Source organism: Bacillus sp. FSL K6-1366 (genome assembly GCF_037976695.1).
Classification (GTDB): Bacteria; Bacillota; Bacilli; order Bacillales; family Bacillaceae; genus Bacillus; species Bacillus subtilis.
This window is the reverse complement of record NZ_CP150268.1, coordinates 2,588,358-2,703,700: the sequence shown is the minus strand read 5'-3', so window position 1 is coordinate 2,703,700 and position 115,343 is coordinate 2,588,358. Positions and strand designations below refer to the sequence as shown.

Here is a 115,343-nt window from a genome sequence, read left to right as displayed (position 1 = left end):
CCCAAGGAAGAACACCATAATCGAAAGCCCAAACAGCTGCGGAAAATGCATAATCCAAAGCGCGATAAACGTCAGAATACAGTTGACGAGCGCAATGATAAATTGAGCCTCGAGCACCTTGCCGAACGTTCTTGCAAATTTGCTTCCAAAAAAAGCAATCTCCTCATAAAAGACCCTCAGTTTGCTCGTTTTAAATTTCGCCATGAATTCAGAAAGCCGTTTTTTCTCAAATAAGAAAAACATGCTGAGAATGAGCGCCATCACGACCTGCAAGCCGAATGTGCTGATATCGGCCAGATACGTATACACTACATTGAAGCCCTCTTTGACATATGAACTGATGTTAATATCTCCGAAGACACTGGTGATCTCATCAAAGAAAGGGATGCTGTCAGGATGATACGCAATATGTTTAATCTGCTTTACCAGCTGCTGGATCTGTGCCGCGACGACCGGATAAAACACAAAGCCCCCGACTGTAAGCAGCACAGCCAGCAACATGTAAAGAAACGTAATGACAACCCGCTGGCTCACGCGGAAGAACTGGCTTACAAACTGCCGCACGACAAGCTCCAAACGATCCATTAGAAATGTGAAAATGAAGGTAAGCAATATTAAGTTGATCATGCTCTTAAATAGATATAACACACCAGTTAACACGACAAAGATGGAGAAACGCCTTACTCCCGGGTGCTGAAAAAATTTAACTAAAGCGGCCATTTATACACTCCTGTTAGGACAAACGTCCTTCATTCAATATAGTATCCATTTGTAAATTATATAACAAAAAAATGCTGAGGTCTCTGTCCTTACCTTAATAATTCTTAAACAATTAAAAAAACGGCCCATGGATGGACCGTTTTTTTTTCAGACTGCTGTTTTCATTTTTTTCATGCCTTCAACAGCCTCTACGCTTTTTGCTTCATCAAATTCATTTTCGCTTTTGGCAACAATGATCGTGGCGATTCCGTTTCCGATCAGGTTCACAATGGCTCTTCCTTCACTCATGAAACGGTCGACCCCGAGCAGGAGTGCAAGCCCCTCCAGCGGAATGACCTGTAGCGCTGACAGCGTTGAGGCAAGGACGATAAATCCGCTTCCCGTCACACCTGCCGCTCCCTTCGATGTCAGCATCAGAACGAGGATAATCGTAATTTGCTGGCCGATGCTGAGGTCTACTCCAAACACCTGTGCCAAAAAGACAGTCGCCATAGATAAATAAATGGATGTGCCGTCGAGGTTAAACGAATAGCCCGTCGGAATAACAAGCCCAACAACTGATTTGGAACAGCCGTAGCGCTCCATTTTATCCATCATACGCGGAAGCACCGATTCGGAAGAGCTTGTGCCAAGCACGATCAGAAGCTCATCCTTAATGAAGCGAAGGTAATTCCACAGGCTGAATCCGTAAAGCTTGCAGATGATATTTAAAGCAACAAATACGAACAGGAACATCGTAATATAAACAGACATCATTAAGCTTGCCAGCGGTTTGATGGAATCGAGCCCGAAGTGTCCGATTGTATACGCCATCGCCCCGAATGCCCCGATTGGCGCGGCACGCATAATGTAGCCGATAATTTTGAAAAAAACGTGAGAAACCTTGTCGAAGAAATCAATGACGCTTTTCCCTTTTTCGCCTAATGCCGCAAGACCCACTCCGAAAAGAATAGAAAAGAATAAGACCTGCAAAATGTCCCCTTTTGCGAAGGCATCAACCATGTTGGATGGAACAATGTGTGTAACAAATTCAATCCAGTCGATTCCCTGACCGCCATTTTGCGTGTATTGTGATACATCTCCCTTTTCAAGCTTGCTGTAATCAAGACCCGCACCCGGCTTCATAATATTGACGACAAATAAACCGATAATGAGTGCGAGGGTGGTGACAACCTCGAAATAGATAAACGCTTTTCCCCCTACTTTTCCAACCTTCTTCATATCGCCCATTTTTGCAATCCCGAGAACGATTGTGAAGAAAATGATTGGTGCGATCACCATTTTAACAGCGTTGATAAATGTATCGCCAAGCGGTTTCATTTCTTTGCCGACATCCGGCCAGACCAGCCCGACAATGACCCCAATGATGACCGCGGTTATGACCTGAACTGTTAAATTTTTAAACAGTTTCATCTCCTTCATCCCCCTGTCCTATTCGCCTTTTGTGTCTTTCTTACTAGAATGATAGCGTTTTCATAACGTCTGGGGAAGTTTATGATCATAACGGACATTTTGGTCTTTTTGGTCTCAGGTTTATCCTTTTAACACGTAGCGGTTGACCGGCCGGCCGACTCCGCCGTATTGAACGTCCAATTTGATGATCCCGGTTTTTTCTAAGTAATCAAGATATCGTCTGGCTGTCACTCTGGCGATGCCGAGCGCCTTGGCGACCTCTTCAGCAGAAAGGGATGCGGTTTGCTGTTTCAAAAAAGCAGTGACTTCATTCATCGTGAAGTGATTCAACCCTTTCGGCAGATCCTGTACGGCCTGCTGCGGAATATTCAGGATCGCATCGAGCTGTTCCTGGGACAGCGTATCATTCGCTTCGATTTTTTGTTTATATTGCTTGTACTTTTCGAGCGCCTGTCTCATTCGCTCAAGCTTAAACGGCTTTAAGATATAGTCAATCGCCCCGTTTTGCAGCATGAGTGAGATCGTTTCCTTGTCTTTTGCAGCGGAGACGACAATGACATCCACTTCAAGCTTTTGCTTTCTGATCTCCTGCAAGGTCTTGATGCCGTCTTTTTTCGGCATGTACACATCGAGAATGACGAGATCCGGCTGTTCTTCTTTAATCAGCTTCATGCCTTCCTCTCCGTTTCCTGCCGTTGCACAGACAGTAACGCCTTTAACAGTTGTAATGAAATCCTTATTGACCTCTTGAACCATCGGATCGTCTTCAATGAGCAGAACCTTCCATTCTTTACGAGCCATGCTGTGCTTCCTCCCCCTTCATTGGAAAAACGATAGAAAAAGATGTCCCCTGCCCCGCATGTGAATCAACTTCTATCGTGCCCGATCCTTTGTCTATGATTTGTTTCACTAGATACAGGCCATAGCCTGTGCCGCCAGTTTTATTGACCGTAAAACCTTTGTCGTAAAGGCGAGGCATATGTGCCGGATCAATTCCGCAGCCGTTATCTTCTATTAAAATAGCAAGGATATCATCTGTTTGTTCGATACTAATGTCAATTCGTTTGTCTTCAGATTGAACGGTTTCAAATGAGCCGAAGGCATTTTCAATCAGATTCCCCAAAAGCACGACAATATCATGCTGATCAACATGCTCGGGAAATTGCTGAAGACTGCTGTTTTCATCTATATGAACAGCAATGCCGAGCTCTCTTCCCCTTCTGATTTTACTTAATAGAAGGCCTGCCGCAGCGTCATTTTGAATCGAGCGGTGCAGAAATTCAGTCACATTTTCCTGCTCAGTTGACGCCTGGAATGCAAGCTGCAAGGCTTTTTCAGATTTCCCCAGCTGGATGAGACCGGCGATCGTGTGCAGCTTATTCATATGCTCATGGTTTTGGACACGGAGCGCCTCCACAAAGTTTCTGACACCAGTCAATTCCTCTGCCATCTTGGCCGCTTCCGTTCTGTCCTGAAAAATCGCAACGGCGCCGATCACTTTTTTCTTCATGACGATCGGAATTCTGCTGCTCATGATGACTTTTCCGCTGACACGAATTTCTTCATTATAAACCGCTTTGTTCCGCTCCACGATTTCGGGCAGGCGCGAATCCTTGAGAACCTCCCAAATCACCTTGCCGATCAGATCCCCCTGCACTTCAAAGATCTGTTTCGCTTTTTCATTGAAGATCGTAATGACGAGCCGATTGTCAATAGCGATCACCCCTTCATTCATCGAGTGAAACGTCGCTGTCCGTTCTTCATACATTCGGACAATCTCATGGGGTTCAAGCTGAAACATTTGTTTTTTGATATGGCGGGCCAGCAAAAAGGAACCAGCAAGGCCGAAGCCGAGTGTCAGCACAACGATGAAGGCGATATCACGCTTTAAATGAAGCAGGATGTCAGCGATCCCCGGCAGCGTTTTTCCGACAAGCACCACGCCTATTTGGTTCAGGTCTTGATCCTTAACCGGATAAAAAGCGCGAACCGCCGTGCCGAGCTCGCCCTTTGCTTCAGAGAAATAAATGTGCTCCGCAAAAGCTGCCTCCTCGTCTGCACCTTCTGATTTCTTGCCAATGCTTGTGCTGACAGGATGCGTATATCGGATGTGATTCATATCCATGACGACAATATAGTCTGCTTCATTAATCATCCTGATTTCTTCAACCGCATGGCGAACAGCTTCTGTTTGTTTTTTTCGCGCCAAGGCTTCTTTCACTTCTGTCATCTCTGACACAGTCCGGGCCGTATTCATCAGCCGCTTTTTCAGCTCCCGCTCCTCTGTATGCTGAATGTTGCCGATGAGCACAATGCCGCCGATCAAAAAGGAGAAAATGACGAGTATATAGGATAAGATCGTGATTTTCCAACGGATTGAGAGCTTCTTTTTGTTCATCAGCTTCTCCTTTCAGGTCTTTACGAATGTCATTGCCCCCATTATCCTTAACATAGGGGAGGGCTTTTCATGAAGAGTTTGCTTGCATGTCTCGCACTGATGATCGCTGGAATTGCAACCGCTTTATTTATCGGATTCCATGATCATACCGGCAATAAAAAGATTGTTTATGATGACGACCAGGAAGGCCTGCAGGATCAAATCGTGTTTAAATTCAGCCACGTGGTTGCTGAAAATACGCCAAAAGGGCTGGCCGCCAATAAATTCGCTGATCTGGTGAACGAAAAATCAGGCGGGAAAATAAAAATAGAAGTATTTCCGAATGGAAGCCTGTACTCGGACATTGAAGAAATTGAAGCATTGCAAAACGGCGATGTTCAATTTATCGCCCCCTCCACATCGAAGCTCGGCATGCTCTCGCCTGAATGGGGAGTGCTGGATCTGCCGTATGCTTTTACAGATTACAACGCCGTCAAAAAAGGGCTGAACGGAAGCATCGGCACACAGCTGTTTGATTCTCTAAAGAAAAACCAATTAAAAGGACTGGCCTATTGGACGAACGGCTTTAAGCAAATCACAACAAATCAAGGGCCGGTCAAAACACCGGATGATTTAAAAGGGCAGGATCTGCGCATTATGCAAAGCGATGTGATTGAGGATCAGTTCAAGCTGCTTGGCGCAACACCTCATCAGGAATCCTTCAATTCTACCTTTCAGCTGTTAGAAAACAATGTAGTCGATGGCGAAGAAAATACAATTTCAAACATCTATTCTAAAAAATTTTATAATGTTCAGGACTATTTGACAATAAGCAGCCACGGTTACCTCGGCTACGCTGTCATGACTGATGAACACTTCTGGAAGGCGCAAACACCAGAAACAAGACGCATTTTGACTGAAGCGATGAAGGAGACGACGGAGTGGAATGAAACGTATGCCGAACAAATGAACAAGGAGCAGCTGGAAGAAATCAAAAAGAATTCTGCTATACATATTTATGAGCTGTCAGATAAAGAGAAAAAAGAATGGATGAAGCGTCTTGACCCTGTTTACCGGCAGTATGAGCCCATCTTTGGCCGGGAGCTGATCCGGGAACTGTTGGAGCTGCGAATAGATTCATAGTTCCTATCTCGATACGCTGTTTTTCGTTTATCTTTCTATCGATCGGAAATATAAAAAGAGATAAACGAAAAGGAGATGGGTACATGTTTAAGCACACAAAAATGCTGCAGCATCCTGCTAAACCAGATCGTCCAGATCCATTATTCGCTAAAAAAATGCAAGAAATTTTAGGCGGGCAATTCGGAGAAATTTCAGTTGCCATGCAGTACTTATTTCAAGGCTGGAACACAAGAGGAAATGAAAAATACAAGGACTTGCTGATGGATACGGCAACTGAGGAGCTCGGGCATGTTGAAATGATCGCAACGATGATTGCCAGACTTCTTGAGGATGCCCCTCTTGATCAGCAGGAAAAAGCTGCTGAAGATCCGGTCATCGGCTCCATCCTGGGCGGCATGAACCCTCACCATGCGATTGTATCAGGACTTGGCGCCATGCCGGAAAGCAGTACAGGCGTACCTTGGAGCGGCGGTTATATCGTAGCAAGCGGAAACCTGCTGGCAGACTTCCGCGCCAACCTGAATGCGGAATCTCAGGGCCGTCTGCAGGTCGCACGCCTGTTTGAAATGACGGATGACAAAGGCGTCAAAGATATGCTCAGCTTCCTGCTGGCGCGTGACACAATGCACCAGAACCAATGGCTTGCCGCCATTAAAGAATTAGAAGCACAGGAAGGTCCGGTTGTGCCGGGTACCTTCCCGAAAGCGCTCGAAAAACAAGAGTTCTCACATCAGCTTATCAATTTCTCTGAAGGCGAAGAAAGCGCCAAGCAAAACTGGCTGAATGAAAAAGCGCCGGACGGAGAAGCCTTTGAATATGTGAAAGAGGCAAAAACGTTTGGAGAAAAACCGGAGTTAAAACCAGCACCGCCTTATGTTCATAATACACTTCCGGGACGCGAGTAAAGAGACAAGCCCAAAACATGATGTTTTGGGCTTTGATTATGCCTTCAGAACCGTCCAGTTTGGTTCGTACCGGATATCAGGGTTATGTAACAGATCGTGAACGAACGGTTTATCCTCTTCGTACACCGTCACCTCTATCGAAAGAATTACAGCCTTCTGATCGTTTTCCTCGTATATGCTGTCATGTTCGTTCTCCATAAAATGATCATAGGCTGCTCTGTTTTCCCATACACTGATGATTTCTGCGGTGAGCGGCTCGTCTATCGTTTTTCGCCAGCCGCCGGCCTGTTTGATAAAGCCGCTTATATGCGATAATGCTCCCCACTGTGACTGCGCTTTTGCAAATGCTTCAGCGTTTGCAGCGTCTACTTCACATATCATCTTTTTGATTAGCATGGCTACTCCTCTATGATGACGGTTTTGGCTTGTTTATGCTCTACACAGAGATTTACCGTTCTGACGTAAGAGCGTGTGCGGTGAACCGTGCCTTTCGGGATCAGCAGGCTGTCATTTGCTTTGAGCACCGCGGTTTCTTTGTCCTTAAAATCGATCAGCAGCTCCCCTTCAAGAACGATAAACAATTCGTCTGAGTCAGGGTGATGGTGCCAGTCATATTCTCCCGTAAACACCGCAAGGCGCACGCAGTGGTCGTTGACCTCTGAGATTGAAAAATTGGCGTGCTTTTCTTTGACTTCATTTGCGATGGCGAGCAAGTTTTGCATCTTGGACATTAGCGAAAACCCCTTTTTCACTTATTGTATCGCACTAGTGGCATAAATTGAGAAGATTCCAAAAAAAAGCGATCCAGCTGATGTGCCGGATCGCTTTTTTATTTACAGGTTGTCTGCCTTTATGCTTTTGATTAGTCGTTGTTGCGGGCGTTTCCGCCTTTTGAGCCAATTTCTTGGTAGAATTCTTTATCATGATTTTTGCTTGTTGCCTCTCCGCCTTTTCGGCCGATTTCTTGATAGAATTCTTTGTCATGATTTTCGCTAGTGGCTTCTCCGCCTTTTTCACCGATTTCTTGATAGAACTCTTTGTCATGGTTCTTGCTAGTGGCTTCTCCGCCTTTTTCGCCGATTTCCTGATAGAATTCTTTGTCATGGTTTTTGCTGGTGGCTTCTCCGCCTTTTTGACCAATCTCTTGATAGAATTCTTTGTCATGGTTCTTGCTTGTTGTTTCTCCGCCTTTTCTACCTGCTTCTTCTCTGCTCATTTTGTTATTGTCTGCCATTTTGAATTCCTCCTTTAATTGGTGTTGGTTGTTGTATTCCCGCTCACAATTCTTTTAAACAAACAAAACACATTGGGTATGTTTCCACTAAAAAAAGCAGGCGGATCGCGGTGTCCGTCTGCTTTCTGCTATTCCATCTCTCGTTCTGTTTCTTTCAGTCGTTCAAGAATGCGCCTCTTTTTGTACAGCATCATGCCTGTCTCGGTAATGTCGTTTAATGTTGAGCGATTGGCAGCGGCGCCAAAAACCATTCCGGCAACCGGCACCATCTGGAAAAGTTTTTTCCAGCCAAACGTGTCTCGATAGCCCAAAACGACTTCTCGCCAGCCTTGGATTTGAGAAGCGACATTCTTATATGTACGGTCTTGATCGTAGTGTTTTAATTCCTGCAAAATCGATCTTTTGCCGACAACATCAGCCGACGTAAGCTGCAGGCATTTCACAATGAAGACTCGTTCTTTTTTCTCCTTTGGGTCATAGCCGTATGCGACTGCGATATCCTGTAATGTTTTTAGTGATAAGCCAAGCACTGCCGGAATGTCTGCCGCCAGCGTAAACACGCCGCCCACACCGGTTGTCGCGCCTTGAACGGTTGCTGCGTTTGTTCTGTTTTTGCCCATTCCTTCAGCAATTTCATCCATGACAGAAAGAGGCGCTTTCCGGATGTCCTCCAGCGATTCAAAGATCTCCTCCGGCAGTTTCTTTTGAAATATCCTGATAATCTGTTTTTCAGATGTCAGGTACTGTCCGCCTGTTTGAACAAAGCTGCCGACCTCATCCAAGAGCTTGCCGATCTTTTTCTGGATGAATTCCGGTGTCAGCTTGTCCAGCAGCTGAAACGGGAGACGGCTGAGCTTTTCCCAAAACCAGACTTTTTGCTGATCTTTTTCCCATTTCTCTATCTCTTTTAATTGCTGATGTAAGTCTTCTTTTCGTTCTGTTAGCACCCAATCCGCACTTCCCTTCCGTTTTTTCTACTATATAGTATACCTTCATTTTTTCGGATGCGTTTTTATTTTTCACCTGCGGGTACCATTTTTATAAAAGGAAAAGGAGTGATGGACATGCCTTGGTCGATGAAGGATTATCCTGCTTCATTAAAAAATCTTGAGAAGCCGGTGAGAAAAAAGGCGATAGACATTGCGAATGCGATGATTGATGAAGGCTATGAGGAAGGGCGCGCGATTCCAATTGCGACAAGCAAAGCGAAGGAATGGGCGGAAAACGCCTCTACAGATGAAATTGATGATTTCCTGACGCATGATGATGAGACAGAACGCGATGCTGATCCAAGCAGCGGCAGCGGCCCCGAGCTCATGAATAAAGCAGAGCATGTTATTAAGCATAAAAAAGGCTGGGCAGTCAAAGCCGAGGGCGCCAAACGTGTGTCTGAAATCAAGGATACAAAGAAAGAAGCGATTGAACGGGCAAAGGAAATCGCGGCGCATAAAGGCACTGAGGTCATTGTTCATTTAGCTGACGGCAGTGTGCAGAGAAAGATTAAAACAGGATCATAAAGGAATATGCTTTTAAGTGTTTCGAAATGATCAGGAGCGGTTATTGATTGGTAAATCATTTATGAGAGGTGATCATGATGCTTAGCTTTTTGGTTTCATTAGTTGTTGCTATTGTTATCGGATTAATTGGGAGCGCCATTGTAGGAAACCGGCTGCCGGGAGGAATTTTCGGCTCTATGATTGCCGGGTTGATCGGCGCTTGGATTGGGCACGGACTTCTTGGCACATGGGGACCGAGCCTCGCCGGCTTTGCTATTTTCCCGGCCATCATCGGGGCAGCCATCTTCGTATTCTTGCTGGGCCTTATATTCCGCGGGCTGCGGAAGGAAGCCTAGACTCATTAGATACAGAAGGCATCGTTTCGAACTGAAACGGTGTCTTTTTATATGGGACCTTATCCCGAATCCCTACATATCATGTTACATAACAGGGAAAAATTCAGAAGTGTATTTTGAACATTTTCGGTTGACAAGAAACCGGGATGGTCATATGATGTAGATAAAATAATTTGCCTTAAGGAAACTCTTTGTTGTACGGCAAAAACAAACAGAATTCAGGTGAGACATGATGAACAAGGACATCACAGCACAATCTCCCCGTTCCAAAGCCGTCCAAGATGCGCTTGACGGGAAAATCAGAGGATTCAGAGGGCTGCTCCCTTTTCTCGGCCCTGCATTTATAGCAGCCATTGCCTATATTGATCCCGGCAACTTCGCAACGAATATTTCGGCGGGTTCTAAATACGGATATATGCTCTTATGGGTGATCTTATTTTCTAATATCATGGCCCTTTTAATTCAATCCCTATCCGCCAAACTCGGTATTGCGACAGGCAAAAATCTGCCTGAGGTTGCCCGTGAAGAATTCCCGAAGCCTGTCTCGATCGGATTATGGATTCAGGGCGAGCTTGTCATTATCGCAACTGACCTGGCGGAATTTATCGGAGCGGCTCTGGGACTGTATTTGCTGTTCGGCATTCCGATGCTTGAAGCGTCTATTATTGCGGCGATCGGTTCTTTCGCGATATTGGAGCTTCAGCGCCGCGGTTATCGCTCACTTGAAGCCGGTATTGCCGGTATGCTGTTTGTGGTCGTGATCGCCTTTGCGTTGCAGACCTTTTTCGCAAAGCCTGATGCCGTGTCAGTGATGAAGGGCCTTTTTGTCCCGGCGTTTCATGGCACCGACAGTGTGCTTCTTGCAGCGGGTATTCTTGGCGCAACTGTTATGCCGCACGCCATTTATTTACACTCTGCCCTTACACAGCGGCGGGTGGTTGGCAAAACTGATGCAGAACGGAAAAAAATCTTTAGGTTTGAATTTATTGATATTTTAATAGCGATGCTGATTGCAGGGGCTATTAATGCAAGTATGCTGATCGTGGCTGCCGCATTATTCTTCAAAAACGGCCTGTTTGTTGAGGATCTCGACGTCGCATTTCAGCAATTCGGACATCTTGTCAGCCCTATGTCTGCGGCTTTATTCGGGATCGGGCTGCTCGTTGCCGGTCTATCCAGTTCGTCTGTCGGCACACTTTCAGGCGACGTGATTATGCAAGGATTTATCAACTACCGCATTCCGCTGTATGTACGGCGTTTTATCACGATCATTCCGCCGATCTTGATCATCGCGTCAGGTGTTAATCCGACGACCGCTCTCGTACTGAGCCAGGTCGTGCTGTCCTTCGGGATCGCCTTTGCCCTCATTCCGCTTATTATGTTTACAAGCAATAAACGGATCATGGGATCTCTGATCAACGCCAAATGGATCACAGTGGTGTCTTGGCTGATTGCTGTATTGATCGTTGCTTTGAATGTGTTTTTAATTGTAGATACGTTTCGATAAAAAAACCGGCTTCTAAAGCCGGTTTTTATTTTTTCGCAAAGCTCATTGATACCCTTTTTGACAGAAATTTGTTATGATAGAAGAAAAATCGGAGTTTTGATGATGTCAGTATTTATTCTGTTTTATTTGTGGATTGTTCCTATTGTTATCGGCATTTTATGTTCTGTTGCTGCCCATAGATCCAAGGGAAAAATGAGAGTCGCGCCCGGCATTGCCATGATCGTGCTCAGTATCATTTCCTTAATCACGGCGTTTACGGCCGGACACACAAATTTCCACGTGTTTATCGGCGGCATGTTTTTATTCGGCACCTTCTTGGTCGGTTCTGCTTTTCCTTTCTTCTTCGGGCTGAAGAAAAAAGAGAAATAAGCTTATAATGAGAAGAGTTCTGTAAGATTTGATAAGAATAAGCATGCAAGGACAAATGCATCTTGCTTTGAAACAAGATGCATTTGTCCTTTTGTCTGTTTCGAGTATGGCGAAATCAGTTCCTAATACATATACCGATCATTTTATGAATTCAAACATGCTGAAAATACATTTGTTTCCAACAAAAAACAAGGGCTCTTAGGGCCCCTGTTTTTTAAAATAACCGTTTCAAACTTTTCTTCAGTGACGGCATTTCAAATTTTTGGTTTTCGAAGAAGTTTTTCAGCATGTATTTGCTAAAGCCTTTCGCCTGCCCGTATGTGATTTTGCCAGGAAGCGGCGGTTCGTTTCCAATCATGACATCCACAACGACCGGTTGGTCAGAGTGCAGCGCCTCATGGAATGCCGGCGCAAGCTCTTCCGCTTTAGTCACTTTGATGCCCTTTGCTCCGCAGCTTTCTGCAAATGCGGCATAGTCGACATTTTGAAGTTTTGTGACATAGTCGATATTGCCTTTGACCTGCTGCTCGTACTCAATCATGCCAAGATTTTCGTTGTTTAAAATGACGACTGTGATCGGGAGCTTATATTTGACAGCGGTCGGAAGATCCTGCATGACCATGGAAAATCCCCCGTCACCACAGACGGCGATCGCCTGGCGTTCCGGTTCGGACAAGCTCGCTGCAATCGCTCCCGGCAGGCCGCAGCCCATTGTCGCAAGCCAGCTGGAAACGATGAAATCCTGATTCGCGTTCATTTTGAAATGACGCGCCATCCAGACTGTCACAGTGCCGACATCTACAGAGAGCACCGCATCATCGGCTGCCGCTTCCTGAAGACGGGCCACGACCTGCTGAGGTTTAAGCGGTGTTGTTGCCTCTGTCTCATCTTTTTCAATTTCGTTCCACCAATGCTGCATATGTTCTGTGCAGGCATTCAGGAATCTTCTGTCTTCCTTGCGTTCAATATACTCTGTCAATTCGCGCAAACCGAGAGCCGAATCACAGACAAGGCCCGCTGTCACCGGATACCGTTTTCCGATTTTTGCCGGGTCTGAATCGAGCTGTATCGCCGGCGTGTCATCAGGCAAATAATCACGGTACGGGAATGACGTTCCGAGCATGATTAATAAATCACATTCCTCCATTGCCTCGTAAGCCGGCTTTGTTCCGATCTGACCGAGGTTGCCGAGAAAATGCGGGTGCTTATCGGGAACAACACCCTTTGCCGGGAGTGTAACAACGATCGGAGCGGCGGCTTTGTCCGCAAATTCTAAGAGCTCCCGTTTCGCCTTTTTCATTCCCTGCCCTGCCAGGATAATCGGTTTCTTAGCGTTATTAATATATTGGGCGCAGGTGACGAGCTGTTCTTTTTTCGGTTCAAGGTTCCCTTCAATATACACCGGTGAAGTATACACAGGCTCCCGTTTGATTTTCTCCGCAAACAAATCATCTGACACGCTCAATACCGCAACGCCTTTTTTGCTGTAGGCGGTCCTGATCGCCTGATTTAAGAGATCTGGAAGTGATTCTGCGCTATGTACCTCTCTGTTGAACACAGCCACGTCCTCAAACATTTGCTCCAGCTTAATCTCCTGGAAATAGTCCCGTCCGACTTCGCCAGAAGAAACCTGTCCTGCAATCGCCAGCACAGGGGCGCCGTCCGCTTTTGCATCATATAAACCATTTAATAAGTGCACCGCTCCCGGCCCTGCGATTGACAGACAGACTCCGATCTTGCCGGTGAGTTTTGCTTCAGCTGCGGCTGCCAGTGCCGCTACCTCTTCGTGGCGGGTTTGAATGAACTTCAGTTGATTTCTTTCGTGTCTTAATTCTTCAATAAACTCATTTATACTGTCTCCGGGGATGCCGTATACATGATCAACTCCCCATTGCTCAAGCAGCTCTGTCATTACTTGTCCTGCAGTTTTATGTGCCATAACGTATCCTCCTTTTTCCTTTTTTCAATACCACAGGAGAAAGGCTTTAAAACCCGGAGACCTGAATCACTTGCCCAGTCTTCTTTTCAACAGGTCGATCGCCGCGAGCAACCCTCTATCCTTGACGGTGACATTTACATCTTGAGCGCCCTTCTTGAAATCATTGATCTGCCTTTTTCGGTTCGGCACCATAAAAAGCGGCAAACGCTCCGGGGAAACCCACTTTAATCCCGCTGTCTCTGTGCCGTCAGCCACTGCTTGTCCGCCTGTTATGCTTCCGAAAAACACATGCTGTTCATCTTGAAACTTTGGCCTTTGGTAAACACCTATTTTCGCAGAAAGCGCTGCATTGTATCCCGTTTCTTCCAATACCTCCCGCACTGCCGATTCCTCAGCCGATTCCCCGGGATCAACCCTGCCGCCCGGCAAATCCCATAGAGGGACATCTTTTCGTTTCACCAGCAGAATTTGCTGACTTTCGTTCAATACGATCACAAAAGCACCTTGTGTATACACCGCCATACCTCCTTTTCCCGCAAAAAAGGACCAAGGTGATTCCCTTGGTCCTAGAGCTTTACTTTTTAAAATGATACGGCAGTGTGGCAACCATTATGTCCTTTTTCCAGAACAGCCGGACTCTGAGGAGGAAGGCCGATTGGTTGTGAAGGATGGTGTGCCAGCGTTTTTTCGTTATAAATTGCGGAAACAGCACCATAACGGAAAACTGCTCCTTCTTCGCTTTTGCCTCAACTGTTTCCAAAAACTTATCAAACGGATGGACAAGGCTTCTGTACGAGGAGTGAAGCGTAACGAGACGCACTCCGTTATTAAGCTCTTCCCAGCGTTTTTCGAATTTCTTTTCCTGTTCTCTGTCAAATGACACGTGAACGGCGATCACTTGATCGGACAGTGATTTCGCATAGTGAATCGATTTTTGCACGACGGTGGTGACACCGGCCACAGGCACAATCACAACGGTGCCTTTGATTTCTTCCGGCTCTTTGTCTACGATGCGAAGCTGTTCACCAACCGCAGTATAGTGATTTTTAATCGCAAAAAACAGCAAAACAACGATAGGCATAAAGATTAACACAGGCCATACGACATTAAACTTCGTCACAAACAGAATGGATAGAACCATAAACGAAATCAGAGCGCCGCAGGAGTTGATCAGCATTTTTCCGATCCAGCCTTTTGGTTTTTGCTTGATCCATTTCATGCACATGCCGGTTTGTGAAAGCGTAAATGGAATAAATACGCCCACGGCATATAACGGGATTAAGTGCTCCGTCTGTCCTCCGAATAAGATAATGAGAACAATGGAGGCAAAGCCTAAAAAGATAATCCCATTTGAGAAGCCTAAGCGGTCGCCCCTGACTGTAAACATTCGGGGCATATACTGGTCTCTCGCCAGGTTGAAGGCAAGCTGCGGGAAGGCTGAAAATCCTGTATTTGCCGCAAGGACCAAAATAAGCGATGTGACACCTTGGATGACATAGTAGAACACATTCCGCCCAAAGGTTTCGGACGCAATTTGTGAAACCACTGTTTCATCAGGTTTCGGCGCCGTACCATACCCGTACGCGAGAACCGTGATGCCGGAAAACAGAATCGCCAGCAAAATCCCCATCATCGCAAGCGTTCTCGCCGCGTTTCGCGCAGGCGGGTTTTTGAATGCAGGAATCGCATTAGAAATGGCCTCAACCCCGGTCAACGCTGAGCATCCGGAGGAAAAAGCCTTAAGCAGCAAAAACAGCGTAATGCCGGCTACAGGTGTGCCCAGCGGTGTATGATGGGCTGGCTGGTCTATTTGTCCTGTCATGAGTTTAAACAACCCGACTGCAATGAGAACCAAAAGCGCCACCACAAACAGATAAACCGGGTAGGCAAGAATGGATGCCGATTCCGAAAGACCGCGCAGGTTCAAAATCATAATCACTAACACGAGAAAAATAGCGATCGGCACATGATAATCATGCAATGCAGGAAAGGCTGACGTGATGGCGTCCGTGCCTGCGGAAATACTTACCGCTACTGTTAAAATATAATCAACAAGCAATGAACCGCCCGCAATCAATCCCGGTTTTTCACCGAGATTTTCTTTAGAAACGACATACGCCCCGCCGCCCTGCGGATAAGCGTAAATAATTTGCCTGTATGAAAGAATCAGTGCGAGCAGTAATATGAGAACGCCCACCGCAATCGGAATGGAGTACCAAAATGCGGCAGCACTGATTGTTGCCAAAATGATTAGAATTTGTTCTGTCCCATATGCGACAGATGACAGCGCATCTGAGGAAAGCATAGCCAAGGCTTTTAATTTCGTCAGTTTTTGCTCTCCAGCTGCTTGGGATTTTAGTGGTTTCCCAATCAAAAAACGTTTGATTGAATGATACATCGATGTCTTCCCCTTTTAATTTCTCATTTTTCAATTAAAACAATAAAACATCAGTGTCTTGCTCTCACATGTTGATGATAGTCCTTTCTGCTATGATGTCTCTGTATGCGATTTGCATTCAAAAATGAACAACAAAAAACACAGAGGCAAACGGATGCCCCTGTGCCATAACATCGAACACAGGTTTCATTCATCTCCTCTCACGAACGCTTACGAGGTTAGCTGACGGATTCGGGCATATGAGAGTTAGCCCTACCTAAAAAGGATTCACCCCAACGGCAAAAAGCCGTTCTATTGGGTCCCCCGCTCTGATTTCAGATTAAGCGATTTGTTTTCTAAAAGAGATCATACTCCCGTTCCCGCACGTTGTAAAGAGGCTTATTGGCTGAGAGAAAAAAATAAAATGACAGGTTCCACAAATGGAATTTACTTACCAAAAATAAATAAAACAGAGGCTAAAATCGCCTCTGTTTTATTCTGTATCTGTCTTTCTTTTTCTGCGTCTTACGGCAATCCAAATGAACACTGCCGCAATCACCATAATGAGTGCCAGCACACCAATATACATCCATTTTTGGCTATGATCCTGTGTTGGTTGTTCAGCATCGGAACTGTTTGTTTCCGATTTGAGCTGCTGGTGGTTTGTAAACACCTGCTGGCTATTTGTTTCATTAAGGACGGTTGCCGACTCATCGTTGCTGTTCAGATAACTGATGATCTCTTTTGTGACAGCCGTGCCATCTCCTTTTGACGGTGCAAAGACAGCCATTGTATAGCGTGAATCCCAAACCGATGCTTGGGTAAATACCACTTGTTTTGTCGTCTCATTCAGCATCTCGAAACTAGATACATCAAACGAGCCGTTCTTTTCCTGCGGCACAAGCAGATCTGATGATTTCTCCTTCAGAAGAGAAAATTGATTGATCCCCCCTATGAAAATGAGGTTTCGTCCTTTCGCATCCTTTGCTGTAACGTCAGATGATTTCTTTACCGTATATGAATGCTGTGCTTCGCTGCCAAAGGATTCCGTTACGAGAGAAAGCTCCTCTAGCTTCGATTGGCTTACGGTGTCAGGAAGCACGATTAACGTTGTTTGATCCTGGTTTCCGGCGTAAGGCAGCGGCCACTCTTGAAAATCCGCTGAAGGAGACATGCCTTTGATGGCGTATGATAATGTACTGTTTTTATCGATAAAAACCCACTTTTCCTCATCAGTGGTGTTGCAAGGGTTGTTTTCCTTTAAACCGGTCGTGACGAACTGAATATCAATGTAGCGGTTTTTTTGCAGCAGCTTAGGGTCCACTTTCACTGTGACATGATAGAATCCGTTTTTATCTTCTTTTCCTAATTCATCAAGCCGGACCGAGTGCGGCTGGCCGTTGATCATCACTTTCAGTTCTGCAGCCTGAGAGGCTGACTCATTTTCAGCCGCTGAGGCTTGAATCGTTTCAGACTTTTTCAGTTTAAGCGACAGCTTCGCCGATTGGTTTTCATCTAAAACAGCCGAAGCCGGATAAAAATAATGTGCTGAAGATGTTTTGTCAGCTCCAATTGTGATATCACCCGCTCCAAAATTCTCAAGGGTCAGCTTATTGCTTTCTTTTTTTTCAGTCTGCTGAAGCTTGCTGATTGAAAGTGTATCGCCGCTGAGCTGGCCTGTATATGTCTGATCTGTCATCACGCTGATTTTTTTAGTGAGCGCGTCCTCGGACGCAGCTTGCGCAAACAGAACCGGCTGCTGCTTGCCCTCTGCTTTCAGCACCCGCTCCGCAAGCAGAAGGTTTTCTCCTTTTGCCTGTAGCCCAGCTTGTTTCAACAGTTTTTTCACTTTGCCGTTCCAATGCTTGTCCACGCCGATAACAATCGTCGGCTTATCGATTTTTTTCAGTTCAGATTCCGTGACATACGCAATACTGACACTGCTGTCCACCGTTTTCAAAAAGCCTTCTGTTTTAACAGCAGCTTCTATTTCTGCTGAACTTGGATGATCCGGAATGATGATAGCTGTTTCTTCCGCTGTATTTCCAGATTGGGCGAAAGGATACGGATAATGGTCCAGCGACGTTCCCTTCGCTTCACTGCTGTCAGCAAGTGTCAGCCGGCTGTCCGGATAAATTTTGATCCAGTTGCCTGATGTATCCTGTCTGACGCACACGCCCTCTTTCATTACGCCGTAGAATTTCAACGATACGTTGTGATAGCCTTGCGCAGACTGGCTTTTATTCAGATTCAGCTTCACTGTTTTCCGTTTGGAATCACGATCAAGCTTTAGCGTCTTGACCGGTTCATCATCAATGACAGCCGTTAACGATGATGGAGAAATTAAAAGATTTGATGCCTCGTATTCGATTACCAATTGCTGATTGCCCGAAGAAGCGCCTGCCGGGATCTGATACGTCAGCTCTGCGCTGTCTTTTGATCCATACAGTGTAATCAGCTCGCTTGTCAGCACCTGCTGTTTGGCTTGTTCTTGGCTGCTTTTCCCGAGGAGCGAACCGCTGACCTGTACGTCTTTGGCAAGAGCCGTTTGTCCAGTCATCACCAGCAGCATGAAGCTTGTGAGAAAAATCATTATTTGTTTCAAAAAGGTCACCCGCTTTTATGTTGATTGTATCGTTCTGTCTTGTACCATTTGACCTCTTGCTTGAATAAACGGTGCTTGATTTCTACGAATAAAGAGTAGATAACAAGCACAATCCATGCCTGCGAGTATGTGAAGTACATGAGAAATACGATAAAAAAGTTTTGCTTGTTCATTTCTGTTTTTTCAATGCTCAACGTAATCATGACCTCTGTCATAAATAAGAAAAACGCCAAAATCCAGAGAATCATTGCCAAAAATCCAACAGACAAATGCAAATCATAAAACAAATTCACTACAAAAATCGCATTTGACATGATCACGCCAAAGAAAAACAGAAAGTACGTAAAGAAAAAATAAAACAAATCAAAGATAATCCGTTTTCGTTTCAGCTTAAAAAACTGCGCCAAAAATTTGAGCACGACATATTGATTGCCGCGCGCCCATCGGGTGCGCTGGCGCCACCATACCTTCCATGTTTCCGGTTCCTGCTCCCACGTGATGGCGGCAGGGAAAAAGCGGATGTGATAGCCGAGATTATACACCCGGATGGTCAGCTCAGTGTCCTCAGCGAGCGCTTTGTCATCCCAGCCTCCGAGCTTTTCGATAATGCTTCTGCGGATCGCGAAGTTGGTGCCTGGGATCGTGGCGATTTTGAACCACTTCCATCTGCCTCCCTGGGCCATCCACTGAAAACAGATCGTTTCGATATTAATAAACCTCGTCAGCAGCGTCTTCGCTGCATTGATGACGCGGAATTTCCCTACCACGGCGCCTGCCTTTTCGTCATTCATCAGGCCGAGCACGAGGTAATACACGGCCATTTTCTCAGGCGTGTTGTCGGCGTCATACACACAGATCACATCGCCGTTCGATTCGGCAAAACCCGAGTTAAGTGCAGAGGATTTTCCTTTTCCAGAATTTGGCGGCTTCGTAATCACCATTTTGATGAAATCGTATTTCTCGGAAAATTCATTGACGATATCACCCGTCCGGTCTGATGAATTATCATTAACGACGATAATCTCCAGCCGGTCCTTCGGATAATAAAGGTTGACCATCGCCTTCAGCGTCTGCCGAATCACAACCTCTTCGTTATGCGCCGGGATGAGGACGCTGACCTTCGGCAGTTCCTTCATGTTTTCTCTCCACTTCGGGATATTCCGTTCGAAGGTCATATAGTGGCGAAACCCGCCCTGCATGAGGAACATGTGGTAGAGAAGCATAACCCATATTAAACTTAGCGAGATAAAGAACAGCGTATTACCCAAGGCTTCTTCTCTCCTTAAAAATTCGTTTTTTCAATGTGGCTCTCAAGTAAAACGTATAACTGACAAACATGATGACAAATAAGAGCACAACAGCGGAGAGAATCCATAACGCCTTTTCAAGAGGGGTTTGCCGGTGATGATCGAAAAACTCGTCAATGGCGCTTACGCCGTTTTTCACCTGAATCGTTCCGTCACCGCTTGTATGAATTTCCACTTTATCTGTTTTGACGGTTTGTTTCGTTTTCTTTAAATCAAGCCATTCACTGTCTGGAATGCGTTCCATCTGATCAACCAGCTCCGGCAGATATTTCATCCCAAGGTACGGGTGATAAAATCCTCCGGCTACTCCGCCTTCAAAATCAATCATCTGGGAGATGTGCTCCTCCATCTCACCGATCGGGTTTTGCTTTGATGTGTCGACAAAGCCGATCGTTTCCGGATAAAGCGTCATTCCGTGCAGCATCGAAGGAGCAGTCACAAACGGAGGTGCACCGGATGTTTTCCATGTTGTGCTGCTGAGCTGGACCTGGCCGAAAATGCTTGTAAAATACTGCGAGGCGATTTGATAGCCATATTCGGACATCGTGTAATGCGGCGCTTCAAACGCCAGCGGGTAAAGACCCGATGATGTCAAATCCTCAATGGCACGCGTCAGTTTTTGTTTTGTATACGTTTCTTCCTTTTCCCGAAATGGTTCGAGATAGCTGTGATAGGCTTGTTCGTTCGGGAAGTCCTGTTCTTTCTCCAAAATGGACGGGGGGTCTTCGGCATTTCCGGATGTAATCGGCTGATCCGCCTTTGCATCCCAAAATTCAAAGCCCTCTCCTGTTTCACTGTAGCGATAAGCGTGAGTATAGCCGTGAACAATGATACTGCCGCCCATGCTTTGCAGCTTCTTCAGCACCTTGACCATCTTCGGTTGATCAGACAAATACACTTTGTCGCCTGTTTCCGGATTCAAGTAAACCGGAATGACCGCCAGGATAAAAGGAATATGCCGCTTATGCAGGTATGTACCGGCTTGAAGCAGCAATTTTTCATCAGACATCGGGCTGATATCCTCGAGACGCAAATACAATAACGTCGTCCCCGCCTTCTCTCCGAAAGCTTCTCTGAGCTGTTTCGCCACGATCAAATTGTCATTTAACAAATTTGTTAATCCAATGTACACATTCCCTTTTTTTGTTTTCCATATAAAAGAATGTATTGTGCCGTCATCGGCTTTGAAGGTGTAAAGCGCCGTTCCTTTCAGGCCTGATACACTCAGCACGTTAAGCCCGCTTTCCAGAGACACATCGGCCTTTTCCGACCTGCTGTGAACCTGAAACACATTTTCTTTGCGGGCTAATGAAAGCCCGGAAAATTGGTTGATCTGGCCTGCGTTATAGCCAATGGCGACAACCGGTTTTTTTACGCCGCTGATAAGAGACAGCAATTTTTTGCTGAGCTTTCTTTTCGTTTGGCCGAAATAAATCACATGGTCTTTCCCTTTGAAATCCGATGCTTCAACGTCTGAATCTTTTTTGACTGTCACATGGGATGTAAAGTGGCCCGCAAGCAAATCGAGCATTTTGACTTGTGACGACTCTTTGCCGTCCAAGGTTGAGTAGATGATGAGAATGCCGGCATCTTGATCTTTCGCTTGCGCAGAAACGGGAAAAGACGCAATAGCTAAAAATAGAAGCATCATGACGCATAGCAATGTGATTCCTTTATAGTTCATTCATCATCATCTCGTTTTCCAGTTCTTCTAAAAATTGATCAGCTGTTTTGATATCGTTGCGGTAGGGCAAATAGCAAACGTGGAACGTAAGCGACACATACTTTCCATTTTCCAGCTGATATGTATCCAATTGTTTCTTCAGCTTAGTCAGAACTGCCGGCATATGTTCAGCAGGCGTGTGCGTCAGCACGATCCCGATACGCTCATCAGAGGGACGGAATTTCTTATCCGTTTCCCGAACGCTTGTCCTGATTTGCTGACTGACATATTGGAAGAGGCGGTCCGTTTCTTTTTCACCGTACAAAGACTTAAACTCTTTGAAATAATGCATATGCAGCAGCAAAAAAACAAAAGAATTGCCATAGCGCTCCGCCCGCTTGATTTCTTCTGAAAGCTCCAGCCTCATCCTTTGCTTGTTATCAAAACCGGTCACTCTGTCAACAGCAACATAGCTTTTAATTTCGGATTGAAGCCGTGTTATTGAGCGCCGAAGCTCTGCTGTAATATCGTGGATTCTTCCAGAAATAAAAGAAAACAGCAAAAGCGCGATTCCCCACACAACAAGCATTCGCAGCCCTTCCTCAGCCGGAAAGAGCGATGTCTGTCCAGTCTGGAAAAACATCATTAAGGTGCCGAGAACAAAGAGTACGATTAAGGTCACTGCCAGCGCGTAAATCGGGCCGAACCAGATGCCTGCGGCGATGACGCCAAATGTGATGCAAAGGATCAGAGCACCTTCTGATTGCTGGGCTGACACATAATAAATAAACAAAGACAGGGCCGCGATGAGCCCTGAAAAATAAGCAAATAATTTTTGTGATTCACTGAATGATATTTTCATTAAAAAGCTTCCTTTCGGCTAACAGCGGCAGCAGATTGTCAAATGAATGCGTCTGAGTGCCGCTCATATAGCCTCCATAATACGATTTCACCGGATCATGAATTTCAAAGTCATTCATTCTGTCATATATGGCTTTGATGACAGAACTGTTTTCATGCTGTTTTGTCAAAAACAATACGGCTAAGGCATATACGGATGGAGACTCATATTGGACGGCAGGCTCCTTCGTATCTGCCGAATACCGCCCGTACAGCTTTCCGTTTTTCTGAAATTCCTGCTTGATCCAGTCCGCTAAAACAGATGCTTTTTCATCCCCTTCCGGCAAATGCCAAGCAGCGTAAAGCTGATCAATCAGGTTGATTTCACTATCATATGTGTATTCCTTCGTCTCCGAGCTGTATGTCTTCGGCAGAAAGCCATTTTTTAAAGGAGCTGAATAGAGAACATTGGCATTCCGCTGTTCTGTGTCTTCGTCTATGATTCCATTCTTCTTTAAGACAGCTAAGGCGTCAGGCATGACGTATGAAAGCGTCACATCCTTTGAAGCGGCCTGTGAGTCGTAATAGTCTGTAAATAACCCATTGTTCATATTGTATGTCTTCAAAGACGTGCCGATATCCCTAGCCATTTGCGCGTAGTCGCTGCGGCCCCATTTTGCGGCGGCTTGGTCAAGAGACAGCATAATTCTCATATCATCTATCAGCGCATTCGTCCCGCTCGCTTGGCCATTTTGAATCTTCCACGTCACCAAGTGATTGCTCATCAGAAATGAATCAGTCAGATGCTGATATTGATCCTGGAAATGCGGTGCGTCATTTTTGCTGAGCAGAAACTCCATCCACAGGCCGAGAGATTCCGACAAGTAAGAAGGCTGGTCTGAAAAATCGGTTTTAATCAGCCCTTGGTCATTCATTAAATTGTGATAGATGAAATATTCCGCCGGCTGGAGCGGGCTGGCATTCACTTCTGTCGCCGACTGATTTTGGGTCTTGTTTCCAGCTTCAGCACACCCTGCGGAAAGTCCGATAGATAAGAAGAATAAGATGACAGCAATTAGTACATGCCTCACAGGCAAATCCCCCTTTGTCGCCTGAAGCAAATCAGACGCTCACAAATAGTTATAGACGAAAATATGACTGCCATGTTACAAAGTACATTTACTATAAAAGAAAAAAATGCAGATTGCTAGCTTTTTTTCCCCTTTTTGAACATTAAGAAAACAGGACCTAAGTCCACTAAAAAACCTGTGCGATAGGCACAGGTTTTTTTATTATTTATCCAAACCGAGTTTTTTCAGCTGTTCTGCCAGCGCGTTGTTAATCGGCTCATCTTTATTTTGTTTTTTCATATAAGAGGATACGTCCCGTTTGGTAGCACGCGCTTTGTCTTTGTTTTTTCGTTTTTCAAATACAGAGAGCTTTTCACGGTGACCGCACACACACGCAAAGGTTTGGCCCTCGCCTTGGCCGCGAAGCTCCATTCTTTTATGGCAATTTGGGCAGCGGGCGTTTGTTTTTCGGGCAATCGTTTTTCTGCTTCCGCATTCACGATCTTGGCACACGAGCATCGTCCCGCGTTTGCCGTTTACTTTCAGCATCATTTTGCCGCATTCCGGACATGCCGTTCCCGTAATGTTGTCATGTCGGAAGGTTTGGCTGCTGTTTTTGATTTCTTTTACCGTTTGGTGAGCGTAAGCCTTCATATCTTTAATAAAAACAGCCGATTTCAATTTGCCGGCCGCGATCGCAGACAGCTTTTGCTCCCATTCTGCTGTTAAGGCCGGTGATTTCAGATCCTCCGGAACAAGCTGCAGGAGCTGTTTTCCTTTAGATGTGATAAAAATATCTTGGCCTTTTTTCTCGATTAAAAAGCTGTTGAACAGTTTTTCAATAATGTCGGCACGCGTTGCCACCGTGCCGAGGCCGCCTGTTTCTCCAAGCGTTTTGACGAGGCCTTTTTCTTCTCCCTGCATAAACGCGCTTGGGTTTTCCATCGCTGACAGCAAGGTTCCTTCATTAAAGCGGGCAGGCGGCTTCGTTTGGCCGCTTGTTTCCGTTAACGTGCGGACGGCAAGTGTGTCGCCTTTTTGAAGCGCAGGAAGTGTCTGATCTCTGTCATCCTCCTGCTCATCATCCTCATCCGCCATATCATAAACGGCTTTCCACCCTTGCGACTGCACGGTTTTGCCTTTCGCCGTAAAGGTTTCTCCGCCGATTTCTGCGATGACCTTTGTTTCCTCATATTCGAATGCAGGCATTAATACAGCCAGGAAACGTTTCGCAATCAGGTCATACAGCTTTCGTTCTTTATCACTCAGACTGCTGAGAACGAGCGGCTCTTCGGTCGGGATAATCGCGTGGTGGTCTGACACCTTCGCGTCATTGACATATCCTTTATGAGATTTAATGCCGCGTTTTTTAATTTGGCTGACATATTGGGCATACGGTTTTACTTCCATGCCTTCCAGACGGTCTTTTAACGTCGGGACGATGTCACTGGATAAAAATCTAGAGTCCGTCCGCGGATATGTGACGAGCTTATGCTGCTCATATAGCTTCTGCAGGACAGAAAGCGTTTCTTTGGCAGAAAAACCGAAGCGCTTGTGGGCGTCACGCTGGAGCTCCGTTAAATCATAAAGCGCAGGCGCAAAGCTTTTTTTCGCTGTTTTTTTCAGCTCAGCTACGACCGCTTGCTTTCCTTCGAGGTTTTTTAGCAAACGGCTTGTTACATCTTGATTGAACGTTCTCGTCTGCTTTGATTTCTTATCCTGCCACGTCAGCGTCATGCCGTCGACTGCAGCACGGATGCCGTAATACGGAACGGGCGTAAACGCCTGAATGTCTGCCTCGCGCTTTGCAATCATGGCAAGCGTCGGAGTCTGCACACGCCCGCATGAGAGCTGGGCATTGAATTTTGTGGTAAGTGCACGGGTGGCGTTGATCCCCACAATCCAATCCGCTTCCGCTCTGGCGACGGCAGAATGGTACAGGTTTTCATATTCTTTGCCGCTGCGCAGCTTTTGAAAACCTTCCTTGATCGCTTTATCCGTCACAGATGAAATCCACAGCCGCTTGATTGGTTTTCGGACATTCGCTTTCTCAATGATCCAGCGCGCAACAAGCTCACCTTCCCGGCCTGCGTCAGTCGCGATGACAATCTGATTGACGTCTTTACGGGTAAGCTGGGATTTGACTGCATTGAACTGCTTTCCGGTTTTTTTTATCACCACAAGCTTCAAGGGTTCTGGGATAATCGGCAGATCCTCTAGGCGCCATGATTGAAATTCTTTTCCGTAGCCTTCCGGATCAGCAAGCGTCACCAAATGGCCTAAAGCCCAGGTCACAATATATTGATCGCCTTCGAGATAACCGTTTCCTTTTTTATGGCACTTCAGCACCCGGGCTAAATCCCGGCCGACTGAAGGTTTTTCAGCTAATACAACTGTTTTTGACATGCTTGATCACTTCTCTTTCTTTCGCGCTCATCCTGTTATTATAACAGACTTCACGCGGCACTCTCTAACCGCGCCCGTTTTTCGTGTCAATTTCTGAGAAAATGACGTGAGTGACGGTTTGCGCGTAGGGCGATGTTTTGTTAATGAAATCTTCTACCGCTTCGAGGCTTTCGGCATTGATTTTCAGCATATAGCAGGCTGCACCTGCAATCCGGTAGCAAAATTCAATATTCGGCAATGTTTGAATATAGCTTTTGAACCGCTCGTAATCCGCGTTTTTAACGGTTGCTTCCACAATACAGGAAACGGGAAGCCCAAGTTTTTTCTGGTCGACCTCCAGCGTGTATTGCTTGATGATGCCAAACGATTCAAGCTGCCTTACCCGTTCTGTCACAGATGGAGGCGACAGCTTAATTTTTCTGCCTAATTCCCTCATCGACAAACGGCTGTCCTTCTTCAGCTCCTCAATGATATTCAGATCAATCTGGTCAAGTTTCATTTCAACATCCTTCTTTTTTGATTTTGTACACATTATCTCGGGTATTTTTGTAAATGACAAGTACAGTTCCCTAGAAAAGGCATGTAAAAATGAATGTTTTCCGAACATTTTTTGAAAGCTGTCATATGCCCCTCCGGATTGTTTATAGTATAAAATGAAAACGTGTCCACAAGGAGGGCGATTTATGCTGCACACGCCGATCGGAAGACTTCGCACGATGGGTTTTATTGAAGGAATGTCACTCTTAATCCTGTTGTTCATCGCTATGCCGCTTAAATATTGGGCAGGCCTTCCGCTTGCGGTGACAATTGTCGGTTCGGTTCACGGCGGGTTGTTCATTTTGTATTTGCTTGTCTTGGCTTATGCAACCTTCTCTGTCAAATGGCCGCTGAAATGGTCAGCTGCCGGCTTCGTCGCTGCTTTCGTCCCATTCGGAAATTTTTTGTACGACCGCGGATTAAGGAAATATAAATAAGGGAATGCAAAAAAGGCTGGATCTTTATGATCCAGCCTTTCTTATTAAAACCACTTTGTCAGCCACGCGATATAGTAGGCCCCCGGAATAAACATGAGCTGGGCGAGGAGTGTGCCCGCCACCCTTGATGTGACCATTGTGATAGAGGTCCATTTTAAATAGAGATAGCTTCGTTTTCCTTTTGCCACATCATCAGCTAGAACGGATACTTTAGGATCAACAAAAATGGCCAGCAGCATCGTCGCAATTCCGTTGATCAAACCCGAAGCCATGACGGCTGTCGTGCTGCGCTCCGGCGCCAGAAGGCCTGCGTATAAAGCCGAAAGCACGCCAATCGTATAAATCGATGTGATCAGCATGTTGATGACAAACAAACGCTTCGGAATCAAGCGCATATGAAATCCTTTTACATATGAAATGGACGGCAGACGCAAATAGGAAAGGGCATTTTTGAATCCTTGTTTCGAGAATCCCTTTCGGAATACTTGAAAAACGGAGCCGCCGCCGCCCGCCAAGTGAATAATCGCCCGTGAAAAAAGAGCGACAAAAGACGGGAGCAGGATAATGCCCAAAATGGTGCCGACTGTCGATCCGAAAATTAAAAAGCGGAACTGCTCCCCTACAATCGCCAGTGCGTTTTTTCCAGCAGCATCAATTAAATGCCCAGTAAAGGGCTGCTGCACCATGTTCGACATTCTGGATACGATGACCATGACATTAAACAGAGAAAGCGCGGACGCAATAAATCCAACGCGGGCCCCAGAAAGCCTTGTAGCATAGGCTAAGGTTTCTATCGAGTGAATCAGCAATAAAAAACAAAAAATAAAAAGTACTTGTGTTGTAATGACATGCACGTTATTCTTCCTCCAATTTCATCCTAGAGATAAGACTGGAAAGAAGACAAGGAGGTTTCAGTACGATGTGTTTTTTGCAATAAAAAAACCGTCCGGCGTACGCCGGGCGGTTTGTCTTATTCTTTTCTATACGCAAATAAAGATTATATCATCCACCAAGTCAGGCGGGTTAGATTCATAAAGCATTGTTCCGAAGAATCATTCTGGAAAGTAAACACCATGGAAATTTCTTGAACACAAGACAACGAAAGCCCTACCTCTCAATCGTCACTGCGGCTCCGAAGCCGCGCCGGTGTGAATTGTAAAACAAAAAAGTCTTTTTTCCATCTCATCGTTAGGGGCGATTTGTTATGAAGGAAAAGAATAAGGGCAACTGGTTATGCTGCTTGGGAAGCGGTAAGCTTCTCTCTCAAAACAGAAAAAAGAAGTTTACTTTCTTTTTTATTTGCTTATTTTTCTTACTAGCTATTCATAATAACATATCGCCCCTGAAAACACAAATTTTTTATAGTTCGAGTGAGACCGGTGTTTTCTCCCCGGCATTCATTAATCTGATATCCTCCGGTTCAATTTCAAGAATCACCAGATTCGGATCATCCTTGCCGTCAAACCAGCGCTCTAATTTGGAACTCCATATTTTGTCCTTGAGTTCTGCCGAATTGTTGATTTTGGCTTTTCCGGCAACTTCGACATATGCGTCGCCAAAACCTTCACAATCATAGCCTAATAAAATGTGGACATTGGGGTTGTTCTCAATTTCTTCTGCTTTATGAGTTTCCTTGCTTGTCGGTGTGTAAATCGTCAGCCCGTCATGGAAAAAAGTCATGTAGCGGGAATGCGGTTTGCCCTTTTGAACTGTTGCGAGCGAACCTACTTTATGGTGATCTAGAACATCAAGCACTTTTTGTTTAATGTCTTGCTGATTCATCTCGAATCACTCCTTTTTAACGTCTCCGCTGTTACTTTTCCACATCCGGGGAAGATTTAAACAAGAAAGTGTGCTCTTTATTTTTCGCCTTCCCATTCACGCTTTAACAGACTGTAGTAGACGAGGTCGTGATGCATGCCGTTTACGTATAAGCCATCCCGTGCCCTTCCTTCCTCTAGAAACCCGATCCGCTCCGGAACCGCTCTGCTTTTTTCGTTTCCGACAGCCGCACAGATCGCCACACGATTCAGCTCAAGCTCTTCAAAAGCATACGTAATGAGTTTTCGGCAGGCAGCTGTAATAATGCCTTTCCCTTCAAATTCTTTGGCAATCCAATATCCGATTTCCGCCTTACGATTCACTTGATCAAGGTTATGCAGGCTGATCATGCCGCATAGGCTGCCGTCATAAAGGAGACCCGCCTCAATGCCGTTCAGGTCGGCATACTGGCGCCGCCAATCTGGAATGATTGTTTCTCGGTACGTGTCAGCGCTGCTTGGATTTTCCGCAAAAAACAGCCACTTGCCAAGCCGCTGCTGATTTTGGATAATGAGTTCGGCCAGCCGCTCCGCATCCTTCGGCTCCAATAATCGGATGGTGATGTGCTCATTTACCTTGCAAGTGAACATTGCCTCGCCCTCTTTCCTTTTTTAACCATTATAGCGATGATTCTGTTTTTTTCAATACAAAAAGGATGGGCTGTTAAGCCCATCCTTATATTCTTGGATCGGTAAAGATATCATGTTTATCCGTACTCGTCGATGACATTTCCGTCACGACGGCACCTTCTTCCCCGGCCTGGAACCAATGCTTTGTGTTTGGTGGAATCGTGTATTGCCCGCCCGGTTCTAGCTCAATTTCGTGCCAGACCGTATAGTGTTCTCTGTCTTCCTGAGGAGGGAGAACTTTTGGAAGCGGCGTTTTTTCTCCTTCTACGTAAAGATACACTTTTCCGTAGCGGCAGCGGAAGGTCTCCTGCTTACCTTCCTGGCCGTCGACCGGCGGATGGCGGTGTTCCGGGCAAGTCTGTCCCGGAAACAGCACCAATTCCTTTGAACAATAACGGTCTGTATTGACGTAGACGAAGAGCTGGAGCCCGACTTTTCTTTCTTTTCCTAAGCCGTAATCCATCAGCTGGATTTGGTCTACTTCCTCGTCCGTTAATACAATCCCTGCTTTTTGATAGTAGCTGTTCACTTCTTCTTTCGTGATGCCCATATGTCTCACTCCCTCTTATGTCGTCACAAAGTTTCCGCCGTTGACATGCAGGGTCTGTCCTGTCATGTAAGAGGACTCATCTGATGCCAGGAGCACATAACAGCCGACGTGCTCAACAGGCTGTCCAGGACGGCCCATCGGCGTATCTTGCCCAAATTGAGCAACTGTTTCTTCAGGGAACGTAGCTGGGATTAGTGGCGTCCAGATTGGACCCGGCGCGACTGCATTTACACGGATGCCATCTTTAACAAGCGCCTGCGCCATTGTTCTTGTAAAGGCGTTGATCGCCCCTTTTGTCGCTGTATAATCAATCAGTGTCGGGTTCCCTACGTACGGGTTGATGGATGTCGTATTGATGATGGCGCTGCCCGGTTTCAGGTAATCAATTGCTTTTTTAGTCAAATAAAATTGAGAATAAAAATTTGTTTTGAATGTGCGGTGAAGCTGTTCGCTCGTAATATCTTTGATGCTTTCCTTCGGATGCTGTTCACCTGCATTGTTGACAAGGATGTCAAGGCCGCCTAGTTCCTTGACCGTTTTTTCAACCGCTTCATTGCAGAATTCCTCTTCACCTACGTCACCAGCAATCAGCAGGCATTTTACGCCTTCTTGTTCAACACGTTTCTTCGTCTCCTCAGCGTCTTCATGCTCATCCTTATACACAATGGCGATGTCTGCGCCTTCCTTTGCGTAAGCGACGGAAACCGCGCGTCCGATCCCGCTGTCGCCGCCTGTAATAAGAGCTACTTTTCCTTTTAATTTGTCTGCTCCTTTATAATCCTCGTACTCATACACCGGACTTGGATTCATTTCGCTTTCAATTCCCGGCTGGCGACTTTGAGTTTGTGCCGGCAGTTCTTTTGGATAATTTGCCATGATGATTCTCCTCCTTTGTTTTCATGTCTATTTGTTGTGTACCTCACACACTCTTTGGATAAACATGGCTTGGCACCTTCGCATTGCTTTATCAGAAAAATGTTTCACATGGAACGCTTGGAGGAAATAACTCAAAAAGGGGGTTGGTTGCTGAATGATTAACATGCTTTCTAGAAGATTCAGCAGGCCAAAGGGCGTCATCGGCATGATTGCCGGGTACATCATGGCTGCTGAAAATCAAACACTGAATCAGTGGACAATCAATCAGCTGGGTATCACGCGCGGGGACAGCATTTTAGAAGTCGGGTTTGGCCCGGGATACTGCATGCAGCAGATGCTGAAACGCGAGAAGGATGTTCATCTTCATGGGATTGATGTGTCAGAGGCCATGCTGAAGCTGGCCGCCCGCAGAGTGAAACCAAAGGGCGTACGCCTGATACAAGGAAGCATCGAGACATTTCCTCTCCCCGCCTCGTTTTATGATAAAGTGATTTCCGTTAACAACTACACCATTTGGAATGACCAAACAAAAGGCATGAAACAGATTTATCGGGCATTAAAGCCAGGCGGCAAAGCAGCCATTACGATGCAGCCGCGGGAAGCGGATGCCAGTCCTGAGAAAACCAAATCATTTGGAAGACAGATGATTGCTGACTTTAAAGCAGCCGGCTTCGAAGACATTGATATAAAATTTAAGAACATTAAGCCTGAGCTTTCCGTCTGTGCAACTGCAAAGAAGCCCGCCACATAAAGTGGGCGGGCTTCTTTTTTATGAATGTACAGCCTGATTGCGCAGGACGTCTTTTTTCACCTTGCCAAGGTTGTTTTTCGGCAGTTCGTTAACAAATTCAACTTCAGGTATTTTGTAAGCGGACAGGCGTTCTTTACAAAATGCAATGACATCCTCTGCCGTGATGCGCTGGCCGCCATTTTTCACGATAAAAGCTTTCGGTTTTTCACCGTAAAGCGGGTCTGGAATACCGACCACAGCCGTTTCAAGGATTCCCGGGATCTGCTGGATAACTTCTTCAACCTGATCAGGATAGACGTTATCGCCTCCGTAAATAATGACATCCTTGTAGCGTCCCGTGATGAAAATAAAGCCATCTTCATCTACATATCCTGAATCTCCGGTTCTAAACCATCCATTTTGCAGCACTTTCGCTGTTGCTTCAGGATTGTCTTCATAGCCTTTAAATAAGAATGGAGTATGAACAACGATTTCGCCGATTTCTCCTTGAGGAAGTTCTTCTCCGGTCAGAGGATCTTCCACTTTGACTTTAACACCTGCCACAGGTTTTCCTGCAGATGCCGCTTTATCCATTCCCATATCAGGCGTCCATGTGCTGATGCCCCAAGCCTCAGTACTTCCATAGCCATGCGCGAGCGGAATGCCAATATCAAGATAGCGGCGGATTAGGCTGCTCGGCACTTTTGTTCCGCCTGTCATTAAAATAACAAGTGAAGATAAGTCAGTTTGGTGCTTTTCCCACGCCTCAAGCAAATACGTGTAAAACACAGGAAGAGCCATCACGGTCTGAATTTTCTCTTCTTCAATGACCTTCAGCATGTGAACAGGATCTTGATCCTCTGTAAACACAAAGGTTGTTTCTGCAAATGTTCCAAGCATGATGCAAATGAGCGCACTCGTATGATAAATCGGATGGCATGCAAGAAAACGAAGGCCCTTCATACGTGCTATTGAGCTGTTGGATTTTTTAACGTATCTGTATATGCCGCCATGTGTAATCATGCATCTTTTCGGGTTTCCCGTTGTTCCAGATGTAAACATCAGAAGTGCTGTATCATCAGGTGAAACCATTTCCGTCTCTGGCAAATGATCAGGACCTGCAAACAGCGCTTCAAATTCAGCAGATGTTTCGTAAGCTGTTCCTGTTTCCATTGTTACACACAGTGAGGACAATTCAGGAAGAACTTCATCTAGTGTCTCTTTAAACTCCGCTCCGTAAAACATTGCTTTCGGTTCACTTGCTTTTAAAATGCCTGTCATTTCATATGGTTTCAGCTGCCAGCTGACAGGTACGACAACAGCACCTATTTCAAGTGCGGCGAACATAACAGTTGATGCGGGATGGCCGTTTTTACAAAGCAATGCAACACGGTCGCCCTTTTGAATTCCTTTTTGAAGCATGGCATTCGCCAGCTGATTAATCCGTTTACGGTAACCTTTATATGTCAGTGTATGGTCTCCGCTTTTTACAGCCTCTATTTCTTCGCTATTCGGCATGTCATGCAGAATCAGATGCTGTAATGTTTCCATATCGTCATCTCCTATATTCTCTTGAATCTTCAATAATTTGTTAGATTTTCTTCCTTACCTCACCCATTTTAACCCAAAAAAGATAACTTGTAAAACTATTTCATTTTGGAATTATTCCAATACTGAATGATAAAATAGTCCCACATTTTCTTATTTTGTTCCCCATCCACAGAAAAACACACGCCAAATTTTTGACGTGTGCCATGCAGGTTTACAGTATGTTTTTTTCTTTCATCCATGTGAAAAATATGCGGTTTAACCGCTGATACAATTCTTGTTCTCCTTCTTCCTGAAACCCCGCCATGCTTTCTCCGCTCTCGATAATTGCCGAGCTGATCGCGCTTAAAATCTCCGAGCCTTCAGCAGATAATGAGCTAGGCGCCATCATGACGAGAATGCGTGTCATCCTGAGGGTATTTCCGTCCATGCCATCCACTTCATAGGAGGTGCTGAGATCAAACATTTTGAAAAAAGGCAGGACGATTTCATCATTTTTGAGATGATAAAGCGCCATGTTTGTTCCGGGGATTCCCAATCCCCCTTGTTTCTCCCGCTCAGCCAGGCAAACCGCGGCTTTTTCCGGATCACGGATCAGGCCATCCTTCTTCAGCTGTTGAAAAAGCTCTAGCAGAAGCATGCTATGGTCCGGGTTTGTTTTGAGTTGAGCTAGCGTAAAATGGCGCAGAACATCTTGGATAACTTCCATATACCGCCCTATGCTTTCCGCCGCCTCTAGCATGTCAGGTACATCAGCTTGCTGCGCCTCTTCCTTCGGGCTTCTTTTTTTGTTAAGAATAAGGGGAATCTTCCGCTTGATATACTGCTTGACCTGGTTTGCGTCTTCCTCATTTAATAGCGGGCTGACCATGATGTAATCAATGTTTTCATAAGGAATCGGTACAGTGGACACAATCATATCATAGGCTTGAACATCCTTCCCCTTTAGCTCGATCAGGGATGACATATCAAACGATTCAATTTCCGGCAGCTCTTTTTTCAGTCTGGAGGCAAGCATTTTCGAGGAGCCGATCCCGCTTGAGCAGACGACAAGCGCTTTCACTTTTGCTTCTTCTTTTTTGATTTCAAGAGCCGAGCCAAAGTGAAGAACGATAAAAGCGATTTCATCATCAGAAAAGGACATGCCCGGAAAATACTTTTCGACGCCTTCTTCGATCGCCATATAAAGCAGAAAATAATCGCGCTTGATCTGTTCCTTCATCGGATTGTATATCTCAATATTTTCTTTTATGCGGCTGACGGCCGGCTCCAAATGGGCAATCAAGCCTTCATATAAAGAGTAGTTTTTCGTCAGATCCATTCTGATTTTGTCTGAAATAAAAGCAATGAGCCGCTTTGTTTGCAGGGCTGTTTCCAGCTCAATTTCCTGCACTTTGTATTCTGTTTTGTATTTTCGATTGGCGCTTCGAAGGTGGATTGTAATATAGCCGACCTCCGCCTCTGGAATCGTCACGCCGAAGGCACGTTCAAGCTCGCCCGCGATTTCAAGAGCGGAGCTGTATTCCTTCGCATTCTTCAGTTCCTCAAGCTCATTTTGCTCCATGGTGATAGTTTCCCCAAGCTTAATTCGTTCGATAGCATACGTCAGATGGACGACGAGCGCTATATAGGAGCTGTCGGACAATGAAAAAGCGATTTTTTCTTTGAGCTGAAATAAGATGCGCTCCATTTTTAACAGCTCACCTTTGCTGACAACCCCGAACATTTTCTCTGAAGAATCGGTTTTTCCTTTGATGTTTAATTCAACCGCTTCCAAAAACATTTGGATGTCGAGACGGTTCACAATCAAGTTGCCGACAATTTTCCGTTTCGCATTCTCCGGCCCTATAAGCTGGATGCCAAAACCTCTTTTGCGGATCAGTGTCAGTCCGAAGGGAGAAATCCACTTCTCGAGCTCATCTAAGTCATAGCTGACCGTGGCATTCGTCACCTGGAGATCATGAGCAAGCGTGTACAGTTTGACGGGCTCCTGAGACTCTAATAACGAACAAAGAATGAGCAGTTTCCGTTCGTCGGCGCTGTATTCATGCTGTTCATATGATAAATCAGTAAGCAGCTTTTGTTTATCTTCGGGACTTCCCACTGCTTTCAAACCTTTACCGGGCTGTTTATCTAACGTAAGCCCCACGGTTTCCATCAGCGGTTTAATTGATTTGAGTTCCCTGTGAATGGTTCTCGTGCTGACTTGCATCAGCTCAGCAAGCTCAGTTACGGTTATATATCTGTTTTGTAATAATAAGTGCTTTAACAGCTTTTGTTCTCTGGCAGTCATATACATAAAAAAGACCTCCTAGCCAATCTTGATGTGCGGATGAAGTCGCAAGGAGATGCAGTAGAGGATATAGAGAGGTTTCCTTTTAATATAAAACGCTTTCAAGAAAGAATCAATCACTTATAAATGGTAATTTGGCACTAAGCGGTGTGACAATATTGAAAAAGCATCAGCTGGTAAGCTGATGCTTTTTATGGAATATCGTAACCCTGTACGGCTGTAAAAATGCGGAACCATTGATCCTGGTCAAGCTTGTATGACAACGCATTTATCGCGGCGGAAATCCGCTCGCGCTTTCCGCTTCCGACAATCGGCATGATGCCGGCCGGATGCGTATACAGCCATGCATACATGACCTCGTCCAATGAAGCGGCGCCGATTTCCCCTTGGACGGATTCAAGCGCCGTGCGGACACGCCGGTCTTTTTCCGTGTCACCAGTGAAAACTTTGCCGCATGCCAGAGGCGACCAAGCCATCGGCGGAATCCGTTTTTCCTGGCACAGGTTCAAAGTGCCGTCGAGCATATTTTCTAATTCGTATGCGGAAAGCTCAATCTGGTTGGTTACGAGCTTCTCAGGCAAATATGATTCCAGCATCCGATACTGGTGATCTTTAAAATTTGAAACGCCAAAGTACCTGACCTTGCCAGAGCATTTCAAGGCCTGAAACGCCTCTGCTACCCCCTCCGGATCCATGAGCGGGTCCGGTCTGTGAATCAAAAGCATATCGATATAATCCGTCCTAAGGTTCATAAGCGATTGCTCAACGGATGCCAAAATATGCGATTTGCTTGTGTTATAATGATGCGATCTGTGAGCGGGCCGTTCAGGCGATTCAAGAACGATACCGCATTTTGTGACCAACTCTATGTTTTCTCTTAATCCAGGTGAAAGGGCAAGGGCGTTTCCAAACAACTTTTCGCACGTATAGCCTCCATAAATATCCGCATGATCAAAGGTCGTGATGCCGTGATCGATACACCATTCAATGAGGCTTAGAAGTTCAGCATCTGAATAGTTCCATTCATTCAGCCGCCAAAGCCCGTGTATGACTCTTGAAAATTGAAGATCCTCCGCCAATTGAATACGCTGCATGCAAAATCCCTCTTTTCTTTGTATAAACCGGGTTTTGCCCCTTACTAGTTCATTCGGCCTCAGATCCTCTTTTTCCTTTCGCTCCTTTTAAAAAGACATTTTAATTCGATTGAAATTGCTTTTTCGCTTTCTCAACGACATAGTGGCTGCCGCCGCGGTCCTGCACATTTTGGATCATCATGGCGACAAGCAGGTCTTTGTTTTTGTAATCATAGCCGACAAACCAGCCATTTTCCGTGCCGTCTTTATCATCTTTTGATGTTTTCAGCTCGGCTGTTCCTGTTTTCCCGGCCACTGTGATTCCTTTCACGACAGGCTGATACGCTGACCCGCGCTCATCTTCCACAACGCCTTTCAGACCTTTTGTAATGTCTGCCGCTCCTTCCTTGGTGACCACTTGCTTGTGCCAAACATCAGCTGTTTGTGAATCTTTTTTGATCAGCGTCGGTTTGACAAGGTCTCCATTGTCAACAAATGGCGTGTAAGCAGTTGCCAAGTGAAGCGGAGACATTTGCATTTGCCCTTGTCCGTAGCCTGTATCCGCAAGCAAAATGTCTGAATCAAGCTTGTCATTTGCAATAGACGATTTCTGGATCGGGAATTCGTACGGAACGTCCTCTGAAAAACCGAATGTCTTCAAGCCTTTTGTGAAGGTGTCCGCTCCCATATCAAGCGCATTCTGGGCAAAATAAATATTGTCTGACGTAATAAGGGCGTTTTCCAAATCGACTTGTTGAAGTCTCTCAGACACACGTGTCACTGAATAGCCGCCCCAGCTCGAATCTTTTTGCCACTCCTTGCCTTTGATTGTTTTCTTCTCATCGGCTTTAAGGGTGCCGTTTTTGATTCCAATAGCAGCCGCAATCGGTTTAATGGTAGAACCTGGCGCGTATGTCTTATTGAATTTCGCTGAAAACGGGTTGTTTTTATCTTTGTTTAGCTTTTTCCATTCCTTATCGCTCCAGCCGAAAATAAATCCGTTTGGATCGTAGGAAGGCGCGCTGACAAGGGCGAGTGTTTCGCCTGTCTTCGGCTGCAGCGCAACTGCCGCCCCGCTGTCATCCTTCAGTTCATCATACAGCTTCGTTTGCGTTTTGATATCAATTGTGAGGTGAAGATCCTCGCCGTCCTTTGCTTTCTTTTCAGCGATGACTTCCCCGGTTTGCGGCACGTAGATTTTCCAGCCAGTTGTGCCTCTTAGCTTGCCTTCATACACATTTTCAAGTCCGGCGATACCGATGTTAGACGTATCGCTGTACGTTCCTTCTTTCTTTTTCTTCAGTTCTTCCGCTGTAATGGCGCGGACATAGCCTGTCAAATGGGCTGTCTTTTCGCCATACGGATAGTAGCGGGAGCTGACATTCGTTCTTGTTACGCCTTGTAATGACGTCGCTTCTGAAACTAACTTCTCCTGGTCAGGCTTGACCTTTTTGAGCGGCACAAACGAATCGTCTTTTACCCAGCCTTGATCCAGCTTTTTCTTGATGTCGTCTTCAGTCAAATCAAATTTTTTGGCGAGTTCTTTTATAACTTTCTCTTTTTTATCGCCAAGCTCTCCGGGAACAATTCCAATTTCCGGAACATCTGTATTGACAGCTAAACCTTTTCCATTTTTATCGTAAATTTGGCCTCGTTTCGGTTCAATGCTCATAATTTGCACGGTTTTGTCGTCAGCCAGCTGCTTGAAAATAAACGATGGGTCCCAATCTATATTCCATGACTCCTCGTCATCTGTTTTTTCTAATTTCAGCACAGCAGTATTCTTGAAGCTGACTTTGCCGGCATTTGTGTTCATGCTGACTTTATACGGGATATGTTTCATCGTCTTGTTGTCTTGATCGTCCTTATCTACTTCTCCCGCAGTGACTTTCAATTTTTTTACGCCGGCCTGCTCATAGATGGCTTTATACCTGTTGACGAAATCTTTTTTGGAGATTTCTTTTTTGACATCTTTAGTCAGGCTTTGATACATGTCATCGAATTGCTGATCGTTCCACTGTTTCACGAATGCTTCCATGCGATCCTCTGGTGAATCTGTTTTGGAGCATCCGATTAACCCAATCAATCCGACGCATAGAAATACTAGTAGAATACACTTTTTTAACATGACTTTCCCCTGCCTTCCACTTGTTATTTTCTCTTAATTGAATTGGTGCGTGCAAGATTTTTTTGAAAATGAAGGAAAAGTTCACCGATTTTGCAGAAATCTCCTATCGTTTGCTGTAGACTATTTGAAAAGACAGAAAGAAGGGATAGCATGGTCAGGGAGGCAGCAATGCTTCACATTAAAGAAGGCCTTGAACAAGAGTTTGAGGATGCATTCCGGCAAGCGGCGCCGATTATTTCCGGCATGAAGGGCTATATCACGCACTCGTTATCAAAATGCATGGAGGAAACGCATAAATATCTGCTTCTTGTGGAGTGGGAAACACTTGAGGACCATACGGAAGGCTTTCGCGGTTCTTCAGAGTATCAAGAGTGGAAAGCCTTGCTTCATCGGTTCTATACCCCGTTCCCGACGGTCGAGCATTTTCAGGATGTGTAATAGATTTATATAATATGAAGTGTAAAACCGATAAGGGAGACAGACCATACAAAAACGGCGGTATAAATATTAAAAGCGCCTGAGCCGTCATTTTCTTTTTTGCGTTCTTCAAGCCCCTGCATAAACATGACCGCACCAAGAAAGACGAGCATGACCGATTGGATAACAGAGGTGTGTTCCGTATAGTTAAAAGCAATAAGCGCCAGTATAATAATGATAACCGCAAAAGACATTTTAAAAATCCGAAACAAAAGGACCATCCTTCCTTATATACGAAATATTGAACGTTATGGCTATATTTGCCTACGCCCTCCATTATTCTAGCGCACTTTGTTTGTCTGTAGAACAGAAGACAGAGAATTTTAAGTTTCTTTTAATATTTCGATCACACATAAAAAACGCGCCTGTCATGAGGCGCGTTTTCTATGAAACTGATAATTCTTTATAGCCTAGCTTGTGAACGGCTTCAGCCATCGCTTGATAGCCTTTGCTGTTCGGATGGACACCGTCAAAGGACAGATATTCCTGTTCTTTGCCTTTGAAGATGCTATAGGCATCCGCGATTTTGACATGGGGTGCTGATGCAAGTGTTTCTAAATGTGAATTAAACGAAGTGATCCATTTGCCGGCGATATCAATTTCGGGAAACGGATTGTATAAGTTGAACACACGAATGGCGTACGGGGAAGGATTTTCTCCTTTAATCTCGGCGACTTTGGCAATCATCTTTTCAAAATTCTCATGGCAATGGGCGGATACACGGCTGAAAATCGTTTCATCCTTAGAGGTTTGGTAGGCTAAGACCGAATCGATGAGATCGTTTCCGCACCCTGTGATCGTTATCATATCAGCATCTCGAATACATTTTTGCACATAGGGATATGACAGGAGTCCCAAAATCTCTTCTGTATTCAGACCTGATCTGGCAAATATGTTTATTGCCGTTCTTGTTTTCAAGTCAGCTTCCATCATGTCCCCAAAACGCTGGACGAAGCCGGGTGAAAACAGCCCGGAGCCTCTCCCTGTCGTCAAGGAATCGCCCAGAGCTGTATATCGAAGCACCATGTTCTTTCCTCCACTCTTGAACGTCGATACGTTAATGTACGCAGCAGAGAAAAGATTGGCTACTTATGTATATCCTATTTTTCTTGAAATCTGTAAAGCGGCGTCCTTCACCTTTTCTGTTAAATAGGGCAGCCTGTCTTCTGTAAATCTTGCTTCAAAGCCTGCAATGCTAATGCCGGCTGCCACCTGGCGCTCATGGTTAAAGATCGGGGCGCCGATCGCCGCCGTATAGTTTTCGAGCTCTGAATAGCTGACAGTATAGCCATTTTGCACAGAGGCATCAATCTCCTGAAGCAGTTTTTCGGGATCGGTAATCGTTCCGGAGCCAATCGAAATGAGCTCGGTTTGTTTGATGTATGCTTCGATTTCTTCACGGGGAAGAAAGGACAGAATGCTTCTGGCGCACGCTCCCGCGTATAGGGGGGAACGCCTGCCGATCGCCGTATACAGCCGCACAGTCTGTGTCCCTTCTATTTTCTCAACGTATATCGCTTCATTGCCGTCCCTCATGATCAACTGCACGGCCTCATCCACTTCCCGGCACAGCTCTTCCATCACCGGTTTCGCTATTTTTCTGATATCCAGCCTGTCAGCGACAAGCTGTCCGAATTCCAAAAACACCAATCCCAGCGAATAAGCGCCGGACGCATCCCGACTGAGGAACCCCATTTCCTCCAAGGAGCTGACCATCCGGTGAACAGAGGTCTTCGGCATTCCCGTCAGCGACACCAGTTCACTTAAGGTTAGGCTTGGTTTATGCAAAAACAAATTAAGCAGCGCCATAGATTTGACTACTGTTTTATTTTTATTCTGCATCATTCATCCCCTTTGCTATGTCAGCCATTCCATCTTCATTCTCGTTTTCAGTTCTTTTATATGCTGTTCCCGTTCTACCGCAAGCGCTTCTGCCTCCTGGAGGGACACAGGCTCAAACTGAACGTGCTCGCCCGGCATGATTTGGGAAACAATCGGAAGATCAGCGGATATGATGTGCGCGATCCTCGGATAGCCGCCAGTCGTCTGCCGGTCTGCAAGCAGGATAATCGGGTTGCCGTCAGGCGGCACCTGAACTGTTCCGAATGAAACCGCTTCCGACACCATCTCAAGCGGGGCCTTCAGTTCGAGCGGTTCTCCTTTGAGCCTGTAGCCCATACGGTCGGACTGCGGCGTGACACGAAATGCTTCTTCATAAAAACGCGTTTTTGATTCTTCTGTGAAAAAGGCAAATTGCTTTCCTTCCAGCACCCGAATGACGGGATTCTTCTTCAATGGCAGAAATCTGCCGCGGCTGACTGACCACTTCGGTGCTGCAAATCCCTGTTTTCCAAGCTGCGAACTTAAGCGAGAAAGGATGGTTTGCGAAAGAGCTGACATCTCTCCAATGTTCAGTTCATCTTCTTTTTGAAGCGCTCTGCCATGAAGTCCGCCAATGCTTCCTCTGACGTATGTGCTTTTACTTTCCATGACGGCAGGCACCTCAATGCCGCCAGCTGCCGCCAAATAAGCACGGCTGCCGAGTTTGCAGGGGCCAAAGCTGACCGTGCTGTTTTCCTTGATGAGCACAGGCTTCCATAAAGGCGCTTCCTCGTCATTAATACGCAGCGTGAAGTCCGCCCCTGTCACAGCAATCAGTGTCTGTTTTGAAAAATGAAACGACGGACCGGGCCCCATCATCGTTATTTCGAGACCTGCTTCATTTTCGCCGTTTCCTATCAACAGATTGGCAATGCGCAGTGAAACCGTGTCCATAGCGCCGCTGGCCAGAACGCCGTATTTTTGGTAACCCGTTCTGCCTATATCCTGAACCGTTGTGAGCAGTCCGGGCTTTAATACTTTCATGCTCAATTGGACTCCTCCTTATAGGCGTGATAGTCTTTTTCTGAGATGCGAACGAATTTCACAATATCTCCCGCCCGCAGCAATGTCGGCGGGTTTTCCTGCGGCCGGAAAAGAGCCAGCGGCGTTTTGCCGATCAGCTGCCAGCCGCCCGGCGTTGAAATCGGATAAACGCCTGTCTGCAATCCCGCAATACCGACCGAACCTGCGGGAATCGACGGTCTTGGCGATGATTTTCTCGGAGCTGCAATGCGTTTTGACATCCCGCCTAGAAAAGGAAAACCGGGCGCGAAGCCAAGCATATACACCACATATTCACCGTTTGTATGAATGTCGATTACTTCCTCCGGTGACAGTTGATTGATCTTCGCCACCTCTTCTAAATCCGGACCGAATTCACCGCCATAGCAAACGGGAATTTCTACAATACGGCGGTTGACCTCATAGTCTTCGGCTATTTCTGCCAGCCGCTCTTCGACATCGCGCTTGACACTCTCAAAAGGTGAGCTTATGCCTTGAGGCAAATGCTTGTACACTTCATACATATCATAAAATACGGTTAGACTTGTAAAAGCCGGGATACATTCAATGAATCCCGGAAATGGCTGTTCTTCTATATAAGCGGCCGCGGCATGGACAATGCCGTTGACCTGTTCATTGATTTCTTCTCCGAATCGGATCATCATTGCAGAATCACCGAGCTGTTCGATTTGATATCGTACAGTCATCTTTCTCACCTCTTTTATTTCTCGTTCATCAGGATGACGAGAGGTTACAGCACCGCAAGCGACTCGTCTCGAATATCTGTGATGAGCATATGCCCCGGCGCATGTGTGATGACCATTTCAGGTTTTACATTCATAGCCACGGCTTGCGGTGTCACTCCGCATGCCCAAAAAACAGGAACCTCGCCTTCTCGAATGGAAACGGCATCTCCGAAATCCGGTTTCCCGAGATCGCGAATCCCGATTGCTCCCGGATTGCCGATATGGATCGGCCCTCCGTGCACAGCCGGAAAACGCGAGGTCACTTGTGCGGCACGTACAGCCAGCCGTTCAGGAACCGGCCTCATGCTGACAACCATCTGTCCGTGAAACGCCCCCGCCGGAACACAATCGATATTCGTTTTATACATCGAGACGTTTGTCCCCTCATCAATATGCCGGACAGCTATCCCATTATTGATCAGTGCCTGTTCAAAGGAGAAACTGCATCCGATCAGAAAGCCGACAAAATCGTCCTCCCAGTATGGCGTAATATCAGATACTTCTTCCGTTAGGATACCGTGCCTGTAAATACGGTATTTCGGAAAGTCCGTTCTGATATCAGCATCCGGCGCAGCCAGAGACGGCACAGGCGAACCTGCTTCAGTCACATCCAGCACGGGGCAGGGCTTTTGATTTCGCTGGCAAAACAGCAGAAAATCAAACGCAAGGTCCTTTTTCAAAACCACAAGATTCGCTTGGGCGTAGCCGCCGGACATGCCTGCGGTCGGCCCGTTTATTTTCCCCTCTCGTATCAGGGCGCGTACATCCTTCGGCGCCATTTTGTTTAATTGCTCCACTTATATCAGCTCCACAATTGAGGAAGTTGTGTACATAACGTGTAGATTCCCATAACTGCCATTACAATCACTACAAGCGCGCCTGTGCTTGTCAGCCAAAGCGGATGCTTATAATCACCGACAATGTTTTTCTTGTAGGCGGCAACAAGCAGCGTTCCGAGCGCAATCGGCAGAATTAAGCCGTTCAGTGAACCGACAAGGACGAGGATCTTCGCAGGCTGGCCGATTGTGACAAAAGCTAACGTAGAAACCACAATAAATCCGATAATAATACCACGTGAATTCTTTTCAATTTTTGGAGAAAAGGTCTTGAAAAATGAAACAGATGTATAGGCTGCTCCAATAACAGACGTAATCGCCGCAGACCACATGATCAATCCGAAAATTTTATAACCAACATTTCCAGCAGCCAGCTTGAAGACAGAAGCCGCCGGGTTGCTTTCATCGATGTGCAGGCCTTTCGATACAACGCCTAGAACCGCAAGAAAAAGAGCGATACGCATGACAGATGTAATTAAAATGCCGACAACCGAGCTTTTTGTCACCTGCGGAATGGATTCCTTCCCTTTAATTCCGGCATCAAGCAAACGGTGTCCCCCGGCAAATGTGATATAACCGCCGACGGTTCCGCCCACTAGGGTGACAATGGCAAATATGCTGATGTGTTCCGGTACGAATGTATTTGCGACTGCCTGTCCGACCGGAGGAGCTGTCGTCGCCGCAACGTAGACCGTTAAAATAATCATCACGAACCCCGCGATTTGCGTAAAACGGTCCATCGCTTTTCCTGCTTCCTTGATGACAAAAATCAAAATGGCGATAACAGCACTGATTAAAGCGCCTGTTTCAGGTGTAATGCCGAACAGCACCTGAAGTCCCAGCCCGGCCCCTCCGATATTCCCAATATTAAAAGCTAGTCCGCCAAGCACGACGAGAATGGCGATGAAATACCCCAGTCCGGGAAGCACCATATTCGCAATTTCCTGACCTCGTTTTCCAGAAACTGCGATGATGCGCCACACATTGGTTTGGGCGAAAATATCTAAAATAATAGAGATTAAGATGACAAAACCGAAGCTTGCTGCGAGTGTGTTTGTGAATGTTGCGGTTTGGGTGAGGAAACCCGGTCCGATTGCTGATGTCGCCATTAAAAAGGCGGCGCCCATCAGCAATGACCAGCTGCCCGCTTTTTTTCCTGCTGTCTTTTTCTGCTGCTCCATCTATTGTTCCTCCTTTATGTTGACCTCTGTTCTGAAATAGCTGTCACTTCAATTCCAGCCGCTTTGAGCTGTTTTCTGATTTTTTGCGCAAATGTCAGCGCATGGGCTCCATCTCCATGAATGCAGACTGTATCTGCTTTTAATGACACATCATGTCCTTGCTGAGATTTGACCGCCCCTTCTTTCACCATTTTGATGACCTGGGTGACGGCGGCATCATCACTTTCAATGAGTGCGTCCGGCTGGGAGCGCGGTGTCAGCGTGCCGTCCGATTGGTATGTTCTGTCGGCGAACACTTCATTTGCGGTCTGAAGTCCGATCCGTTCTCCCGCTTTTACAAGCTCGCTCTCAGCAAGACCGAAAAGAATCAGGCCGGGATCAACCTTATAGACAGCTTTCGCGATAGCATCCGACAGTTTTTGATCGACTGCCGCCATATTGTATAAAGCCCCATGCGGCTTGACGTGCTGCATGTGAAGTCCCTCTGCTTTTAGAAAGCCAGAGAGCGCGCCAATTTGATAAACGACAAGATCATACGCTTCCTCAGGAGAAATCGCCATATTGCGGCGCCCAAAACCGAGTAAATCCGGCAAGCCCGGATGCGCGCCGATTTTCACGCCTTTTTCCGCTGCAAGCGCGACGGTTTTTCGCATAACACTAGGATCTCCTGCATGAAATCCGCATGCGATATTCGCTGATGTCACATACTCTAAAATATCTTGGTCAAGGCCTATCTTGTAGGCTCCGAAGCTTTCTCCTAAATCACAGTTTAAATCAATCTGAAACACAGAATCCCTCCTGCCAAAGCAAACGATATGCTTTATGTCATTTATTGTCCCGAAATTCGGAACGACTATTCCGAATTTTTGAACTTTATTTCATTATAAGTGAATCATATCAGTTTGTGAAATACTTTTGTCAGAAAACCTACCATGGTCCCAGAATAAAACCTGCCAAACTAAAAAAGAGAGTCCATCTTAGGACTCTCTTTTTTTATAGTACCCAATGGCGAATCGCTTTAGCGACACCATCCTCAATATTTGTATCCGTGATATAATCAGCCGTTTCTTTTACGATGTCTTGCGCATTGCCCATTGCGACGCCAAGACCCGCTTCTTTGATCATCGCAATGTCATTAAGGCTGTCGCCCATCGCCATCACATTCTCCATTGTAAAGCCGAGTTTTTCCGTAACCTTGGCAAGGGCTGCAGCTTTGTTGATGCCAAGCGCGTTGACTTCAATGTTTGTCGGACTTGAATTTGTGATTTCGAGCTCTTTGTTTTTTCTCAGCTCCTCAAGCACTTCGTTTCGGATATCGTCATCCTCGATGTCAAAGCCGAATTTGAGCCATTCATGATCCGTAATGTTTTCCGGAAACTCGCCTCTCCATACTTTATTCACCGTAGAAGCCCAGAAATTAGTGTTGTGCTTATTCCGCAAATCCCACATCATTTGAATATGGTCCGTATGAAGCAGCTTCCGTTCCACCAAATTAAAATTCGAATCCCAAATTTCACTGCCGTTTGCCGTGATTAGAAAGGATGACAGCTTTAGCGATTCCGCCAGCTCCCTGCACGTCATCAGCGTCCGGCCCGTGCTGATCACCACATACACACCTTTATCCTCCGCTTCACGAATGGCTTTGCGGTTTTCATCCGAGATCAGCTGCTCGTCGTTCAGCAGTGTACCATCCATATCAATTGCGATCAGCTTGATATCTACATCTTCTCTTTGAACAGACATATATGTACCTCTCTTTATCTTTTTGTTGTGCTTCTCTCTATTCTAATACATTATACCCAGCGGGACAAAAAAGCGATTTCCTATGTTTGAGGAGAATGGATAAGAGGAAAACAAACGGTGAGGTGATCAAACATGACAGAAAAAAAACAGCAAAACAAACCAAATGAAAACCCCGAGCACAACGACTTAACCGATCCGATTCCTAATGAAGAGCTGAAGGAAAATATGAATGATGAAAAACACAAACGCCAGCAAAGAGATAACTCTCAAAGCGAACGGGATTACGACACAAAATAGAACCCCTCACAAAATGTTGTGAAGGGTTTTTTTCATTTTTCAATATAGATGCCGATTTCAGCTTCAGCAACAGGCTGCTCTCCAACTGATGCCTTGGCATGTCCGAACACAAACCCGCGCCGATTGCGCGTGACTTCAAACGTAAGATCAAGCCGGTCACCGGGCACAGCTTCTCCCAGCTTTTCCGCTTTCTTCACCGAAGACAATAATCCCAAGCTGTTCTTATCTGTAATTCCTGTAAAAGCCGCGGTTTGCGCAAGCGCTTCAATCACAAGTGAAAACGGCATTTCTGTTTGCGTATCAGTGATAAACCAGTCGTTCTCACTAATCAGCTTATAAGCTGCCGCATGTTTGCCGGGCTCGCTATCCGTCACGCCATCAATAAACAAAAATGGATAGCGGTGAGGCAAAGATAATGAGTTCATTTTATATCTCCTTTTTTTGACCATTATATCTCAGCCTAAAGTGAAACGATAGGATATAATGGAAAAAACACAAAAGGAGGCCGTTATGTTCCCAAAACCGCTTGTCATTCTCGTACACGAAATATATGGTGTAAACAGCCATATGAAAAAGATGGGCCGGCTGATCAAAATGGCTGGATATGATGTGTTGACGCCCAACCTGCTCGGCGAGGATGAAGTCTACACACTGAAAGAAGAAAAAACGGCATACGAACAATTTACAAAACACGAAAGGCTGAAAACGGGAGAAACCATCATCCAGAATGTGATCAGGCAAAACGCCGGACGGCACATCTTTGTGATTGGATTCAGCGTGGGGGCTACTATCGCATGGAAATGCAGCAGTATGCCTGAGGTGAGCGGATCGGTTTGTTATTACGGTTCCCGGATACGCGACTCTCTTCATCACGTGCCAGCCTGCCCGGTCCTATTGTTTTTCCCTAATTATGAGCCGTCGTTTGACGTAGCGCTTCTTATCAAAAAACTGCGGGAAAAACAGCATACCCATCTTGAGATTTACCAATTCGATGCGCTTCACGGCTTCGCCAATCCTGATTCTGTTTATTTCAACAGGGCCCTTTTCTTCAAAACGCTTTCTATCATAAAAAACGGGGCGGAAAGCCGGCTCCGCACCGTTTCATCATCATTTTTTTAAACGTGCACGGCGCTTTATTATCGGTGCCGTCATGTTCCATGTTCTTTTTGCATTGCATTTTATTTTGCCTGTCTCATCTCACCGAATGGATAAAAGACGAGAGATTCAGTACCGATGATATCGTCCTCAGAAGGCATGCCCATTCCGTTTCTGCTATCCAGTGAATTGAGACGGTTATCTCCCATCACAAAATATTTACCGGTAGGAACCTCAACCTCGAAGTCACCCGTTAAGGTTACACCCGATTCTTTGACCTCTTGTTGTTGTTCCTTTAAGTACGGTTCTTCCACCTTTTTATCATTTATGTACAGCTGATCATTTTTCATTTTAATGCTGTCACCAGGCAAACCGATTAAACGTTTGACAAATGAGCGGCCGCTCTTTTTGTCATGAATGACTATGATGTCGCCTCTGTGAAACCCGCCAGTCCATTTGACTGCTTTATCAACCAGAATTCTTTCTGAGTCTTTAAGCGTTGGGGCCATTGATGATCCTTCAATAAGAAAAGGCTTGTAAAACACCAATCTGATCGTAAAAATGAGAGCTGCGATCATAATGATACTGAGTACAACGATCGTTTTGATTTTTCTTTTTTTCTTTAACGTGATTGTTTTTGCATTCAACTTCCTTCACCCGATGCTTTCCTAAGAATTCCAAATTATTATACAGCATTTGGATCTGCTTGGTTAGACCTTCGTGGAAATTTTCGTAAGGAAATGGACAGGCCGGGGCAGCCATCTGCCACCGGCCTGATTCATCAGAGCTTTCTTAAGCGCGAACAGATTTCATCAGTGACCTCAGCCGTTGTGCTTTGTCCCCCAATGTCGCGTGTTTTGATGCCGTCGGCAGTCACTTGCTCCATTACATCCAGAATTTTTGCCCCCAATTCTTCCTCTCCGAAGTGGTCGAGCATCAGCTTCGCTGTCCAAATCTGGCCGATCGGATTGGCAAGGCCCTGTCCGGCAATGTCAGGAGCTGAGCCGTGAACCGGTTCAAACATGGACGGATATTTGCCAGATGGATTGATGTTCGCAGAAGGCGCAATGCCGATGCTTCCCATCAGGCTTGAGCTGATGTCGGTTAAAATATCACCGAACAAGTTGCTCGCCACAATGACATCAAACGTTTCCGGACGCGTCACAAAAAAAGCCGCCAGCGCATCAATATGCTGAGATGATGTTTCGATTCCGCTATAATCAGCGGCTGTCTGCTGAAAGACTTCATCCCAAAACGGCATCGCGTGATAAATTCCGTTAGACTTTGTGGCGCTTGTCACATGGCTGCGCCGTTTTTTCGCCAATTCGAAGGCAAAGCGCATGACACGTTCTGTCGCTTTTCTCGTAAACACCGCATTCTGGATGGCGATTTCATCATCGCCTCTGTGAATGCGCCCTCCGACTTCACTGTATTCACCTTCACTGTTCTCGCGAATCACCACGAAGTCAAAATCATTTGGATGCAGAAGCGGTGACGTAATGCCCGCCATTTGTTTGGCGGGTCTCATATTAATGGAAAGCTCAAGCTCCCTCCGGATTTTCAGCAGCAGTCCCCATAACGATATATGATCGGGAACCAGCTTCGGATTTCCGACAGCTCCCAAAAAAACCGCTTCAAATTGAGTAAGCGTATGTATTCCATCTTCGGGCATCATTTTGCCATGCTCCAAGTAATAATCACAGCTCCATGGAAAAGCTGTGAATGAGAATGACAAACCTCCGTGTACCTCAGCCGCTGTATGAAGCACTTTCTCAGCAGCCGCTACAACCTCTTTTCCTACTCCGTCTCCCGGTATTGCCGCAATCTCGAATTGTTTCATCGTCATTCTCCTTCCCTTGTTTTCGTAAGCGCTTTCTATTATACTAGATTGCTAGATAGTAAAAAAAGCCCGTGACATTGTGTCACGGTGATCGGTTATTGATTAAGTTTCTTTAAAATGATGGCGTGCAACGGTTCATGGGACTGAATGCCGCACACCTCTTGAAGTACGCCGCTGTATCCTTTTTCTTCGATCAGCGCTTGCAGTTCAACCGCTTCAGGGTCACCGGTGAAATCGAAGCGCAGTGCTGCGGCAATTCCTTCCGCCAGTGCATTCGGTTCTTTTATTTTCTTTGCCGGGCCTACAAGTCTATCATTTTCTCCCAGTTTTCTGAGAGGTGACCTCGCTACGCGGGTCACATCGTCCGAAATGAAAGGATTTTCAAAGCGACCGATGATTTTTTTGATATATTGTTCGTGTTCAGTTTGCTTAAAGCCATACGATTTGACGAGATAGTCACCAGTTTCAAGCAGCGCCGAATGAACGACACGGCGGATTTCCGGATGATCGATTGCTTCTTTGACCGTCTTGAGTCCGCGCTGATAGCCGACATACGCTGTGACCGCGTGTCCGGTATTGACCGTAAACAGCTTCCGTTCGATGTACGGCGTTAAATCATCAACAAACAGTGCGCCGTTTATGACTGGTGTTTTCCCTTTAAAGCCTGATTCATCAATGACCCATTCGAAAAATGGTTCAACCGATACTTTCAGCGGGTCTTCATGATGCTGAATCGGGACGATCCGGTCAACGGCAGAATTCGGAAAACCTACCGTTTCACTGACGGATTTCTGCTCTGCTTCCGTTAAATGGCTGTATATCTCTTTCTTTAAGAAGCTGCTTCCGCCAATCATATTTTCGCAGGCAATGATATTCAGTGTGTCTGCAGTGTTTCTCCGTCTTAAACCTTCTGCGATAGATGGAGCAATCAGCTTCAGCACATTCGGGCCGACAGCTGTTGTGATGAGCGCAGCCTCATTCATCAGCCGGTACAGCTCCTCCGGCTGACTGCCGCTGTTAATCGCGCTGACCGGGCCAATGACCTCAGATGAACGTCCCTCTTCTGCCAGTTCTACTGTGTATTCTTTTTTTTCATTGAGGAGGCTGACCATCGTGTCGTTTACATCCGCAAACACCATATCATAGCCGGAGTGGTGAAGCAGCGCGCCGATAAATCCTCTCCCGATATTTCCCGCACCGAAATGTAAGGCGATCATGTCAGTTCACCTCGTTGAAAATGGCGATCAAATCTTCTTCGCTTTTAGCGGAGATCAGGCGTTCAATGTTTTCTTCTTCTGAACAGATAATGGCGATGTTAGACAAAATGTCTAAATGCTCATTATTTTTACCCGCAATGCCGAATACCACTTTTGCCGTGTTGCCTTCTCCGTACTCAACGCCCTCTGGAATCTGTATGATTGAAATTCCAGAGTGAAGCACCTCGCTTTTCGCTTCTTCTGTGCCGTGTGGAATGGCAATGAAATTCCCCATAAACGTAGAAGACGTTTCTTCACGTTCAAACATTTTGCTAATGTAATCCTCTGTCACGTAGCCGTTGTCAATCAGCGTCTGGCCTGCCAATTTGATGGCCTCTTCTTTTGATGATACCGTTTGATTGAGTTTAATATTTTCCTTTGCGAGTACTTGCATGAGTATCACTCTCTTTCTATAAGATTACTTTTTCAGCTTTTCAATCAGCTCGTCGTATTTCGGGCTGTTTAAGAAGTTATCCACTGAGATGTGCGTCGCGTTCGGCAGCTTTGCTTTCGCGCGGTCCGTTAAATCTTTGTGGGTGATAACAATATCCGCGTCGCTTGGCAGATTGTTAATGGCCGTGTTGGTCACACTGATGTCAAGCTCCGCTTTTTTCACTTTGTTTCTTAAGATGGATGCCCCCATGGCACTTGATCCCATTCCCGCATCACACGCAAAGATAATTTTGTTCACGCTTTCAGGAGACAGCTCAGACGCTTCTTCTGCTTTGGCTTGTTCCGCCTCTAAAGCAGCTGCTGCTTGGCTTTTCTTCCCCTTCATGGACTGCATTTTTTCTGTTGCGGCAGCCAGGTCTTCTTCACTAGCTTTAGAGGATTTCAGGATCACTGCTGAAACGATGAACGATACAGCTGCAGCGACCAATACACCCGCCAATACGCCGAAATAGCCTCCTCTTGGCGTCATTGCCATCAATGCGATAATGCTTCCCGGTGACGCTGCCGCGACAAGTCCGGCATTAAAGATCGTAAACGTTAAGAGTCCGCTTGCTCCGCCGGCAATGGCTGCGAGAATCAGGGCCGGTTTCATCAGAATGTACGGGAAGTAAATCTCGTGAATCCCTCCAAAGAAATGGATGATCGCCGCACCGGGAGCCGTTGATTTTGAAGATCCTTTGCCAAAGAACATGTACGCCAGCAAAATGCCGAGCCCCGGTCCAGGGTTTGCTTCTACTAAAAACAGAATTGATTTTCCTGTTTGAGATGCTTGCTCGATTCCGATCGGGCTTAAGATTCCGTGGTTAATGGCGTTGTTGAGGAACAACACTTTCGCCGGTTCTACAAAAACACTGGCTACGGGCAGTAAATTAGCGTGTACAATGACTTCCACACCAGCCGCCAGCAATTTATTTAGCGTCAGGACAACCGGGCCGATGGCGTAAAACGCGAGAATCGTTAAAGCCGCGCCGACAATCCCTGCCGTAAAGTTGTTGATCAGCATTTCAAAGCCTTGTTTGACTTTATCCTTGAATAATTTATCAGTCTGTTTAATGAGGTATCCGCCAAGCGGACCCATAATCATTGCGCCTAAAAACATTGGAATATCCGATCCGACAATCACCCCAATTGCCGCTGTCGCTCCGACAACTCCGCCGCGGTGGTCGTAGATCATTTTTCCGCCTGTATACGCTATCAAAAGCGGCAATAAATACGTAATCATCGGGCTGACCAGCGTGTTCAGCTGTTCATTCGGAAACCATCCTGCCGGAATAAACAGCGCGGTAATGATACCCCACGCGATAAATGCGCCGATATTCGGCATGATCATTCCGCTCAAATAACTCCCAAAGCGCTGCACTTTCACTTTCATGCCGCCTTGCTGCTGTTCTTGCTGCTGCATATATAAACCCTCCCTGTTTTGTTTGTCGCTGTAAGATAAAAAGTATGTTCAGAGAATGATGCTTCCCTTTGACTCTATGTTAAAACGCTTACAGTCCCTATACAATTGAAAGTAAAGAGGACTTTGGCACATGACTGTGACAATTTTTTAAAAATAAAAAGGCTCCTGATTTCAGGAGCCTTTTCTCTTTCCTCTATAAATGATGTTGCCATTTTGAATCACGTACTTTGCAATCATCCGCTCACTCACAATAAAAACGGGATAGGCGCACACAAGCGCAAAAACAGCCATCGGCACGTGCTGTACAGCCGGCAGCATTGAACCTGCCGCATTGCGGAGGAGCAGCAAAAGATAAATGAGCAGCACAATGGCCGCTAATGATACCAGCATAATCGGAGCTGATACTTTATATTCACAAAGCCGTTCCCGGCAGTGTCCGCAGCGAAATTGACAAGGCACATTTGATGATCTGACCATGTCGCCTGTCAAAGGTTTGCCGCAGTTCGGGCATGGTGTTTCTTTCATAGGGTATTCCTCACTTTCTATTCCATATGTCTATTATACCAGAGTCCCTTCTGTTTCGTTTTGTTGTTGTTCAACACATTTTCACATTTTTTATCATCAGCTTACTTGTCTCTGTCTCTAAAATCCTCTACGCTTAAATAGATCTTAATGAAGAGGGTGTATGAATGCTTCCGATTAATAGACAGCAACACATACTGAAGTGGCTGAAAGAAGAAGGCGCGCTCAGAATTTCTGACATCAGCGCAAGGTTTGGCGTTTCGGAAATGACGGTATACAGAGATGTCAATCAGCTGGTTCAGTCAAATCAGGTCATTAAAACGGCCGGCGGCATCACGCTCCCCGCCCGAACACCTCAAACGGATCATATGTGCAGCTATTGCTTGAAGCCCGTCAATCAAGCTCATTCGGTTCAGCTGATTACGGTAAACCAAGACATTGAACAGCTATGCTGCGCACATTGCGCGTTTTTGCGTTACGCGGATAAAACGGAAGAGGTTTCACACTTGATTTGCAGAGATTTTCTGTTACAGACAACCGTCAGTGCCGGTTCGGCTTATTTCGTCGTAAATGCTGAATTAAACCTGCACTGCTGCCAGCCGCAGGCCATTCCGTTTGCGACACTTGACCATGCCGAACGATTTCAAAAAGGATTCGGCGGAGCCGTCCGCACTTTCGACCAAGCGCTGGAAGACATGCTTCAAGACAGAAAGAAACGCTGCACCTGCACCAAGAAATAACACAACACATACAGCGGAAGGTGGTGTCTGAGTGATGAAGCGAAACAGATGGTGGATCATCCTTCTGCTTTTTCTTGTTTTCCTGCCGAAAACAAGCTTTGCTCACGCCTATATTGTCAAATCTTCACCTGGGGAAAACAGCGAATTAAAAAGCGCCCCTGCGCAGGTGGAAATCGAATTTAATGAACCGGTTGAAGAAGGGTTTCATTACATTAAAGTCTATAATTCAAACGGCGACCGTGTGGATACGGACAAGACTGAAATCAAAAAAGATAATCATCACATCATGACAGTGAAGCTGAAGAAGAATCTGCCTAAAGATGTGTACAGAGCGGAATGGAATGCCGTATCCGCGGATGGACATCCTGTTTCCGGCGTCATTCCGTTCAGTATCGGGAAAGCGGATGGCGGCTTCAGCAGCCAAAAAGCAGCCGACTCAGCGCTGAATCCGGGAACAGCAGCAGATCGCGCGATTCTGTATACAGCCTTATCTCTGTTTATCGGAACGGTTTTCTTCCATCTTTTCTGGTATAAAGGGAAATCAGAACAGCTCGTCAAACGGACGAGACGTATCCTGACCGGCTCGATCGCAGCATTGGGGCTGGCGCTTTTGCTTCAGCTTCCGATTCAGACAAAAGCGAACGCAGGCGGCGGCTGGGGCAGCGCATTCCAGCCGGGCTACATCAGAGAAACACTGTTTGAGACAGCAGGCGGCTCCATTTGGATCATACAGGCCGCGCTGTTCGTGCTGCTCGCACTGTCTGTCATCCCTGCGATACGAAAAAACCGCTTTTCATCCTTTGGCTATTGGACAGCGCCGCTCATTTTCTTTTTCGGTCTCCTGCTCGCCAAGGCGTTTACCGGGCATGCTGCTGTCGTTGAAGAAAAAACGGTCGGCATTTTGATGGATTTCCTTCATTTAACTTCCGCTTCCATCTGGGTTGGCGGAATAGCGGCACTCGTTTCGCTGCTCTCAAAAGAATGGAGGCAGCCTGACAAAACGCTCGCGTGGGAGACGGTCAGACGGTTCTCCCCATGGGCGCTCACTGCAGTCGGCGTCATTTTGTTTTCAGGCTTGCTCAATGGATTTTTCATCATTCGTTCAATGGATTCACTATTCCATACAGCGTACGGCCAAGCTCTTTTAGTGAAAAGCGGGCTGTTTGTTTTCATGCTGGTCTTAGGTGCGATTCATTTTCTGCTTACCAGAAAGCAGCGCCGCACAGGAATCAGCCGAACGTTGAAAGCGGAGTGGGCAATCGGCATCGCTGTATTGATCACAGCTGCCGTGTTTACAAGCCTGCCAAGCCCGCCTGAGCCAGCGCCGGAACCGTTCTACCAAACCAAAGCGATTGAGAACGGACAAAGCGTTTCTCTCAGCATCAGCCCAAACCAGCCCGGAAAAAATGTTTTTGAGCTGCGGGTCACCGACCATAACGGAGATCCCGTGAAAAACATCCAGCAAATCACGTTAACCGTTTATAAAACAGGCCTGTCAGGCAGCGAAAACAAAAGCACCTTTACATTAAAAGAAAAAACAAAAGGCGTCTTCCAAGATCAAAACCTGTCGATTAATGAAAAAGGAAACTGGAAGATCAAAGTCCACGGCCTGACCGGCGACTTTAACGAAATCAATATCATGTTTACAAAGACCAATTAAGGAGTGTTTACGTTGTTGAAAAAAATCGCATTGACACTATGTCCGGCTATTGTCGGCTCCCTCTTATTATTTACGGCCCCTGCCAGCGCGCACGTTTCTGTAAAACCGGCTGAGTCTGCTGCAGGCTCTTGGGAAACGTATACAATGAAGGTCCCTTCTGAGAAAAATCTGCCGACAACGAAGGTAGTCCTCAAAATGCCGAAGGATGTTGAATTCCAGCAATATGAGCCAATTCCGGGCTGGAAGGTTTCCACTCAAAAACATGATGACAAATCAGTCTCCGTGACATGGGAGGCGACTGACGGAGGGATTCAGGAAGGACAGTTCCAGCAGTTTACCTTTGTTGCCAAAAACCCTGACAAAGCGGAGGAAGCCGCTTGGGACGCATACCAATATTACAAAGACGGCAGCATTGTTGAGTGGACAGGTGACGAGGATGCCGATACACCTCATTCCATTACAAACATCACGTCTGCAAAACAAGTGACAGATGAGCACGGCGCCACGAAAACAGAAGACGATTCCGAAAACTCAGGTTCTTCAGCTCTAGACATTACAGCGATTGTGCTGTCTGCGGCTGCCATTATTTTATCTGTAGCAGCACTTGTTAAGAAAAAGCGTGCGTAATAAAAAAGCGATCCAGATGTGATGTCTGGGTCGCTTTTTTTGTTTAACCGCGTCCTGCCTGGAATGAAGGATATTGTGTCATACCACCGTCCGCGAATAACGTGATGCCTGTGACGTAGCTGGCTTCCTTCGAAGCAAGCCAGGCTGCTACTGCGGCGATCTCCTCCGGTTCGCCGATATATCCCATTGGAATCATGCTTTCTACATCAGCTTTCTGTTTAGGGTCAGCGAATTTTTCAGCATTGATTGGCGTGTTGATCGCACCTGGCCCAATATTATTGACGCGAATGCCCTTCGGCGCGTATTCCAACGCTAATGTTTCTGTCATCAGCTTTATCCCGCCTTTACTTGCCGCATAGTGGACAAATAACGGCCAAGGAATCACTTCGTGCACACTGGACATGTTAATGACATTTCCCTTGATATCGTTTTCTACGAAATATTTAATCGCTTCACGGCTTCCTAAAAAGGCACCCGTTAAGTTCGTGCCGATGACTTTATCCCAATCCTTGAGCGGCATTTCGTGAGATGGTACAGGATTTTCAAGACCGGCATTATTAATCATAATATCGAGTGTGCCGAACTCCTTAATTGCCGTTTGCACGATATTTTTTACATCTTCCTCTTTCGTGACATCTCCTTGGACGACAACAGCTTCACCGCCCGCCTTGATGACCTCTTCTTTTACCTCGTTTGGATCTTGTTTATTACTATAATAGTTGATAACCACTTTTGCCTGCTCCTTGCCGAAGCGAATGGCCATCGCCTTTCCGAGCCCTGAAGCAGCTCCTGTAATAGCGACGACTTTTCCTTTTAAATCCGGATACATATACATCCTCCTCCATTTGTTATGAATTTGTTTTGGCGATTCCTAAGAATACGGCGGCGGCAATAATCAGGATAATCCCGATCGCAATTGCTATTAGCTGGCGTTTCGTTTTCTTTTCACGCAGGATGAAAATACCGCCGAGCGTAGAAATGACAATTCCCATTTGTGAAAGGGAAAAGCTCGTTGCAACGCCGACTCGCGGCTGAGAAATAAACAAAAACATATTTCCGCCTGCCCAGATTAACCCTGGGAGAATATTTCTGATCGCATACTTGTTAAAGGGTTTGTGTCTATAGGTTAAAACTAACCCCCCGACCACCATACCAATTGCCTGTGGCAGCAACGCGGACCAGCCGGACACATTGAATAATCTAGCCACTACTACATAAACCAAATAACCAAGAGTCGAAACAAGGAGAATCAAAATGCCCTTTTTCAAATTGCTTGGCTCGCCCTCTTTTTTATCATTCTTATCTTCCAAGGACGTGAGAATGATTCCCACAATGATAAAGATCAAAGCGAGAACGCCAAGCGTAATCGCAATCGGTGTTGACCATTCGCGGAACACGATCACACCGAACAGCGAGGTGGAAACGAGCTGCATTCCTGTGGAAATCGGCATTGTTTTCGACACGCCCATCAATTGAATGCTTTTCAGCTGGTTGGCCTGTCCAAGTGACCAAAATAAGCCGGATACGATTCCAACAATAAAAATGCGAAGGGACAGAACGGGCTGAACAAAAAAGTAAATAACGATAGAAACAATGAGTGCCCCGATCGTCGTTCCCAGTGTCTGGCTGTACGGCCCGCCGCCTAATTTCACATTGAAGAGAACAATGCTCCCCCAAAACAAAGCCGGGAGAAGAGCCAATAATAAATCCATTGTTGGGGAACCTTCTTTCAAAATGTATTTGCTGTTATTTTGGCTGGAATTGTTGTGATTATTCGCCGGAACAGAAAAAGAGCTGCCGGAAAATCCGGCAGCTCTCAGGAGCGTGCATTCTTTTATAAACCGATGGACAAATATTTTGTTTCAAGGTACGGCTCGATACCTTCTGAACCGCCTTCACGGCCAATGCCGCTTTCTTTCATTCCGCCGAATGGCGCTTGAACCGCTGACGGTCCGCCGTCATTCCAGCCGATAATGCCATACTCTAGATTCTCGGAAATATAGATGCCGCGGCGGTAGTTTTCTGTGAAGAAGTAAGCAGCCAAGCCATACGGTGTATCGTTGGCAAGCTGAATCGCTTCATCAATATCAGAAAACGTGACGATCGGGGCGACCGGACCGAATGTTTCCTCATGCATGATGTTCATGGACGTATCGACATCGGTGAGCACTGTCGGATTCACAAAGTAGCACCCTTTGTCATCGTTTCGGTCATATGTGCCCCCAGCAATAACCTTCGCGCCTTTTTCAACCGCATCATCAATTTGGCTGACGATTTTTTCGAAGCCTCGTTTGTTGATGATCGGGCCGACATTGACGCCTTCCTCAAGTCCATTTCCGACTTTCAGCTTAGACACTTGCTCGCTCAGTTTCGCAGCAAATTCATCCTTGATGGATTCATGAACGATCAGGCGGTTGGCACATACGCAGGTTTGGCCTGCGTTTCGGTATTTGGACGCCATCGCCTGTTCAACGGCAAGGTCAATGTCTGCATCTTCATCTACGATCAGCGGGGCGTGTCCGCCGAGTTCCATTGAGACGTGCTTCACGGTGTCCGCGCTGTTTTTCATAAGGATTTTCCCTACAGGTGTTGAGCCTGTGAAGGTGATTTTGCGGATTTTCGGACTGCTTGTGAACACATTTCCGATTTCTTCTCCATCGCCGATTACAACCTGAAGAACATCCTTCGGAATGCCCGCTTCATATGCGAGGCGCGCTAGTTCATAAGCAGACAGCGGTGTGTCCGGCGCCGGCTTGATGATAAATGTACAGCCAGCGGCAAGAGCAGGCGCCGCTTTGCGTGTAATCATCGCATTCGGGAAATTCCAGGGCGTGATAGCAGCAACGGGGCCGACCGGCTGGCGTGTGACAACAATTCGTTTACCCGTTGTCGGGGCCGGGACCGTTCTTCCGTACACACGCTTCGCTTCCTCTGCGAACCATTCGATATAGCCTGCGCCGTAAAGTACCTCGCCGACTGCTTCCTGGTATGGTTTTCCGTTTTCCTTTGTAATTAAATCTGCAAGCTCTTCTTTATGTTCAACAATCAGCTCATACCATTTTTTCAAAAGAGACGCTCTTTCGTTCGCTGATGTTTTAGACCACGTTTTAAACGCTTGATGTGAACGTTCAATGGCTTCTTCTACCTCTGTGGCTGATTGCTGAGGAATCGTTTTGATCTCCTCGCCCGTAGCCGGGTTGTAGACCGTTAATTGATCTGGCATATTGAACATTCCTTTCTTTTCATGATTACTTAAAATGATAGCAGACCCAGCCGTTTTCTTTCCAATGATTAAGCTCGCAGGCCCGCCTCCAAGATGCTGAGCCCTTCATTTAAAAGGCTGTCTGAGATGACGAGCGGTGCCAAAAAGCGGATGATATTACCGTTAATTCCCGCTGTCAGCAAAAGTAATCCGTTTTGATTCGCATAGGCCGCGATCGCTGCTGCTTTTGCTTTATCAGGCTCACGCGTGTCTGGATCCTTGACGATTTCGATTGCGGCCATCGCCCCGAGTCTGCGGATGTCACCGATGAACAGGAATTCTTTTTTCCACTCATACGCCCTATCTTCAATGATTTTGCCAATTTCTTCAGATCGCTCATTCAGTCCTTCTTCTTCGATAATATCCAAGACTGCCAAAGCCGCCGCGCAGCCGAGCGGGCTGCCGGCATACGTGCCGCCCAGCTCCCCTGGCGCTGCCGCATCAAGCATTTCCGAACGCCCGATCACGCCGCTTAATGGCAGGCCTGCCGCAAGCGATTTAGAAACCGTGATCAGATCGGGCACTACATCAAAGTGCTCAATTGCGAAATAAGTGCCAGTTCTGGCAAAGCCGGTTTGGATTTCATCAGCAACAAAAACAATGCCGTGTTCTTTGCAGAATGAAGCGACGTGCTGTACGAACCGTTTCGAAGGAATAATAAACCCGCCTTCTCCCTGCACTGGCTCCATCACGACACACGCCACCGTTTCAGGCGCCACTGAAGCGATAAAGAAATCATTGAATGCTTGAATGACCATATCGTCATAGCTTTCATCACTCATGCCGGCCGGCTTCTGATAATAATAAGGGAACGGCGCTTGATAAACCTCTGGCGCAAAAGGCCCGAAACCGAATTTATAAGGTTTTACCTTGCTTGTCATGCTCATCGTCATATTCGTGCGCCCGTGAAACCCGCGTGTAAACGAGACAACGCCTTGGCGCTTTGTATACTTTCTGGCGATTTTCACAGCGTTTTCGACCGCTTCTGCCCCTGAGTTAAGAAAAATCGCTTTTTTCTCATGGCTGCCCGGTGCAATGCCACACAGTTTTTCGGCTAACTCGATATAAGTCGGGTACATCATGACATTAAAGCCAGGATGAATCAGCTCCTCCGCCTGCCGCTTCACAGCCTCAACCACCTTCGGATGCGAGTGTCCGACATTTAACGTGCCGATGGCGCCTGCAAAATCAATAAATCTCCGGCCGTCCAGATCGTACAGCTCGGCCCCTTCTCCTTTGACCGCCAGACTGCGGTTGCCGTTGCTCACACCTTTTGACACAAATTGATCCCGTTTTTGCTGCCATTGTGCAGTTGTGATGCTTGCTGTTGTTTGACTCATGTGAATATCCCCCTGTCGGTATTTTCTTATCATTCTGACTTCTCTTTGGTATGATGAAAAGTACCAATTATAACTTTTTGATGGTATCAGAAGGAGAAAATACAAATGGATATCACGATTACACTCGATCGTTCAGAGCAAGCCGATTATATCTATCAGCAAATTTATCAAAAGCTGAAAAAAGAAATCCTCAGCCGCAATCTGCTGCCGCACTCGAAGGTTCCCTCCAAGCGGGAGCTGGCTGAAAATCTCAAGGTCAGCGTAAATTCAGTGAATTCAGCCTATCAGCAGCTGCTGGCTGAGGGGTATTTGTACGCCATTGAACGAAAGGGTTTCTTCGTGGAGGAACTAGACATGTTTTCCGCCGAGGAGCACCCTCCATTTGCACTGCCGGATGACCTAAAAGAGATTCACATCGACCAGAGCGATTGGATATCGTTTTCACACATGAGTTCCGATACAGACCATTTTCCGATCAAAAGCTGGTTCCGCTGCGAGCAAAAAGCGGCCTCCCGCTCATACCGCACGCTCGGCGATATGTCACATCCGCAAGGGATATATGAAGTGAGAGCGGCCATTACGAGGCTCATTTCCCTGACGAGGGGTGTAAAATGCAGGCCGGAACAAATGATCATAGGGGCAGGCACACAGGTGCTCATGCAGCTGTTGACTGAGCTTTTACCCAAGGAAGCCGTGTATGCGATGGAGGAGCCTGGCTACAGGCGCATGTATCAGCTTTTGAAGAATGCCGGAAAACAAGTAAAGACGATCATGCTGGATGAAAAAGGCATGTCGATTGCTGAAATCACCAGACAGCAGCCAGATGTGCTGGTGACCACCCCGTCGCATCAGTTTCCGTCCGGAACGATTATGCCTGTATCCAGAAGAATTCAGCTGCTGAACTGGGCAGCCGAGGAGCCGCGCCGATATATCATTGAGGACGATTATGATAGTGAATTCACATATGATGTAGACAGTATTCCGGCGCTGCAAAGCCTCGACCGTTTTCAAAATGTCATCTATATGGGAACCTTTTCAAAGTCCCTTCTCCCCGGCTTGCGGATCAGCTATATGGTGTTGCCGCCTGAGCTGTTGAGGGCATACAAACAGCGGGGCTATGATCTGCAGACTTGCTCATCACTCACACAGCTCACCCTGCAGGAATTTATCGAGTCTGGTGAATATCAAAAGCATATAAAAAAAATGAAGCAGCATTATAAAGAAAAGAGAGAACGCCTGATCACCGCTTTAGAAGCAGAGTTCAGCGGAGAGGTTACCGTAAAAGGGGCAAATGCGGGGCTGCATTTTGTTACCGAATTTGATACCAGGCGCACCGAACAAGACATCCTGTCACATGCTGCCGGGCTGCAGCTTGAAATATTCGGAATGAGCCGATTTAACTTGAAGGAAAACAAGCGGCAAACGGGCAGGCCTGCTCTCATTATCGGCTTTGCACGGCTGAAGGAAGAAGATATTCAGGCGGGTGTGCAGCGGCTTTTCAAAGCGGTTTACGGACATAAAAAAATCCCCGTTACAGGGGATTGATTCACCAGCGGTCCTGGTCTACATTCAGCACGGCTTCAAGCAGGCCCGGAAATGCCTTTTCAAGGTCTTCAGCGCGAAGCGAATAATACCGGCGCTTTCCTTCTATCCGAACTTGAGCGATGCCCGATTCTCTCAAAACTTTAAAATGATGCGACAAAGTCGATTTGGCAACCTGCACATCTGCACAGGTGCTGCACGTTTTTTCTTTTGCTTCAGCTAATTGCTTGACGAGCTCTAAACGAAGCGGATCACTAAGTGCATGAAGAACCTTTGTCAGCTGCAATGTTTCTGTTTCTGGATGGTTTGGAATGTTCATGACACAAATGTATCACACAACAATTAGAATGACAATTTTACTATATAAGGGTTTTTCCTTTACCTCATTTAGAATACATGTTACATTTAGTTCGATGAAATTCGAACAATAAATTCGCATAACAACGGAGGAGATTTAAATGATCGTATTACAAGCTTACATCAAAGTAAAACCAGAAAAACGCGAGGAATTTTTGAGCGAGGCTCAATCACTTGTTCAGCATTCAAGAGCTGAGGAAGGCAACGCGCAATACGACCTATTCGAAAAAGTAGGCGAAGAAAATACATTTGTCATGCTTGAAAAATGGAAAGATGAAGCGGCAATGAAATTCCATAACGAAACTGCGCATTTCCAAGGGTTTGTCGCAAAAGGAAAAGAACTGCTGAGCGCCCCTCTTGATGTTGTCCGCACAGAGCTTAGCGAGTAAAGAAAGGGTGTCCCATATGAATGAAGTGATTAAATCTTTAAAAGACCACCGCTCGATTCGCAGCTACACAGATGAGCCTGTAGCTCAGGAGCAATTGGACCAAATCATTGAAGCGGTGCAATCAGCCCCTTCTTCTATCAACGGACAGCAAGTGACTGTGATCACAGTCCAGGATAAAGAGCGCAAAAAGAAAATCTCCGAGCTGGCAGGCGGCCAGCCATGGATCGATCAAGCTCCTGTTTTCCTGCTGTTCTGCGCAGATTTCAACCGGGCCAAAATTGCGCTTGAAGATCTGCATGATTTCAAAATGGAAATCACAAATGGATTGGAATCTGTTCTTGTCGGCGCAGTAGACGCTGGTATTGCCCTCGGCACAGCAACAGCAGCGGCTGAGTCACTCGGACTTGGCACAGTTCCGATCGGTGCGGTTCGCGGAAACCCTCAAGAGCTGATCGAACTGCTTGAGCTTCCAAAATACGTGTTCCCTTTATCCGGCCTTGTCATTGGGCATCCTGCCGACCGTTCAGCGAAAAAACCGCGCTTGCCGCAGGAAGCTGTCAATCATCAGGAAACTTATTTGAATCAGGATGAGCTGACGTCTCACATTCAGGCATACGACGAACAGATGTCTGAATACATGAATAAACGGACAAACGGAAAAGAAACAAGAAATTGGTCACAGAGCATCGCTTCCTACTATGAGCGCCTGTACTATCCGCACATCCGTGAAATGCTTGAAAAACAAGGATTTAAAGTTGAAAAATAAGCTCTTATTCGGCCTGTCGGATTTTCCGGCAGGCCTTTCATTTACCCGGTTAAAATCCATTGACTTCTATTTTGTTTATTTGGTAAAATTTTTTCATAGTTACTCATTGGTTTTCTGTGAACCAATGGGTTTTCTAATGTTCAAGAAAGAAGGAAGCCATGAGATGCTTGATAAAAAAACAGATATCTTGTTAGCCGCGCGAAAGCTTTTATCGGAAAAGGATTTTACGTCGGTTTCCATGCAGGCGATCGCAGAAGAATGTAAGATGTCAAAAGCTTCGATATATAAGCTGTTCCAATCTAAAGAAGATCTGCTTTTGGAGCTGCTGTCATTTAACCAGAAGCAAATGGTGGCCGCAGCCTCAAGACTTCAGGAAAATACCGCACTTACACCGGAGGAGCGTTTGACGCAAAAGGTCAAAATGGAACTGGAGGGCTTCAGGCGGAATCAGCAGTTTTTCAATATGCTGACCTACGGAAACCCCAAGCTGCATAATGACCGGGTCAAACAGCATATCCATCAGACCAGATCGACGATTATCTGCTGGCACCGCGATTCGCTGATCCAGGCGTATGGAGAAACCATTCTCCCGTTTGTGTGGGATTTGGTTATCATTCTTCACGGCATGATGCGTGAGTTTTTAATGCTGATCAAAATCGAGGAAAAACCGCTTGAGCTTGACCCGATCGCAGAGTTTATCATCAGCACCCTCAATCAGATTATCAAAAACAGGGAAACCCGCCAGTCTCTTCTTCCGCCCGAAGCCATCGAGCTTTATATTCATTCAGCATCCTCCTACAAGCCAAAGGATAAATCAGTCCTATTATCGGAAAGCCTGAAGGAATTACATAAAGGCATCTCTTCCCTGTCCGCCGCGGACTATGACGTAGATGAACTGACATCCGCAGCCGCCATGCTGGAGGAAGAAGCGAAGAAGGAAGAACCCCGCGCTTTTTTACTCAAATCACTGATTGGCTATCTGGAACAAACCAGTGTTTTAACACAGCCCGTTTCCATGTTAAAAACACTGTTAATTACTTAGAGAAAAGAAGGGATATGTATTGAACACAAGTATTGAACAAAAACCTTTTAACCGTTCTGTCATTGTCGGCATTTTGTTAGCCGGAGCGTTTGTGGCGATTTTGAACCAGACATTGTTGATTACCGCACTTCCCCATATCATGAGGGATTTCAATGTCGATGCCAACCAAGCACAATGGCTGACCACATCATTTATGTTAACCAACGGGATTTTAATTCCGATTACCGCGTTTTTAATTGAGAAATTCACAAGCCGGGCGCTGCTCATCACAGCAATGAGCATTTTCACTGCCGGAACAGTCGTCGGAGCGTTCGCGCCGAACTTCCCGGTTCTGCTGACAGCGCGTATCATTCAAGCGGCCGGAGCCGGCATTATGATGCCGCTCATGCAGACTGTATTCCTGACAATCTTTCCGATTGAAAAACGCGGCCAGGCTATGGGTATGGTCGGATTGGTCATCTCATTCGCGCCTGCGATCGGACCGACTCTTTCCGGATGGGCTGTCGAAGCTTTCTCTTGGAGATCATTGTTTTATATCATTCTTCCGTTTGCTGTGATTGATTTGATTCTTGCCAGCATCCTGATGAAAAACGTGACGACTTTAAGAAAAACACAGATTGATATTTTATCAGTCATCCTTTCAACATTTGGGTTCGGCGGCCTTCTGTACGGCTTCTCAAGCGTCGGCTCTTATGGCTGGTCCAGTTCAACCGTCTTGATTTCACTGCTGGTGGGTGTCATCGCGCTGCTCTTGTTTATCACAAGACAAATGAAGCTTAAAAAACCGATGCTGGAATTCCGCGTCTTCACGTTTGGCGTTTTCAGCTTAACAACACTGCTGGGAACCCTCGTCTTTGCATTATTGATCGGTACGGAAACCATCCTGCCGCTTTATACACAAAATGTCAGAGACGTCACAGCTTTTGATACAGGGCTTATGCTCCTGCCGGGAGCCGTTGTGATGGGCTTTATGTCGCCGATTATCGGCAGAATTTTTGACCGTGTCGGCGGAAGAGGGCTGGCGATTGCCGGTTTCTGCATCATCTTCCTGACATCTCTGCCGTTTATGCAGCTGACTGACCATACGTCACTCGCTTGGATTGTCGTTTTATACACCGTTCGTCTCTTAGGCACCGCCATGATCATGATGCCGGTGACAACAGCCGGAATCAACGCGCTGCCGCGCCACTTGATTCCGCACGGAACTGCGATGAACAACACGATTCGCCAAGTCGGCGGCTCGATCGGAACCGCACTATTGGTTTCCGTGATGAGCAACCAGGCGGCACATGCAGGCACGACAAATGTGAAGCACGCCGCCCTGCACGGCATGAACGCCGCTTTTATAGTGGCTGCCGTCATTGCACTTGTCGGCTTCCTTCTCTCATTCACATTAAAGAAACCTCAGCGCCCTGCCGAACAGCAGCCGGCACGCTGATTAACAAAAAAAGAGCCCCGCTATTTAGCGGAGGCTCTTTTTGGTTTTACTTTTCTAAACCGTCTTTCACTTCTTTAATCATTTGCGTCATAGACTCAAGTCCGCCTCCTGATAAATACCAAGTAGCAGAATCAAGGTAGATGACATGACCATTTTTCACTGCGTTTACGTTTTTCACATAATCGTTTTCCACGACTTGTTTTGTAGATGATGTTTCTCCGATTGCTGTACCGCGGTCAATAACAAACAAGTAATCAGGGTTTGTTTTTGAAATGTACTCGTAAGAAACACTTTGTCCGTGCGTAGACGCTTTGATGTTTTGATCAGCCGGAGCCACGCCGAATACGTCATGGATCAGGCCGTATCTTGATTTAGGGCCGAACGCGCTGATTTTTCCATCGTTCGCCATGATGACGAGACCGTTTTTGTTAAGCTTTTCAGCGGTTTTCTTTACATCTGCGATTGAGTGATCAATGTTTGCGAGCTCATCTTTCACTTTGTCTTCTTTATCAAAGATTTTACCGATTGTTTCAGCGTCTGATTTAAATGATTCCATGTACTTCGCTGTATCTACACCAAGGTAAATCGTCGGCGCAATTTTAGAGAATTCTTTGTAAGACTCAGATTGTCTTGCTGAAATAATGATCAGATCAGGATCTAATTCTGCCACTTTGTCGAAGTCTGGCTCTTTTAAGCTGCCGACATCAGCGTATTTGTCATCCTTGAATTTGGACAGATATTTAGGAAGGACTTGTTTCGGCAGGCCCGCTACTATATCATCAAGTCCTAGTTTATCTAATGTATCTAAGCTTCCAAAGTCAAATACGACAACTTTTTTAGGGTTCTTCGGTACTTTTGTGCCGTTTTTGTCGAGCTGGTGTTTCACTGTGATTTGTTCTTTCTTTGTATCAGAACCTTTGCTGCTTGTGCTTTGGTTTCCGCATGCAGAAATGACAACGGCAGTGACCAAAGCGATGAATAGTAACGCGAACTTTTTCATGCTCCTCACCTCTTCTATATATTAAGAAAAATAAACACCTATTCTTTGATTATCAATCGTCTGAATCGGGATGGTCATATCGTAGATTTCCTCAAGCACTGATGTTTCTATCATTTCTTCAGGCGGTCCTTCTTTAACGATTCGGCCGTTTTTCAAAGCGACGATATAGTCAGAATAGACTGAAGCAAAATTGATATCGTGAATGACGATCACGATCGTTTTTCCAAGCTCCTCTACCAGCCGTTTCAGCAGTTTCATAATTTCAACTGAGTGTTTCATATCCAGATTGTTCAGCGGTTCATCCAGAAAGATATAATCTGTGTCCTGGGCAATGACCATGGCGATAAATGCCCTTTGGCACTGTCCGCCGCTCAGCTGATCCAAGTATTTGTCTTGAATGTCTTCCAGCTTCATATAGCTAAGCGCCTGGTTGATATGAACCCAGTCTTCCTCTGTCAGCCGGCCCTGTGAGTACGGAAACCTGCCAAAACTGACGAGGTCTTTGATCGTGAGCCTGATATTGATTTGGTTCGCCTGCTTCAAAATGCTCATTTTCTTGGCAAGCTCTTTGCTGTCACATGCTCCAATCTCTTGTCCGTCTATGTAAATCTCGCCGGAATCCTTTTTGATCAGGCGGCTCATGATAGACAGCAGCGTACTTTTGCCGGCGCCGTTAGGACCGATAAACGAGGTGATTTTGCCCTTTTGAATCGTGACTGACGTCTCTTCAAGAACAACTTTCCCGCCATATTGTTTGCTTACATTTCTGACCTCTACCATGATTTATTCTCCTTTAACAGCAAGTAGATAAAATAAATCCCGCCGGCAAAATTAATAATGACGCTCAGCGTCGTTGAGAAGGTAAACACTTTCTCAACCACAAACTGCCCTCCGACCAGCGCAATGATGCTGATTGAAACGGAGCCTGCGATTAAGTATGAATGCTTATATGTTTTCAGGAATTCTCTCGCCAGGTTGACGACCAGAAGGCCTAAAAACATAATCGGCCCGACTAGCGCTGTTGAAACAGAAACCAAAATCGCAACCACGATCAGCATCTGCTTCACCACTTTGTCGTAGTCAATGCCCAAATTCACGGCGTGCTCGCGTCCGAGCGACAGCACATCGAAAAATTTTGTAAAACGCCAGACATAAACGCCTGTCAGCAGGAAGATGATGAACGCGAGCCATAACAAATCCGTATTGATATTGTTAAAGCTGGCAAACATCTTGTCCTGCACAACTTGGAACTCATTCGGATCAATCAGCATCTGCATAAAGGAAGACAGGCTGCTGAACAGCGTGCCAAACACGATTCCGATAAGCAGAAGGAAAAAGATATTTCTCCCCTCACCCTTGAACATGATCTGATACAAAACAAGAGAAAACAGTATCATTAGCAGAACAGAGATGATAAAGTTGATGTTTTTATTCATGATGACCATATTCGCAGAACCGAACAAAAAGATAATGCCAGTCTGAATCAGCATGTAGAGAGAATCAAGGCCCAAAATGCTCGGCGTCAGGATGCGGTTGTTCGTAATCGTTTGAAAGATCATGGTCGAAAACGCAATCGCTCCCCCAGTCAGCACAATGGCAGCGACTTTTTTGATTCGTCTCGGAAGGGTGTAATCCCAATTGCCTAAGTCATAAAACAAAAACAAGCCAATACATACAATGGCTAAACCAACGAGCAAAGCTATTTTCATCTGGTTACGCATAGGCTTTTCTCCTTAACAGCATAAACAGGAAAATGCCGCTGCCGATGATTCCGACCATCAGGCCAATCGAGATTTCATAAGGGAAGATAATGATTCTGCCCAGTATATCGCAAAACAGCACAAAAACCGCTCCCAACAGCGCAGTATGCGGCAGGCTGCTCTTCAGATTGTCTCCTCTGTAAATCGATACAATATTCGGGATGATTAAACCGAGAAACGGCAGCATACCGACAGTCAAAATGACAAGAGACGTGATCAGGGACACGATAATGAGCCCGATGTTCACAACCCGTTTGTACTTGAGGCCGAGGTTGACAGAAAAGCTTTCACCCATACCGGCCAATGTGAATTTATCCGCATACACATAGGCAATGATGACGAGCGGAATACTCAGATAAAGAAGCTCGTATCTTCCTTTCACGACTAAAGAGAAGTCTCCCTGCAGCCATGATGACACATTCTGGATCAAGTCATATTTATATGCGATAAATGTCGCGATTGAACTGACGATATTCCCGAGCATTAAACCGACAAGCGGAATAAAGATGGTGTCGTTAAACTTGATTCTTTCAAGGATTTTCATAAACAGAAAATTTCCTGCAAGGGCAAAGACAAACGCGACCAGCATTTTGATTAAAGGACTGGCGGATGTAAACAGCAGCAAGGAAATTAAAATGCCGAGCCTCGCCCAATCCATCGTGCCCGCCGTCGTCGGTGACACGAATTTATTTCTGCTGATCTGCTGCATAATCAAACCGCAGATGCTCATGCTTAATCCCGCAATGACAATGCTGATCAATCGCGGCAAACGGCTTGCAAACAGCGTTGACGCCTCTTGTTTGCTTAAATCGAAGAGATCAAGCGGCGACAGATCTTCTACACCGATAAATACAGATGTGACTGCTAATATGATAAGTAGAATAAATAAGTAACGTAGCTTCATGCTGCCTCCTTACATCCTTACAGCAAAAAGAACGTATCTCCTACTCCGCAAGGACTCAAAACAATATGGCCATATAGTAATTGATTATCATTATCATTTACATATTACCATTTTTATAGGGTTAGTCAATATTCTTTAAAAATATTAACCTAGTCATTTATCAATTTTACTAATCATTCTAACCATTTTCCATCCCAAAACGTTAGGCTGTTTACCATATTTATCTTTATAACGCAGGCATACGGTCAGCAAACCTAACATTATTCCTCGTGAAAAATACAAATGTTCTCCTGATAAAGAAATCCCCCCTTGATTTACAGTACTGAAAGAGAGATAATAAATACTAAATTTGTGTGAAAATTTTAAACATTAGGAGATGTAAACATGAAGGTCGTTAAATTCGGAGGCAGCTCACTTGCTTCAGGCGCCCAGCTTGACAAGGTGTTTCACATCGTTACCTCAGATCCGGCACGGAAAGCTGTAGTCGTTTCAGCTCCGGGAAAACGCTATGCCGAGGATACGAAAGTGACTGATCTCTTAATCGCATGTGCAGAACAATATTTGGCAACAGGCAGCGCACCTGAACTGGCGGAAGCAGTTGTGGAACGGTACGCTCTCATCGCCAATGAGCTTCAGCTGGGGCAAAGCATTATCGAAAAAATCAGAGATGATCTGTTTACGCTTTTAGAAGGAGACAAAAGCAACCCCGAACAATACCTTGACGCAGTCAAGGCCAGCGGAGAGGATAACAATGCCAAGCTGATCGCCGCTTACTTCCGCTATAAAGGCGTCAAAGCGGAATATGTAAACCCGAAGGATGCCGGCCTCTTTGTGACAAATGAACCCGGCAACGCGCAAGTTCTTCCTGAATCCTATCAAAACCTCTATCGTCTTCGGGAACGTGACGGACTCATCATTTTTCCCGGTTTTTTCGGATTCAGCAAGGATGGCGATGTGATCACATTCTCACGGAGCGGTTCTGATATTACCGGTTCGATTCTTGCCAACGGACTACAAGCCGATTTGTACGAAAACTTTACAGACGTGGACGCTGTGTATTCTGTCAATCCGTCCTTCGTTGAGAATCCAAAGGAAATCAGCGAGCTGACATATAGAGAGATGCGGGAGCTGTCCTACGCGGGCTTTTCAGTGTTTCATGATGAAGCGCTCATTCCGGCATTCAGAGCGGGGATTCCTGTTCAGATCAAAAATACGAACAACCCCTCAGCCGAAGGCACCCGCGTCGTCAGCAAGCGGGATAACACAAACGGGCCTGTCGTCGGCATTGCCAGCGACACCGGTTTTTGCAGCATTTATATCAGCAAGTATCTCATGAACAGAGAAATCGGTTTTGGCCGCAGAGCCCTTCAAATCCTGGAGGAGCATGGTTTGACGTATGAGCATGTTCCATCGGGAATCGATGACATGACAATCATTTTACGGCAGGGGCAAATGGATGCCGCCACTGAACGCAGCGTCATCAAACGGATCGAAGAGGATTTGCATGCCGATGAAGTCATCGTCGAGCATCATCTCGCCCTGATTATGGTTGTAGGGGAAGCGATGCGCCACAATGTCGGTACAACGGCAAGAGCCGCCAAAGCATTATCAGAGGCACAGGTGAATATCGAAATGATCAATCAGGGGTCTTCTGAAGTGAGCATGATGTTTGGCGTAAAAGAAGCCGAAGAAAGAAAAGCCGTTCAAGCGTTATACCAGGAATTTTTCGCGGGCGTGCTGATCTCTTAATCGTACATAAATAGCGGGCGGCAGCGCCCGCTATTTTTTTATATCACCTTCATATAGCCGAATTCTTCATTTTTTCTCTTGTCCACTATTATCCCTGCCAAATGGATCGGTTCAGCATATCTTATAGTATCCTTCATAGGGAGGTGAAACCTTATGTCAGGATACTCTAACGGCGGCGGTTACGGCGGCATCAGTTCTTTCGCTTTAATCGTTGTATTGTTTATTCTATTAATTATCGTAGGGACTGCGTTTGTTGGCGGCTTCTAAGCTGCTGACCGTCTCTGCGGGACCCTGTCCGCCACAGTTTTGCAGCATTTGCTGAAGCAATCTCGCAAGGAGGTGCACAAAATGTCAGGTTACGGAACTTCTTTCGCTTTGATTGTTGTGTTATTTATCCTCTTGATCATTGTGGGAACTGCATTTGTAGGAGGCTACTAAATAAACGTAATCTCCATGAAGGCGGCACCGCAAGACTATGTCTTGCGGTGTTTTTTTGAAAAGAAAAACCCCTTCTCGCTAATGAGAAGGGGCTTGTTCTTACGTCATTCCTCTTTCTGTCACATGAAAGTCGAGTGCTTCCGCATTAGCAGAAACGCCAGCCGCTGTAAAAATCGCGGCTGCGGCCAAACAAATAACAAACAACTTAGATTTCAATTTCATACAAACCTTCACTCCTTTGTATTTGTTTTCTTGCCTCTTCAACTTGTAGAAAGTAGGAAGCAGACAGTTTAAACCACTTCTGTTCATAGTAATATTTTGCTACTTCTAGGGCTAAATCCTCTATATCAGCGTACATATTTTTATTTTTTAAGTACTGGAAACATCGTTCGATTCCTTCTTCATTGGGCTGATCCAGATATAGGGATTGCAAAAACTCGAATTTTACGGCATAGTCTGCATCGTCTGTTTCTTTAGCATATTCATAGCCCCGCTTGTGATATTCCGAAGCTTTATCATGTTTTCCCTGTTTATAATAAATCAGGGTGATTAAAAAATAGGCTTGCGGGAGAGAATTGACGATCCTGCTGCTTTCAAACGTGGAGACCGCTTTTTCAAAGTAATCAATGGCAGGGTCTAGAAGGTCTTGATTGTAATAGCATAACCCGAGATTGTAGTATGCTCTTCCGACCAGCTGGGCTTTTTGTTCCGCTTGGGCCATATTGAGCGCCAATTTGAAATGGCGTGCGGCTTGTTCGAAATTTCTTTCATCCATCAGGTTGACCCCGAACACGAAATGGCACTGAATGATTCTCACATTATAGGTTTCCTGCTCCACGTAAATTTCATAGGCGTTTTTTATATTAATCAATGAAAAATACGTTTGCTTCATATAATAATAAGCTTCCGCGATTTTAAAATAAAATTCAGCTCGTTCAATATGGTCTGCGACAAAGGAGAGCTTTTTCTCCGCCTGTTTATAGTATGTAATGGCAGAAATAAATTCCCGCTTATCAAATTCATACATCCCACGAAAAAAATTCACGTAATAGTCGAGCAGCCCTTTGAGATCTGCCTGATTGCTGTCAATGTTTCTTGATAATTCAGACAGGCTTGGCTGGTCTTCTATATTTAATTTCTCTAACGGCTCAAGATAATCCAGCATAAGCTGGTGCCGGAATTCCATTAGTGAATAATAAAGCAGCAAGTTGGAATCATGCTGCATGTGTTTCAGTTCCTGCTGGATTTCAGCTTTTAACACTTCGGCATCCGGCACGCTGAATGTCCGGATATATCTGTACCACTCGTTAATTTTTTGACCGACCGCTGAAGAAGGAATTACCCCACTCTTCATTCCTTCACCCTCTCCCATCAAAAACTGTTTATGTCATATTTTATCATGTTTATAGGCCGTCCCAACCCGAAAAACACGCAATCTTTGTTTTCGGGAGCACGCAATAAACCGAAGCGGTGTGCAAAAAAGGCGGCTCCATCAGATGATGCCGCCGCCCTGTATGCTATTGCTGTTTTGCCGTTAAAGGAAGGCGGATGATGAACTTTGTGCCTTTCCCTTCTTCACTCTTGATTTCTACTGTGCCCTGGTGCATTTCAACAAGCTGCTTGACGATCGAGAGACCGAGTCCGTATTCACCGTATGCCGTATTCGTTCTTGAAATATCTGCTTTATAGAACCGTTCCCAAATATGCTCAATATCCTCTTTTGGAATGCCGATACCCGTGTCTTCAATTTCAATAATCGTCTCTTTATAACCTTCCATTCCGCGCAGCCAAATGTCACCGTTTTTCGTAAATTGGATGCTGTTTTTCGTAATGTTGACGAGAATTTGAATGAACCGGTCATAATCGGCATGTACGATGACGTGATCCTCTACCTGGATCATCAGCTTGTTTTGTTTTTCTTCCGCCTGCTGCTGCAAGTGCTCTTTCACGATTTCAAACACCTCGATCAGAGGAACGTTTAGCTTGTTCAAGGTAATTTGCTGGGATCTGATTTTTTCATAATCCAGATTTTCTTTTACGAGCCGCAGCATGCGCTTCGTTTCCTCACTGATCAGCGAGAAGCATTTATCCTTCTTATCCTCAGGAATCGTATGGCTGTTCAGCCCTTCAACCAAACCGTTGATCGTCGTCAGCGGTGTTTTTAATTCATGTGACACGTCAGCGATAAACTGCCTTCTCCGCTTCTCAAGGCGATCGATTTCATCCCTTGACTGCTTTAGTTTTTTCGCCATGATATTAAAGTCAGACGCCAGTACGCCGATTTCGTCCCCGTAGCTGTTTTCCAAATGGATGTCATAATCGCCGGAAGCCACTTTATCTGTCGCTTCTCTCAGCTTTTGAATCCGTTTGACATGGAATTTGGACAGAAGCCAGCTCACGAGAATCGTAATCACAAGCGTGCTGATCACAGCGTAAAACATATAGAGGTTGACCTGATTGACCATCTGTTCAACACCGCTGATCGGAGAAATCAGCAGAACAGCGCCTTTAAATTCGTTCTGAACAAATATAGGCTGCGCCACAAGTGACACTTCATCATCAAAACGGCCATCTGCCCTGATCATGACAGTCTGCCCTTTTTTTAGCTTATTCCATTCTGACTTCTTCAGCTGTTCCCTTGGTGGGTGATGAAAGCCTTCAGGAAGAAAATAGGGCTGCTGCTCTTCATTAAAGATGATAAACTGCGTCTTTCTTGTGCTTAAAATGTCCTGATAAGGATAGAGCCTGCGCATGTCCACCTGGCCGGCTTGGAATTCATTTGCAATCTGCACCGCATATGACGTCAATTCCTCTACTTTGTTCTGATAGGCAAATTCCTTCACAAAGTGGGAAAACAGAGAAATGATAATGACAAACGCTAAAATCAAAATGCTGATATGGCTTAGCAGCAGCTGATATAAATATTTAATCTTCATCAAATTTATACCCTACTCCCCACACAGTATACAGGAAAGGCTTGTCCTCGCTGGCAAGCTTTTTCCGCAGCCGTTTGATATGAACGTCAACCGTCCGCTCATCTCCATAAAATTGATAGCCCCATACCTGCTCAAGCAGCTGTTCTCTGGAGAACACCTGCCGCGGATTTTGGACAAGGTAATAAAGCAGATCGAATTCCTTCGGCGTGAGATTTTCTACAGGCTCTCCGTTTAATAATACTTCTCTCGTCTTCTTATTAATGGTAAAGCATTCCGTTTCGATCATATCTTCATCAATAACTGCTTTGCCTGTCGCCTTGTATCTTCTGATGACGGCTTTGATGCGGGCAACCAATGTCAGCGGGCTGAACGGCTTTGTGACATAATCGTCCGCCCCCATCTCAAAGCCAATGACCTGATCTGATTCAGTGTCTTTGGCAGTCAGCATGATAATCGGCACCGTGCTTGTCTCTCTTATTTTTCTGCAGATGGTCACGCCGTCCATAGATGGAAGCATGATATCCAAAATGATCAGATCCCAATTTTCTTCCGTAAAACGCTGGTACCCTTCTAACCCGTCATGAACGAATTCCGCTTCAAAACCTTCTTTAAAAAAGAACATCTCCGTCATCGTACATACACTAACATTATCTTCTATCATTAATATTTTCATTATATCCTCCGATTGTTTTGATGCTTTTTTATATAATAGCACCATTTTAAACAGAAGGTTTTGCGTTTCACAATTGTTAGTTTTTATTTCATCAACTAGAAATAGATTGTTCATATTTTTTTCATACCTTTGGACTACTATTAATTTATCAACAAGCAAGCCCGCCCCAGAGGCGGCCTTATCAATCAAAGTACCTATACGGAGGAACATAAATGAACTTTATCAAACGGGCCTTTTGGAATATGAAGGCTAAAAAGGGAAAAACATTATTGCAATTATTTGTGTTTACAGTCATATGTGTCTTTGTTCTATCAGGCCTCACCATCCAGTCGGCAGCACAAAAATCAAGCGAACTGGCCAGACAGGAACTCGGCGGAAGCGTGACACTTCAGGTTGACCGCCAAAAGCAAATGGAAAAACAGCAGGACAGCGGTGAAAAGCGCAGCTTCGAATCCACACCGATCAAAGTGTCTGATGCGAATAAGCTTGCAGCGCTTGATCATGTGAAGAGCTACAATTACACCACATCAGCTTCAGCCAACGCGGGAAACTTTGATGCGATTGAAAGCTCTAGTTCAAGTGATTCCAGCTCCAGCAGTTCAAGCTCAAACGCTAAAAACAGTCAAGGCGGAGGACAAGGTGGACCGCAAATGGTTCAAGCTGATCTTTCTATTGAAGGTGTCATCAGCACAGCATTAGTTGATGATTTCTCTGACGGGGATTCAAAAATCACTGACGGACGCGCGATTACAAAATCAGATGTCGGCAAAAAAGTAACAGTGATCAACGAAACATTAGCGGAAGAAAATGATTTGAGCGTTGGCGATTCGATCACAATTGAATCAGCAACAGATGAAGATACGACGGTAAAGCTGAAGATTGTCGGTATTTATAAAACAACATCTTCTGGTGATGACCAAGCCCAAAATTTCTCTTTCTTAAATCCTTATAACAAGCTTTATACGCCTTACACAGCAACAGCGGCGCTGAAAGGCGACGACTATAAAAATACGATTGACTCAGCTGTTTACTATATGGACGACGCGAAAAATATGGATGCTTTCGTAAAAGCAGCGAAGAAAACATCAATTGACTTCGATACGTACACACTGAATACAAACGATCAGCTTTACCAGCAAATGGTCGGACCGATTGAAAATGTAGCTTCTTTCTCTAAAAACGTGGTGTATCTTGTATCAGTGGCAGGCGCCGTCATTCTTGGCCTGATTGTCATGATGTCAATCAGGGAGCGCAAATACGAAATGGGCGTGTTAATGGCCATCGGTGAAAAACGATGGAAATTGATTGGACAGTTCTTGACTGAGATTCTGATTGTGGCCGTTATCGCTATCGGCCTTGCATCTGTGACGGGAAATCTCGTCGCGAATCAGCTTGGAAATCAGCTTTTATCCCAGCAGATCAGTTCATCAACCGATTCAAAGCAAACCGCAAGCGGACAAATGCCTGGCGGCGGTGGCGGCATGGGCGGCGGAATGTTCGGCCACAGTTCATCAAACGTGGACGTTATCGATTCACTGAACGTCGCGGTTTCTATGAACGACATGCTTATTCTTGGCGGGATCGGCATCCTTATCGCAATCATTGCAACATTGCTGCCGTCAATTTCAGTACTGCGGCTTCATCCGAAAACGATATTGACAAAACAGGAATAGAAAGAGGCGGAACCTATGAGCTTATTAGAATTTCAACAAGTCGGCTACTGGTATAAAGACAAAAGCCAGCCATTGTTTCAGGATATTAACATCAGCTTTCAAAAAGGCAAATTCTACACAATCGTCGGCACATCAGGGACGGGGAAAACCACTTTCCTGTCTCTGGCAGGCGGACTTGACGCACCAAAAGAAGGAAACATCCTTTACGACGGAAAAGCGGTTTCTAAAATCGGCTTAACCAATTTCAGAAATCAATATGTATCAATCGTCTTTCAGGCGTACAACCTGCTCCCGTATATGACGGCTTTGCAGAACGTCACAACCGCTATGGAAATCACAGGTTCTAAAGAAAAGAACAAAGAATCATATGCGCTTGACATGCTGCAGAAGGTTGGCATCAACGAAAAACAAGCCCGGCAAAAAGTGCTCACACTGAGCGGCGGACAGCAGCAGCGGGTATCAATTACAAGGGCTTTCTGCTGTGACATGGATCTTATCGTAGCCGATGAACCGACCGGAAACCTTGATGAGGACACATCAAAAGAGATCGTACGGCTCTTTCAGGATCTGGCGCACAAGGAAGATAAATGCGTCATTATGGTGACGCACGATGAACAAATTGCAAAAGTGTCAGACATCAATATCAGACTTTCAAGAGGAAGTTTTACTGTGAAGGAAAACGTCGCAGTCGTATAACAAAACGCGCCTCTGCCAGTGCAGACAGGGGCGCACCCTATATCCCCCTTTTATATAGAAGTGAACATAAAAAGAGCGGCGGCCGCATCCCCCCGCTCTTTTTATCATTTTTTTGCTTCCTCCCCTTTTGACTTCTCTCTTCGTTTCTTTTTCCAAACAGCCACAATAAACAGAAAGAGCGGAAACAATAATTGAAAAGGCAAATGAATATACAGCGGCACCACGTTCAGGCCTTCGTTCAAGTGCTCTGAAAAGTTAGTCGCGATCGTTATAGAAAGGATTAAGATGCCCAATCCCATCGGATAAGCCAATTGGGAGGGATTCTTTTCCTTAAAGAGCGTAGATGTCCCAACCACAGTGGCATATAAGTAGAGGCTGACCTTAAAGAAGCCGCCGATGATCAGCGCCAGCATAAAAAAGACATCGAGCCGGTCTAAAAATTCTTCGACCTTGATTGTCTGGATCGTGCTTAAAAGCGGAAACTGGGATCTGAGTGTAAGATCAACATCAAGCACGCTGATATTAATCGCCACGGTGAGCGCCACAATCAATCCGCTAATAGCCATGGCGATCATCCCCATTTTTTTCACATCTTTTCTGTCATTCAGGTTAGGGAAAATCATCACAAATAAAACAACTTCACCAAATGGGACGTACATGGTCTGCGTGAAAACAGAGTGAAGAATAGGAGAGATACCGTTTGCCAAAACCGGCTTTAAATTGTGCGGGTCTATAGTGCCTGAGACAATAATCAGCACGAGGCCGATCGCGCCCAGTAAATACATGGCCCCGAAAAGAAGTTCGGCCGCGCGTGCGAGCACTTCAATTCCTTTTCTTACGGCATATATGCTTACTACCATTAATAAAGCATTTACAATAATGATAGGTGTATCATGATAAGCAAACGTCAGCAGCATTTCTCCAAAGTCACGCAGCACCCTTGCGGCAATATAGGCAAAGTACAAGATATAGAGAAATGAAAACAGCCAGCTCAGCTTGGTTCCCAGCATATCATCCATATATTCTTTCGGAGAAGAATTCGGATAACATTGATAAATGCCTTGATACAAATAGAAAAGAAACAGTCCGATCGCACAGCCTAATAAAACTGCTATCCAAGCATCCCTGCCCGCCATTGATCCCGGTGTAATCAATAAGGAGCTGCCCAGTTCAAAAATGATAATCATGACAAACAGCTGCCTTATGCTTATTCTGGCTTTTTCCATCTGTCACTTCCCCTTTCTTCAGACCTAATCATCTTTAAACTGGTGTTTGATCGGATTGTTTCGCAATCCCGTCCTTCTGATATACGTCTCGGCCTTCACATCGATGGGCAGTTCCGGCAAATATTCTTTGTCCCAAGTGTCCTTCATTTTCTCCCACTGCTCCGGATACTTTCTATATATCGTGTCACCAAAACCGATAAAATCTATTTTATTCTTCTTAATCTTTTTCACAGTATGGCTGATTTCCTTTTCAAGCTCTTTGTTGAGCGCTTTTTCAATAGCGGCCAGCACCTTGGGATCAGACAATTGGAAAGGGTATTTGACAGCATCTATAATACCTTCAACCGACACTTTCACATGGATGTACGGGCGTCCGTTCCGCATTTTCGGTACCAGCTTTGTATCTTGATGGGTAACCTGCAAGCTGACCGCATCCTTCGTCTTGCCCCAGTCAGCATTAATAAACGTATGCTGGATCTTATTCATAAGCCAGACTGCCCCCACGCTTTCATCATCTTCCAGCCAATACTTTAAATATCCTGCCTTATCAAAAACCGCCAAACCATCTGCCTGAAGAATGGCTTTCGGGTCAGTCGCCTGCGTGTTTTCCATGCTGACTCCTTTTTTATCGTCACCAATCATCATATATCCGGGGATGACCGGTGCCATAGTGTTGGCGGCAAGTGTTTTCAAAACGTCCTGAATATTGATTTTGACCACCCGCCCGTATTGTGCCTCCGTGAAATCGAGTGTTTTATTGACTTTATTTGACGGAATTTTATCAATCGGCGTCAGGATTTTCACAATATTTTCTGCTTTTGTTTTATGGGCAACGACGAATGTTGCTGTTGTCCTGAATTCTGTGTCCCGGTCAAGATTATCTAATACAAAATCCAAACCTTCTTCTTTTGCCAGCTTTTCATTGATCACGACTAGATTGGTATGGGCAAAATAAAGCCGCCGTGATACCTTCATGGAGGCTTTTCTGAGTGCTTCCGTTATATTGTTACCTTCAATCGAATAGACAGATACAGGCGGCCTGTCTCCAGCACCGCCTCCCTGAAGGCCGCCGGCAACATTTCCTGGATTGATAATTTGAAGATGCAGCACGTAGTTGCTGTCGTTTGTCCGATCGATGCCAATCGCCGAGATAATCGCAAGATCCGTCAGCTCCCGCTTATCCCAGCAGCCGGGCAGCACAATGACGCTCAAAAGCATGAGAACGGCTAATAGACATTTACGTACCATTCTGATCCCCTTCTTCCAAATCTTTGTTCACCATTCCTCGTGAAGCGGCCGGCTCTGGGCGTTGATCTTTCCCCTGCCGCACCTTATCTTCCTTGCTGACCGATTCCGGCCTTTTTTCATCGGCCCACCACGGAACCCGGAAAAGCGCGTCCTTTACGCCTTGTGAAGAAAAAGGTGCAAGCGGCGACATATATGGAACGCCGAATGAACGAAGACTGCATAAGTGGACAAACATCATAATGATCCCTAAAATCAGCCCGTAAAAACCCATAACAGCTGAGGCAATAATAAAGATAAACCGAATAAGCCGGGCTGAAATCGCCATTGCAAACGCCGGTGTTGCGAAGCTCGCAATCGCGGTGAGTGCCACGATAATCACCATTGCCGGAGAGACGATACCAGCCTGTACGGCAGCCTGACCGATTACGAGCGCGCCAACGATTGACACTGCCGAGCCGACAACCCGGGGCAGCCTGACTCCCGCTTCCCTCAGAATCTCAAAAGCAACCTCCATCGTCAACGCCTCCACAACAGCCGGAAACGGGACAATTTCCCGCTGGGCCGCAATGACCACTAACAGCTGAGTCGGTATCATTTCTTGATGAAACGTCGTGGCTGCCACGTATACAGCCGGAGCCACAAGCGAAATGAAAAAGACTAAAACACGAAGAATTCTTATGCTTGTCGCAATGTCAAAACGCGAATAATAATCCTCAACAGACTGAAAAAACTGGACAAATAAGGCCGGGGCAATAAGCACAAACGGTGTTCCGTCGACAATAATCGCGAATCTTCCTTCTAACAGATTACCCGCTACAACATCAGGGCGTTCTGTATGATACATAGTCGGAAACGTCGTAAATGTTTCATCTTCAATCAGTTGCTCAATATATCCAGATTCCAAAATACTGTCAATATCTATTTTTTCCAGGCGCTGTTTCACTTCCTTCAGCACCTTTTCATCGCATATTCCTTGAATGTACATGAGAGCGATATCCGTATTCGTAACAGAACCTTTTTTCATTTTTTCAACCCATAAATTCGGATTTTTAATGTATCGCCGGATCATGGAAATATTGGTTTGCAGAGACTCTGTAAACCCTTGGCGCGGGCCGCGGAATGACACCTGGGTGCTCGGCTCTTGGATGGAGCGCTGCTCTCCCCCTTGAGTGCTGCAAATCAAAGCTTCATCATGGCCATCAGCAAAAATGAGCGCATTGCCGAGCATTAACTCGGAAAAAAGCTTGTCCCAGCTCTTTTCCGCTTTCACTCCGCCCAGCGGGAGCGTTTTTTCAAGAATTTGCTGGATCGCATGAGTATTCTGGATAGACTCATCCTGTACCAATGGGTCAATTAACGACTCATGGATCGTGTTATTATCGACCAGCCCAGCAATATAGATAACAGCTAGGTGGACATGATCCTGCTCCCCGATTTTAATCTCGCGAATGATGACGTCAGAGCTGCTTCCGACTTCCTTTTTCGTTTCCGCTATATTCTTTGCCAAGCTTGGAGAAATGAGAACCGGCTTTTCTTTTTCTTGCTGCTGTTCCTGATTCCTTTCGTCTGTATTCTGCTTGTCTTTTGAATCGGTACTGTTCTTTCGCTTAGAAAATAAAGGCATACACAAATACCTTTCCTTGTCGTTTTCTCATATTCTTCCTTTTAAAATTGAGATTATGCATTAGGGTTAGATGCGGTATAACTTCTCCGCCAACGATAGACACTAAAAGCGGAGGATGATGAAGCATGAAGATATTGGGCGTGACCGGAGTCATATTAATTTGTTTATTAGCTATTTCTGTATTGATGGACATGCTTCAAGGGTTCAGTTTAACAAAAGCCGTTTATAACAATATGTCCAGCTTTAAGATGACAACATTTGCTGAATGGGTCGTGATTTTATTTTTTGTGTTAGTACTTGTGAGAGAAATGTACGTGATCTATAAATCGAAAAAAAAGAACCCCTAGAGGGGGCGCTTTTTTCAGACGATAAAATTGCCGTCTATTGTATCACTGCTGTGTTTGTTGATTGTCCCTTTAAAAATGCGGTTGCCGATGATTTTGGAGTTGGTTGAGGTGTTTGTTTGAATAGCTGTCGCAGTGCCCGCGGAGAGGTTATTGATGGTGTTTCCTGAGACGATAGAGCCTGCAGAGCCATTGATATAAATCACAATCGGATTCCCGGCTGTTCTGTTGACTGAAATGGTATTATCAAAAATCTCATGCACACCGGCGCTGATATAGATGGTGACCAAAAGCGGAGATCTCTCTAAGTGGTTGCCGATAATTGAGGTTTTCGCACTTGTGGAGCAATAAATGGGGTAATTTTTGAACTCTTTAAATGTATTGTTTTTGATGATGGCGCCGGCATTGTTTGTGACGGAAACAGAATATGATTCCGGCACTGCTTCAAACGCGTCAGGATTCAGTGTATTCCCTTCAATCACCGCGTTCCCTTGAGCAATCCAAATGCCCCGGCTGAATTTTCTCAGGAGATTATCTTTAATGATCATATTTCCGCCGGAAACGTTCACACCGTCAACGACTTGAATGAGACAGTTATTCAGAAAAGCGATGTCATCTGACAGCACTGCGCGAAGACCGATGCTGCGCCTTGTTTCAGACAGTCCGTTTTGAATTTGGTTTCCGTCTACCTTTACATCGGAAGACTGATAAACCAATATCCCTGTGTTTTCAAAGTTGCTGATTTTGTTGTTCGTCACAAGAACGCTCTTTCCTCTGACATCAATTCCAGTTGAAAATCCGGTAATGAGGTTGCCAGCGATCACTGCATCACTGGTCTCTTTTCCTTGTGATACACCGAGTCCGGTTATCCCGACTCTTGGCGCAGCCGCCGCGTCTTCAGGGCGTCTCAGAATATTGCCCTTGATCACTGTTTGCGTCCCATATCCGTAGCTGATTGTATTGTCAGAGTGATTTCCTTCTATTAAAATGCCATACCCGTTAAAATTGGTCACAGAACTTGAAACGTTTCCAACAAAGTGGTTATTGCGAATTGATACATTAATCGGTTCCTCATAATCAACATCACCTTCGCCATATCCTTCAATGTCAATTCCGAATTTCGGCGCTGTTCCATTCCCCGTTCCGGCATCTTCAATCAAGCATTCCTCCACCGTGACCATGTCACATCCGGTAATGGAAATGTTATTTCTCCTCGACCGCCGAACCTCACAGCGGCGGATGATAATTTGCTCTGACGTTCGATAATCTTGATTGGTCTTTAATCCCCTTGGGCTGACTATGATCCCATCGCCGGTAAAATCAGAAATTTTCACATCATCAATGACAACATTCGAGCATCCTTCAATACATATGCCAAAGCCCCATTCATGGGTTGACCTTATCCCTGCCGAGGCATACGTATGCTCATCCCGTTCGCCGATAATTTGTCCCCCGGAAATGGTTATATTCTCTTGCTTGCCCACATAAAATGCGGAATAACCCCACGAACTATTCGGGATCACTTTCATGATACATTCGGGGTCCATCATAATCTCAAGGTTGCCGGGAACAATGATCCCCGCGTTTCGAAACCTCTGATTAAGATCTCCGCCAAGCGTTGCGTCTATTAAATATGTTCCCTTTGGAAACCAGACAGTATGATAGCCTTTCGATACAGCTGTACTGAGGCACTGATTAATCCGTTCTGTCGAATCCGTTTTACCATCTCCAGGAACACCGAAATCCGCTGCATTTAATATGAATTCAGCCAATTGCGAGCCTCCTTCTCTATGATTACTATCATGTTACTCACAAAGGCCCGATCTGCTTGTACATTTCTCTAAAATTTTATTAAAAAAATATAAAGGAATAGTTGTGTAAGAAAATCTCACGATAAAAAGTTTAAAAATTAGGAGGAAATCACTATTTTTAGGTATTTATAATTTTTCCAATATGGAACTATTTGAAATGAGTATAAATTATATTGACACAAGTATTATATAAGAATATGATTTTTATAATACACTTTTTTTAGAAAGGGTTTGGCTGACATGGCTTCGATTGATAACGAAAGTATCATTAAAAGCGTCCCGCAAAAAGGGTTCTTTGGTCACCCGCGAGGACTATTTACACTATTTTTCACCGAATTTTGGGAGCGTTTCTCTTACTATGGAATGAGAGCAATCTTACTTTACTATTTGTATACAGAGACGGTAAATGGAGGGCTCGGCTTTGACAAGGGCACTGCGGTTGCCATTATGTCGATTTACGGATCACTCGTATACATGTCCACCATTATTGGCGGATGGCTCGCTGACCGGGTATTCGGTACCGCAAACACCGTGTTTTACGGCGGCATATTCATTATGTTCGGCCACATTGCACTCGCCTATCCGGGCAGCGCGATCGCATTCTATATCAGCATGGTGCTTATTATTGTCGGAACAGGCTTATTAAAACCAAACGTTTCAAGCGTGGTTGGGGATCTTTACACGAAAGAAGACCCGCGCCGCGACTCAGGTTTCAGTATTTTCTACATGGGGATTAACCTCGGTGGTTTACTTGCACCGTTAATTGTCGGAACACTCGGACAGAAGTACAACTATCATCTCGGCTTCGGAGCTGCCGCGGTCGGAATGCTTCTCGGACTTATCGTTTTTGCTTTGACAAGAAAGAAAAACCTCGGGCTTGCAGGTTCCAATGTGCCGAATCCGCTGTCTAAAAAATCTGCAATTGGCACCGGAATCGGTGTTATCATTGTGGCGATCGCAGTGATTATCTCTGTACAAACAGGCGTGCTGACGATCAATCGTTTTATCGACCTTGTAAGTATTCTCGGTATTTTGATTCCTGTGATTTATTTCATCATCATGTTTACAAGCAAAAAAGCGGACAAAACAGAAAAATCCCGTCTTGCCGCTTACGTTCCTTTGTTTATCGGTGCTGTCATGTTTTGGGCCATTCAGGAACAGGGAGCGACCATTCTTGCGGTATACGCTGATGAACGCATAAGACTTTCATTGGGCGGATTCGAACTTCAGTCATCTTGGTTCCAATCATTAAATCCATTGTTTGTTGTCATTTTTGCGCCAATATTCGCATGGCTCTGGATGAAGCTTGGCAAACGCCAGCCGTCTACACCAGTTAAATTCTCAATCGGAATTATTTTAGCCGGATTGTCATTTATCATTATGGTATTCCCTGCTATGCAAGGAAAAGAAGCACTCGTAAGCCCGCTTTGGCTCGTTCTCAGCTTCCTGCTTGTCGTGCTTGGAGAGCTGTGCCTGTCTCCAGTCGGTTTATCCGTGACAACGAAACTGGCACCAGCTGCCTTCTCTGCACAGACAATGAGTATGTGGTTTCTGACGAACGCAGCAGCCCAAGCGATCAATGCCCAAGTAGCCGGATTGTTTGATAAAATTCCTGAAACAATGTACTTCGGCACCATCGGTTTGATTTCTATCGTTCTTGGCGGCATTCTCCTGCTGCTCTCGCCGGTGATCAAACGCGCGATGAAAGGGGTCTTATAATCAGAAACAGCCCGCGGATGTTGATCTGCGGGCTGTTTTTTTTATTGATCCAGCCATTTCCTGAAGCTTTGATCAAAGGCTTCCGGTTCTTCCAGCATCGGCTGATGGCCGCTCCTTTCAAAAATAACCTTATCAACATGGGGATATAAACCGTCAACAGCATCCCATAGCGAAACGGGCGCAACCAAATAATCATATCTCCCTAATCCGATATACACCGGCATACGAACATCAGCTAACCGCTGAAGAAGATCAATCCGGGCAAATGTATTGCCCCATAATTCATCAATGATCGGCATATTCGTGAATACACCGTCCCATAAGGCAGCAGCATGCGGCCGCTCTTGATAAAAGCTTTTCGCTTCAGCGCGAATACACATGTGCACAAAGCGCCTTTCAGGATCTTTGTCGATGTCCTGCGGCAAATTCCCGATGTCTTTTTCAAAGCGTTTCTTTCTCTCAAGACTGGCTGTTTCCATGAAAAATGATTCGCTTTTTCGCTGTCTTTCTTCACTGTTATCAGGCGCAGTATTAAAGAGCGCCACCTTCCGAACTTGTTTGGGATATGTCCTGGCATACTCTAAAGCCATAAAAGCGTGCCCGGAATGTCCCAGGATAGTAACATCCTCAAGCTGAAGAAATGTTCTCATCCTTTCGATATCAGCCAAGACGGCATCAAGCCTCGAATCCTCCGCACGAAGCTCCCGCTTAGGCTTAGCAAATCCCCTATGGTCGATAAAGACCCATTGATATTTCTGTTTGATATCTGAGGAAAAAAGGCGCGGATAGTAAACCGCACTCCCGATCACAAGGATGGGTGCGCCCTCGCCCTCAATTCGATAAGCTAAATCAAAGCCGTCCGAGTGACAGATCCCCGCACGTTCCATTTCTCACGCCCCCTTTGTTTTCATTATATAAAAAAACCTGACGCATGGCGTCAGGCTATCGATATTACCGCTTTAAATCTTCCAGGGTCTTTTCCCATCTGCCCAGCACCTCTTCAGTGCTGTGAAGCTGTATACGGACACCTGAAGTCAAATCAGCGTATTTCGCAACGTCCTCCTTCACTGAAACGATGCGGCAGGAAAAACGGTCTCTTTCATATTCGGCATCTTTCAAAGGCGGTAAAGGCGCGCATTCAAGCTTTACATAATAGGCCGCTCCCTTCCACCACGCCGTGAACTGTGCTTTTCCTGTGCGAAGGATGTTGGCCGAAGTCATTGTGTTTTTCCACAGAGCGATTCGGATATCAGTTCGGCTCAGCGCGATGATTTCACCTGCACTGATCATAGCGGCATGCGGCCAGCCATCCTCTGATACTGTTTGCAGAACGAAGGCCTCATGCTGCTTCTCATTCAGGCAGCTCCCGTCAAGCAGCTCAAAGAGACGGTCTGACATACAGTTCACGCGGATCAAGCCTTTCGTTCCGGCACCGCCGGAACTTCAATTGCTGTTTCTGTTTCCTTTGGATCAATTTTAAACGCTGGATTGTATTTTTCGGGATTTGTAATGCTTTCCGGTTCACAGGATCTCCATGTAAAAAAGCATGTTTGGCACTGATAAACTTCCCATGCGCCTTCTACAGGCGATTTGCTCATGACTTCTCCCTTTTTTGAGTCGCATCGAGGACATGTATGCATTTCGAACATCCTTTCCTTATTTATTCATTAAGTCCATTAGTTTTTGTTCCCATTCTTTCGTTGTTAGCGGAGAATCAAGCGGCTGTGAATAATGGCCTCTTGTTTCCGGCGCAACCGGTGTAGTGGCGTCGAGAATCATTTTGTGAGTGATTCCTGATGGATTGGATCCCGGATCAAGCGGCAGGACAGATAAGTCCGGAATGATGACCGCATCATGTTTCGGATGCATTTTGGTCGAAAGCGCCCACATGACCTGCGGAAGGTTGAATGGATCGACATCCTCATCAACGACTATGACCATTTTGCAGTAGCCGAGTCCGTGCGGCGTTGTGAGTGCGCGCATGCCGACCGCTTTCGCAAATCCGCCATAGCGGGTTTTTGTGGAAACAATCGCGATTAAACCGTGTGTGTACATGGCGTTCACTGCCACAATTTCGTTCGGATACGCTTCTTTTAACTGCTGATAAAGCGGCACGCATGTGTTAATGCCGATCATGTAATCGCATTCTGTCCAAGGCATGCCTAAGTATAAATGTTCAAAGATCGGATTGTTTCTGTGATAGACGCGTTTAATTTTGATAATCGGCATGCTGCGTCCGCCGGAATAATGGCCTGTGAATTCACCGAACGGCCCTTCATATTCGCGCTCTCCGGCAATAATCTCACCTTCAAGCACCACTTCAGCGCCCCACGGAACATCAAGATCAGACAGCTTTGATTTGACGATGCGATATGGTTCGCCTTGAATCGCACCTGCCATTTCGTATTCTGATTGATCATAGAGAAGCGGAGTCGATGCCGCCGTTGTAATGACCGGCTCACAGCCGAGCGCAATAGTGACCGGAAGGTTGATGCCGCGTTCTTCAGCTTGGCGCAGATGGATTGCAATATCGTGCTGCGGGACAGGCTGAATGCCAAGGCGGTCTTTTCCTTTGACCTGCATTCTGTAAATGCCGACATTTTGTTTGCCGAAGTTGTCAGGGTCCTCAAGATCACGGGAAATGACACATGCTTTGTCTAAATAGTAGCCTCCATCACCCTGGTTAATTCTGAAAAGAGGCAGTATATCGAACAAATTGATATCTTCTGTGATTTCATTTTCATGAAATGGCGCTGTTTCCTCACGTTTGACCGGCATCGGAAATTGGTCATAACGCTTTGCGAATTCAAAAAACTGTTCTTTTACCGGTGTGTCTTTCGGCATACCCAGCATCATTGCATGGTTTGGCCAAGAGCCGATGACATTCATCGCAATTCGTGCGTTATGATAGCCGTAAATGTTGTTAAATAAGAGCGCGGGGCTTTTATCGCCAAGATTGCTGGCTGCCCGTGCGGCGGCCCCTAAATCCGGTTCCGGCTTTACCTCTTCATTCACTGTAAGCAGCTGTCCTTCTTTTTCAAGGGCAGCGAGAAATTCTCTGAAATCTTGATAAGCCATGATCAAGCTCCTCCCTTTTGTTTTTCAATCCCATTCCAGCGCTTCGCTTCAGGAAGCCGAATGCCGAATTGGTCCAACGTTCTGAATACAATATGGTCAACCATTTCCTCTAAGCTGCTCGGCTGATTATAAAATGCCGGCATCGGAGGAAGAATGATGGTGCCCATTTTCGTAAGCGCTAGCATATTTTCCAGATGAATTTGGTTCAAAGGCGTCTCTCTCGTTAAGAGGACGAGTTTTTTTCTCTCCTTGAGCATGACATCCGCCGCACGTGTCAGCAGATTATCCGCCATGCCGGTGCGAATGCTTGCGAGAGACTTCATGCTGCACGGCGCAACAATCATTCCATCGGTATCAAACGACCCGCTTGAAATGGCTGCCGCCTGATCCTTATGTGAGTAGGTGTATGTGGCCAGTTGTTCTACTTCTTGTAACGTATAGCCTGTTTCGTGTTTGATCGTGACGTTTGCCCAAGGAGACACAACGAGATGGGTTTCCACTCCGGCGGCCTTCAGCCACTGCAGCAGCCTGACCCCGAAAATGGCCCCTGTTGCCCCTGTCATTCCGACAACGAGTTTCACTTTGCCCCCTCCTTTACGCTTGAATTCTGCTTTCATTTCAATCATACTCCTGATATATCCATATGAAAAATATCTATTAAATCTATATTTAATACCTAAAAGGTATGATAAGGAGGCGCTTTCTTTTGGATATTCGCCAGCTTCGATACTTCATTACCATTGCCCAAGAACAGAAAATCACGTCCGCAGCCAAAAAGCTTCACATGGCGCAGCCGCCTTTAAGCAGGCAGCTCAAACAGCTGGAGGACGAGCTTGGTGTTGTTCTGTTTGACCGTAACAAGAAAAAACAAATGACTCTTACATATGAAGGAGCTGTTTTTCTAAAAAGAGCAAAAGAGATTCTGCATAGGTTTGAAGATGCAGTCATTGAGGTACAGGAGCTGAAGGAGGAAGTAGCCGGCACACTTGCCGTGGGATCAACGATTTATTGCGCGGCTCTGATGCTTGAAAAAGTAACACAGATCAAAGAGAGATACCCCCATCTCACCTTTAATATTTGGGAAAATGAACCCGCGACACTGTTGGAGCTGCTGGAAAGCCGGCAAATCGATGCGGCGGTCACGACAACACTGATCAAAAGTGACACAGTACAATTCAAGCAGCTTGATGACATTCCATGTGTGCTCGTGCTTTCAGATGAAGCCGGATATCCGTGCGGAGACACCATTAAGATGGAGGACATTCCTTCATTTCCGCTGATCCTGCTGCGGCCTGTCAACGGAAAAGGCGTCTATAATCAGGTCATGAATGAATTTCATCGTTTGAACCTGGAGCCGCGCATTGTTTGTGAATGCCACGACTCTGCAACTTTGCTCAGCCTCGTGTCATCCGGATTCGGCGCGTCTATTTTGCCCGTCACAATGATTCCCGTTCATATGAGAAATCACGTTCACACCGTCCATATCGAAAATAATCCCTTCATTATGACACCGGCTGTCATGTGGAGAACGGACAGTTATTTGCCTAAACCGGCACAGCAATTTTTGGATTTATTTTAAAAGATTTTGCCTTATGAAAACCAATTACTTGACTCATACTAAAAAAAAGTTATCCTTTAGATTTGTAAGCTAATTTTTTATTTCAATAAAATCAACCAGAAAAGTGGGGAATAAGATGAAAAAAGCATTATTGGCTTTATTCATGGTCGTAAGTATTGCAGCTCTTGCAGCTTGCGGAGCAGGAAATGACAATCAGTCAAAAGATAATGCCAAAGATGGCGATCTTTGGGCTTCAATTAAGAAAAAAGGTGTGCTCACAGTCGGAACGGAAGGAACATATGAGCCGTTCACTTACCACGACAAAGACACTGATAAACTGACTGGCTATGATGTCGAAGTTATCACAGAAGTCGCAAAACGCCTCGGGCTTAAAGTCGACTTTAAGGAAACACAGTGGGACAGTATGTTTGCCGGCCTGAATTCCAAACGGTTTGACGTTGTTGCCAACCAAGTCGGAAAAACAGATCGTGAAAATCAATATGATTTCTCAGATAAATACACAACATCAAGAGCCGTTGTCGTAACGAAAAAAGACAACAACGATATTAAGTCTGAAGCAGATGTAAAAGGAAAAACGTCAGCTCAATCACTGACAAGCAACTACAACAAATTAGCTACAAATGCCGGCGCTAAAGTAGAAGGCGTTGAAGGTATGGCGCAGGCCCTTCAAATGATCCAGCAAGGCCGCGTCGATATGACATACAACGATAAGCTTGCCGTATTGAACTACTTAAAAACATCTGGCAATAAAAACGTGAAAATCGCGTTTGAAACAGGTGAGCCTCAGTCAACATATTTCACGTTCCGTAAAGGAAGCGGCGAGGTTGTTGATCAAGTCAACAAAGCATTAAAAGAAATGAAAGAGGACGGGACTCTTTCTAAAATTTCTAAAAAATGGTTCGGCGAAGATGTTTCTAAATAATCTGCCGGCATTGACGCTTGGCACGGCGATCCCGTGGGATCTGGTGCAGCAGTCATTCTGGCCGATACTTTCAGGGGGAATCTACTATACGATTCCCCTTACGATTCTTTCCTTTATATTTGGAATGATCCTGGCGCTGATTACGGCGCTTGCCAGAATGTCGAAAGTGAGACCTTTGAGATGGGTGTTCAGCGTATACGTATCCGCAATACGCGGCACTCCTCTTCTCGTTCAATTGTTCATCATTTTCTATCTGTTCCCGGCCTTTAACGTCACATTAGATCCATTTCCAAGCGCAGTTATCGCCTTTTCATTAAACGTCGGCGCCTATGCATCTGAAATCATTCGGGCATCTATTTTATCCGTGCCGAAAGGGCAATGGGAAGCCGGCTACACAATTGGCATGACACATCAAAAAACGCTGTTCCGCGTCATTTTGCCGCAGGCGTTTCGTGTGTCGATCCCGCCATTATCCAATACCTTTATCAGCCTGATTAAAGATACATCCCTCGCCTCTCAAATTCTGGTCGCTGAGCTGTTCAGAAAAGCCCAGGAAATCGGCGCGCGGAATCTTGATCAAATTTTAGTGATCTATATTGAAGCAGCCTTTATTTATTGGATTATCTGCTTCCTGCTCTCACTCGTCCAGCATGTCATCGAACGGCGTCTTGACCGCTACGTGGCCAAATAAGGAGGTTCCGAGTATGCTTACCGTTAAAGGATTAAACAAATCATTCGGTGAAAATGAAATTTTAAAAAAGATAGATATGAAGATTGAAAAAGGAAAAGTCATCGCCATACTTGGGCCTTCAGGTTCAGGGAAAACGACGCTGCTCCGCTGCCTGAACGCTCTGGAGATCCCAAATCGCGGAGAGCTTGCATTTGATGATTTCTCCATCGATTTCTCCAAAAAGGTGAAACAGGCGGATATCCTAAAGCTTCGCCGAAAATCCGGAATGGTGTTTCAGGCGTATCACCTGTTCCCGCACCGCACAGCCCTCGAAAACGTGATGGAGGGCCCTATTCAGGTGCAAAAACGGAACAAAGAGGAAGTCAGAAAAGAAGCGATTCAGCTTCTAGATAAAGTCGGATTGAAGGACAAAATGGATTTATATCCATTCCAGCTTTCCGGCGGACAGCAGCAGCGCGTCGGCATCGCCCGCGCACTGGCGATTCAGCCTGAGCTCATGCTGTTTGACGAACCGACCTCAGCGCTTGATCCCGAGCTTGTCGGAGAGGTGCTGAAGGTTATCAAGGACTTGGCCAATGAAGGCTGGACCATGGTCGTCGTGACCCACGAAATCAAGTTCGCGCAGGAAGTTGCGGATGAAGTCATCTTCATCGACGGCGGCGTTATCGTGGAGCAAGGACCGCCGGAGCAAATTTTCTCCGCACCAAAAGAAGAACGGACACAGCGGTTCTTGAACCGGATTTTGAACCCGCTGTAATAAGAAAAACAGGGCGCCCGCGGCGGCCCTGTTTTTTTGTTGAGCCCCTTTCGCCTATTCCGCCCTTCTGTCAGATGTGCTACAATGACAATCGACTGATTTTTACGAAAGAAGGGACCTCACGTGAAGCAAGAACTTGTTCTGCGCTGGACATTTTATTTTGCCGGTTTGATCATTTTGGCTTTTGGTGTATCCCTGACGATAGAAGGAAAAGCACTCGGCATTAGTCCGTGGGATGCATTTCATTACAGCCTGTTTCAGCACTTCGGGCTTACCGTCGGCCAGTGGTCCATCATTATTGGAGCGCTCATCGTCGGATTCACATCATTGTTTACGAGAGCTTGGCCGAAAATTGGGGCCCTCCTGAATATGGTGCTCATTGGTGTATTTATAGATTTTTTCAATTTCATTCTGCCTGCCCCCTCTACCTACACAGGCTCGATCATCGTCTTCTCTCTCGGCGTGGTGCTGATCGGTTACGGCGTCGGTGTTTATGTATCAGCAGGCCTTGGCGCGGGGCCGCGTGATTCACTGATGATGCTGATTACAGAAAAAACCGGCTGGAATGTGCAATGGGTGCGGAACGGCATGGAAATAACCATTTTGTTTGCGGCATGGGGCATGGGTGGGCCGATCGGTTTTGGCACCATTTTGACCGCCATCCTCACCGGACTTATTTTGCGCTTTTCATTGCCCCAGTCAATCCAGCTGCTGAATTATGCTGTGGCAAGGCGGACAGCCGCTGTGAAAGCATCTCCGCCTGTACACTAAAACAAAGCCGCCTTGGCTTTGTTTTTTTATTTTCTCCTCTATATGAGTCTTGTGGAAGTATGATAGGATGGTTTTGACAATCTTTTGCAGACGGAGGATCTAGAATGAAGATTTACGGAATTTATATGGACCGCCCGCTTTCACAGGAAGAAAATGAACGGTTCATGACTTTCATATCACCTGAAAAACGGGAGAAATGCCGGAGATTTTATCATAAAGAAGATGCTCACCGCACCCTGCTGGGAGATGTGCTCGTTCGCTCAGTCATAAGCAGGCAGTATCAGTTGGACAAATCCGATATCCGCTTTAGCACGCAGGAATACGGGAAGCCGTGCATCCCTGATCTTCCCGACGCTCATTTCAACATTTCTCACTCCGGCCGCTGGGTCATTGGTGCGTTTGATTCACAGCCAATCGGCATAGATATCGAAAAAACGAAACCGATCAGTCTTGAGATCGCCAAGCGCTTCTTTTCAAAAACAGAGTACAGCGACCTTTTAGCAAAAGACAAGGACGAGCAGACAGACTATTTTTATCATCTATGGTCAATGAAAGAAAGCTTTATCAAACAGGAAGGCAAAGGCTTATCGCTTCCGCTTGATTCCTTTTCAGTGCGCCTGCATCAGGACGGACAAGTATCCATTGAGCTTCCGGACAGCCATTCCCCATGCTATATCAAAACGTATGAGGTCGATCCCGGCTACAAAATGGCTGTATGCGCCGCACACCCTGATTTCCCCGAGGATATCACAATGGTCTCGTACGAAGAGCTTTTATAAATGGCTCATCAACAGCTTGACACCGCGCTCAATATCTTCCGTTTTCACATTGGAAATATTGATTTTTAATAGATTTTCTTTCGGATAATCTGATAAATAATGACGGTCTATCGCCTCAAGGAGAACCCCTTGTTTTTCCAGTCTATGAATCACTCTTGAGGCGGGCAGATCCTGAGGAAGCACCAGATGGGTGTGCATACAGGGTGCCTGCCCGCTGGAGAACGTAAAGCGTCCGCTTCCCAGCTGCCTGTGAGTTCGAATGGCTTGATGTAGCCTCAGCGACCGCTCTTTATAAGAATCTCTGATTTTCTCCTTATGCCTGCCGTACATACCGCTTTTCAGGTAAATCTCCAATGCCGCTTGAGAAATCATCGAACAGTCGATGTCGTTCAGCTTTTTGTACGCATAGAACGTGTCAGTCAGCGCTTCGGGCAAAACAGCCGCCCCCACGCGAAGGCCGGGGAACATCATTTTCGAGAAGCTTTTCAAATAGATGACATGTGAGGACAGATCATATGCGTACAGCGGATCTGCCTTTTTATTTTCCTCCAGATCACCGAGGTAATCATCCTCAACGAGGTAGACATCATACGCTTCTGCCAGTCTCACAAGCTCCTGTTTATCACGCTCTGACAAAGAGCAGCCAAGCGGGTTATGGAAGCGGGGCATCGTATAAAAAAATTTAATCGATTCTGTTTGAAATAACCGCTCAACCTCGGCTATATCAAGCCCTTCTTCCGTTCGTTTCACCCCGATGGCGGAAATCCCAAGCGTCTCAAGCTGTTCGACCATCAAATGGTAGCCCGGCTGTTCAATGGCGATCTTCTCTTTCCCATTTGGGAACGGCATGGCACAAAGCAAGGATAACGCCTGCTGGACACCTGATGTAATGAAAATATGCCTTTCATCCGCAAATACCTGTTGATTGGCCAAGAGCTTTCGGAGTACGCGGATGAGTGAGGGAAGCCCCTTTGGCGTCCCATAAATAAACAAATCGTTTTTGTATGTATCAATCGCTTTGTTGATGCAGTGCTGAAAATCAAGATACGGAAACACATCGGGATCCGGCGCAGATGTGGCAAAGTCAATGGGACCCTGCTGCCCGCTTTTGGCTTTTCCCGTCTTTTTCACAATATAATAGCCGCTTTTCGGAACGGAATAGATAAGGTGGCGTTTTTCCAGCTCCTGCAGCGCGCGGATCACTGTGCTTTTGCTGACTTGGTAGCGGGCGGACAGCTGACGGATAGATGGAAGCCTGTCTCCTTCTTGATAGGCGGTGCTTTGCATCATCTCCTCTATCCTCGTTACTAGACTCATATATTTCTCCATGCCTTCTCCCCCTGTTTTGTACCGGTACAGTTCATTGTTTTTCTCATTGTACCGTTCTGACCGCGGCCATACAATAAAGGGAGCGACCGGCGCTGCAATTCAGGTAAAGGAGCCATTCCCATTATGGTTAAACATCAGCAAGCCCCCGCTTATATAGCGGCTATTTTATATTCGTTCATTATCGGTTTATCCTTTCTATTCGTAAAAATCGCACTGCAAACAGCAGAGCCGTTTGATATTTTGGCGCATCGGTTCACCATTGCGTTTGCTGCGGCCACTGTACCGATCTTATTCGGCTGGGTAAAGCTATCAATCCGCGTAAAGGACGTCATTGCCATTTTGCCGCTCGCCCTGCTGTATCCCGCGTTATTTTTCAGCTTTCAGGCATTCGGCCTTGTGTACTCGTCCTCCTCTGAAGCGGGAATTATTCAAGCAGCCATTCCGATTTTCACGATGGTCTTTGCCGCTTATGTTTTAAAGGAACGCCCAACGTGGACGCAAAAGGGGTTCACGGTTTTATCCGTTGCCGGCGTCATGTTTATTTTTGTGATGAAAGGCGTTGACGTGGAATCAGCCAGCTTAAAAGGGTCTTTGCTGATCCTATTGTCCGCTTTGTCTTCAGCGATGTACAATACTGCTGCCAGAAAAATGACGCAGCGGTTCAAGCTGACCGAGCTCACCTACATCATGTCAGCCATCGGCTTTGTCGTCTTCAACGCCATCGCCCTTGTGCGTCACGGAGCGGCGGGAACAGTCGGCACTTATTTTCTGCCGTTCCGGGAGCCCGGCTTCGTTCTCGCCATTGTGTATTTGGGCGTGCTGTCTTCACTTGTCACTTCATTTCTGTCTAACTATACGCTGTCGCGAATTGAGGCGTTTAAAATGAGTGCTTTTAATCATGTATCTACCATTGTGACGATGATTGCAGGAGTTGTGATTCTCAACGAAAGCCTGGCCTGGTATCATCTTGCCGGGGCTGTTTGTATTATGATTGGCGTGGTGGGGAGCAATATCAATCTGGAGAAAAAAACAAAGCGCCCTGGTATGCCTGCAAAAAAATGAGAAATTATGCTAGACTGAAAGGAAAAACATGGTTAGAGGTGTAGGTTTACCGTATGATTCAATATGCTAGTGAAAGTATCAATCTTCCAGGAGAAATCGCTTTTAAGGATGTAAGAGAAATCTTTTTTTATCAAATCGCAAAAATATCATGCTTTTACTTTCTGTTGTTTTGCGCCATATTTGCTGCAGTTAACTTCATTAACGGATGGCCCCGTATCGTTTATGGCAGTGACGCGCTTAACTTGTTTATGAACAGTATGTTGATTATCGTGATGTCCGTTCTGTTTACACTGCTGCTTCTCCTTCTTCTATATGTGAAGTTTTCCAGAGCATACAAGAAGAACGAACGGATGAAATCGAAAAGAACATATACTCTGAACCAAGAAGGAATTCGTATATGTTCTAAAAAATATGACCTCATTTTCAATTGGGATGAAATCACAGCTGTTTTCGAATATAAGAATATCTTCCGCATCAATACATCCAGCAGCCAATATATTGCGATCCCAAAACATTTTTTTCATTCCGAAGTGGAGATGAACAGATTCAAGGAGATTATCCTTAAAAATACCGAAACAAAAAAACTCAAATTTAAAAAGGATCAGCATTGACAGTGCTGATCCTTTTATATTGATTGGTGGGTTTCTTTTGCCTTTTGTTTATCTAAAAACGGCACCAGCTCTATTACAGCCGATAAACCCACAAACACGATGCACACAGCGACAATCAGCAAATAACCATGAGTCATGTCAAAAAACAAACCGCCCGCATACACGCTGAGAGCTCCGGCAACCTGATGGATAAAGAAATTGATGCCTAACAGCGATCCGATCAATCCTGTTTGATAGCTTTCCGAAATTGACGCCGCGGTCAGCGGGATCACGCCTGTGTAACTGAGTCCGAATAACAGGATAAACCCGAAGTACCAAAGGTCGCTGTGATGAATTCCGAGAATGGGAATGAGCAGGCAAATGAGGCTGAGCAGCCGAATGAAAAATAAGATGGATAGCATGACGCTTCTGCTGCCGAGGAGATCTGACAGCCAGCCCGCCAATAATCCGCCAATGATGATAAATGCCCCGAACGCGGCCATCATTCCGTTGACATGAGAGACATGCGCATCCTTCAGTATCGGGACGAGGTGAGCATCAATAATTCCCATTGTAAATCCGCAAGTAAACACGCCGAAGTACAGGATATGAATGAGGCGGGATTGCTTCATCACGTTCCAAAACCCCCGCCAATCATAAGATTTTTTCACAGTTTCCACTTGCGCATGTGGCGGGTGCTTCATCCCAAAGACGAGGAGCGGCAGCAGAACAGCCGCCATGACGATTCCCAAAATGGTATAGGTGCTCTGCCAGCCGGCATGATACGGAGCCGCAGCCCAAATGGGTGAGAGAAGCAGCAGGCCCGCAGAGTTGGCATTGGTCAAAATAGCAAGCGCCAGACCTTTATGTGTGTCAAACCAACGGCTGATGAAATATTGGGTCGTCACGCCGACCGCGCAGGAATACCCGATTCCGCCAAGCACACCGTAAATGGCGGAAAACACATGAACATTCGGTGAATAAGGAAGCACCAAAAAGCTTGCGCTGATGCAGACAGCTCCAAGCGCCATAATTTTTCTGACACTGAAACGGTCGATAAAAAAACCGACAAAAAACTGGACGATGCCGGTTGTGATCATAAAAATGCTGACAGAAACCGAAATCAGCGACCTGTCGGCATGGAAGGCGTCTGCCATTGGCAGCATAAAAAATTGAAAGGAATTTCTGAATGAGTTCATTCCGATGGCGAAAACAAACGTAAACAGCAATACAAACCATTTCATCCTGGGAGACGTGCGCATGTTTCGACCTTCCTTTATTTGAGTATTTCGACTATTATACCATGCAGAAATTGGCATTCAACACAAAAAAAGCGGAACAGCCGAAGCTGTCCGCTTTTGATCACGGTTGAATGATCGGATGCTGATTCAAGATCGCAAAAATCCGTTCTGCGACTTCTTCCGTTTGTGACAGCAGGAACATGTGCCCGCCGTCAAATTGATGGAATGTGATGTCTTTTGCCCACTTCTTCCACCCTTCTGCATCTCGTATGCACTTTTTATCATCAAGCCCGTTAAAGACATGAACAGGCGACTGGATCTGGGCCAGATCGTAAAGCTCAAATTGTTCAAGAGCCCGATAATCTGATCGGAAAGAAGGCAGGAAAAAGGACATGACCTCCTTATTTTCAACAAGCTCTGCGGGCATTCCGCCTAATTGGATAATATGATCGAGAAACTGATCATCAGGCAGGTGGGACACTTTCTTCCGCTGAATATGAGGCGGCTGGATTGCAGAAATAATAACCGCCTGCGGAAAGATGCCTTCACGCTCAAGCTTTTGCGCCAGCCTGAAGGTGATCATTCCGCCCATACTGTGTCCGAACAGCACAAACGGCCGATCAGGGCGAAGGTTCAGTTCTTGCTTGTACAAATCCGTCAGCTCTTCGAGATCCTCAATGGCTGACGTTTGATTCGTGCCGTGTCCCGGCGGCTCGGCAGCTAGCATCTCGCACTCCCCCTGCAAAAAAGCATGGAGAGGGCGAAACGACGCCGAGTAGCCGCCGGCAAACGGAAAACAGATGAGCTGCGTTTTTTCCGACGCATCAAATGATTTGAAGAGTTGGCTCATTGGCCGTCTCCTCCTTTCATCACTTCTTTTATGAAACCGTTACGGTTTGTGTATTAAGAAATTCGAGCAAAATCCCGGCATTCCTATCTAGCGTTTCGCCCTGCAGCATTTCTGCGTGTGTTCCGAAGCCTCTTTTCACACGGTAAGCACCTGTTGTAGCTTCTTCCCATGATGCAAGCCATTCCGGCATGTCAAAATCAGCGCCGGAAGTCAACAGATCGATATCTGCTTTCACCTGGCCTGTGCTGATCAGGTTGACGTAGTATGAGTAAAAGGCATGTGTTTTTTGCTTGAGGCCTTGTTTGACGGCTTCGCTGTTGAGCGCTTCATTGTCCCGATTGACATTCATCAACGCTTCGACATCACTTTCAACCGTGCGTCCGTCCAGATCACTGACACCTTGTTTTTTATAGGAATCCACCATGATGATCCGCTGAACAATACGGCCTTGTTCCTCAAGCTTTTTCGCAGCTTCAAACGCCAGGCTGCATCCCGCTGAATATCCAAACAATGTTAAAGGCCCTTCCGGCTGCAGCTTCTGGATCAAATCCGCATAGCGGTCAAGCCGGTCTTCCTCCTCAATAAAATCAAAGGCGCATAGCTTGTATGACGCCAAGCGGCTGGACAGATTTTGGTACATAAGACCATAGCCCAAGACCGGCGGGAATGCGAAAATGATCTGCTCCTGATCCTGATTCATTATCGTTACATCCTGCAAGCCATCGGGACCCCCGTTTTTCACATACGCTGAAATGCCGGCGATCGTCGGCGCTTCAAACAAAAGCTTTACTGGAAGATCAATCCCAAGCTCTTTCTTGATGCGGGACGCGGCGGTCATGGCCTTCAAGGAATGCCCTCCGAGCGCAAAGAAATCGTCATGAATGCCAATTTGCTTTCTGCCGAGAACCTCAGACCATATTTGTGCGATTGTTTCTTCCATCTCGTTCCGCGGTCCAATCCATTCTTCCGCCAACTGATCCTGATCAGGTTTTGGGAGCAGCCGTTTATTGACTTTCCCGTTCGTCGTTAAAGGAAGCTCATCCAAGAAGGTAAAGGTTTGCGGCACCATGTAAGCAGGAAGCTGTTTTTTCAGGTGCGCCTTCACGTCTTCAGCTGAAAGCTGCGTTCGGTTCACAAGGTAGGCATTGATTGATGCATCGCCAGACTCATGGCGGTCCGCCACAACGACCGCATCTTTCACACCTGGGTATTCCTGCAGCTGCTTTTCGATTTCTTCAAGCTCAATCCGGTGTCCGCGTATTTTGACCTGGTCGTCAATACGGCCGGCGTATTCAATCGTTCCATCCGGCAGCCAGCGCGCTAAATCCCCTGTACGGTAAAGCGTTTCTCCCGGCTTGAACGGGTTCTCGATAAACTTTTCCTTCGTGAGGTCAGCACGATTTACATACCCTTTTGACACGCCCATTCCGCTGATGCACAGTTCACCGATCGCCCCGAATGGCTGGAGCTGGCTTTGCTCGTTCAGAATATAAACACTGGCATTGCTGATCGGCTTTCCAATCGGCAATGAGGAGATGGAATCCGGCAGATCATGCACGACGTGAGCTGTCGCAAACACTGTTCCCTCAGTCGGCCCGTAGCAGTTAATCAGCTTGCCCGGCCCCATGACCCGCAGCGCTTTTCTGACGTGAGGCACAGACGCGCGCTCTCCGCCGAATAACACGCAGCGAAGCCCCTTCATCCAATCCTCTCCCGCATCTGTGAGAAGATTAAATAGTGCGGTTGTCGCAAACATGACATTGACATTCTCTTGCAGGATCAGATCTGTGAGCCGTTCTGTATCAAGCAGCGTATGTTCATCTGCGATAATTAGCCGTGCCGCATTCAGCATAGAAGCATAGAAATCAAAAGTAAATGCGTCAAAGGCGTAATTCGAAACAGACAAGAACGTATCCTGATCAGAAAATGCCATGTAGTCTACATGCTTGACCAAACCTTGAATATTGGCATGAGTGGTCATATTGCCCTTTGGCTTTCCGGTTGTGCCGGACGTGTACATGATATATGCCGGATCATTAGGATCAATCGCGGTTGCAGGATCGCTTGCCTGTTCTTCAAACCGTGTTTGATCATCAATGAAGAGCGTTGTGCCTGTATACGGCAGCTCAGCCGCTTGTTCTTTCATCTCCTGATGCGTCAGAAGACAGGCTGCCGCACTGTCAGCCAGCATATACGAGATTCGGTCCTCTGGCAGCTTCGGATCAACCGGCAGATAGGCTGCTCCCGCCTTTAATACACCGAGAATGCCGATCACCAATTCAAGTGAGCGCTTCGTGTACAGCGCTACAACAGAGCCTTTGCCCGCACCGTGTTTTTGCAGCCGGCGTGCAATGCGGTTCGCTTCCTCATCTAATTCGCGATAAGACAGGGTCTGGCCGGAATACGTAAGCGCCGGTGCATCCGGATTGGCGTTCACTGCTTCCTTGAACCAATACGTCAGAGGCTTTGTTTCATGAGCTTGAGCCGGCGGGTTTAAGCCGGTTAGCAAAAATTCTATCTCCCTGTCGTCAACGAGGTTGATCGTGCTGACAGGCTGATCAGGATTCTGGATGAGCTGCTGAATTGCTGTAAGAAGCTGAGATTTCAAGCGCAGGATAAACGCCTCATCAAACACATTCTCATTATAGGCAAGCTTAATCAGCATCTCATCTCCCGGGGAAGCCATCAGGTTGAGATCATAATTCGACTTCTCAAAAACATGAACATCCACCATATCAAAGCCGTTTTCACTGCTTTCTTCATTTTTCGCATCCTGAAGCGGATAGTTCTCAAAAACAATGATGTGGTCAATCAGTTTCGGCTGATCGGCCTGGCTTTGGATGTCATAAAGCGGCACATATTGATGCGGCTCGGACTGCAGCGATTGCTCCTGCAGCTGCTTGAGCAAGCCGTTAAATGTGATACCCTCAGACAGCTTCACACGTCTCGGGACAACGTTGATAAACAGCCCGACCATATGTTCAACGCCTTTGATTTCCGCGGGACGCCCTGAAACAACTGTACCGAAGGCCAAATCGCCAGACTGCTGATAGCGGCTGATCAATACGCTCCAGACTGCCTGCAGCGCCGTACTCAAAGTGGTATGCTGCGATTTTGCAAGCTCGGTAAAAGCCTTTGTTTCCGCCTCCGGCAGTGAAAAGAGCAGCTCTTTCGGCTCATAGCCGTCCTTTTGTTTCTTTCTTTGCTCCGCAAACGTCGTTTGTCCTTCAAAGTCCTCTAAATACTCTCGCCAGTAACGCAGTGATGCTTGTTTATCCTGCTTTTCAAGCCACTTGATGTAGTCTTTATACGGTTTGACGGGCGGCAGGCTGTACGGCTTTTGTTCGCGCAGAGCATTGTATACCTTAAATAGATCCTGTACGACGATGCCGAAGCACCATCCGTCCAAAATAATGTGGTGGTAGCTCCACACCCATTCAAAGCTTTCTTCAGCTTTCTTGAAAATGGCTGCCCGCATCGGAATATCCCGCGTCAAATCAAAACCCCTGATCTTATCCTGTTCTTTGTACTCATTGATTTTGGCTGTTTGCTCGCTGCCCGTTAAGTGTGTCAGATCGATTTCTTCTATATGGAACTGCCGTTTTTTCAATACGACTTGGACAGGCCTTTTTACTTTTTCGTGAATGAACACGGTACGAAATACATCGTACCGGTCCATGATCACATTCATGCTTTCTTCAAGACATTTGATATTCAAGCTGCCTTTTACTTTCATCGTGATTTGTTCAAGGTAAAAGCTTTGGCCGGGATTCAGGATGGCATGAAAAAGCATCCCTTCCTGCATCGGCGATAGGTAATACATATCTTGAACCTGATCCTTGCTAAATTGACTCATATGTTTCGCTCCCGCCTTCTGTAATTCCCTTGCGTTTTATTTTAAATTCTCCTCAAGCATGTCAAAGATATCTCCCATCTCGTCCATTTCAAGGTCGTCGGCGCTAAAGTCGCTTGGTGTGAATTCCTTGTCTTCTTTTTCCGTGCAATGGCGGATTAACATCAGGAGGGTTTCTTTAAACCGTTCCATTCGCTCTTCAATCGTGGCTCTTTCAAACTCCTTTTCATTGTAGGAGCAGGAAAGCACAAACCGGCCGTTTCTGATCATGCCGCTGAAGCTTAAAGCGTACAGCGCCTCTGATTCTCCGCTTACTTGGCGTCCCATATCGAAAGCGGACGGTTCAAAGAAATCGGTTTTGACTTCACTGTCGAATTGGCCCAAATAGTTGAAGCTGATCTCCGGTGTGAAGCCCTTTGTTTCCGCTGTTTCTGTGAAATAACGAAGAATGCCGTAGCCAACACCTTTGTCCGGAATGCGGCGCAGGTTTTCTTTGACTGTTTTGATCACAGCCGAGGCATCTGCGTCAGATATGTCGAGCACAACAGGGTATTGTGCCGTAAACCAGCCGACCGTTCTGGAGATATTCACATTCGGGATGATGTCCTCCCGGCCGTGTCCCTCAAGGTTAATGCCGATTTTGGCACCCTTTGTCCATTCTTTCATTGTCAAACCAAGCGCGCTGAGAAGAATATCGTTGATTTCAGTTCCATATGGCTGATGAACATCTGTTAAAAGATGCTTAGTGTCTTCTTCCGTTAATTCACATAGGACAGATGATGTATCCTTGACGATCCGCTGCTCTGTTTTACAATCCTTCGGTAAAGGAGAAACCTGTTCAGCGGCAATTTGCGACCAGTATTCAGCCTGCTGTAAAAGATGCGCTGATTGGCTGAATGCCGCCAGTTCTTCCGCCCAGTCCTTGAAGGAGTTTGTTTTTTGCGGGAAGACAAGGCTCTCTTCTTTCTCAGCCTGCATGTAGCCTGAAGCAAAATCTTCAAGCAAAATCCGCCATGACACACCGTCGACCACGAGATGGTGTACAGCAATGAGCAGGTGATCCCCAGCTTCTGTGCGATATTGCTCCGCCTTTAGAAGCGGCCCGTTTTGCAGATCGAGACTGCTCTGCAGCTTGTTCGCGAGAATTTTAATCTGGCTTCTCAGCATCTCTTCATCGGAGCCGTACAGATCCACGATTTCGAAGCTGACCTTGCTCTCACTGATCGGTTGATACGCCTGAACGATGTCCCCGTTTTCCTCACGATAGACCATACGGAGCGCGTCATGATGCTCGATCAGCGCCTGCAATGTTTTCTCCACCCGTTCAGGGTCAAAGCCCTTCGCGGCGTGAAGCATCACCGATTGGTTCCAGTGGTGCTTGTTCGTGAAGTTCTTTTCAAAGAACCAGCGCTGGATCGGCGTCAGGATGACTTCGCCCTCCACCGGGCCTTGGTCTGCCTGTTTGCCTTCGGCACGCTCTACATATTGGGTAAGCTCTTCGATCGTCGGATGCTGGAAGAGATCTTTCATTTCCAGCCTCCAGCCGTGCTGATTCAAGCGGCTCGCCATTTGAATTCCTTTGATGGAATCTCCGCCAAGCGAGAAGAAATTGTCGGTGACACCGACTTCAGACATTCCAAGCACGTCCTGCCAGATGCCGGCAAGCAGCTCTTCCATGTCGGTCGTCGGCGCTTTGTATTCTCCGCTTCCCGCTTCGATGTCCGGCTCAGGCAAGGCTTTGCGGTCGACTTTGCCGTTTGCCGTGACCGGAAGCTCGCTCAGTGTCACCCAGAACGCCGGGATCATATAATCCGGCAGGGTTTCCTTCAGTGCTGATTTCAGCGCTTCTATATCAGCTGTTTCCGGGGTGACATACGCCGCGATCGCTGTATTGCCGCCTTTATCTTTGACAGCTGTTACCGCCGCATCCTGCACCTCAGAAAGCTGGGCGAGCTGGACTTCAATTTCTGAGAGCTCGATCCGGTAGCCGCGGACCTTGACCTGCTGGTCGATCCGGCCGATGTATTCGATGCCGCCGTTCACCCACTTCACCAAGTCGCCGGTGCGGTACATGCGTTCACCCGGCACAAACGGATCAGCGACAAACCGCTTCGCGGTTTCGTCTTCTCGATTCAGATAGCCTCGCGCTAATCCGCGTCCCGCCACACAAAGCTCTCCGGCTACGCCTTCCGGCTGCACCTGATTGCCCTCTCCGAGAATGTATACTCTCGTATTGGCAATGGCCCTTCCGATGGAAAGCGAGCCTTCCTCCGGATGGATTTCTGCGCTTGTGGCAACGACCGTATTTTCTGTCGGCCCGTAGTTGTTGACGAGTGTGTACGGCTTTTTCACTGCGCGCTTCAGCTTGTCTCCTCCAGTAAGCAATACGCGAAGTGATGTGTTCTCAAGCTCCATGAACTGTTCCGCAAGCTGTGTCGGCAGGAACGTGATCGTTACGCCGTTCGTTTCAAAATAATCGTTCAGGCGGACGATATCGAGGCGGATCGCTTCATCAATGACGTGAAGCTCGGCACCGATCGTCCAGGTCGGGAACATCTCCCAAATGGAAGCGTCGAACCCAAAGCCCGCGTACTTCGCACTGCGGTCCTCCGCTGTCATGCTGAACGCGTCATGGTGCCAGAAGCACAGGTTCACAAGCGCATGGTGCTCGACCATGACACCCTTCGGCTGTCCGGTCGTTCCAGACGTGTAAATCATGTACGCCAAGTTCTCCGCGGTTACAGCGGTTTCTGGATTTCCCTCGTCGTTTTCATCAAGCGGCAGGCTTAGAATCGTGCGGCTTCCGTCGAGAAGAATGACATCTCCCGTAAAGCTGTCCGGCACTGAAATGCCTTCCTGTTTCAAGAGAAGCTTCGCGCCGCTGTCCTGTAAAATATACTCAATCCGCTGATCCGGGTAGTCAGGATCAATCGGCACAAACGCCGCTCCGGCTTTCAAGACGCCGAGCACCGCGGCGGACATTTCAAGCGACGGCTTCGTGAGAATGCCGACGCGGTCATCCGGACTGATGCCGCAGTCCATCAGAATCCGCGCGAGACGATTCGCCTTCGCATTCAGCTCACCGTACGTCCAAGACTGGCCGTTGTATGTGACAGCCGGGCGGTCTTTGTGGCGCTGGACAGTCTCTTCGAATAGCTGATGAACCGTTTTGTCTGTCGGCACAGGCAGCGCTTTGCCCTTCCATGCCTCAAGAAGCGCTTGCTTTTCTGTCTCGGTGACCAGTGACAGGCTGGAAAGCGGCTGGTTCGGGTTATCCGCAACAGCCTTTAGTAGCCGCAGAACGTATTCGCTCCATTTTTCAGCTGTTTCTTTCGCGAACAGATCTGTCGCATATTCGAGCTGCAAGCCAATGCCATTTTCATCAGTAAATCCGCCCAGTGTCAGATCAAACTTAGAAGTTCCCTGATGAGCCTCATAAGGTGAAATGCTCAGATTTTGCAATGTAAGCTGTTCTTTATCAGGGTTTTCTGTCGTCACCATCACATTAAACAATGGGTTTCGGCTCATATCCCGAGGGAGATCAAGCTGATTAACCAGATCTTCAAACGGATACTCCTGATGCTCAAGCGCTGACAGGTTCGTCTGCTTTGCTTGCTCCAAAAGCTCCGCAAATGTTTGCTGTTCTTTCGCTTCCATTCTCAGGGCAAGTGTATTGACGAACATTCCCGGCATGTCCTGAACATCAGCATTCGTCCGGCCGGCAGTAACGGAGCCGATGACGATATCCCGCTGTCCGGAAATTTTGCTTAAAAAGACGTGGAAAACAGCATGGAGCACCATGTGCAAGGTCGTTCCGGTTTCCGCAAGCAGTTTTTCTACCGCCTTTGCCGTCTCACTTCCCGTACGGAAACGGATCGTATCTCCTTTAAAGCTTTGCACAGGCGGACGGGCATAATCGAGCGGGAGATCAAGCTCAGGCAGCTCGCCTGAAAGAACTGACAGCCAGTACGCCTCATGCTCCTTCATCCGTTCTTTTTGCTCAGCTTCATTTTGCCAAACGGCGAAATCTTTATAATGAAGCGTCGGCTCCGGAAGCTGCTCTCCTTTGTAAAGCAGCGCCAATTCTTTTACAAAGATGCCTCTTGAGACGCCGTCTGCGATGATATGATGCATATCTAAAAGCAGCAAATGTTTTTTCGCTTCTATTCGAAGCAAAGCTGCGCGAATGAGCGGTGCGTCGTTTAAGTCGAATGGCCGGATAAATTCCTTAATCTTTTGGTCCGCTTCGTCTTCTTTGGCTTCAAACACATGAAGATCAACCTCCGCCTTCTCAATGATGCGCTGAACAGGCTCACCATTAGCTTCCATAAATGACGTCCGCAATGATTCGTGACGGTTCACAAGCTGATTGAGTGAGTCGCGCAGGCGCGAAATATCAAGCTCTCCTTCCATTAGAAGAACAGATGGCATGTTGTAGCTTATCGTCCGGCGGTCAAGCTGATTGAGCACGTACATCCGTTTCTGTGCGGATGACAATGGATACATAGCCTGCTTGTCAGCCGGTTTGAGGACTTGATGATCGCCTGAAACGGCAGACGCCTCCATATAAGCCGCCAGCTGGCGAACAGTCGGCTGCTCGAACAGTGCTTTAAGCGGTACGCTTTTCTCCAATTCCGCCTGAATGTTGGCAATCAGCATCATCCCTTTTAATGAATGGCCGCCTAAATCGAAAAAATTGTCATCAATGCCGATGGCTTCTATGCCAAGCGTTTTCTGCCAAATGCGGCATAAGCTTTCTTCAAGCGCTGTCTCCGGTGCGGCCAAGGCCTTGCCTCCGGATTGTGCCGCGTTCGGCTTCGGCAAAGCGTTTCTGTCGGTTTTTCCGTTTGCCGTCAGCGGAATCGCGTCAACCTGCACAAAGAAAGCAGGAATCATATGAGACGGCAGTGTTAGGGAAAGCTGGTACCGGAGCTCTGCTTTTTCAATAGCTTGATCCGACGTATAATACGCGCAAAGCTCTTGAAGACCGCCCTCGGAAACCGCTAGTACAACCGCTTCTTGAATTCCGCTGAGGCTGAGCATGACCGTTTCAATTTCTTTCGGCTCAATGCGGTAGCCTCGGATTTTCACCTGATCATCAGCCCGGCCGATAAATGCAAGCGTACCGTCAGAAAGTCTTCGTACGACATCTCCGGTTTTGTACATGAGGCTTCCCGGCGAATATGGATTTTCTACAAATCTCTCGGCTGTCAGCTGAGGCCTGTTGAGATACCCTCTCGCGAGCCCCTGTCCCGTGATATAGAGCTGTCCGCTCGCTCCAGGCGGCACAAGCTTCAATGCTTCATTTAAGACAAGCGCACCGGCATTCGCAATCGGGCGTCCGATTGTCGGGCGTTTCGCAAATGCATCCGGCTCAGACAGATCAACCCGCCCGGCGATGGCGCCGATCGTTGCTTCTGTCGGGCCGTAGTGATTGATAAATTCGGTATGTCCATACATCTTACGGAAGGCGATAACATCAGTCGGGATGATTTTTTCTCCTCCCAAGACGATCAAGCGCAAGGATTCAAAGTTCGCATCTTTTGCAAAACTGGCGGTGTTCACTATTGTATGGAACAGAGACGGTGTCAGCTTGATATAAGTGATCCCATGCTCCTTGATATAGTGCGCTATTTCATCCGGCGCCGTATAGGTTTCCTTCTGGACGATATGGAGCTCGCCCCCGCCCAGAAGTACAGGGAACATGCTCGTATAGCCAAGGTCAAATGCGTAAGATGAAAGCAATACAGTCTTATCATTTTCCGTCAGGCCCGCCTCTTCACTAAACCAAGAGACATAGTTTGTCAGATTACGATGCTCAATCTGCACGCCCTTTGGCTTTCCGGTCGTACCGGACGTATAAATGACGTATGCAAGATTGCGAGACCCGGAAATGGATGATGGGCGCTCCTTGCTTTCATTTCTCCATTTACCGTCATCAAGGCTGACAATTATCCCTTCATATTGCCCAATAGCCGTCATGTTTCTTTCATTCACGACCGCAAATTTTGCTCCGCTGTCCTCTAATGAATAACGGATTCGTTCTTCAGGTGTATCAGGATCAATCGGAAGGAAAGCTGCCCCCGCCTTCATGACACCGAGAATGGATACCATGACTTCAGCTGACCGGTCCATAACAATCGCGACGATGTCTTCATTTCCTGCCCCTTGGGCACGAAGATGATGCGCCAGCTGGTTCGCCTGTTCATCAAGCTCGCGATAGGTCAACAGATTTCCGCCAGCCTTCACCGCAGAATGGTCAGGTGTTTGCTGGGCCTGTTTTTCAAAAAGTGCTGCAAAGGTTGCTTCGGTAATTTGAGTCATATGTCTTTCTTCTAGCAAAGCAGCCGTTTCTGCAGATGAAAGCAGATCTACATCAGACAGCCGAACGTTCGGATTAGCCGCGGCCGCTTTGATGATATTGACAAAGTGGCGGCTCCAGCGGCGGATCGTCTCGTCCTTAAACAAGGCAGTCGCATAGTCAAAGCTTAGGCCGATATCCTCTTCACGCTCGACCGCTTCCAAGGAAAGATCAAATTTCGCAACATGATGAAGCATGGAATACGAGGAAATCTTCAAATCTCCTAATCTTAATGAAGGAATCTCCATATTCTGCATGTTGAACATCACGCTGAACAGCGGACTTCTGCTTGTATCCCTTGTAAGCGGAAGCTTTTCAATCAGCTCCTCAAGCGGATAGCTCTGGTGCTCGAATGCTTGAAGGCTGGCTGTTTTGACCTCTTCAAGGAATTGCGCGAAGGTTTTATCTCCCGCTGGTGCCGTTCTGAGTGCCACCGTGTTGACAAACATACCCGGCACACCTTGCAGATCAGGATGTGTTCTGCCAGCTGTCGGCGAGCCGACAATGATATCATCCTGTGACGCGTACTTGGAAAGGAGTACATTGAACGCCGCCAGCAAAAACATGTACATTGTCGTATCTGTTTCTGCCATGAGCGATTTGATTTGAGCCGTGATTTGCTTATCAAGCCCAAACATCACGCGCTCTCCCGCAAAGCTCCGTTCAGCTGGCCGCTCGAAATCCGCGGGAAGATCCAGTATTGGCAGTTCGCCTTTAAAGACATCGAGCCAGTATTCCTCATCTTTTTGATAATTAGTTTGTTCTTTGTGCCAAACTGCGTAATCTTTATAGTGAATTTGTGGCAGCTCCAGATCTGCGCCTTGATATATTTTGGCAAGATCACCGATTAGAATGCCTGTTGAACTTCCGTCAGTAATAATATGATGCATATCAATGAGCAGCAGGTGGCGTTTTTCTTCCAGCTGGACAAGCTTCGAACGGACGAGCGGCGCGCGGTTTAATTCAAACGGCTGAACAAATGCTTTGATTATCTCTTCCGCGTCTTCTTCCCGTCCCTTGGCAGCCTCCAGCTGGAACGATATGTTTTTATGAACGGTTTGCACAACCTCTCCGTCGATCATGTCAAACGATGTACGGAGGATTTCGTGCCGGTTGATTAATTGCTGAATCGCGTTTTCAAGCCGGTCTTTATCTACTTCTCCCTCCAGCAGAAGTACAGCGGGGACGTTGTAGCTTGTGTTTGCTTGTCCAAGCTGATTGAGGATATACATTCTCCGCTGGGCCGGGGATACAGGATAATGCTGCTGATAAGATGCTTGCCTGATCGGTTCAAACGTCTGCTCCTCCTTGCTTTCGTTCTCTTCCAAATACAGTGCCAGTTCTTGAATAGTCGGCTTTTCAAAAAGCACTTTTATCGGAACTTCCTTATGAAAATGCTCTTGAATTTTCGCCGTCATCATCATCGCTTTCAAAGAATGACCGCCGATCATAAAGAAGTTATCGGTAACGCCTGCTCTGACGCCGAGTATTCCTTCCCAGATCTCCGCTAATTTCTTTTCACTCTCTGTTTCTGGTGCTGCGTATTCCGGCTGCACGGCTTCTGATTGCGGTGCAGGCAGTTCTTTTTTATTGATTTTCCCGTTTGGCGTGAGCGGCAGGCTGTCCATTTGAATCAGGTGGGCAGGGACCATATAGTCAGGCAAAGACTGAGACAGTGTTTTTCTCAGCTCACTCACAGCCACTTCACGATCCGCCGTGAAGTACGCGCAAATTTCATTTTCATCTGCTTTGTTCTTGCGGATGATCACCGCAGCCTCTGTCACATGCTCAGCCATGTTCAGTTTTGTTTCAATTTCGCCAAGCTCAATTCGGAAGCCGCGCACCTTCACTTGGTTGTCGATTCTGCCTAAAAATTCAATATTGCCGTCCGGCAGCCATCTTGCCAAGTCACCAGTGCGGTAAATTCTCTCACCCGGTCTGAACGGGTCTTCGAGAAATTGCTTCTCCGTCAGCTCAGGGAGATTGACATATCCTCGCGCTACACCGATTCCGCCTACGCAAAGCTCACCAGGCGCGCCGATTGGCTGCAGGCATTGCTGCTCATCCATAATATAGGCAGTGGAATTTCCGATCGGCTTCCCGATTGGGATAGAGCCGCCATACTCGCGGTCGATCAGAAAACTGGTTGAAAACGTCGTGTTTTCTGTCGGGCCATATCCGTTCCACAATGAAAGCGACGGCGATGCCTGTTTTACTTTGCTGACAATATGCGGGACAAGGGCATCTCCGCCGATGATTAAATGGCGCAGTGTGCCGAACATACCCGCATCCTTTGCAGCAAGCTGGTTGAATAAAGGTGATGTCAGCCACATAGTTGTGATGCTTTGCTCACGCAGGAATGCAGCAAATTGTTTCGCATCAAGCAGTGTCTCTTTTTTGACCGGATAAAGCGCTGCGCCATTCAGCAGTGCGCCGAATACCTCAAACGTTCCGGCATCAAAGCTGACTGCCCCTGTTTGCGCCATGCGGTCCTCTTCAGTAACAGGAACGTACCCGGCATTTTTGACGAGGCGCAGAATGCTTTTATGTTCGATCATGACGCCTTTCGGTTTGCCCGTTGAACCGGATGTGTACATGATGTACGCCAAATCAGACGGGGCGGATGGCAGGTTGAGATTGTCAGCTTCGCCATCTTCAATGCCTATGTCCAGTGTAAGAACCGGCACCTGCAGCTGATGTGCCTGCCCTGTATAAGAATTTCCGGTCAAAACCATTCGAACGGAGCTGTCCTCTGCCATGAAACGAAGACGATCCCCCGGAAGCGCTGGATCAAGCGGCACATATGCGGCGCCTGCTTTTAACACAGCCAGCATGCCGACAACGGTTTCTACTGATCGATCGTTCATAATCGCTGCTGTTTCCCCTTTTTGAAGGCCTTGTTCGACAAGCTTTCTCGCCAGACGGTTAGCCGCTGCATTCAGCTCGCGGTACGTCAGCACGGTTCCTTCATATACGACGGCAGTGCTCGCCGGCGTCCGTTTCGCTTGCTCTTCAAACACTTGGTGAACAGCCATTCCTGCAGGGAGTTCGGCTTTCGTGCTGTTAAACACCTCGACAATTTGCCGCTGCTCTTCGTCTCCCACAAGCCCGTACTCACGCACAAAAGCGGCCGGCTGATCGACAGCTGCTTCCATCATGCGGGTAAGGTGCTCCGCTGTCCGTTCGATAAAAGCGGAATCAAAGGCGGCTCCGTTATATTTAATTTTGACGGTCCACGTTTTGCCCGGATACACAATCAGGTTGAAATCGAAGCTCGTTTGTTCAAATGCGCTTTCTACCTTAATCGAAAACCCGAGGCGGTCTTCCATGCTGCCGTTTTCAAGCTCTTGATCAAGCGGATAATTTTCAAACGCGACAAGATGGTTTAAGAGATTGCCATCAAGAGCTGAGCGTTTTTGAATCTCATAGAGCGGCACGTAATCGTAACGCTCTGCCTCTACTGCATGCTGCTGAACAGCTGTGAAAATATCAGCGAATGCAGCATCTCGTTCAACTTTCACCCGCACTGGAATGGTGTTGATAAACAGCCCCGCCATCGTTTCGATTCCGTTGATTTCAGACGGTCGTCCCGAGACGACCGTTCCGAAGACCACATCATCCGTAAAGTTGTATTTGCTGAGAACAATGCCCCAAACGGCCTGAAATAGGTTAGGCCCTGTCACTTGATGGAGATTTGCGGTTTGTTGAATACGGGCAACCAGTGTTTCGTCCCATGTAAATGAATATTCTTTATTGACGTATTCGTCTTTTTTTACAGGCAGGCGGCCCGGGAGCACGCTTGGCTGTTCAAAACCCGCCAAGCGCTCGCTCCAGTAGCTCTCCGCTTCTTCATTGTCCTGTTTTCCAAGCCACTTGATGTAATCGGAATAAGGCTTGCCCTGACCGTTTGCCGGTGTCCTGCCTGCTCTGAGCGCTTCATAGTTTTGGAACAGGCTTTTCATGAGGACGCCCATGCTCCAGCCGTCCATCATAATATGATGATTGCTCCAGACAAGATACAGCTGATCTGCAGCAAGGCGGAAAACCGCCACCTTGAACAATATGTCTTTTGCCAGGTTAAAGCCTTGGCGCTGAACGTCTTGTTTGTAACGCTCAATGTGCTCCTTCTGGCGATTCTCGTCTGCATGACTGATATCCTCATAATGCACCTTTGTTTTGCGTTCCGCTAACACGACCTGACGCGGTTTTTGCAGCTGCTGATGCACAAATACCGTACGGAGAATATCGTATGACCGAATCAGTTCATTGACGCTTTTCTCAAAGATTTCAAGATCAAAAGCGCCGTGAATCCCAAGCTCTAATTGTGTGAAGTACGAGGAAGAATGCGGATCAAGCATCGCATGATACAGCATTCCCTCCTGCATTGGTGTCAGTGCGTACACCTTTTGAATCGATTTTTTGCTCATATGCCACCTCTATTAGAAAATTTCCATTAATTTATCCAGCTCATCCAGCGTCAAATCGTCGTCACCAAGATCACTCGGGGTCAGTTCCGTACCGTCTTGAGATAGGCAATGTTCAATGATTCTGAGAAGATGCGCTTTAAAGCTGTCACTGAATGTTTGTACTGTTTTTTCATGAAATTCAAGAGAATGATAGGCCAGTGACATCGTCAGTTTTCCGTTTTCGATATATCCGACAACATCCAGCGCATTCGGTTTTTCTGTTTCAGGGCTTAATGACTGTCCTGATGGCAGCTCTGATCTCGTAAACAAACCTGCATCCGACATTTCGTCAAACTGACCTAAATAGTTGAAGCTGACATCCGGCTGAATCGAGAACGCCACATCTTCTTTATGTTCCGATGCCGTCAGATAGCGCAAAATGCCGTATCCGACTCCCTTATTCGGCACATGTCTGATATCTTCTTTCATTTGCTTCAGCTGGTAGCCCAGATCATCCGCATGCTTCATATCGAGCACCATTGGGTACATACTTGTAAACCAGCCGACTGTGCGGGAAATGGTCAGGTCTTCTATGATTTCTTCACGTCCGTGCCCCTCTAAATGAACATTTACTCGATCCTGACCCGTCCACTCCTTCATTGCCAATCCGAATGCCGTCAGCAAAATATCATTCATTTCTGTGTGATATGCCTCATGCACCTTTGTGGTGAGCTGTTCTGTCTCTTCAGCAGTCAGCGAGAATTCAATTGTCTTTGTATGTTTCATTCGCTGATCACCAGATTCGCGGTCTTTCGGAAGCTTTGCCGCGACAGCTTGTTCTTCAAGCTGTCTCCAATACTCTTTTTCTTTCAAAAAGGCTTTGGAGTTCGCGAAGTCTTGCAATCTCTCTGCATACTCTGCAAATGAATGTGTTTTCTGCGGGAGAACCGGTTCATTGCCTTGCTCAAGCTGTGTATATACTGCGGCGAAATCCTCCAGTAGAATCCGCCACGAGACGCCGTCAACCACT

Annotated in this window: 105 protein-coding genes, 3 pseudogenes and 1 riboswitch (2 of these 109 cut by a window edge); of the genes and pseudogenes, 35 read left to right on the top strand and 73 right to left on the bottom strand. The window is 46.4% G+C overall.

Annotated features, from left to right (window positions below; all coding sequences use genetic code 11):
- From MHI44_RS14120 to dctS, 4 genes are all read right to left on the bottom strand, one after another.
- On the bottom strand, positions 1–720 hold the 5' portion of the coding sequence (locus tag MHI44_RS14120; protein WP_003246523.1) for an AI-2E family transporter. It extends 333 nt beyond the left edge of the window; the window shows 720 of its 1,053 coding nt (coding positions 1–720); the start codon lies at positions 718–720; its stop codon lies off the left edge, out of view.
- 147 nt (positions 721–867) lie between these two features.
- Positions 868–2,133: a C4-dicarboxylate transporter DctP gene (dctP, locus tag MHI44_RS14115; RefSeq protein WP_014475862.1), complete on the bottom strand. Its 1,266-nt coding sequence runs from the start codon at positions 2,131–2,133 to the stop codon at positions 868–870.
- Between the two features lie 120 nt (positions 2,134–2,253).
- Entirely contained in the window at positions 2,254–2,934 is a 681-nt protein-coding gene (dctR, locus tag MHI44_RS14110; protein WP_014478888.1) for a two-component system response regulator DctR, read from the bottom strand.
- The gene (gene dctS, locus MHI44_RS14105; protein ID WP_076458442.1) at positions 2,924–4,531 is read right to left on the bottom strand and encodes a two-component system sensor histidine kinase DctS; all 1,608 of its coding nucleotides are present in this window, start codon (positions 4,529–4,531) and stop codon (positions 2,924–2,926) included. The genes dctR and dctS overlap by 11 nt, the downstream gene beginning before the upstream one ends.
- A gap of 69 nt (positions 4,532–4,600) precedes the next feature.
- Here dctS and dctB point away from each other — a divergent pair, with 69 nt between their 5' ends.
- Both dctB and MHI44_RS14095 read left to right on the top strand, forming a co-directional pair.
- Complete coding sequence (dctB, locus tag MHI44_RS14100; RefSeq protein WP_038428380.1) at positions 4,601–5,653, top strand: C4-dicarboxylate TRAP transporter substrate-binding protein DctB; 1,053 nt, start codon at positions 4,601–4,603, stop codon at positions 5,651–5,653.
- A gap of 83 nt (positions 5,654–5,736) precedes the next feature.
- A complete protein-coding gene (locus MHI44_RS14095; RefSeq protein ID WP_024572055.1) occupies positions 5,737–6,558 on the top strand; it encodes a manganese catalase family protein in 822 nt (273 codons plus the stop codon).
- Between the two features lie 36 nt (positions 6,559–6,594).
- On the opposite strand, the gene MHI44_RS14090 is transcribed toward MHI44_RS14095, so the two are convergent.
- The 4 genes from MHI44_RS14090 to MHI44_RS14075 all read right to left on the bottom strand — a co-directional run bounded on the left by MHI44_RS14090 (position 6,595) and on the right by MHI44_RS14075 (position 8,739).
- Positions 6,595–6,954, bottom strand: coding sequence for a YdbC family protein (locus MHI44_RS14090; RefSeq protein ID WP_327845325.1), 360 nt, complete (start codon positions 6,952–6,954; stop codon positions 6,595–6,597).
- Between the two features lie 2 nt (positions 6,955–6,956).
- Positions 6,957–7,289 carry a cupin domain-containing protein gene (locus tag MHI44_RS14085; RefSeq protein WP_163131609.1) on the bottom strand — a complete coding sequence of 111 codons (333 nt, stop codon included), beginning with the start codon at positions 7,287–7,289 and terminating at the stop codon, positions 6,957–6,959.
- Positions 7,290–7,420: 131 nt separating this feature from the next.
- Positions 7,421–7,792 (bottom strand): glucose starvation-inducible protein GsiB, encoded by a 372-nt coding sequence (gene gsiB, locus MHI44_RS14080; RefSeq protein WP_003246542.1) that lies wholly within the window; start codon positions 7,790–7,792, stop codon positions 7,421–7,423.
- A 128-nt stretch (positions 7,793–7,920) separates the two neighbouring features.
- Positions 7,921–8,739 carry an EcsC family protein gene (locus MHI44_RS14075; RefSeq protein ID WP_043858099.1) on the bottom strand — a complete coding sequence of 273 codons (819 nt, stop codon included), beginning with the start codon at positions 8,737–8,739 and terminating at the stop codon, positions 7,921–7,923.
- A 117-nt stretch (positions 8,740–8,856) separates the two neighbouring features.
- Here MHI44_RS14075 and MHI44_RS14070 point away from each other — a divergent pair, with 117 nt between their 5' ends.
- The 5 genes and pseudogenes from MHI44_RS14070 (at position 8,857) to MHI44_RS14050 (ending at position 11,738) form a co-directional block, all read left to right on the top strand.
- On the top strand, positions 8,857–9,309 hold the full coding sequence (locus tag MHI44_RS14070) for a DUF2188 domain-containing protein (RefSeq protein ID WP_003246574.1): 453 nt from the start codon (positions 8,857–8,859) through the stop codon (positions 9,307–9,309).
- 77 nt (positions 9,310–9,386) lie between these two features.
- Positions 9,387–9,644: a GlsB/YeaQ/YmgE family stress response membrane protein gene (locus MHI44_RS14065; RefSeq protein ID WP_003246519.1), complete on the top strand. Its 258-nt coding sequence runs from the start codon at positions 9,387–9,389 to the stop codon at positions 9,642–9,644.
- A 229-nt stretch (positions 9,645–9,873) separates the two neighbouring features.
- Positions 9,874–11,151, top strand: a complete 1,278-nt coding sequence (locus tag MHI44_RS14060; RefSeq protein ID WP_003234364.1) for an Nramp family divalent metal transporter — start codon at positions 9,874–9,876, stop codon at positions 11,149–11,151.
- A 102-nt stretch (positions 11,152–11,253) separates the two neighbouring features.
- Complete coding sequence (locus MHI44_RS14055; RefSeq protein WP_021481716.1) at positions 11,254–11,520, top strand: hypothetical protein; 267 nt, start codon at positions 11,254–11,256, stop codon at positions 11,518–11,520.
- A 28-nt stretch (positions 11,521–11,548) separates the two neighbouring features.
- A pseudogene (locus MHI44_RS14050) lies at positions 11,549–11,738 on the top strand (hypothetical protein).
- Here MHI44_RS14050 and MHI44_RS14045 read toward each other — a convergent pair.
- From MHI44_RS14045 to lrpC, 10 genes are all read right to left on the bottom strand, one after another.
- Positions 11,735–13,459, bottom strand: coding sequence for a pyruvate oxidase (locus tag MHI44_RS14045; protein ID WP_021481718.1), 1,725 nt, complete (start codon positions 13,457–13,459; stop codon positions 11,735–11,737). The pseudogene MHI44_RS14050 and the gene MHI44_RS14045 overlap by 4 nt on opposite strands.
- A 66-nt stretch (positions 13,460–13,525) precedes the next feature.
- A complete protein-coding gene (mutT, locus tag MHI44_RS14040) occupies positions 13,526–13,975 on the bottom strand; it encodes an 8-oxo-dGTP diphosphatase MutT (RefSeq protein WP_339202180.1) in 450 nt (149 codons plus the stop codon).
- A gap of 58 nt (positions 13,976–14,033) precedes the next feature.
- Positions 14,034–15,857, bottom strand: coding sequence for a potassium transporter KimA (gene kimA, locus MHI44_RS14035; RefSeq protein WP_003234374.1), 1,824 nt, complete (start codon positions 15,855–15,857; stop codon positions 14,034–14,036).
- Positions 15,858–16,049: 192 nt separating this feature from the next.
- A riboswitch (cyclic di-AMP (ydaO/yuaA leader) is annotated at positions 16,050–16,193 on the bottom strand.
- A gap of 136 nt (positions 16,194–16,329) precedes the next feature.
- Positions 16,330–18,441: a cellulose biosynthesis cyclic di-GMP-binding regulatory protein BcsB gene (locus MHI44_RS14030; RefSeq protein WP_339202177.1), complete on the bottom strand. Its 2,112-nt coding sequence runs from the start codon at positions 18,439–18,441 to the stop codon at positions 16,330–16,332.
- A gap of 5 nt (positions 18,442–18,446) precedes the next feature.
- On the bottom strand, positions 18,447–19,709 hold the full coding sequence (locus tag MHI44_RS14025; protein WP_080528937.1) for a glycosyltransferase family 2 protein: 1,263 nt from the start codon (positions 19,707–19,709) through the stop codon (positions 18,447–18,449).
- Positions 19,702–21,411, bottom strand: a complete 1,710-nt coding sequence (locus tag MHI44_RS14020; protein ID WP_101172167.1) for a DUF2334 domain-containing protein — start codon at positions 21,409–21,411, stop codon at positions 19,702–19,704. The genes MHI44_RS14025 and MHI44_RS14020 overlap by 8 nt, the downstream gene beginning before the upstream one ends.
- Before the next feature lie 10 nt (positions 21,412–21,421).
- Positions 21,422–22,273: a cyclic-di-GMP receptor EpsK gene (epsK, locus tag MHI44_RS14015; protein WP_086343469.1), complete on the bottom strand. Its 852-nt coding sequence runs from the start codon at positions 22,271–22,273 to the stop codon at positions 21,422–21,424.
- A complete protein-coding gene (locus MHI44_RS14010; RefSeq protein ID WP_080528936.1) occupies positions 22,254–23,342 on the bottom strand; it encodes a lipoprotein YdaJ in 1,089 nt (362 codons plus the stop codon). The genes epsK and MHI44_RS14010 overlap by 20 nt, the downstream gene beginning before the upstream one ends.
- Positions 23,343–23,543: 201 nt before the next feature.
- Positions 23,544–25,727, bottom strand: a complete 2,184-nt coding sequence (locus tag MHI44_RS14005) for a DNA topoisomerase III (RefSeq protein ID WP_076458431.1) — start codon at positions 25,725–25,727, stop codon at positions 23,544–23,546.
- 64 nt (positions 25,728–25,791) lie between these two features.
- Positions 25,792–26,226: a transcriptional regulator LrpC gene (gene lrpC / locus MHI44_RS14000; RefSeq protein WP_003246585.1), complete on the bottom strand. Its 435-nt coding sequence runs from the start codon at positions 26,224–26,226 to the stop codon at positions 25,792–25,794.
- Positions 26,227–26,410: 184 nt separating this feature from the next.
- Here lrpC and MHI44_RS13995 point away from each other — a divergent pair, with 184 nt between their 5' ends.
- On the top strand, positions 26,411–26,701 hold the full coding sequence (locus MHI44_RS13995; protein WP_015252794.1) for a DUF3817 domain-containing protein: 291 nt from the start codon (positions 26,411–26,413) through the stop codon (positions 26,699–26,701).
- Between the two features lie 44 nt (positions 26,702–26,745).
- Here MHI44_RS13995 and amj read toward each other — a convergent pair whose 3' ends face one another.
- From amj to MHI44_RS13970, 5 genes are all read right to left on the bottom strand, one after another.
- On the bottom strand, positions 26,746–27,555 hold the full coding sequence (gene amj, locus MHI44_RS13990; RefSeq protein ID WP_032722918.1) for a lipid II flippase Amj: 810 nt from the start codon (positions 27,553–27,555) through the stop codon (positions 26,746–26,748).
- Positions 27,556–28,060: 505 nt separating this feature from the next.
- Complete coding sequence (locus MHI44_RS13985; RefSeq protein ID WP_003234396.1) at positions 28,061–28,483, bottom strand: pyridoxamine 5'-phosphate oxidase family protein; 423 nt, start codon at positions 28,481–28,483, stop codon at positions 28,061–28,063.
- A 77-nt stretch (positions 28,484–28,560) separates the two neighbouring features.
- Positions 28,561–29,112, bottom strand: a complete 552-nt coding sequence (locus MHI44_RS13980; RefSeq protein ID WP_061891248.1) for a GNAT family protein — start codon at positions 29,110–29,112, stop codon at positions 28,561–28,563.
- Between the two features lie 85 nt (positions 29,113–29,197).
- The gene (gene lyxE, locus MHI44_RS13975; RefSeq protein ID WP_003234400.1) at positions 29,198–29,701 is read right to left on the bottom strand and encodes a D-lyxose ketol-isomerase; all 504 of its coding nucleotides are present in this window, start codon (positions 29,699–29,701) and stop codon (positions 29,198–29,200) included.
- A gap of 15 nt (positions 29,702–29,716) precedes the next feature.
- A complete protein-coding gene (locus tag MHI44_RS13970) occupies positions 29,717–30,577 on the bottom strand; it encodes an SDR family oxidoreductase (protein ID WP_003246648.1) in 861 nt (286 codons plus the stop codon).
- Positions 30,578–30,731: 154 nt separating this feature from the next.
- Between MHI44_RS13970 and MHI44_RS13965 the strand changes: the two genes are divergently transcribed.
- Positions 30,732–31,328 (top strand): class I SAM-dependent methyltransferase, encoded by a 597-nt coding sequence (locus tag MHI44_RS13965; RefSeq protein ID WP_029317310.1) that lies wholly within the window; start codon positions 30,732–30,734, stop codon positions 31,326–31,328.
- 18 nt (positions 31,329–31,346) lie between these two features.
- Here the strand turns inward: MHI44_RS13965 and MHI44_RS13960 are convergent, their stop codons facing one another.
- The 4 genes from MHI44_RS13960 to pbpC all read right to left on the bottom strand — a co-directional run bounded on the left by MHI44_RS13960 (position 31,347) and on the right by pbpC (position 38,349).
- Positions 31,347–32,858, bottom strand: a complete 1,512-nt coding sequence (locus MHI44_RS13960) for a class I adenylate-forming enzyme family protein (protein WP_167407863.1) — start codon at positions 32,856–32,858, stop codon at positions 31,347–31,349.
- Positions 32,859–33,069: 211 nt separating this feature from the next.
- The gene (gene mtlR / locus MHI44_RS13955; RefSeq protein ID WP_339202172.1) at positions 33,070–35,154 is read right to left on the bottom strand and encodes a mannitol operon transcriptional activator MtlR; all 2,085 of its coding nucleotides are present in this window, start codon (positions 35,152–35,154) and stop codon (positions 33,070–33,072) included.
- 185 nt (positions 35,155–35,339) lie between these two features.
- Positions 35,340–36,242: an aldo/keto reductase family oxidoreductase gene (locus tag MHI44_RS13950; RefSeq protein WP_167407861.1), complete on the bottom strand. Its 903-nt coding sequence runs from the start codon at positions 36,240–36,242 to the stop codon at positions 35,340–35,342.
- A 100-nt stretch (positions 36,243–36,342) separates the two neighbouring features.
- Entirely contained in the window at positions 36,343–38,349 is a 2,007-nt protein-coding gene (gene pbpC, locus MHI44_RS13945) for a penicillin-binding protein 3 (protein WP_159376653.1), read from the bottom strand.
- Between the two features lie 150 nt (positions 38,350–38,499).
- Here pbpC and MHI44_RS13940 point away from each other — a divergent pair, with 150 nt between their 5' ends.
- Positions 38,500–38,787: an antibiotic biosynthesis monooxygenase gene (locus MHI44_RS13940; protein ID WP_003234413.1), complete on the top strand. Its 288-nt coding sequence runs from the start codon at positions 38,500–38,502 to the stop codon at positions 38,785–38,787.
- 5 nt (positions 38,788–38,792) lie between these two features.
- Here MHI44_RS13940 and MHI44_RS13935 read toward each other — a convergent pair whose 3' ends face one another.
- From MHI44_RS13935 to MHI44_RS13895, 9 genes are all read right to left on the bottom strand, one after another.
- A complete protein-coding gene (locus MHI44_RS13935) occupies positions 38,793–39,038 on the bottom strand; it encodes a YczI family protein (protein WP_003240256.1) in 246 nt (81 codons plus the stop codon).
- Between the two features lie 172 nt (positions 39,039–39,210).
- Complete coding sequence (gene lipC, locus MHI44_RS13930; protein WP_003234415.1) at positions 39,211–39,852, bottom strand: spore germination lipase LipC; 642 nt, start codon at positions 39,850–39,852, stop codon at positions 39,211–39,213.
- A gap of 63 nt (positions 39,853–39,915) precedes the next feature.
- On the bottom strand, positions 39,916–40,668 hold the full coding sequence (locus MHI44_RS13925; RefSeq protein ID WP_003246517.1) for an IclR family transcriptional regulator: 753 nt from the start codon (positions 40,666–40,668) through the stop codon (positions 39,916–39,918).
- Between the two features lie 15 nt (positions 40,669–40,683).
- Positions 40,684–41,691: a 5-oxoprolinase subunit PxpC gene (pxpC, locus tag MHI44_RS13920; RefSeq protein ID WP_003234419.1), complete on the bottom strand. Its 1,008-nt coding sequence runs from the start codon at positions 41,689–41,691 to the stop codon at positions 40,684–40,686.
- A 2-nt stretch (positions 41,692–41,693) separates the two neighbouring features.
- The gene (pxpB, locus tag MHI44_RS13915) at positions 41,694–42,416 is read right to left on the bottom strand and encodes a 5-oxoprolinase subunit B (RefSeq protein WP_003234420.1); all 723 of its coding nucleotides are present in this window, start codon (positions 42,414–42,416) and stop codon (positions 41,694–41,696) included.
- A 44-nt stretch (positions 42,417–42,460) separates the two neighbouring features.
- Complete coding sequence (locus MHI44_RS13910) at positions 42,461–43,234, bottom strand: putative hydro-lyase (protein ID WP_080480998.1); 774 nt, start codon at positions 43,232–43,234, stop codon at positions 42,461–42,463.
- Between the two features lie 23 nt (positions 43,235–43,257).
- Positions 43,258–44,472 carry an NRAMP family divalent metal transporter gene (locus MHI44_RS13905; RefSeq protein ID WP_003234422.1) on the bottom strand — a complete coding sequence of 405 codons (1,215 nt, stop codon included), beginning with the start codon at positions 44,470–44,472 and terminating at the stop codon, positions 43,258–43,260.
- Between the two features lie 14 nt (positions 44,473–44,486).
- On the bottom strand, positions 44,487–45,260 hold the full coding sequence (gene pxpA, locus MHI44_RS13900; RefSeq protein WP_015715254.1) for a 5-oxoprolinase subunit PpxA: 774 nt from the start codon (positions 45,258–45,260) through the stop codon (positions 44,487–44,489).
- A 205-nt stretch (positions 45,261–45,465) separates the two neighbouring features.
- Positions 45,466–46,215, bottom strand: a complete 750-nt coding sequence (locus MHI44_RS13895; RefSeq protein WP_003234424.1) for a phosphoglycolate phosphatase — start codon at positions 46,213–46,215, stop codon at positions 45,466–45,468.
- Between the two features lie 132 nt (positions 46,216–46,347).
- Between MHI44_RS13895 and MHI44_RS13890 the strand changes: the two genes are divergently transcribed.
- The gene (locus tag MHI44_RS13890; RefSeq protein ID WP_003234425.1) at positions 46,348–46,512 is read left to right on the top strand and encodes a hypothetical protein; all 165 of its coding nucleotides are present in this window, start codon (positions 46,348–46,350) and stop codon (positions 46,510–46,512) included.
- A gap of 32 nt (positions 46,513–46,544) precedes the next feature.
- Here MHI44_RS13890 and MHI44_RS13885 read toward each other — a convergent pair whose 3' ends face one another.
- Positions 46,545–46,937: a 3-hydroxyacyl-ACP dehydratase FabZ family protein gene (locus tag MHI44_RS13885; RefSeq protein ID WP_122895042.1), complete on the bottom strand. Its 393-nt coding sequence runs from the start codon at positions 46,935–46,937 to the stop codon at positions 46,545–46,547.
- An 85-nt stretch (positions 46,938–47,022) separates the two neighbouring features.
- Between MHI44_RS13885 and MHI44_RS13880 the strand changes: the two genes are divergently transcribed.
- Positions 47,023–47,631: a dienelactone hydrolase family protein gene (locus MHI44_RS13880; protein WP_116316421.1), complete on the top strand. Its 609-nt coding sequence runs from the start codon at positions 47,023–47,025 to the stop codon at positions 47,629–47,631.
- A gap of 59 nt (positions 47,632–47,690) precedes the next feature.
- Here MHI44_RS13880 and lepB read toward each other — a convergent pair whose 3' ends face one another.
- From lepB to MHI44_RS13850, 6 genes are all read right to left on the bottom strand, one after another.
- Complete coding sequence (gene lepB / locus MHI44_RS13875; protein ID WP_014475826.1) at positions 47,691–48,254, bottom strand: signal peptidase I; 564 nt, start codon at positions 48,252–48,254, stop codon at positions 47,691–47,693.
- Between the two features lie 134 nt (positions 48,255–48,388).
- Positions 48,389–49,453 carry a tartrate dehydrogenase gene (locus tag MHI44_RS13870; protein WP_003234436.1) on the bottom strand — a complete coding sequence of 355 codons (1,065 nt, stop codon included), beginning with the start codon at positions 49,451–49,453 and terminating at the stop codon, positions 48,389–48,391.
- Between the two features lie 89 nt (positions 49,454–49,542).
- A complete protein-coding gene (locus tag MHI44_RS13865; protein ID WP_339202163.1) occupies positions 49,543–50,664 on the bottom strand; it encodes a mannitol-1-phosphate 5-dehydrogenase in 1,122 nt (373 codons plus the stop codon).
- Between the two features lies 1 nt (position 50,665).
- On the bottom strand, positions 50,666–51,097 hold the full coding sequence (locus MHI44_RS13860; RefSeq protein ID WP_003246714.1) for a PTS sugar transporter subunit IIA: 432 nt from the start codon (positions 51,095–51,097) through the stop codon (positions 50,666–50,668).
- Positions 51,098–51,121: 24 nt separating this feature from the next.
- On the bottom strand, positions 51,122–52,558 hold the full coding sequence (locus MHI44_RS13855; RefSeq protein ID WP_010886406.1) for a PTS mannitol transporter subunit IICB: 1,437 nt from the start codon (positions 52,556–52,558) through the stop codon (positions 51,122–51,124).
- 171 nt (positions 52,559–52,729) lie between these two features.
- Entirely contained in the window at positions 52,730–53,083 is a 354-nt protein-coding gene (locus tag MHI44_RS13850; RefSeq protein WP_339202161.1) for a hypothetical protein, read from the bottom strand.
- 164 nt (positions 53,084–53,247) lie between these two features.
- Between MHI44_RS13850 and ycnK the strand changes: the two genes are divergently transcribed.
- Genes ycnK through MHI44_RS13835 form a run of 3 tightly spaced genes read left to right on the top strand, consistent with a single transcriptional unit; the run spans position 53,248 to position 56,107 of the window.
- Positions 53,248–53,820: a copper uptake transcriptional regulator YcnK gene (gene ycnK / locus MHI44_RS13845; RefSeq protein WP_003234446.1), complete on the top strand. Its 573-nt coding sequence runs from the start codon at positions 53,248–53,250 to the stop codon at positions 53,818–53,820.
- Positions 53,821–53,854: 34 nt separating this feature from the next.
- Positions 53,855–55,480, top strand: a complete 1,626-nt coding sequence (ycnJ, locus tag MHI44_RS13840) for a copper transporter YcnJ (RefSeq protein ID WP_088325309.1) — start codon at positions 53,855–53,857, stop codon at positions 55,478–55,480.
- A 12-nt stretch (positions 55,481–55,492) separates the two neighbouring features.
- Positions 55,493–56,107, top strand: coding sequence for a DUF1775 domain-containing protein (locus MHI44_RS13835; protein ID WP_043858126.1), 615 nt, complete (start codon positions 55,493–55,495; stop codon positions 56,105–56,107).
- Positions 56,108–56,150: 43 nt separating this feature from the next.
- Here the strand turns inward: MHI44_RS13835 and gdh are convergent, their stop codons facing one another.
- The 4 genes from gdh to gabT form a co-directional block, all read right to left on the bottom strand.
- Positions 56,151–56,936 carry a glucose 1-dehydrogenase gene (gene gdh, locus MHI44_RS13830; protein ID WP_003246720.1) on the bottom strand — a complete coding sequence of 262 codons (786 nt, stop codon included), beginning with the start codon at positions 56,934–56,936 and terminating at the stop codon, positions 56,151–56,153.
- 19 nt (positions 56,937–56,955) lie between these two features.
- The gene (gene glcU / locus MHI44_RS13825; protein ID WP_003234455.1) at positions 56,956–57,819 is read right to left on the bottom strand and encodes a glucose uptake protein GlcU; all 864 of its coding nucleotides are present in this window, start codon (positions 57,817–57,819) and stop codon (positions 56,956–56,958) included.
- Between the two features lie 122 nt (positions 57,820–57,941).
- Positions 57,942–59,330: a succinate-semialdehyde dehydrogenase gene (gene gabD / locus MHI44_RS13820; RefSeq protein ID WP_015382777.1), complete on the bottom strand. Its 1,389-nt coding sequence runs from the start codon at positions 59,328–59,330 to the stop codon at positions 57,942–57,944.
- Positions 59,331–59,398: 68 nt separating this feature from the next.
- The gene (gene gabT / locus MHI44_RS13815) at positions 59,399–60,709 is read right to left on the bottom strand and encodes a 4-aminobutyrate--2-oxoglutarate transaminase (RefSeq protein ID WP_213385827.1); all 1,311 of its coding nucleotides are present in this window, start codon (positions 60,707–60,709) and stop codon (positions 59,399–59,401) included.
- 105 nt (positions 60,710–60,814) lie between these two features.
- Between gabT and gabR the strand changes: the two genes are divergently transcribed.
- Positions 60,815–62,254 (top strand): transcriptional regulator GabR, encoded by a 1,440-nt coding sequence (gene gabR / locus MHI44_RS13810; protein WP_106074065.1) that lies wholly within the window; start codon positions 60,815–60,817, stop codon positions 62,252–62,254.
- A 1-nt stretch (position 62,255) separates the two neighbouring features.
- Here gabR and MHI44_RS13805 read toward each other — a convergent pair whose 3' ends face one another.
- The gene (locus tag MHI44_RS13805) at positions 62,256–62,570 is read right to left on the bottom strand and encodes a metalloregulator ArsR/SmtB family transcription factor (RefSeq protein WP_003234476.1); all 315 of its coding nucleotides are present in this window, start codon (positions 62,568–62,570) and stop codon (positions 62,256–62,258) included.
- Positions 62,571–62,709: 139 nt separating this feature from the next.
- Here MHI44_RS13805 and MHI44_RS13800 point away from each other — a divergent pair, with 139 nt between their 5' ends.
- From MHI44_RS13800 to MHI44_RS13785, 4 genes are all read left to right on the top strand, one after another.
- On the top strand, positions 62,710–62,997 hold the full coding sequence (locus MHI44_RS13800) for a putative quinol monooxygenase (protein ID WP_003234477.1): 288 nt from the start codon (positions 62,710–62,712) through the stop codon (positions 62,995–62,997).
- A gap of 16 nt (positions 62,998–63,013) precedes the next feature.
- A complete protein-coding gene (gene nfsA, locus MHI44_RS13795) occupies positions 63,014–63,763 on the top strand; it encodes an oxygen-insensitive NADPH nitroreductase (RefSeq protein ID WP_014475811.1) in 750 nt (249 codons plus the stop codon).
- Positions 63,764–63,926: 163 nt separating this feature from the next.
- Positions 63,927–64,805 (top strand): TetR/AcrR family transcriptional regulator, encoded by an 879-nt coding sequence (locus tag MHI44_RS13790; RefSeq protein ID WP_167407855.1) that lies wholly within the window; start codon positions 63,927–63,929, stop codon positions 64,803–64,805.
- A gap of 19 nt (positions 64,806–64,824) precedes the next feature.
- Positions 64,825–66,243: an MDR family MFS transporter gene (locus MHI44_RS13785; protein WP_003246604.1), complete on the top strand. Its 1,419-nt coding sequence runs from the start codon at positions 64,825–64,827 to the stop codon at positions 66,241–66,243.
- 46 nt (positions 66,244–66,289) lie between these two features.
- Here MHI44_RS13785 and yclQ read toward each other — a convergent pair whose 3' ends face one another.
- Genes yclQ through yclN form a run of 4 tightly spaced genes read right to left on the bottom strand, consistent with a single transcriptional unit; the run spans position 66,290 to position 69,907 of the window.
- Positions 66,290–67,243: a petrobactin ABC transporter substrate-binding protein YclQ gene (yclQ, locus tag MHI44_RS13780; RefSeq protein WP_003246619.1), complete on the bottom strand. Its 954-nt coding sequence runs from the start codon at positions 67,241–67,243 to the stop codon at positions 66,290–66,292.
- Positions 67,244–67,264: 21 nt separating this feature from the next.
- Positions 67,265–68,023, bottom strand: a complete 759-nt coding sequence (yclP, locus tag MHI44_RS13775) for a petrobactin ABC transporter ATP-binding protein YclP (protein WP_003234487.1) — start codon at positions 68,021–68,023, stop codon at positions 67,265–67,267.
- Positions 68,017–68,964 (bottom strand): iron chelate uptake ABC transporter family permease subunit, encoded by a 948-nt coding sequence (gene yclO, locus MHI44_RS13770; RefSeq protein ID WP_213385825.1) that lies wholly within the window; start codon positions 68,962–68,964, stop codon positions 68,017–68,019. The genes yclP and yclO overlap by 7 nt, the downstream gene beginning before the upstream one ends.
- Positions 68,957–69,907 carry a petrobactin ABC transporter permease YclN gene (gene yclN / locus MHI44_RS13765; RefSeq protein WP_014475804.1) on the bottom strand — a complete coding sequence of 317 codons (951 nt, stop codon included), beginning with the start codon at positions 69,905–69,907 and terminating at the stop codon, positions 68,957–68,959. The genes yclO and yclN overlap by 8 nt, the downstream gene beginning before the upstream one ends.
- A 384-nt stretch (positions 69,908–70,291) precedes the next feature.
- On the opposite strand from yclN, the gene MHI44_RS13760 reads away from it, so the two are divergent.
- From MHI44_RS13760 to MHI44_RS13750, 3 genes are all read left to right on the top strand, one after another.
- On the top strand, positions 70,292–71,656 hold the full coding sequence (locus MHI44_RS13760; RefSeq protein WP_003234493.1) for an aspartate kinase: 1,365 nt from the start codon (positions 70,292–70,294) through the stop codon (positions 71,654–71,656).
- Between the two features lie 153 nt (positions 71,657–71,809).
- Complete coding sequence (locus tag MHI44_RS13755; protein WP_003234495.1) at positions 71,810–71,923, top strand: YjcZ family sporulation protein; 114 nt, start codon at positions 71,810–71,812, stop codon at positions 71,921–71,923.
- Between the two features lie 81 nt (positions 71,924–72,004).
- Positions 72,005–72,094 (top strand): YjcZ family sporulation protein, encoded by a 90-nt coding sequence (locus MHI44_RS13750; protein WP_015482794.1) that lies wholly within the window; start codon positions 72,005–72,007, stop codon positions 72,092–72,094.
- A gap of 99 nt (positions 72,095–72,193) precedes the next feature.
- Here the strand turns inward: MHI44_RS13750 and phrC are convergent, their stop codons facing one another.
- The 4 genes from phrC to yclJ form a co-directional block, all read right to left on the bottom strand.
- The gene (gene phrC / locus MHI44_RS13745) at positions 72,194–72,316 is read right to left on the bottom strand and encodes a phosphatase RapC inhibitor PhrC (RefSeq protein ID WP_003224994.1); all 123 of its coding nucleotides are present in this window, start codon (positions 72,314–72,316) and stop codon (positions 72,194–72,196) included.
- Entirely contained in the window at positions 72,300–73,448 is a 1,149-nt protein-coding gene (gene rapC, locus MHI44_RS13740) for a response regulator aspartate phosphatase RapC (protein WP_003246686.1), read from the bottom strand. The genes phrC and rapC overlap by 17 nt, the downstream gene beginning before the upstream one ends.
- 163 nt (positions 73,449–73,611) lie before the next feature.
- Positions 73,612–75,033, bottom strand: a complete 1,422-nt coding sequence (gene yclK, locus MHI44_RS13735) for a two-component system sensor histidine kinase YclK (RefSeq protein WP_339175803.1) — start codon at positions 75,031–75,033, stop codon at positions 73,612–73,614.
- Positions 75,020–75,703 (bottom strand): two-component system response regulator YclJ, encoded by a 684-nt coding sequence (yclJ, locus tag MHI44_RS13730; protein WP_003246532.1) that lies wholly within the window; start codon positions 75,701–75,703, stop codon positions 75,020–75,022. The genes yclK and yclJ overlap by 14 nt, the downstream gene beginning before the upstream one ends.
- Positions 75,704–75,915: 212 nt before the next feature.
- Between yclJ and MHI44_RS13725 the strand changes: the two genes are divergently transcribed.
- Together MHI44_RS13725 and MHI44_RS13720 are read left to right on the top strand one after the other, a co-directional pair.
- Positions 75,916–77,376 carry an ABC transporter permease gene (locus MHI44_RS13725; protein WP_326131494.1) on the top strand — a complete coding sequence of 487 codons (1,461 nt, stop codon included), beginning with the start codon at positions 75,916–75,918 and terminating at the stop codon, positions 77,374–77,376.
- A gap of 15 nt (positions 77,377–77,391) precedes the next feature.
- Positions 77,392–78,072 carry an ABC transporter ATP-binding protein gene (locus MHI44_RS13720; protein ID WP_339202156.1) on the top strand — a complete coding sequence of 227 codons (681 nt, stop codon included), beginning with the start codon at positions 77,392–77,394 and terminating at the stop codon, positions 78,070–78,072.
- Between the two features lie 104 nt (positions 78,073–78,176).
- Here the strand turns inward: MHI44_RS13720 and gerKB are convergent, their stop codons facing one another.
- The 3 genes from gerKB to gerKA are packed head-to-tail and all read right to left on the bottom strand — an operon-like array spanning position 78,177 to position 82,170.
- A complete protein-coding gene (gene gerKB / locus MHI44_RS13715) occupies positions 78,177–79,298 on the bottom strand; it encodes a spore germination protein GerKB (protein WP_015252827.1) in 1,122 nt (373 codons plus the stop codon).
- 24 nt (positions 79,299–79,322) lie between these two features.
- Complete coding sequence (gene gerKC, locus MHI44_RS13710) at positions 79,323–80,546, bottom strand: spore germination protein GerKC (protein WP_003246578.1); 1,224 nt, start codon at positions 80,544–80,546, stop codon at positions 79,323–79,325.
- The gene (gene gerKA, locus MHI44_RS13705; protein ID WP_221777013.1) at positions 80,536–82,170 is read right to left on the bottom strand and encodes a spore germination protein GerKA; all 1,635 of its coding nucleotides are present in this window, start codon (positions 82,168–82,170) and stop codon (positions 80,536–80,538) included. Before gerKA ends, gerKC begins: the two co-directional genes overlap by 11 nt.
- Positions 82,171–82,295: 125 nt before the next feature.
- Here gerKA and MHI44_RS13700 point away from each other — a divergent pair, with 125 nt between their 5' ends.
- Positions 82,296–82,517 carry a hypothetical protein gene (locus MHI44_RS13700; RefSeq protein ID WP_015252828.1) on the top strand — a complete coding sequence of 74 codons (222 nt, stop codon included), beginning with the start codon at positions 82,296–82,298 and terminating at the stop codon, positions 82,515–82,517.
- Positions 82,518–82,531: 14 nt separating this feature from the next.
- Here MHI44_RS13700 and MHI44_RS13695 read toward each other — a convergent pair whose 3' ends face one another.
- Complete coding sequence (locus MHI44_RS13695; RefSeq protein WP_032722911.1) at positions 82,532–84,286, bottom strand: right-handed parallel beta-helix repeat-containing protein; 1,755 nt, start codon at positions 84,284–84,286, stop codon at positions 82,532–82,534.
- A 279-nt stretch (positions 84,287–84,565) separates the two neighbouring features.
- Between MHI44_RS13695 and MHI44_RS13690 the strand changes: the two genes are divergently transcribed.
- A complete protein-coding gene (locus tag MHI44_RS13690) occupies positions 84,566–86,044 on the top strand; it encodes a peptide MFS transporter (protein WP_029726571.1) in 1,479 nt (492 codons plus the stop codon).
- A 41-nt stretch (positions 86,045–86,085) separates the two neighbouring features.
- On the opposite strand, the gene MHI44_RS13685 is transcribed toward MHI44_RS13690, so the two are convergent.
- From MHI44_RS13685 to MHI44_RS13665, 5 genes are all read right to left on the bottom strand, one after another.
- Positions 86,086–86,931, bottom strand: a complete 846-nt coding sequence (locus MHI44_RS13685; RefSeq protein WP_339202152.1) for an alpha/beta hydrolase — start codon at positions 86,929–86,931, stop codon at positions 86,086–86,088.
- Between the two features lie 64 nt (positions 86,932–86,995).
- On the bottom strand, positions 86,996–87,460 hold the full coding sequence (locus MHI44_RS13680; protein ID WP_339202151.1) for a pyridoxamine 5'-phosphate oxidase family protein: 465 nt from the start codon (positions 87,458–87,460) through the stop codon (positions 86,996–86,998).
- Positions 87,457–87,684: a phenolic acid decarboxylase subunit BsdD gene (gene bsdD / locus MHI44_RS13675; RefSeq protein ID WP_010886405.1), complete on the bottom strand. Its 228-nt coding sequence runs from the start codon at positions 87,682–87,684 to the stop codon at positions 87,457–87,459. The genes MHI44_RS13680 and bsdD overlap by 4 nt, the downstream gene beginning before the upstream one ends.
- A 16-nt stretch (positions 87,685–87,700) precedes the next feature.
- Entirely contained in the window at positions 87,701–89,122 is a 1,422-nt protein-coding gene (bsdC, locus tag MHI44_RS13670; protein ID WP_003234529.1) for a phenolic acid decarboxylase BsdC, read from the bottom strand.
- 2 nt (positions 89,123–89,124) lie between these two features.
- Complete coding sequence (locus tag MHI44_RS13665) at positions 89,125–89,739, bottom strand: non-oxidative hydroxyarylic acid decarboxylases subunit B (RefSeq protein ID WP_014478815.1); 615 nt, start codon at positions 89,737–89,739, stop codon at positions 89,125–89,127.
- A gap of 89 nt (positions 89,740–89,828) precedes the next feature.
- Between MHI44_RS13665 and bsdA the strand changes: the two genes are divergently transcribed.
- From bsdA to MHI44_RS13635, 6 genes are all read left to right on the top strand, one after another.
- On the top strand, positions 89,829–90,701 hold the full coding sequence (gene bsdA, locus MHI44_RS13660; RefSeq protein WP_003234533.1) for a transcriptional regulator BsdA: 873 nt from the start codon (positions 89,829–89,831) through the stop codon (positions 90,699–90,701).
- 115 nt (positions 90,702–90,816) lie between these two features.
- Positions 90,817–91,623, top strand: a complete 807-nt coding sequence (tcyA, locus tag MHI44_RS13655; protein WP_014475786.1) for a cystine ABC transporter substrate-binding lipoprotein TcyA — start codon at positions 90,817–90,819, stop codon at positions 91,621–91,623.
- Complete coding sequence (tcyB, locus tag MHI44_RS13650; RefSeq protein ID WP_003234541.1) at positions 91,610–92,314, top strand: cystine ABC transporter permease TcyB; 705 nt, start codon at positions 91,610–91,612, stop codon at positions 92,312–92,314. The genes tcyA and tcyB overlap by 14 nt, the downstream gene beginning before the upstream one ends.
- 13 nt (positions 92,315–92,327) lie before the next feature.
- On the top strand, positions 92,328–93,071 hold the full coding sequence (gene tcyC, locus MHI44_RS13645) for a cystine ABC transporter ATP-binding protein TcyC (RefSeq protein WP_003234543.1): 744 nt from the start codon (positions 92,328–92,330) through the stop codon (positions 93,069–93,071).
- Positions 93,072–93,194: 123 nt separating this feature from the next.
- The gene (locus tag MHI44_RS13640) at positions 93,195–93,842 is read left to right on the top strand and encodes a YitT family protein (protein ID WP_014475783.1); all 648 of its coding nucleotides are present in this window, start codon (positions 93,195–93,197) and stop codon (positions 93,840–93,842) included.
- A 104-nt stretch (positions 93,843–93,946) separates the two neighbouring features.
- On the top strand, positions 93,947–94,621 hold the full coding sequence (locus MHI44_RS13635; protein ID WP_015715234.1) for a 4'-phosphopantetheinyl transferase: 675 nt from the start codon (positions 93,947–93,949) through the stop codon (positions 94,619–94,621).
- On the opposite strand, the gene MHI44_RS13630 is transcribed toward MHI44_RS13635, so the two are convergent.
- Positions 94,616–95,950 (bottom strand): PLP-dependent aminotransferase family protein, encoded by a 1,335-nt coding sequence (locus tag MHI44_RS13630; protein ID WP_339202147.1) that lies wholly within the window; start codon positions 95,948–95,950, stop codon positions 94,616–94,618. The genes MHI44_RS13635 and MHI44_RS13630 overlap by 6 nt on opposite strands.
- 123 nt (positions 95,951–96,073) lie before the next feature.
- On the opposite strand from MHI44_RS13630, the gene MHI44_RS13625 reads away from it, so the two are divergent.
- Together MHI44_RS13625 and MHI44_RS13620 are read left to right on the top strand one after the other, a co-directional pair.
- A complete protein-coding gene (locus MHI44_RS13625) occupies positions 96,074–97,012 on the top strand; it encodes a DMT family transporter (protein ID WP_041336873.1) in 939 nt (312 codons plus the stop codon).
- 53 nt (positions 97,013–97,065) lie between these two features.
- Entirely contained in the window at positions 97,066–97,623 is a 558-nt protein-coding gene (locus MHI44_RS13620; RefSeq protein WP_212058843.1) for a YcxB family protein, read from the top strand.
- Positions 97,624–97,637: 14 nt separating this feature from the next.
- Here the strand turns inward: MHI44_RS13620 and MHI44_RS13615 are convergent, their stop codons facing one another.
- The 7 genes and pseudogenes from MHI44_RS13615 to srfAA all read right to left on the bottom strand — a co-directional run.
- Entirely contained in the window at positions 97,638–98,864 is a 1,227-nt protein-coding gene (locus MHI44_RS13615) for an MFS transporter (protein ID WP_212058847.1), read from the bottom strand.
- Positions 98,865–98,964: 100 nt separating this feature from the next.
- A complete protein-coding gene (srfAD, locus tag MHI44_RS13610) occupies positions 98,965–99,693 on the bottom strand; it encodes a surfactin biosynthesis thioesterase SrfAD (protein ID WP_003234568.1) in 729 nt (242 codons plus the stop codon).
- A gap of 28 nt (positions 99,694–99,721) precedes the next feature.
- Entirely contained in the window at positions 99,722–103,549 is a 3,828-nt protein-coding gene (gene srfAC, locus MHI44_RS13605) for a surfactin non-ribosomal peptide synthetase SrfAC (RefSeq protein WP_339202144.1), read from the bottom strand.
- A gap of 36 nt (positions 103,550–103,585) precedes the next feature.
- A pseudogene (gene srfAB, locus MHI44_RS13600) lies at positions 103,586–111,115 on the bottom strand (surfactin non-ribosomal peptide synthetase SrfAB); the annotation flags it as partial.
- Positions 111,061–111,201, bottom strand: a complete 141-nt coding sequence (gene comS, locus MHI44_RS13595; RefSeq protein WP_010886404.1) for a competence protein ComS — start codon at positions 111,199–111,201, stop codon at positions 111,061–111,063. The gene comS and the pseudogene srfAB (MHI44_RS13600), both read right to left, overlap by 55 nt.
- Before the next feature lie 91 nt (positions 111,202–111,292).
- Positions 111,293–114,265 (bottom strand): annotated as a pseudogene (gene srfAB, locus MHI44_RS13590) (surfactin non-ribosomal peptide synthetase SrfAB); the annotation flags it as partial.
- 81 nt (positions 114,266–114,346) lie between these two features.
- Positions 114,347–115,343 carry the 3' end of a surfactin non-ribosomal peptide synthetase SrfAA gene (srfAA, locus tag MHI44_RS13585; RefSeq protein WP_339202141.1) on the bottom strand. The gene runs 9,767 nt beyond the window's last position, so the window shows 997 of its 10,764 coding nt (coding positions 9,768–10,764); its start codon lies off the right edge, out of view; the stop codon is at positions 114,347–114,349.

Bases quoted from the DNA above. Each gene is read 5' to 3' on its own strand.
- MHI44_RS13905 (WP_003234422.1), bottom strand. From the start codon at position 44,472: ATGGAGCAGCAGAAAAAGACAGCAGGAAAAAAAGCGGGCAGCTGGTCA.
- MHI44_RS13940 (WP_003234413.1), top strand. From the start codon at position 38,500: ATGGTCAGGGAGGCAGCAATGCTTCACATTAAAGAAGGCCTTGAACAA.
- MHI44_RS13690 (WP_029726571.1), top strand. From the start codon at position 84,566: ATGGCTTCGATTGATAACGAAAGTATCATTAAAAGCGTCCCGCAAAAA.
- pxpC (WP_003234419.1), bottom strand. From the start codon at position 41,691: ATGAAAGTATTAAAGCCCGGACTGCTCACAACGGTTCAGGATATAGGC.
- MHI44_RS13860 (WP_003246714.1), bottom strand. From the start codon at position 51,097: ATGCAAGTACTCGCAAAGGAAAATATTAAACTCAATCAAACGGTATCA.
- dctP (WP_014475862.1), bottom strand. From the start codon at position 2,133: ATGAAACTGTTTAAAAATTTAACAGTTCAGGTCATAACCGCGGTCATC.
- mtlR (WP_339202172.1), bottom strand. From the start codon at position 35,154: ATGTATATGACTGCCAGAGAACAAAAGCTGTTAAAGCACTTATTATTA.
- pxpB (WP_003234420.1), bottom strand. From the start codon at position 42,416: ATGACTGTACGATATCAAATCGAACAGCTCGGTGATTCTGCAATGATG.
- MHI44_RS13850 (WP_339202161.1), bottom strand. From the start codon at position 53,083: ATGAAAGAAACACCATGCCCGAACTGCGGCAAACCTTTGACAGGCGAC.
- lrpC (WP_003246585.1), bottom strand. From the start codon at position 26,226: ATGAAACTTGACCAGATTGATCTGAATATCATTGAGGAGCTGAAGAAG.
- MHI44_RS13870 (WP_003234436.1), bottom strand. From the start codon at position 49,453: ATGACGATGAAACAATTCGAGATTGCGGCAATACCGGGAGACGGAGTA.
- srfAD (WP_003234568.1), bottom strand. From the start codon at position 99,693: ATGAGCCAACTCTTCAAATCATTTGATGCGTCGGAAAAAACGCAGCTC.
- MHI44_RS13910 (WP_080480998.1), bottom strand. From the start codon at position 43,234: ATGGCGCCGAAGGATGTACGCGCCCTGATACGAGAGGGGAAAATAAAC.
- gabR (WP_106074065.1), top strand. From the start codon at position 60,815: ATGGATATCACGATTACACTCGATCGTTCAGAGCAAGCCGATTATATC.
- MHI44_RS13700 (WP_015252828.1), top strand. From the start codon at position 82,296: ATGAAGATATTGGGCGTGACCGGAGTCATATTAATTTGTTTATTAGCT.
- MHI44_RS13755 (WP_003234495.1), top strand. From the start codon at position 71,810: ATGTCAGGATACTCTAACGGCGGCGGTTACGGCGGCATCAGTTCTTTC.
- MHI44_RS13960 (WP_167407863.1), bottom strand. From the start codon at position 32,858: ATGGAAACATTACAGCATCTGATTCTGCATGACATGCCGAATAGCGAA.
- gerKB (WP_015252827.1), bottom strand. From the start codon at position 79,298: ATGGAAAAAGCCAGAATAAGCATAAGGCAGCTGTTTGTCATGATTATC.
- tcyC (WP_003234543.1), top strand. From the start codon at position 92,328: ATGCTTACCGTTAAAGGATTAAACAAATCATTCGGTGAAAATGAAATT.
- nfsA (WP_014475811.1), top strand. From the start codon at position 63,014: ATGAATGAAGTGATTAAATCTTTAAAAGACCACCGCTCGATTCGCAGC.
- MHI44_RS13685 (WP_339202152.1), bottom strand. From the start codon at position 86,931: ATGGAACGTGCGGGGATCTGTCACTCGGACGGCTTTGATTTAGCTTAT.
- tcyA (WP_014475786.1), top strand. From the start codon at position 90,817: ATGAAAAAAGCATTATTGGCTTTATTCATGGTCGTAAGTATTGCAGCT.
- rapC (WP_003246686.1), bottom strand. From the start codon at position 73,448: ATGAAGAGTGGGGTAATTCCTTCTTCAGCGGTCGGTCAAAAAATTAAC.
- MHI44_RS13615 (WP_212058847.1), bottom strand. From the start codon at position 98,864: ATGCGCACGTCTCCCAGGATGAAATGGTTTGTATTGCTGTTTACGTTT.
- lyxE (WP_003234400.1), bottom strand. From the start codon at position 29,701: ATGGGCATCACGAAAGAAGAAGTGAACAGCTACTATCAAAAAGCAGGG.
- gabD (WP_015382777.1), bottom strand. From the start codon at position 59,330: ATGCCAGATCAATTAACGGTCTACAACCCGGCTACGGGCGAGGAGATC.
- yclP (WP_003234487.1), bottom strand. From the start codon at position 68,023: ATGGTAGAGGTCAGAAATGTAAGCAAACAATATGGCGGGAAAGTTGTT.
- MHI44_RS13805 (WP_003234476.1), bottom strand. From the start codon at position 62,570: ATGAACATTCCAAACCATCCAGAAACAGAAACATTGCAGCTGACAAAG.
- glcU (WP_003234455.1), bottom strand. From the start codon at position 57,819: ATGGATTTATTATTGGCTCTTCTCCCGGCTTTGTTTTGGGGGAGCATT.
- MHI44_RS13970 (WP_003246648.1), bottom strand. From the start codon at position 30,577: ATGGCAAATTATCCAAAAGAACTGCCGGCACAAACTCAAAGTCGCCAG.
- MHI44_RS13790 (WP_167407855.1), top strand. From the start codon at position 63,927: ATGCTTGATAAAAAAACAGATATCTTGTTAGCCGCGCGAAAGCTTTTA.
- dctR (WP_014478888.1), bottom strand. From the start codon at position 2,934: ATGGCTCGTAAAGAATGGAAGGTTCTGCTCATTGAAGACGATCCGATG.
- MHI44_RS14085 (WP_163131609.1), bottom strand. From the start codon at position 7,289: ATGTCCAAGATGCAAAACTTGCTCGCCATCGCAAATGAAGTCAAAGAA.
- MHI44_RS14065 (WP_003246519.1), top strand. From the start codon at position 9,387: ATGCTTAGCTTTTTGGTTTCATTAGTTGTTGCTATTGTTATCGGATTA.
- MHI44_RS13760 (WP_003234493.1), top strand. From the start codon at position 70,292: ATGAAGGTCGTTAAATTCGGAGGCAGCTCACTTGCTTCAGGCGCCCAG.
- dctB (WP_038428380.1), top strand. From the start codon at position 4,601: ATGAAGAGTTTGCTTGCATGTCTCGCACTGATGATCGCTGGAATTGCA.
- MHI44_RS13750 (WP_015482794.1), top strand. From the start codon at position 72,005: ATGTCAGGTTACGGAACTTCTTTCGCTTTGATTGTTGTGTTATTTATC.
- MHI44_RS13725 (WP_326131494.1), top strand. From the start codon at position 75,916: ATGAACTTTATCAAACGGGCCTTTTGGAATATGAAGGCTAAAAAGGGA.
- MHI44_RS14045 (WP_021481718.1), bottom strand. From the start codon at position 13,459: ATGGCACATAAAACTGCAGGACAAGTAATGACAGAGCTGCTTGAGCAA.
- epsK (WP_086343469.1), bottom strand. From the start codon at position 22,273: ATGAAAATATCATTCAGTGAATCACAAAAATTATTTGCTTATTTTTCA.
- phrC (WP_003224994.1), bottom strand. From the start codon at position 72,316: ATGAAATTGAAATCTAAGTTGTTTGTTATTTGTTTGGCCGCAGCCGCG.
- MHI44_RS13965 (WP_029317310.1), top strand. From the start codon at position 30,732: ATGATTAACATGCTTTCTAGAAGATTCAGCAGGCCAAAGGGCGTCATC.
- MHI44_RS13800 (WP_003234477.1), top strand. From the start codon at position 62,710: ATGATCGTATTACAAGCTTACATCAAAGTAAAACCAGAAAAACGCGAG.
- MHI44_RS14005 (WP_076458431.1), bottom strand. From the start codon at position 25,727: ATGTCAAAAACAGTTGTATTAGCTGAAAAACCTTCAGTCGGCCGGGAT.
- tcyB (WP_003234541.1), top strand. From the start codon at position 91,610: ATGTTTCTAAATAATCTGCCGGCATTGACGCTTGGCACGGCGATCCCG.
- MHI44_RS14055 (WP_021481716.1), top strand. From the start codon at position 11,254: ATGTCAGTATTTATTCTGTTTTATTTGTGGATTGTTCCTATTGTTATC.
- MHI44_RS13980 (WP_061891248.1), bottom strand. From the start codon at position 29,112: ATGTTCACTTGCAAGGTAAATGAGCACATCACCATCCGATTATTGGAG.
- gdh (WP_003246720.1), bottom strand. From the start codon at position 56,936: ATGTATCCGGATTTAAAAGGAAAAGTCGTCGCTATTACAGGAGCTGCT.
- MHI44_RS14090 (WP_327845325.1), bottom strand. From the start codon at position 6,954: ATGCTAATCAAAAAGATGATATGTGAAGTAGACGCTGCAAACGCTGAA.
- gabT (WP_213385827.1), bottom strand. From the start codon at position 60,709: ATGAGTCAAACAACAGCAAGCATCACAACTGCACAATGGCAGCAAAAA.
- MHI44_RS13635 (WP_015715234.1), top strand. From the start codon at position 93,947: ATGAAGATTTACGGAATTTATATGGACCGCCCGCTTTCACAGGAAGAA.
- MHI44_RS13995 (WP_015252794.1), top strand. From the start codon at position 26,411: ATGCTGCACACGCCGATCGGAAGACTTCGCACGATGGGTTTTATTGAA.
- MHI44_RS13885 (WP_122895042.1), bottom strand. From the start codon at position 46,937: ATGAACTCATTATCTTTGCCTCACCGCTATCCATTTTTGTTTATTGAT.
- MHI44_RS13720 (WP_339202156.1), top strand. From the start codon at position 77,392: ATGAGCTTATTAGAATTTCAACAAGTCGGCTACTGGTATAAAGACAAA.
- MHI44_RS13625 (WP_041336873.1), top strand. From the start codon at position 96,074: ATGGTTAAACATCAGCAAGCCCCCGCTTATATAGCGGCTATTTTATAT.
- MHI44_RS13895 (WP_003234424.1), bottom strand. From the start codon at position 46,215: ATGTCTGTTCAAAGAGAAGATGTAGATATCAAGCTGATCGCAATTGAT.
- bsdD (WP_010886405.1), bottom strand. From the start codon at position 87,684: ATGCATACATGTCCTCGATGCGACTCAAAAAAGGGAGAAGTCATGAGC.
- pbpC (WP_159376653.1), bottom strand. From the start codon at position 38,349: ATGTTAAAAAAGTGTATTCTACTAGTATTTCTATGCGTCGGATTGATT.
- MHI44_RS14070 (WP_003246574.1), top strand. From the start codon at position 8,857: ATGCCTTGGTCGATGAAGGATTATCCTGCTTCATTAAAAAATCTTGAG.
- yclQ (WP_003246619.1), bottom strand. From the start codon at position 67,243: ATGAAAAAGTTCGCGTTACTATTCATCGCTTTGGTCACTGCCGTTGTC.
- yclO (WP_213385825.1), bottom strand. From the start codon at position 68,964: ATGCGTAACCAGATGAAAATAGCTTTGCTCGTTGGTTTAGCCATTGTA.
- MHI44_RS13620 (WP_212058843.1), top strand. From the start codon at position 97,066: ATGATTCAATATGCTAGTGAAAGTATCAATCTTCCAGGAGAAATCGCT.
- gsiB (WP_003246542.1), bottom strand. From the start codon at position 7,792: ATGGCAGACAATAACAAAATGAGCAGAGAAGAAGCAGGTAGAAAAGGC.
- MHI44_RS13665 (WP_014478815.1), bottom strand. From the start codon at position 89,739: ATGAAAGCAGAATTCAAGCGTAAAGGAGGGGGCAAAGTGAAACTCGTT.
- lipC (WP_003234415.1), bottom strand. From the start codon at position 39,852: ATGGTGCTTCGATATACAGCTCTGGGCGATTCCTTGACGACAGGGAGA.
- ycnK (WP_003234446.1), top strand. From the start codon at position 53,248: ATGCTTCCGATTAATAGACAGCAACACATACTGAAGTGGCTGAAAGAA.
- MHI44_RS13855 (WP_010886406.1), bottom strand. From the start codon at position 52,558: ATGCAGCAGCAAGAACAGCAGCAAGGCGGCATGAAAGTGAAAGTGCAG.
- MHI44_RS13865 (WP_339202163.1), bottom strand. From the start codon at position 50,664: ATGATCGCCTTACATTTCGGTGCGGGAAATATCGGGAGAGGATTTATC.
- bsdC (WP_003234529.1), bottom strand. From the start codon at position 89,122: ATGGCTTATCAAGATTTCAGAGAATTTCTCGCTGCCCTTGAAAAAGAA.
- MHI44_RS13925 (WP_003246517.1), bottom strand. From the start codon at position 40,668: ATGCAGAATAAAAATAAAACAGTAGTCAAATCTATGGCGCTGCTTAAT.
- MHI44_RS13630 (WP_339202147.1), bottom strand. From the start codon at position 95,950: ATGGAGAAATATATGAGTCTAGTAACGAGGATAGAGGAGATGATGCAA.
- yclN (WP_014475804.1), bottom strand. From the start codon at position 69,907: ATGAAGCTACGTTACTTATTTATTCTACTTATCATATTAGCAGTCACA.
- gerKC (WP_003246578.1), bottom strand. From the start codon at position 80,546: ATGGTACGTAAATGTCTATTAGCCGTTCTCATGCTTTTGAGCGTCATT.
- gerKA (WP_221777013.1), bottom strand. From the start codon at position 82,170: ATGCCTTTATTTTCTAAGCGAAAGAACAGTACCGATTCAAAAGACAAG.
- dctS (WP_076458442.1), bottom strand. From the start codon at position 4,531: ATGAACAAAAAGAAGCTCTCAATCCGTTGGAAAATCACGATCTTATCC.
- srfAC (WP_339202144.1), bottom strand. From the start codon at position 103,549: ATGAGTCAATTTAGCAAGGATCAGGTTCAAGATATGTATTACCTATCG.
- MHI44_RS14095 (WP_024572055.1), top strand. From the start codon at position 5,737: ATGTTTAAGCACACAAAAATGCTGCAGCATCCTGCTAAACCAGATCGT.
- MHI44_RS14060 (WP_003234364.1), top strand. From the start codon at position 9,874: ATGATGAACAAGGACATCACAGCACAATCTCCCCGTTCCAAAGCCGTC.
- yclJ (WP_003246532.1), bottom strand. From the start codon at position 75,703: ATGAAAATATTAATGATAGAAGATAATGTTAGTGTATGTACGATGACG.
- MHI44_RS13985 (WP_003234396.1), bottom strand. From the start codon at position 28,483: ATGAATCAGCAAGACATTAAACAAAAAGTGCTTGATGTTCTAGATCAC.
- MHI44_RS13880 (WP_116316421.1), top strand. From the start codon at position 47,023: ATGTTCCCAAAACCGCTTGTCATTCTCGTACACGAAATATATGGTGTA.
- ycnJ (WP_088325309.1), top strand. From the start codon at position 53,855: ATGAAGCGAAACAGATGGTGGATCATCCTTCTGCTTTTTCTTGTTTTC.
- kimA (WP_003234374.1), bottom strand. From the start codon at position 15,857: ATGTATCATTCAATCAAACGTTTTTTGATTGGGAAACCACTAAAATCC.
- MHI44_RS13890 (WP_003234425.1), top strand. From the start codon at position 46,348: ATGACAGAAAAAAAACAGCAAAACAAACCAAATGAAAACCCCGAGCAC.
- MHI44_RS13950 (WP_167407861.1), bottom strand. From the start codon at position 36,242: ATGCAGCGTATTCAATTGGCGGAGGATCTTCAATTTTCAAGAGTCATA.